Origin of the sequence: Streptomyces sp. NPDC048277, from assembly GCF_040652235.1 — a bacterium.
Lineage (GTDB): Bacteria > Actinomycetota > Actinomycetes > Streptomycetales > Streptomycetaceae > Streptomyces.
In genome coordinates this window covers 517,849-604,587 of the sequence record NZ_JBEZLQ010000003.1, presented here as the reverse complement: position 1 = coordinate 604,587, position 86,739 = coordinate 517,849, and the positions used below count along the sequence as shown (strand labels likewise).

Annotated in this window: 71 protein-coding genes (1 of these 71 only partly in view); 36 read left to right on the top strand and 35 right to left on the bottom strand. The window is 71.8% G+C overall.

Translation table 11 applies throughout. The features are described from left to right. Positions 1–111: 111 nt before the first annotated feature. Positions 112–1,563 carry a cytosine permease gene (locus AB0D85_RS10275; RefSeq protein WP_362316575.1) on the bottom strand — a complete coding sequence of 484 codons (1,452 nt, stop codon included), beginning with the start codon at positions 1,561–1,563 and terminating at the stop codon, positions 112–114. A gap of 232 nt (positions 1,564–1,795) precedes the next feature. Between AB0D85_RS10275 and AB0D85_RS10270 the strand changes: the two genes are divergently transcribed. Next, entirely contained in the window at positions 1,796–2,599 is an 804-nt protein-coding gene (locus tag AB0D85_RS10270) for a serine hydrolase (RefSeq protein ID WP_362316572.1), read from the top strand. Between the two features lie 85 nt (positions 2,600–2,684). Then, positions 2,685–3,860, top strand: a complete 1,176-nt coding sequence (locus AB0D85_RS10265; RefSeq protein ID WP_362316569.1) for an AI-2E family transporter — start codon at positions 2,685–2,687, stop codon at positions 3,858–3,860. A 17-nt stretch (positions 3,861–3,877) separates the two neighbouring features. On the opposite strand, the gene AB0D85_RS10260 is transcribed toward AB0D85_RS10265, so the two are convergent. The 4 genes from AB0D85_RS10260 to AB0D85_RS10245 all read right to left on the bottom strand — a co-directional run bounded on the left by AB0D85_RS10260 (position 3,878) and on the right by AB0D85_RS10245 (position 10,472). Continuing rightward, positions 3,878–6,100, bottom strand: coding sequence for a nitrate- and nitrite sensing domain-containing protein (locus AB0D85_RS10260; protein ID WP_362316566.1), 2,223 nt, complete (start codon positions 6,098–6,100; stop codon positions 3,878–3,880). Between the two features lie 588 nt (positions 6,101–6,688). Beyond that, positions 6,689–7,489, bottom strand: a complete 801-nt coding sequence (locus tag AB0D85_RS10255; RefSeq protein ID WP_362316563.1) for a thioesterase family protein — start codon at positions 7,487–7,489, stop codon at positions 6,689–6,691. Positions 7,490–7,744: 255 nt separating this feature from the next. Beyond that, positions 7,745–8,659 carry a YceI family protein gene (locus AB0D85_RS10250; protein ID WP_362316560.1) on the bottom strand — a complete coding sequence of 305 codons (915 nt, stop codon included), beginning with the start codon at positions 8,657–8,659 and terminating at the stop codon, positions 7,745–7,747. Between the two features lie 73 nt (positions 8,660–8,732). Next, positions 8,733–10,472 carry an FAD-dependent monooxygenase gene (locus AB0D85_RS10245; RefSeq protein ID WP_362316557.1) on the bottom strand — a complete coding sequence of 580 codons (1,740 nt, stop codon included), beginning with the start codon at positions 10,470–10,472 and terminating at the stop codon, positions 8,733–8,735. A gap of 215 nt (positions 10,473–10,687) precedes the next feature. Here AB0D85_RS10245 and AB0D85_RS10240 point away from each other — a divergent pair, with 215 nt between their 5' ends. After that, complete coding sequence (locus tag AB0D85_RS10240) at positions 10,688–12,409, top strand: helix-turn-helix domain-containing protein (protein WP_362316554.1); 1,722 nt, start codon at positions 10,688–10,690, stop codon at positions 12,407–12,409. A 76-nt stretch (positions 12,410–12,485) separates the two neighbouring features. On the opposite strand, the gene AB0D85_RS10235 is transcribed toward AB0D85_RS10240, so the two are convergent. Continuing rightward, on the bottom strand, positions 12,486–12,965 hold the full coding sequence (locus AB0D85_RS10235) for a DUF5990 family protein (protein ID WP_362316551.1): 480 nt from the start codon (positions 12,963–12,965) through the stop codon (positions 12,486–12,488). A 109-nt stretch (positions 12,966–13,074) separates the two neighbouring features. Further along, the gene (locus AB0D85_RS10230; protein WP_362316548.1) at positions 13,075–14,412 is read right to left on the bottom strand and encodes a jacalin-like lectin; all 1,338 of its coding nucleotides are present in this window, start codon (positions 14,410–14,412) and stop codon (positions 13,075–13,077) included. 485 nt (positions 14,413–14,897) lie between these two features. On the opposite strand from AB0D85_RS10230, the gene AB0D85_RS10225 reads away from it, so the two are divergent. Next, positions 14,898–15,407: a lamin tail domain-containing protein gene (locus AB0D85_RS10225; RefSeq protein ID WP_362316545.1), complete on the top strand. Its 510-nt coding sequence runs from the start codon at positions 14,898–14,900 to the stop codon at positions 15,405–15,407. Between the two features lie 72 nt (positions 15,408–15,479). On the opposite strand, the gene AB0D85_RS10220 is transcribed toward AB0D85_RS10225, so the two are convergent. Continuing rightward, the gene (locus AB0D85_RS10220) at positions 15,480–16,436 is read right to left on the bottom strand and encodes a ScbA/BarX family gamma-butyrolactone biosynthesis protein (RefSeq protein WP_362316542.1); all 957 of its coding nucleotides are present in this window, start codon (positions 16,434–16,436) and stop codon (positions 15,480–15,482) included. A gap of 394 nt (positions 16,437–16,830) precedes the next feature. Between AB0D85_RS10220 and AB0D85_RS10215 the strand changes: the two genes are divergently transcribed. From AB0D85_RS10215 to AB0D85_RS10195, 5 genes are all read left to right on the top strand, one after another. After that, entirely contained in the window at positions 16,831–17,562 is a 732-nt protein-coding gene (locus AB0D85_RS10215; RefSeq protein ID WP_362316540.1) for an HAD family phosphatase, read from the top strand. Continuing rightward, positions 17,559–18,332, top strand: a complete 774-nt coding sequence (locus tag AB0D85_RS10210) for a glucose 1-dehydrogenase (protein WP_362316537.1) — start codon at positions 17,559–17,561, stop codon at positions 18,330–18,332. The genes AB0D85_RS10215 and AB0D85_RS10210 overlap by 4 nt, the downstream gene beginning before the upstream one ends. A gap of 141 nt (positions 18,333–18,473) precedes the next feature. Beyond that, positions 18,474–19,139, top strand: coding sequence for a ScbR family autoregulator-binding transcription factor (locus AB0D85_RS10205; protein WP_362316534.1), 666 nt, complete (start codon positions 18,474–18,476; stop codon positions 19,137–19,139). Positions 19,140–19,325: 186 nt separating this feature from the next. After that, positions 19,326–19,940 carry a ScbR family autoregulator-binding transcription factor gene (locus tag AB0D85_RS10200; protein WP_362316531.1) on the top strand — a complete coding sequence of 205 codons (615 nt, stop codon included), beginning with the start codon at positions 19,326–19,328 and terminating at the stop codon, positions 19,938–19,940. Positions 19,941–20,059: 119 nt separating this feature from the next. After that, entirely contained in the window at positions 20,060–20,869 is an 810-nt protein-coding gene (locus tag AB0D85_RS10195) for an AfsR/SARP family transcriptional regulator (protein WP_362316528.1), read from the top strand. On the opposite strand, the gene AB0D85_RS10190 is transcribed toward AB0D85_RS10195, so the two are convergent. Together AB0D85_RS10190 and AB0D85_RS10185 are read right to left on the bottom strand one after the other, a co-directional pair. Then, positions 20,857–21,969, bottom strand: coding sequence for an MFS transporter (locus AB0D85_RS10190; RefSeq protein ID WP_362316631.1), 1,113 nt, complete (start codon positions 21,967–21,969; stop codon positions 20,857–20,859). The two genes, AB0D85_RS10195 and AB0D85_RS10190, sit on opposite strands and share 13 nt — an antisense overlap. 156 nt (positions 21,970–22,125) lie before the next feature. Next, the gene (locus AB0D85_RS10185; protein WP_362316525.1) at positions 22,126–23,403 is read right to left on the bottom strand and encodes an FAD-dependent oxidoreductase; all 1,278 of its coding nucleotides are present in this window, start codon (positions 23,401–23,403) and stop codon (positions 22,126–22,128) included. 556 nt (positions 23,404–23,959) lie between these two features. Between AB0D85_RS10185 and AB0D85_RS10180 the strand changes: the two genes are divergently transcribed. The 3 genes from AB0D85_RS10180 to AB0D85_RS10170 all read left to right on the top strand — a co-directional run bounded on the left by AB0D85_RS10180 (position 23,960) and on the right by AB0D85_RS10170 (position 26,882). Beyond that, a complete protein-coding gene (locus tag AB0D85_RS10180) occupies positions 23,960–24,931 on the top strand; it encodes an EamA family transporter (protein ID WP_362316522.1) in 972 nt (323 codons plus the stop codon). A 293-nt stretch (positions 24,932–25,224) separates the two neighbouring features. After that, positions 25,225–26,079 carry an AfsR/SARP family transcriptional regulator gene (locus tag AB0D85_RS10175; protein WP_362316519.1) on the top strand — a complete coding sequence of 285 codons (855 nt, stop codon included), beginning with the start codon at positions 25,225–25,227 and terminating at the stop codon, positions 26,077–26,079. Positions 26,080–26,105: 26 nt separating this feature from the next. Beyond that, positions 26,106–26,882, top strand: coding sequence for a methyltransferase domain-containing protein (locus tag AB0D85_RS10170; RefSeq protein ID WP_362316516.1), 777 nt, complete (start codon positions 26,106–26,108; stop codon positions 26,880–26,882). Between the two features lie 66 nt (positions 26,883–26,948). Here AB0D85_RS10170 and AB0D85_RS10165 read toward each other — a convergent pair whose 3' ends face one another. Together AB0D85_RS10165 and AB0D85_RS10160 are read right to left on the bottom strand one after the other, a co-directional pair. Beyond that, positions 26,949–28,862 carry a cellulase family glycosylhydrolase gene (locus tag AB0D85_RS10165; protein ID WP_362316514.1) on the bottom strand — a complete coding sequence of 638 codons (1,914 nt, stop codon included), beginning with the start codon at positions 28,860–28,862 and terminating at the stop codon, positions 26,949–26,951. Between the two features lie 56 nt (positions 28,863–28,918). Next, positions 28,919–29,668, bottom strand: coding sequence for an alpha/beta fold hydrolase (locus AB0D85_RS10160; RefSeq protein ID WP_362316511.1), 750 nt, complete (start codon positions 29,666–29,668; stop codon positions 28,919–28,921). Positions 29,669–29,783: 115 nt separating this feature from the next. On the opposite strand from AB0D85_RS10160, the gene AB0D85_RS10155 reads away from it, so the two are divergent. Next, a complete protein-coding gene (locus AB0D85_RS10155; RefSeq protein WP_362316508.1) occupies positions 29,784–30,473 on the top strand; it encodes a DUF6215 domain-containing protein in 690 nt (229 codons plus the stop codon). 74 nt (positions 30,474–30,547) lie between these two features. Here the strand turns inward: AB0D85_RS10155 and AB0D85_RS10150 are convergent, their stop codons facing one another. After that, on the bottom strand, positions 30,548–31,162 hold the full coding sequence (locus tag AB0D85_RS10150) for a hypothetical protein (protein ID WP_362316505.1): 615 nt from the start codon (positions 31,160–31,162) through the stop codon (positions 30,548–30,550). A 452-nt stretch (positions 31,163–31,614) separates the two neighbouring features. Between AB0D85_RS10150 and AB0D85_RS10145 the strand changes: the two genes are divergently transcribed. Beyond that, positions 31,615–32,799 (top strand): MFS transporter, encoded by a 1,185-nt coding sequence (locus tag AB0D85_RS10145; protein ID WP_362316502.1) that lies wholly within the window; start codon positions 31,615–31,617, stop codon positions 32,797–32,799. A 209-nt stretch (positions 32,800–33,008) separates the two neighbouring features. Here the strand turns inward: AB0D85_RS10145 and AB0D85_RS10140 are convergent, their stop codons facing one another. The 3 genes from AB0D85_RS10140 to AB0D85_RS10130 form a co-directional block, all read right to left on the bottom strand. Next, positions 33,009–35,042: an NAD(+) synthase gene (locus tag AB0D85_RS10140; RefSeq protein ID WP_362316500.1), complete on the bottom strand. Its 2,034-nt coding sequence runs from the start codon at positions 35,040–35,042 to the stop codon at positions 33,009–33,011. A gap of 202 nt (positions 35,043–35,244) precedes the next feature. Then, positions 35,245–36,072 (bottom strand): PaaX family transcriptional regulator C-terminal domain-containing protein, encoded by an 828-nt coding sequence (locus AB0D85_RS10135; protein WP_362316629.1) that lies wholly within the window; start codon positions 36,070–36,072, stop codon positions 35,245–35,247. Positions 36,073–36,135: 63 nt separating this feature from the next. Further along, on the bottom strand, positions 36,136–37,155 hold the full coding sequence (locus AB0D85_RS10130; protein ID WP_362316497.1) for a sugar ABC transporter substrate-binding protein: 1,020 nt from the start codon (positions 37,153–37,155) through the stop codon (positions 36,136–36,138). 118 nt (positions 37,156–37,273) lie between these two features. Here AB0D85_RS10130 and AB0D85_RS10125 point away from each other — a divergent pair, with 118 nt between their 5' ends. After that, positions 37,274–38,305: a LacI family DNA-binding transcriptional regulator gene (locus AB0D85_RS10125; RefSeq protein WP_362316494.1), complete on the top strand. Its 1,032-nt coding sequence runs from the start codon at positions 37,274–37,276 to the stop codon at positions 38,303–38,305. A 326-nt stretch (positions 38,306–38,631) separates the two neighbouring features. On the opposite strand, the gene AB0D85_RS10120 is transcribed toward AB0D85_RS10125, so the two are convergent. From AB0D85_RS10120 to AB0D85_RS10110, 3 genes are all read right to left on the bottom strand, one after another. Continuing rightward, positions 38,632–39,624, bottom strand: a complete 993-nt coding sequence (locus tag AB0D85_RS10120) for a phospholipase D-like domain-containing protein (protein ID WP_362316491.1) — start codon at positions 39,622–39,624, stop codon at positions 38,632–38,634. A gap of 227 nt (positions 39,625–39,851) precedes the next feature. Further along, on the bottom strand, positions 39,852–40,637 hold the full coding sequence (locus AB0D85_RS10115; RefSeq protein ID WP_362316489.1) for an IclR family transcriptional regulator: 786 nt from the start codon (positions 40,635–40,637) through the stop codon (positions 39,852–39,854). Next, on the bottom strand, positions 40,634–41,197 hold the full coding sequence (locus tag AB0D85_RS10110) for an SDR family oxidoreductase (protein WP_362316486.1): 564 nt from the start codon (positions 41,195–41,197) through the stop codon (positions 40,634–40,636). The genes AB0D85_RS10115 and AB0D85_RS10110 overlap by 4 nt, the downstream gene beginning before the upstream one ends. Before the next feature lie 185 nt (positions 41,198–41,382). Here AB0D85_RS10110 and AB0D85_RS10105 point away from each other — a divergent pair, with 185 nt between their 5' ends. Genes AB0D85_RS10105 through AB0D85_RS10090 form a run of 4 tightly spaced genes read left to right on the top strand, consistent with a single transcriptional unit; the run spans position 41,383 to position 47,126 of the window. Beyond that, entirely contained in the window at positions 41,383–42,681 is a 1,299-nt protein-coding gene (locus tag AB0D85_RS10105) for an extracellular solute-binding protein (RefSeq protein WP_362316483.1), read from the top strand. A 7-nt stretch (positions 42,682–42,688) separates the two neighbouring features. Further along, positions 42,689–43,558, top strand: a complete 870-nt coding sequence (locus AB0D85_RS10100) for a sugar ABC transporter permease (RefSeq protein ID WP_362316480.1) — start codon at positions 42,689–42,691, stop codon at positions 43,556–43,558. Further along, entirely contained in the window at positions 43,555–44,445 is an 891-nt protein-coding gene (locus AB0D85_RS10095) for a carbohydrate ABC transporter permease (RefSeq protein WP_362316477.1), read from the top strand. Before AB0D85_RS10100 ends, AB0D85_RS10095 begins: the two co-directional genes overlap by 4 nt. Then, on the top strand, positions 44,442–47,126 hold the full coding sequence (locus AB0D85_RS10090) for a hypothetical protein (protein ID WP_362316475.1): 2,685 nt from the start codon (positions 44,442–44,444) through the stop codon (positions 47,124–47,126). The genes AB0D85_RS10095 and AB0D85_RS10090 overlap by 4 nt, the downstream gene beginning before the upstream one ends. Positions 47,127–47,187: 61 nt before the next feature. Here AB0D85_RS10090 and AB0D85_RS10085 read toward each other — a convergent pair whose 3' ends face one another. Further along, entirely contained in the window at positions 47,188–47,835 is a 648-nt protein-coding gene (locus AB0D85_RS10085; RefSeq protein ID WP_362316472.1) for a TetR family transcriptional regulator, read from the bottom strand. Positions 47,836–47,899: 64 nt separating this feature from the next. Between AB0D85_RS10085 and AB0D85_RS10080 the strand changes: the two genes are divergently transcribed. From AB0D85_RS10080 to AB0D85_RS10070, 3 genes are all read left to right on the top strand, one after another. Beyond that, positions 47,900–49,336, top strand: coding sequence for an FAD-dependent monooxygenase (locus AB0D85_RS10080; protein ID WP_362316469.1), 1,437 nt, complete (start codon positions 47,900–47,902; stop codon positions 49,334–49,336). A gap of 156 nt (positions 49,337–49,492) precedes the next feature. After that, positions 49,493–51,877 (top strand): excinuclease ABC subunit UvrA, encoded by a 2,385-nt coding sequence (locus tag AB0D85_RS10075; RefSeq protein ID WP_362316466.1) that lies wholly within the window; start codon positions 49,493–49,495, stop codon positions 51,875–51,877. Between the two features lie 107 nt (positions 51,878–51,984). Beyond that, complete coding sequence (locus AB0D85_RS10070; protein WP_362316463.1) at positions 51,985–52,884, top strand: arginase family protein; 900 nt, start codon at positions 51,985–51,987, stop codon at positions 52,882–52,884. Positions 52,885–52,950: 66 nt separating this feature from the next. Here the strand turns inward: AB0D85_RS10070 and AB0D85_RS10065 are convergent, their stop codons facing one another. The 4 genes from AB0D85_RS10065 to AB0D85_RS10050 all read right to left on the bottom strand — a co-directional run bounded on the left by AB0D85_RS10065 (position 52,951) and on the right by AB0D85_RS10050 (position 57,988). After that, positions 52,951–53,532, bottom strand: coding sequence for an NAD(P)H-dependent oxidoreductase (locus AB0D85_RS10065; protein WP_362316460.1), 582 nt, complete (start codon positions 53,530–53,532; stop codon positions 52,951–52,953). A gap of 52 nt (positions 53,533–53,584) precedes the next feature. Further along, positions 53,585–54,340, bottom strand: coding sequence for a dienelactone hydrolase family protein (locus AB0D85_RS10060; protein ID WP_362316457.1), 756 nt, complete (start codon positions 54,338–54,340; stop codon positions 53,585–53,587). A 28-nt stretch (positions 54,341–54,368) separates the two neighbouring features. After that, positions 54,369–56,003, bottom strand: a complete 1,635-nt coding sequence (locus AB0D85_RS10055; RefSeq protein ID WP_362316454.1) for an MFS transporter — start codon at positions 56,001–56,003, stop codon at positions 54,369–54,371. A gap of 104 nt (positions 56,004–56,107) precedes the next feature. Continuing rightward, entirely contained in the window at positions 56,108–57,988 is a 1,881-nt protein-coding gene (locus AB0D85_RS10050; RefSeq protein WP_362316626.1) for an amidohydrolase, read from the bottom strand. A gap of 161 nt (positions 57,989–58,149) precedes the next feature. On the opposite strand from AB0D85_RS10050, the gene AB0D85_RS10045 reads away from it, so the two are divergent. The 6 genes from AB0D85_RS10045 (at position 58,150) to AB0D85_RS10020 (ending at position 63,365) form a co-directional block, all read left to right on the top strand. Continuing rightward, positions 58,150–59,088 carry a LysR family transcriptional regulator gene (locus AB0D85_RS10045; RefSeq protein WP_362316452.1) on the top strand — a complete coding sequence of 313 codons (939 nt, stop codon included), beginning with the start codon at positions 58,150–58,152 and terminating at the stop codon, positions 59,086–59,088. A gap of 314 nt (positions 59,089–59,402) precedes the next feature. Continuing rightward, positions 59,403–60,365, top strand: a complete 963-nt coding sequence (locus AB0D85_RS10040; protein WP_362316449.1) for a hypothetical protein — start codon at positions 59,403–59,405, stop codon at positions 60,363–60,365. A gap of 11 nt (positions 60,366–60,376) precedes the next feature. Beyond that, positions 60,377–60,778 (top strand): carboxymuconolactone decarboxylase family protein, encoded by a 402-nt coding sequence (locus AB0D85_RS10035; protein ID WP_362316446.1) that lies wholly within the window; start codon positions 60,377–60,379, stop codon positions 60,776–60,778. A 73-nt stretch (positions 60,779–60,851) separates the two neighbouring features. Beyond that, the gene (locus tag AB0D85_RS10030) at positions 60,852–61,586 is read left to right on the top strand and encodes a YoaK family protein (RefSeq protein WP_362316444.1); all 735 of its coding nucleotides are present in this window, start codon (positions 60,852–60,854) and stop codon (positions 61,584–61,586) included. After that, positions 61,586–62,383, top strand: a complete 798-nt coding sequence (locus AB0D85_RS10025; protein ID WP_362316441.1) for an aquaporin — start codon at positions 61,586–61,588, stop codon at positions 62,381–62,383. The genes AB0D85_RS10030 and AB0D85_RS10025 overlap by 1 nt, the downstream gene beginning before the upstream one ends. A gap of 16 nt (positions 62,384–62,399) precedes the next feature. After that, positions 62,400–63,365, top strand: a complete 966-nt coding sequence (locus tag AB0D85_RS10020) for a D-2-hydroxyacid dehydrogenase family protein (RefSeq protein WP_362316438.1) — start codon at positions 62,400–62,402, stop codon at positions 63,363–63,365. Positions 63,366–63,374: 9 nt separating this feature from the next. Here AB0D85_RS10020 and AB0D85_RS10015 read toward each other — a convergent pair whose 3' ends face one another. Then, positions 63,375–63,629, bottom strand: a complete 255-nt coding sequence (locus AB0D85_RS10015; protein ID WP_362316435.1) for a hypothetical protein — start codon at positions 63,627–63,629, stop codon at positions 63,375–63,377. A 65-nt stretch (positions 63,630–63,694) separates the two neighbouring features. Further along, complete coding sequence (locus tag AB0D85_RS10010; protein ID WP_362316433.1) at positions 63,695–64,642, bottom strand: DMT family transporter; 948 nt, start codon at positions 64,640–64,642, stop codon at positions 63,695–63,697. Positions 64,643–64,663: 21 nt separating this feature from the next. Here AB0D85_RS10010 and AB0D85_RS10005 point away from each other — a divergent pair, with 21 nt between their 5' ends. The 4 genes from AB0D85_RS10005 to AB0D85_RS09990 all read left to right on the top strand — a co-directional run bounded on the left by AB0D85_RS10005 (position 64,664) and on the right by AB0D85_RS09990 (position 74,459). Continuing rightward, the gene (locus AB0D85_RS10005) at positions 64,664–66,250 is read left to right on the top strand and encodes a PLP-dependent aminotransferase family protein (RefSeq protein ID WP_362316430.1); all 1,587 of its coding nucleotides are present in this window, start codon (positions 64,664–64,666) and stop codon (positions 66,248–66,250) included. Positions 66,251–66,727: 477 nt separating this feature from the next. Continuing rightward, positions 66,728–69,631 carry an AAA family ATPase gene (locus AB0D85_RS10000; protein ID WP_362316427.1) on the top strand — a complete coding sequence of 968 codons (2,904 nt, stop codon included), beginning with the start codon at positions 66,728–66,730 and terminating at the stop codon, positions 69,629–69,631. Between the two features lie 291 nt (positions 69,632–69,922). Then, positions 69,923–71,848 carry a putative Ig domain-containing protein gene (locus AB0D85_RS09995; RefSeq protein ID WP_362316424.1) on the top strand — a complete coding sequence of 642 codons (1,926 nt, stop codon included), beginning with the start codon at positions 69,923–69,925 and terminating at the stop codon, positions 71,846–71,848. A 52-nt stretch (positions 71,849–71,900) separates the two neighbouring features. After that, entirely contained in the window at positions 71,901–74,459 is a 2,559-nt protein-coding gene (locus tag AB0D85_RS09990; RefSeq protein WP_362316421.1) for a hypothetical protein, read from the top strand. 96 nt (positions 74,460–74,555) lie between these two features. Here the strand turns inward: AB0D85_RS09990 and AB0D85_RS09985 are convergent, their stop codons facing one another. From AB0D85_RS09985 to AB0D85_RS09960, 6 genes are all read right to left on the bottom strand, one after another. Continuing rightward, positions 74,556–75,527 carry a fumarylacetoacetate hydrolase family protein gene (locus AB0D85_RS09985; RefSeq protein ID WP_362316418.1) on the bottom strand — a complete coding sequence of 324 codons (972 nt, stop codon included), beginning with the start codon at positions 75,525–75,527 and terminating at the stop codon, positions 74,556–74,558. 51 nt (positions 75,528–75,578) lie between these two features. Further along, positions 75,579–76,517 (bottom strand): VOC family protein, encoded by a 939-nt coding sequence (locus AB0D85_RS09980; RefSeq protein ID WP_362316415.1) that lies wholly within the window; start codon positions 76,515–76,517, stop codon positions 75,579–75,581. A gap of 13 nt (positions 76,518–76,530) precedes the next feature. Beyond that, positions 76,531–77,538 carry an amidohydrolase family protein gene (locus AB0D85_RS09975; RefSeq protein ID WP_362316413.1) on the bottom strand — a complete coding sequence of 336 codons (1,008 nt, stop codon included), beginning with the start codon at positions 77,536–77,538 and terminating at the stop codon, positions 76,531–76,533. Beyond that, positions 77,535–78,683, bottom strand: coding sequence for an FAD-dependent oxidoreductase (locus AB0D85_RS09970; RefSeq protein WP_362316410.1), 1,149 nt, complete (start codon positions 78,681–78,683; stop codon positions 77,535–77,537). Before AB0D85_RS09970 ends, AB0D85_RS09975 begins: the two co-directional genes overlap by 4 nt. A 103-nt stretch (positions 78,684–78,786) precedes the next feature. Next, positions 78,787–79,743 (bottom strand): cyclase family protein, encoded by a 957-nt coding sequence (locus AB0D85_RS09965; protein WP_362316407.1) that lies wholly within the window; start codon positions 79,741–79,743, stop codon positions 78,787–78,789. Continuing rightward, entirely contained in the window at positions 79,740–80,723 is a 984-nt protein-coding gene (locus AB0D85_RS09960; RefSeq protein ID WP_362316404.1) for a fumarylacetoacetate hydrolase family protein, read from the bottom strand. The genes AB0D85_RS09965 and AB0D85_RS09960 overlap by 4 nt, the downstream gene beginning before the upstream one ends. Before the next feature lie 121 nt (positions 80,724–80,844). On the opposite strand from AB0D85_RS09960, the gene AB0D85_RS09955 reads away from it, so the two are divergent. Then, complete coding sequence (locus AB0D85_RS09955) at positions 80,845–81,765, top strand: LysR family transcriptional regulator (protein WP_362316401.1); 921 nt, start codon at positions 80,845–80,847, stop codon at positions 81,763–81,765. Between the two features lie 85 nt (positions 81,766–81,850). Here AB0D85_RS09955 and AB0D85_RS09950 read toward each other — a convergent pair whose 3' ends face one another. Beyond that, positions 81,851–83,113, bottom strand: a complete 1,263-nt coding sequence (locus AB0D85_RS09950; protein WP_362316399.1) for an MFS transporter — start codon at positions 83,111–83,113, stop codon at positions 81,851–81,853. 258 nt (positions 83,114–83,371) lie between these two features. Between AB0D85_RS09950 and AB0D85_RS09945 the strand changes: the two genes are divergently transcribed. After that, positions 83,372–83,881 carry a MarR family winged helix-turn-helix transcriptional regulator gene (locus AB0D85_RS09945; RefSeq protein ID WP_362316396.1) on the top strand — a complete coding sequence of 170 codons (510 nt, stop codon included), beginning with the start codon at positions 83,372–83,374 and terminating at the stop codon, positions 83,879–83,881. 91 nt (positions 83,882–83,972) lie between these two features. On the opposite strand, the gene AB0D85_RS09940 is transcribed toward AB0D85_RS09945, so the two are convergent. Next, entirely contained in the window at positions 83,973–84,566 is a 594-nt protein-coding gene (locus tag AB0D85_RS09940) for a helix-turn-helix domain-containing protein (protein WP_362316393.1), read from the bottom strand. 226 nt (positions 84,567–84,792) lie between these two features. On the opposite strand from AB0D85_RS09940, the gene AB0D85_RS09935 reads away from it, so the two are divergent. Next, entirely contained in the window at positions 84,793–85,986 is a 1,194-nt protein-coding gene (locus AB0D85_RS09935; RefSeq protein WP_362316390.1) for a cytochrome P450, read from the top strand. Next, positions 85,983–86,222, top strand: a complete 240-nt coding sequence (locus AB0D85_RS09930) for a ferredoxin (RefSeq protein ID WP_362316387.1) — start codon at positions 85,983–85,985, stop codon at positions 86,220–86,222. Before AB0D85_RS09935 ends, AB0D85_RS09930 begins: the two co-directional genes overlap by 4 nt. Before the next feature lie 147 nt (positions 86,223–86,369). Here AB0D85_RS09930 and AB0D85_RS09925 read toward each other — a convergent pair whose 3' ends face one another. Then, positions 86,370–86,739: the 3' portion of a dihydrofolate reductase family protein gene (locus tag AB0D85_RS09925; protein ID WP_362316385.1), read on the bottom strand. The gene runs 275 nt beyond the window's last position; only the last 370 of its 645 coding nucleotides appear in the window; its start codon lies beyond the right edge, outside the window; it ends in the stop codon at positions 86,370–86,372.

Here is an 86,739-nt window from a genome sequence, read left to right as displayed (position 1 = left end):
CAGCGTCACCGACCCGGTGGCCAACATCACCGCGGCCGCCAACTACGCCGCCCACCGCTACGGCTCGATCGACAACGTCAACTCCGCGTACTGACGCGGGCCGGACGACCGCTAGGGCTCGCGGTGCTCGTGCGCCGCTCGCTCCAGCATCTCCGCCTCCGCCTCGGCGACACGTGTCTCCGCCTTGACGTCGATCGAGCGGGTCAGCCACCAGTACAGCAGCGCCGAGACCGGCAGCCCGATGAACAGGGAGATGTCCGCGCCGTCGAGGGCCTTGGCGGCGGGGCCGACGAAGAGGGTGCCGACGGAGAAGAACGGGATCATGGCGGCGAAGCCGACCAGGTAGGAGACGATCCCCTGCCAGCCCCAGCGGCCGTAGATTCCGTTCGGTTTGAAGATCTCGGCGATCGCGTAGTGCCCCTTGCGCACCACGTAGTAGTCCATCAGGTTGACCGCGGTCCACGGGATGAACAGATACAGCACCAGGAGCAGGAAGTTGTTGAAGTTCGTCAGGAAGTTGGACGTCGCGGCGAGGGCGCCGACGAGCGAGAGCACCGCAGTGAGAACGAGGGTGAGCAGGCGCACGCCGAGTGTCGGGCGCACCCGTTTGAACGAGTCGATCGCGCTGATCAGGGTGAGTGAACCCCCGTACATGTTCAGCGCGGTGACGGAGATCAGCCCCAGGGCGGAGAACAGCAGGACGACCGCCCCGAAGCCGTCGAAGATCTTGTCGCCGGCCGCGTTGATCGACGGGATCGTGTCGAAGCTGTCGCCCGCCCAGGCGGCCAGCAGCGTCCCGAGCACCATCAGCCAGATACCGCCGAGCGCCGAGCCGAAGTAGGTCCAGTAGAACGTCTTGCGGACCGTCACGTCCGGCGGCAGGTAGCGCGAGTAGTCCGACACGTAGATGGCCCAGCTGATCTGGTAGCCGGCGACCACGCCGAACTGGGCCAGGAACGGCGTGGCCTTGAAGCCGCTCAGGTCGAACGAGCCCGCCGGGTAGTGCAGGGTGAGCAGCATGCCGACGGTGAAGATCCCGAAGATGACCAGGAACGTGTACGTCAGGACCTGCTCGGCCTTGTGGATGATGTCGTAGCCCACCAGCGCCACGACGAGCGCGATCACGGTGACGACGGCCACCCACAGCTTCACGCTGCCGTGGATCGTGGTGTGCAGGGCCTGGCCGGCCAGGATCGTGTTGAACACGTTGAAGCCCGCGTACTGCACATACGCGAACAGCCACACCAGCAGCGCCCCGACGTAGCCGAACTGGGGCCGCGACTGGATCATCTGCGGCAGCCCCAGCTGTGGCCCCTGCGCCGAGTGGAAGGCCATGAAGAACGTGCCGATCAGGGTGCCCGCGACGATCGCCAGCAGCGACCAGATCAGGTTGCCGCCCTCGGTGATGCTGATCAGCCCGACGGCCAGGGTGGCGATCTGCGCGTTGGACATGAACCACAGGGGGCCCAGATGCCACAGCTTGCCGTGCCGCTCGTCCAGCGGCACGTAGTCGATGGACCGGACCTCCAGACCGCTCACCCGCGGTTCCGCCGATGTGCTCATGGCACCTCCCAGGGGCCAGGTCCGCCACTCTGACCACATTCTTCCCCCGGTCGGGGCCGGTTGAGGCATGCGGAATCCGTCTTCCGCACACCGGAAAATGTCGGCGCGTCCACCCCTGTTGCTCTGCTCACAAACCGGGCCTTTCGTGGCGGCGGTCATGTCGCGGGGCGCGCATTTTGTCTACGTTCGCAGATCTGTGTCCCTTCCACGTGAAATGCCGAGGCCCCCTGTCATGCTCAACCGCACCCTCTCCGTCGCGGCCACGGTGGTGACCCTGCTCGCCGGAGCCGCGCCTGCGGCCATGGCGGCGGGCACCGGTTCGGGTCCGGCCGACTTCCGCACCGCCGTACAGGCACAGGGCGCGGAGCGCGTGACCGCCGCCGTCGTCGACCTGGACGGCACGGGCCGGGAACCCTCGGTCTACGGCGACGACACGCCGTACGACACGGCGAGCATCGTCAAGGTCGACATCCTCGCCGCGATGCTGCTCCACGCGCGGGACCACCAGCGGACCCTCACCGCACGCGAGAGCGCCGCGGCGGAGGTGATGATCCGCAACAGCGACAACGACGCGGCCAGCGCGCTGTGGCATGCCATCGGCCAGGCCCCCGGTCTGGAGTCGGCGAACAAGCGGCTGGGACTGACCTCGACCGTGGGCGGACCCGGCGGTCTCTGGGGGCTCACCCGGACCACGGCGAGTGACCAGATACGACTGCTGCGCGCGATCTACGGCACCGGCGCCACGGCGCTGGACACGGCGTCCCGGAGCCGTATCAGCACCCTGATGACGGAGACAGCCGCCGACCAGTCCTGGGGAGTCTCGGCCGCCGCCGACTCCGGGTGGGCGCTGAAGAACGGCTGGCTCATGCGCACCACCACCAACCTGTGGGACATCAACAGCGTCGGACGCGTCACGGCCGGCGGACACCACTACCTCGTCGCGGTCCTCTCCGACGGCAACGCGTCCATGCCGGACGGCGTGAACCTGGTGGAACGGGCCGCCCGCACGGCCGTCTCCGCGACGGCGGCCCACTGACCCCCTTGGCCCAGTGCACCCCGCCGCCCGCCCGGATTGCCCCTAACGTGCACTAGGGGGACGGAGGCCGGCAGCGGGAGGTGCGGTGGCGGGTGCGGGCGGGCCGGCGGCCGGGCGGGGCCGGGCGCGTCGGGCGCGTGGCGCGGGGCCGGGCGGCCGGGCCGTACGCGCGGCGCGGATCCCGAAGCGGACCCCTGATCCGCGCACCGGCGCCTCCGTCGGCGCCGTCGTCGTCCCCGCCCTGCGGGTCGCCGCCGGCTACGCCTGGCGGCTCATCGTGGTCGGCATCGTCGTCTACGGCGTCTTCATCGTCCTGGGCCGCTTCCAGCTGATCGCCGTGGCCCTGTTCCTGGCCCTGGTCATCACCTCGGTGCTGCGCCCGCTCGCCGACCTGCTGAGCCGTCGGCTGCCCCGGCCGCTGGCCGTAGCCGTGAGCCTGGTCGGCAGCATCTGCCTGTTCCTCGGGCTGCTGGCCCTGGTGGGCAACGCGGTCGCACAGGAGTCGTCGACGCTGGCCGACGAGTTCCGCGGCGGCATCCACCGCATCGAGGTCTGGCTCCGGCGCCCGCCCTTCCGGCTCGGTCCGGGCGCCCTGTCACACCTCCAGCAGCAGGTCGTGAACTACATCCAGTCCCACCGCTCCAACCTGCTCAACCGGGCGCTCAGCGGCTTCGGCACGCTCGTCGAACTGGTCACCGGGGGAGCGCTCGCCCTCTTCGCCTCGGTCTTCTTCATCCACTCCGGCGAACGGCTGTGGGGCTGGACGAGCCACGAACTGCTGCCGGTCGCCGCCCGGCCCGCCTGGGACCGCGCGGGCCGGGCGGCCTGGCTGACGTTCTCCGGATACACCCGCGGCATCATCATCGTGGCCGGCACCAACGCCGTACTGGTCGGGGTCGCCCTGTTCGTGCTGAGGGTGCCGCTCGCGCTGCCCCTCACCCTGCTGGAGTTCTTCGCCGCGTTCGTCCCGCTGGTCGGCTCACCGGTCGCGCTCGGCGTGGCCACCGTCGTGGCGCTGGCCGGGCGCGGACCGCTCACCGCCGCCGCCGTCCTGGTCCTCATCGTCGTCATCGGCCAGTTGGAGGGACATGTGCTGCACCCCCTCGTGATGAGCTGGGCGGTACGGCTGCACCCCCTCGTCGTCGCCGTCTCCGTCATCGCGGGCAGCATCGTCGCGGGGGTGATCGGCGCCGTCGTGGCCGTGCCGTTCGTCTCCGTGGTCTGGGCGGTGGTGCGGGCCCTGCGCCCCGTGCCGCCCTGACGTCCGGGCCGGGGGCTTCAGCCGTCCTTGCCGGGGCGGCGGCCGCGCTTGGGGGCGCGGCGGGGCAGACCGGCCGACGCGGACGGCGCGGGCGCTTCGGTCGCCCGGGCGGCGGACGGCGCCGGGAGGTCGGGGTGCCCGATGCCGTCGTCCCAGGCCTCGTGCCCGCTGAACGGGTCGGCGGGCCCGTTCGCGAGCAGGGCCGCCAGCCCGGGCGTGGTGTGTGCCTTGAGCGCCGCCAGGGCCAGTGTGTCGGAGTCGGACTCCGTGCCGCTGCTCCAGGTGATGGTGCCCGGGAGCATCACCAGCGAGGTCGTGCCGGACTCCGCGGAGGCCGGCCGCAGCTGGACCCGGATGCCGTGCCGGTCGGCCAGCCTGCCGACCACGAACAGGCCCATGTGCTGGTAGACGTCGGCGTCGGCGGTCGGCGGATTCGCCAGCTTGTGGTTGATCAGCGCGAAGTCCTCGGGCACCAGGCCGATGCCCTTGTCATGGATCTCGATCATGATCCGGGTGTCGGGCAGCCGCGTCGCCGTGACCCGGACCCTGGAGCGTGGCGAGGAGAACGCGGTGGCGTTCTCCAAGAGCTCGGCGAGCAGGTGCACCAGGTCGGTGACGGCCCGGCCGTGGATCTCGGCCTCCGGGACGCCCGCCAGGTCGATCCGCTCGTACTGCTCCACCTCGGAGGCGGCCGCCCGGATGACGTCTACCAGGGGGAGCGGGCGGTCCCACTGCTGGGTGGGCCGCTCGCCGCCGAGCACCAGGAGGTTCTCGCCGTTGCGGCGCACCCGGGTGGCCAGGTGGTCCAGCTTGAACAGGTTCGCGAGCTGCTCGGGGTCGGCCTCGCGGTCCTCCAGGTCGGTGATCAGGGCGAGCTGACGCTCGATCAGGGACTGGTTGCGGCGGGACAGGTTGGTGAAGATCGTGTTGATGTTGCCGCGCAGCAGCGCCTGTTCGGCGGCGAGCCGGACCGCCTCCCGGTGCACATGGTCGAAGGCGCGGGCCACCTCGCCGATCTCGTCCGTGGTGGTGATCGGGATCGGTGAGACCTTGGTGTCCACCTGGCCCGGCACGGCCTGGGACAGCTGGGTGATCACCGCCGGCAGCCGCTGTTCCGCGATCTCCATCGCCGACGCGCTGAGCCGGCGCATGCCCCGGCTCATCGAGCGGGCCACCCACGCGGCGAGCAGGAAGGCCACGAGTACGGCGCTGAGAGCGAGCGCGCCGTTGAGGATCGCGTCCCGGCGCGCCTCGTCGGCGATGCTCCGGGCGTTGGCGAGCGCCGTGTCGGTGAGATTGACCTCGATACCCCGGTAGGCGTCGAAGGCGAGCGCGGACGCGGCGAAGAACGACTCCGGGGTGATGCCCTCGGCGGCCAGCTCCTGGGTCGGCTTGCCGGTGGCGATCTCGCTGAGCATCTTGGTCAGCGCCGGCGGCGTCACGAAGGCCTGCCCGGCCGTCTTGGCCTCCTGCGCGGCCTTGGCCGTCTGCGCGACGCCTTTCTTCTGCGCGTCCGCCAGCGCCGCGCGCAGCCGGGTCATGTCCCCGGCGGTACCGGCGCCCGCGTACTCCTGCAGGCCCACCTGCTCCAGGTAGACATAGGAGCTGAACGAGCCGAGCTGGGTCTGCAGCTCCCCCTCGCCGAGCCCCTCGCGGTCCTCGACCAGCAGATGTGTGCCGATGGAGCGCACCAGGGACTCGGCCGCCTGGGTCAGGGAGATGGCGTAGAGAGTGCGGCCGAAGCTCGCCTGGTTGTTGCTGCCGAAGCCCAGTTCGTTGGAGATCTCCATCAGCGGGTGCTGGACGGCGTGATAGCTCTCCTCCGTCTGCACCCCCGACAGCTTGGACGTGAACGCGGCGGCCCGTACCGCCGGCAACTGCTTCTCGCCCTCCCGTACCAGCGCGATCCGCCGGGTCAGGCCCGCCGTCTTCGGCGCGCGCTCCACCGCCTGGTCGAACGCCTTCGCGTCCGCGTCGGTGACCTTGCGCGCCGCCACCACGGCCGGTGCGTTGCGCTTGCCCTGCAGCAGCGGGATGACCGACACGTCCCGTTCGTTGATCGCGTCACTGGCGTAGGCGTTCGCCGCCTGCACCAACTCCGCTACACGCACGGCGTCGTTGGCGTCCTGCAGGGTGTCGATCGAGTTCTTCACCCGGACGCCGCCGAGTGCGAGGGCGACGAGCACCGGGATGAGCAGAATGGCCTGGAGGCGTCTTGCGACGCGCCAGTTGCCGGTCACGGGTCTGAGCTTGGACAAGGCCGTCCCATTTCACAACAAGATTGGTGCGCGGGCTGCTCGCAGCCCGACGTTCAGTGGCCAAGTTCTAACACCCAGCGATCGGCTTCGACTGGTGTTTGGGTGAAGCGGTTTCGGCGAACTGGTACAAAGCTCATCCAAAACCGTCGATGGCCAACGCACGGATCACCGGGCGGGCGGCTGGTGCCCGGCGACCCGTCCGACAGGGCGAACGGTCAGCGCTTTCCCCAGCGAAAGGCCGGGGTGGGAAACGGTGGCGCGGACGGTGGCCGGCGCATGCCGCTCCCCGGCCGGGTCGGCGGAGCCGCCGCTCGCCCCGCCCCCACAACAGACCGACCTCCCCGCCGCACACCACGTCCTCCGCGCGTCCTTCTCGTCGATCATGCAGACCGAGATCCAGCCACACACGCCGGCCGCGCAACCGCACAGGGCGCGACCGGCCGACCGGCACGTCCGCACCCGGTACCGCCGCAACCCTTCGCCCGGCACCACCGGCAGGGCCGCCACCGGCAGGGCCGCCCCCGGCAGGGCGCGCGGACGACGCCCTTCCGACGGGCGGTGCCGTCGGGGCTACGGGGCGGGGCGGACCGTGAGGATCTGCTGGGCGTGGCCCACCGGTCCGTCGAGGTCATGCAGGACGGTGCTGGTGACGCCCTGTCCGGACGGCCCGAAGGTGACGGTGGTGTCCAGCCCCGTCCACGCGCCTCGCGGTTGGCGGTGGAGATGGACGGTCAGATCGACGTTGGGGAACATCCACGCCGTGGGCGGCTGCCGGACGGCGATGCCGTTGGCGGTGTCGACCAGGGCGAGATACGAGGCGACCGGACCGGCCGGGACGCCGCCGACCAGGTCGAGCGGTGTGGAGACCCACGCGGTCGTGCGGCCCGGCCGGGGCGGTGCCACCGGGCGGACGTCCACGGAGGCGATGTAGCCACCGGGCCAGACATCCGACATCCGCCAAGGGGCAAGCTCCTCCGGCGGGGTGAGCCGCTCCTCCGGCCCGCCCGCGACCGCGGCGGTGTCGAAGCCGGCCAGGAACCAGGCACGGGCCCGGACGACCGGGCGGCCGGCGATCCGTACGACGGCTTCGAGGAGTTCGATGGTCCGGCCCGGGCGGACGGTCTCCACCTCGATCTCGCACTCGTCGAGGGCGAGGCGGCCGAGGATGTCGTAGCTGATCCGGGACAGCACCAGGCCCTCGTCCCCGCGGTCGGCCCGATGGCGGTCGATGACGTGTGCGACGAGCCCGCCCAGCGGGCTGAAGTGCTGCTCGTCCGTGTTCCAGGCCCCGCTCGCGTGCTGCGTCGGCTTGTAGCTGCGGTCGTCAATGGCCTCGAAGTAACTACCCGGGGACGTGGTCGAGCTGCTCAACGATCGTGTCTCCTTGCGAGTCGGTGCCTTCAGCGTGCCGCCGGGCCGGGGCGGCCGAGGGGGTGAGCACGTCCTGTCGTACACAACCATCGTCTCGCAGAAGCCGTGACAGGTGATTGCGAACATTGCCCGGAAACGCCTCGCGCGTGCAATATTCTTGCCGCGGATACGAGGGACACGGGCAATTGTTCCCGCGCCGGAGTCGGGCACCGCTGCGGCGGAGGAGTCCACCGGCCGCCGCGCATGCCGTGATCGTCACTCCGGCGGCGTGGGCGTGTCGGGCGATCGGTACATCGCCTGGACGTCCAGCTCCAGTTGCACGGTCGGACCCACCACCGCGATGCCCCGGGCCAGCATCGTCCGCCAGTTGAGGGTGTAGTCCTCCCGGTGCAGCTCGGCCGTGGCGAGCGCGGCGCAGCGCAGTTCCTCGCCGTAGCCGCCGTTGACCGTGCCCAGATAGGTGGTGTCCAGGGAGACCGAGCGGCTGACCCCGTGCATCGTCAGGGTGCCGGCGAGCGTCCACTTGCTGCCGCCCCGGTAGGCGAAGCGGGCGCTGACGAAGTCGATGTACGGATACCGCTCGACGTCCAGGAAGTCACCCGAACGCAGGTGGTTGTCCCGTGTCGTGTTCCCGGTGTTGATGCTCGACGCGTCGATCCGCACCCGGACGGTCGACAGGCTCATGTCCGGTGCGACGTCGATCGCGCCGTCGAACCGCTCGAAACGGCCGTGGACATGGGCCATGCCGACATGCGTGGCGATGAACCGGATCGCGGTGTGCGGTGGATCGAAGACCCAGCCCCCGGTCGGCGGCAACGGCAGCTGCCGGGCCGGCTGCATCCGGATCCGCGTGGGCGCGGGGCAGAAGTCGGGGACGATCTCGACGGTCTCCCGGTGCGGATCCAGGCCTTCGGCGACGATCAGCATGCTGTAGCGGCCGGACGGCAGCGCCGCCATGAAGAAGCCGAAGGGATCGGTCGTGCCCCGCGCGGTCACCTGGTGGGTGTCGAGCGCGGTGACCGTGACCTCCGCACCGCCGAGCGGCTGGTCCACGGGGTCCAGGACGGTACGGGCGACGCCGCCCGCGCCGGCGGGGAGGGGCAGGGTGAGACCTGCGGAGCGGGCCGGGGCGTCCTTGGACCACCGGCGCCTGAGCAGCCCGAGGGCCATGCTGTTCACCTTTCGTGAGTGTGGGGGGCACGGAGCGGCCGGGTCGCCGCCCGTCCGGCCCCGCGGGGACGGGTCAGTCTCGGCCGAGGATCCGGCGCAGCGCCCGGGTCAGCAGTTCTTCCGCGTTCGGGACGGCGGCCTGGTGCCGGAAGGCGACGTACCCGTCCGGGCGTACCAGCAGCGCGCCCGAGTCGGACACCTCGCTGAGCCGGGCCCAGTCGCCGTACGGGTCCTCGTACTCCTGACCGGGGCCGATGACGACCGTCACGATGTCGAGGTCCTGGGCTCGCGCCGCGTGCAGCCAGGCCTCGCCGCCGATGCCGGTCAGCAGGGTGAACCGGCCCTGGCCGACGGTGTCCAGGGTGGACACGGTCCGGGTGCCCGAAGTGATCCAGGCGTGCGGGAGCCTGGCGCCCGGGCGGGAGCTGGGCTGGTGGTACAGCTCCGGGTCGCGGGCGAAGCCGGGGTCGGGGGTGCCGTCGGGGACGATCGCCGCCGAGTCGTAGCGCTGGTTGAGGTCGACGCCGTGCGCGTTGAACTCGTACACCTTGTACGCGATCGCGTCCCGCAGCCGCGCCCGCTGCTTCTCGGCCGCCTCGGTGGGCTCCTTGCGGCCGGCGATGTTGGCCCACAGCTGCTCGGGTGTCTGCGGCGCGAGTCCGTCCAGCGCGTCGAAGATCGGAGCCGTCTCGCCGATCGACTTGTTGGCGCGGGTCACGATCTGCCTGCCGACAGGCGCGCGTTCGGCGGTGTAGCTGTCCAGCAGGCGCGGGTCGGCGGTGCCGTCGAGGACCAGCTTCAGTTTCCAGGCCAGGTTGTAGGAGTCCTGGATGGAGGTGTTCGAGCCGAGCCCGTTGGACGGCGGGTGCCGGTGCACGGCGTCCCCGGCGCAGAAGACACGGCCGTTGGAGTAGGTCTCGGCGTACATCTCGTTCACCGTCCACGCCGAGGACGACCTGACGGTCACCGGTATCTCGTCGTCGCCGATCAACTGGCGGACGACGGACTCCGCGTACTCGGTGGTCAGGTCGGGGGCGCCCGCCGTGACGTCGTACCCCCACACGATCAGCCACTCCGTCCACGGCCGGACGCAGCGCACCAGGCCCGCGCCGATGCCGCCGACGGTCGCGCCCGGGGCCAGCACCCAGTACAGGGTGGACGGGCGGTGTGCGGTGTACCTGCTCAGGTCGGCGTCGAAGACGATGTTGATGCTGCCCGCGACCCCCATCTGACCGCCCATCGGCAGCCCGGCGTCCTCGGCCACCTGCGAACGCCCGCCGTCCGCGCCGATGAGGTACTTGGCGCGGATCGTGTACTCGTCGCCGCGTACCCGGTCCTCGACGGTGACGGTCACACCGTCCGCGTCCTGGGTGAACGACTTGTAGACGGTGCTGTAGCGCAAGACGGTGCCGCGCGCGACGGCCGCGTCCACCAGCACCGGCTCCATCAGGTGCTGCGGTATGTCACACATCAGCGTGGGGCTGGCCAGTTCGTGCGCCGCCTGCACCAGCGGTTCGTTGCCCCACGACCGCACCCGGCCCAGCTCCTCGCCGGCCAGGCTGGTGCAGAAGGTCGTGTTCCCCATCAGGTGCTGCGGGGTGGCCTTCGCGCGTGCCTCCCGCTCGACGCCGAGGTCGCGCAGGACCTCCATCGTGCGCTGGTTGGTGATGTGGGCGCGCGGGGTGTCGGCGAGGCTGGCATAGCGGGTGACGACCATGTTCGGTACGCCGTAGGTGCTCAGGGCCAGGGCGGCGGAGGCGCCGGCCGGGCCGCTGCCCACGATCAGGACGTCGGTCACGACATCGGTGTGCACGGGGAACGCTCCGGGGGGAAAGGAGAGGACGGAAACCGACCGTCCAAGATCATGAAACGGTCCGGGCGTTCATGGGTGTCTCAATCCGAGACACGCGGTGCACGGCATCCGGGGCACACGGTGTACGACATCCGGGACACGCGGCCCACGGCGGAACGCGGCGGGACCCGCCGGTCGTTGCTCCTTCAACTGTTCCCGGTACGGTGAGGAGCGCCATGACCACCGCAGAGCATCCCCCCACGGCCGGCCGGCAACCCCCGACCCGTCCCGCCCTCGGCCAACTGCGCCGCGCCCGCGCCCGCTTCCTCGCCGGGCACCCCCTGCCCGAGGACGTACCGGACGAGGTCGCCGCCGCCTGGCGCCGCGCCCGCTTCTACGGGGTACGGCACGACTCCGCGGGCCCCTTCCCCGCCCGGGCCCTGCGGTCGCCCGACCCCGCGCTGCTGGAAGCCGCCCGGCCGGTGCTGCGGCGGCTCGGCCCGGTGCTCGACCACGAGCGGGCCACGCTGGTCCTCACCGACGCGCGGCTGCGTGTGCTGTGGGCCATGGGGCACGCCCCGGGCGACGTGTCCTGCCCCGACCTCTCCGAGCAGCGGGTCGGCCCCAACAGCGCGGCCCTGGCCCTGCGTACCGGCCGGCGGGCCGAGGTACACGGTCCCGAGCACTTCCTCGACGTGTGGCAGGAGGTCTCCGCGGTCAGCGTGCCGCTGCGGGCGCCCGGCCACGGCAGGCCGGTCGGCACGGTCACGGTGGCGTCGGCCCTGTGCGGCGGCCGCGCCCCGCACCCGCAGGCGGCCCTCGCCGAGGCCACGGCCACCGCGGTGGAGGCGGAACTGCGCGGGCACGCCCGGCCACCCGAACGGGTCCTGCTGGACGCCTATCTCGGGGCGTGCGAGGGGCCGGACCGGCCGGTGGTGGCGTTCGCCGGACACAGCCGGCTGGTGAACGAGACGGCGGGCCGGCTGCTGTCCACACGGGACATCGAGGACCTGGAACGCGCGGTGCACGCGCTGCTGCGCCAGGACGGGCCCGGCACCGGGCTCCCGCGCGACGCGGAGGTCGAACTCGTCCGGCATCTCGGCGAGACCGTCGGCGCCGTCGCCGTGCTCGCCCCGAGGCGCGCCCCTGAACCCGCCGCCCCGGCCGGACGGTTGCCGACCGCGCTCGCCGGACATTCGGTGCCCTGGCGGCACGCCACCGAACGCGCGGCCGAACTGGCCGCCACCCACGCCCCGCTCCTGCTCGTCGGTGAACGCGGCACCGGAAAGACCTCCCTGGCCCGCGAGTTGCTCGGCGAGAGCGACCCGCTCGTCATCGACGCGGCCGAAGGGAAACTGTACGAGTCCCTGCCCGCCGCACCCCGCCGACTCGTCCTGCGCCACGCCGAGCGCCTCGCGCAGCCGGACGTGGCGGCGATCGTCGCCCTGCTCGAAACCCGGCCCGGCACACCCCTGTTGGTCACCTACACGCCGGGGGCACCGCCCGGCCCGTGCCTCCAACGGCTCCTCGACACCCTGGCCGCCCGCTCGGTCACCCTGCCCGCGCTGCGTGAACGCACCGAGGACATCAGGGAGTTGCTCACCGCCGTGGCCCCGGCGACCGTGCCGGGTCAGCCCCCGCTCACCTGGACACTCGACGCCAGGCGGGCGCTGGAACGGTACCCGTGGCCCGGCAACGTCACCGAACTCGCCCATGTCGTACGGTCCTTGGCGCAGCGCCGCCGGGCGACCGGGCCGGTCCGGCGGACCGAACTGCCCGACCCCGTACGCGAAGGCCCCGCGGGGCGCCCGCTGAGCCCCATGGAGAACGCCGAACGCACCGCCATCCTGGAGGCCCTGCGCCGCCACGGCGGAAACAAGGCGCGCGCGGCGGCCGCCCTGGGCATCGGACGCGCGACGCTCTACCGCAAACTGCGCGCCTACGGCTCCCACGCGTAGTCGTCCAGCCGGGCTGACGGGCGGCCGCCTCGCCGCCCGCCGCCTCCTCACCGGCCACCGAAACCTCGTCGACCGACTACTGCGAGGCCCTGGGCTGAGTCCCGGCGCTCCAGTCGACGACCGGCGGGACGACACGTGCGCACAGCGGCATACCGCGGGAGTCCGTCAGCCCGAGGCGGCCGACGAGCAGGCCGGCCCGCACCGCGGCCTCGACCACGGGATCCGGGACGGCGCCGAGCATCAGCTTGGCCCGGCGGAACATGGTGAAGGCCCCGTCGGCGTCCACAGTCCCCCAGGACAGATAGACGAACCGCCCGCCCGGACCGCCCTGGACATAGGGCCCCTTGATGTCGACACCGCCGGCCGAGACCGCCGTGGTGCAGGGCAGGGTCCAGCACGCGGACACGGCGTCACCGGGCTGTGGGTCGAGCAGTTCGGCGGGCCGGTTGCGGCGCTGCACGGCGACATGAATGGCGCGGTACTCGCTCACGCCGCTGTCCGCGGGCGCCGGGCAGGAGCGTCCGGGCAGATCGGTGGCGTCGATGCGGATGTGCATGACGGCCATCATCACCGATCGACCCTGGGGATCGGCCACATCCTCGACCGGGTACACACCGGCCGGCCGGCGGACCGCTCGTGACGGTTCGCCGGCCGGCCGGGCGCGGTCAGCGCTTGGTGTAGATGAAGCCGACCTTGTCGAGCTCGTCACCGGAGCGGCCGTGGAAGCCGGCGATCTGCCAGCCCGACGGCGCGGTGCGGGTCACGCAGTCCGAGGTCGTCGTGCCACCGGCGAGAGTGTTGCCCAGGTTGGTGGTGAACTTGGCGTAGAAGATGCGGGTGGTGTTGTTGTACTTGCCCTCGCACAGGTACGCCGTGGTCACGTACTCGCTGCTGCCCAGCGTCAGTGAGGACGCGGTGCCGCCGGTGCCGCCGTGGGTCAGCGTCGTACCGTCGGCGAGGTTGATGCCGACCTGGTCGACGCGGGAGCCGGAGCGCAGCGAGATGCTGGTGGCGCGGGCGCCCGCGGCCACCTTGTCGATGTCCTGGTAGTAGTCGCCGTGCGGACCGCCGAACTGGTCGCTCAGCTGGAAGTTGGCGTTCTGCGACCAGGAGAAGCCGACCGTGATCGGGTCGTGGTCGGAGAGCATCAGACCGTCGCTGGTCAGGAACTTGGCGTGCTCGTTGTTGTACGAGGTCGCGTTCAGGTTCACCAGCTTGCTGCTGCGGTACAGGACCTTGTCCACGACCTCGCAGGTGTTGGGCACGGTCGCCGCGGTGTCGTCACAGACGAGCGCGTCGCTGCCCTTGGCCGGCGCGCTGCCGCCGCGGATCAGCTGCACCCAGGCGTCGGTGAGCCCGTTGTTGGAGGCGAACTCCGCGATGGTGTCGGCGGAGCGGGTGTAGCGGGTGTTGGTGTCACCCATGACCACGACGGCGTTGCCGGCCGAGTGGGTGCTGATGAACGAGGTCAGCTGGCTGAGGTTGTCGGCCCGGGAGGCCTCGTCGCCGTCGTTCGTGCCCGCGTTGGTGTGCAGGTTGTAGAAGTCGACGTAGACGCCCTCGGCGAGCCGCTCGCGCATGAAGGTGAAGCCCTTCGGCGTGAGGCAGTCGCCGGAGTCGATCTGGCAGGAGTTCCAGCCGTCCCGCTCGAAGTCGTCCGTGTCCCAGGCGTAGTTGGAGACGGTGTTGAGGCCGCTGCCGATGCCCGCGCCGCCGCTGGTCGCCGTGCGGTAGGGGTGGGTGTCGGTGGCGTACAGGTACGCGTGGTAGTTGAAGTCCTCCTGGACGTTCACGATGTCGTACGGCGCGATCCGCTTGCCGATCTCGGTGGTGCTGGTGTCGCGCGGTGTGGGTGCGCTCGACAGGCCTTCGGGAAGCCCGGCGACGTTGTACGTGAGCACGCTGAACGTGCCGGAGGTGGCCGCCGCGGCCGGAGTGGCCGTCGCCGTGAGCCCGCCGAGGGCGGCCACCGCGGCCGCCAGGCAGGCAACGAGTCTGCGCATGGGGGTGTCTCCTACGGGGAGGGTGTGCGCTGAGGGGAGTGAGCATGCCAATGAGGCACGCCAAAACGTATCGGCAAACGCTTTCTCCCGACCCCCTCTTGTTACCAACCAGTCGGAAAATTCCGCGTGACACCCAGAAGATCAACTTCCGCTCACGGGTTCGACCGGGGCGCTGACTGTTACTCACTTTCGGGTGATCAGGGCCCCGTCCGTCCGTTCACTCGTTGGTGTCAGAGGCCTTTGTCCGTGGGGAAGAAAGGGTCGAAGAGGCGTCAAATCCGTGCATTCAACTAATAAATGGACGTTACATGCGAGAGTCATAGGAAAGCGAAGGATACGTAATAGGTGTCGTGTATCGCCCGGTCCGGGCGCGGCCGGGGCGCAGGGTGTGGCTGCGCGGCCGTCCGGTCGCCACCTCGCACCACACACCCCTCGTGGCCTGCGGCTTCGCTGGAGTGTGCTCGAACCCTGCAAAGGGGGACCTCGTGTCCGTTTCTGTCACCGCCCGCCGTCTCGGTTCCGCCACCGCCGTGGCGGCCGCCCTGGTGGGCGCGCTGGCCCTGCCGGCCGCGGCCGCTGCCGTCCCGTACCCCGCGTCGGAGCGCGGCGCGGTCGTCATCAGCGCCGTGCGGCATGACCTCCAGGGCCGCTCGGCCTTCTCCGGCCGTGCCCTGAACCGGGAGTGGGTGGACGTCACCAACACCTCCCGCAGGGACGTGAACCTGAGCGGCTGGACGCTCTCGGACGCCGAGGGTCACACCTACACCTTCCGGCACTACCGGCTGGAGGGCCGCGCCACGGTCCGCGTCCACACCGGGGAGGGCCGGGACACCATGACGGACCTGTACCAGGACCGCAACCGCTCCGTCTGGAACTACGAAACCGACACCGCCACCCTGCGCAACGACCACGGGCGTTACGTCGACTCCGCCTCCTGGGGTCTGCACCACCGCCGTGACGCCGACGACCGGCACGCCTTCGGGCACCGCCACTGACGCACGGGACGTCCGCCGCCGGGCCCTGCTCCAGGGTCCGGCGGCGGACGTGTGCCGTGGCGGCGCCCGGTGTCAGCCCTGGACGACCGGCCCGTTCACCGTGGAGGTGAAGACGATGTCGCCGTCCTGCACGCCGACGACGTCGACGGCCACCGTGCCGTCGCTCGCGGCCGTCACTCCCGTGGTGTCGATCCAGCAGGGGCTGTCGAGTTCGACGTAACGGCTGAACGACGTGGACGTGCTCGCCGGAATCAGCGTCCGGGGCGCCAGCCTGGCGCAGGCCGCCTGCCGGGCGCCCTCCATCAGGACCATCCCGGGCAGGTGGTCGCCGTCGTGGTCGAACAGGATCGGATGGTTCAGGTCGGGTCTGAGCAGCCAGCGGTACGGCGTGCGGGTGGGCGTCAGCACCACGTCGGCGGGGGAGGTGCGGCCCGCGGCGGACGGCGGCAGCGGGCCGGAGGCTATCCCCGGGTCGGTCGAACTCGGCCGCTTGTCAGGCCGGTTGGCGCGCAGCCGGGCGTAGACGGCGGGCGTGATGATGGAGTAGAGCCCCTCGCCGTGGGCCACCGGCCGGCCGTCCCGGCGCAGTGCGAACTCGATGCCCATCCGGCGCGTGGAGGCCCGGCCGCGCGGGGCGGGGTCCGGACATGTCACCTCCAGCTCGAAGTCGGTGGGGCGGGAGGCGATCCGCAACTGGCCGAGATCGGTGTGGCAACTGAGCGACCACAGCACGAAGTGATGGCCGAGCGGTACCCCGTGTTCCGCGTGCGTCACGAACATGCCGGCCTGCCGAAACGTCTCTGCAGCCTGGAGCGGGTCATGACTCGAGCCGTCGGCGCTGTTGAAGAACGTGTGCGCGCGCGGCCACTGCCCGGTGAGGGAGAACCGCAGCCCGTCGTCCCGGGCGGTGCAGCCGGTGAGGAACACCTCGGCCAGGGACGCCCGGTGGACGTACTCCTTGGGAACCGTGGTGGTCAGCCGGGGCAGTGCGGGCAGACCGACTTCGATCTCGCTGGTGGACACGCTCATCGACAACCCCCCGTCGGAACGCTCTTGTGTGACCTGAAGCTCTGTTAGACGCCTATAAGATACGGACCTACCGGTTTTCTCGGGTCGGCCACTAGGTAAAGGATTCGCCAAGCGTGGTGGGACTCGATCCATGCATGGCTCCGCTCAGTGGTGGTTTGGCCAAGTATTTTCGCGCTCAATCATGCCGATGGCACGGCGAAAAACGGACTAACTGGCAGATGTCGACGGCTGGTTATCGGTGGATGGCGAGCGGGATACGACTCCGCAAAACCAGTCCAGCGGTTTCATTTGGCCATGTTCCCAAGGGAGTTGGCCGCGCCACGGCCACACCCCTGACTCCCCGGTCTCGACAGCCACTGCATGATGGTCGGACGGCCTGCGAGAGGGAGACCCGATGGAACCACTGCGCACCCTGCGCCTCGCCGCCGTCAACATCGACGGCGTCCTGCTCAACGACAGCTTCAGCCCCGTCCTGCACCGCCTCGTCCTCAGATACGGCGGCGAGTACACCCGGGACCTGGAGCAGCGGCTCTTCTCGCAGCCCCGGCTCGCGGCCGCCAGGGTGCTGCTGGAGGAGACGGGCGCCGGCGTGGGCGAGCAGCAGGCCGTCGACGACTACTTCGCCGAACGCGAGCGCTACCTGCGCACCCATCCCGTCCACACCCTCGACGGCGCCGAGGAACTCCTGCACCGGCTGCGCGCCCTCGGCCTCGACCTCGTCTGCTACGGCGGCCTCGACGAGAACCACTTCCGCCGCCATCTCGGCGCCTGGGAGCACCTGTTCACCGCCCCGGGCTACATCTGCACCAACGATGTCCGCCCCGGTATCCGGGAGATCGTCCAGGACCACTTCGGCCTCGACTACCACCAGGTCCTCTTCATCGACGACGTGGCCCGCTTCGCCGGTCATGCCAAGGAACTGAACGTGCCGTTCGTCGGCCACCCCAGCACCTTCGAACACGGCCACCAGCGTGAGCTGATGCGTGAACTCGGCGTCCGGCACCTGGTCGGCCGCCTCGCCGAGATCGACGAGGAGCGCCTGCGCACCCTCGACCGCGAGGCCGGGCTCGGCACCGTCTGGGACGAGGCCGGCGCCCCCTCCGTCGTCCGTGAGGTGGCCAAGTGAGCGCGGCCGAAGGGGCCGTACTGGCGGGCAGGGTCGCCCTCATCACCGGCGCCAGCAGCGGCATCGGGGCGGCCGCGGCCCGGGTGTTCGCCCGGCAGGGGGCCACCGTCGTCGTCACCGCCCGCCGTGCGGACAGACTGCGCGACCTCGTGGACGAGTTGCGCGTCATGGGCGCCGAGGCGAGCCACCGCACCGTGGACGTGCGCGACGGTGAAGAGGTGCGCAGGACGGTCGAGTTCACCGTCGAGCGGTACGGCCGTCTCGACGCCGCCTTCAACAACGCCGGCGTCGCGCTGCCCAAGACCCCGATGCACCTCATAGCCGACGCGGACTACGAGCGGGTCACCGAGACCAATGTGCGAGGCGTGTGGAACTGCCTGCGGCACGAGATCACGGCCATGCTGGAGAGCGGCGGGGGCTCGATCGTCAACACCAGCAGCGTGGGCGGCCTGGTCGCCTCCTCCACGGCCGCGCCCTACATCGCCTCCAAACACGCGGTGATCGGACTGACCAAGGCCGCCGCCGTCGAGTACGCCCCCAACCGCATCCGCGTGAACGCCATCGCCCCCGGCCTGACCCGCTCCGAGATGATCGACGACTGGTTCGCCAGGTCGCCCGAGAACGAGGCACGGGCGTACCGTTCGGCCCCGCAGGCCCGCGCCGCCGACCCCGAGGAGGTCGCGGAGGCCGCGGCCTGGCTGTGCAGTGACAAGGCGAGCTTCGTCACGGGTGCCACACTTACCGTGGACGGTGGGCGCACCGCCTGGTGAACTGCCCGGCGAGCCCCGGGCGCACGCTCCGGCAGCCGCGCGGGACCGGTCGGTCATCGGGCCCGGACGGCCGAAATACCGACCCCCGATTGGGGTAAGGTACGTCACGTCCGGTTTTGTTTTGACCGAGGAGGGGTCCCCGTGGCGCGTCAGGAGCGTGCGATTCGGACCCGGCGCGCTGTTGTCGAGGCCGCCGCGGCGGTCTTCGCCGAGCGCGGATACACGGCGGCGACGATCTCCGAGATCCTCGAGCGCGCCGGCGTCACCAAGGGCGCACTGTACTTCCACTTCGACTCCAAGGAAGCCCTCGCGCGAGGCGTGATCAACGCCCAGATAAGCGACGACTACTGGGTGCCGCGCGAGCTGAAGCTCCAGGAGTGGGTGGACATCGGCATGACGCTGGCCTACCGGATCCCCAAGGAGGTCATCCTCCTCGCCGGCATACGGCTGTCCGCCGACATCCAGGGGCGGTCGCTGTTCGGCAGCGCCTGGCCCGCCTGGACCGAGGTGGTCACCGAGAAGCTCGTGGAGGCCAAGGACCGCGGCGAGGTGCTGCCGCACGTCAGCCCCCGCGAGACCGCGGAGTGCTTCCTCGGGGCCTGGATCGGGACCCAGTTCATGTCCGAGGTCGTCTCCGACTGGACGGATCTCAACGACCGTATCTCCGTCCTCTACAACCATGTTCTGCCGGCCATCGCCACCCCCGCGGCCCTGATCCGGCTGGACACCGCACCCGACCGGGGTGCCCGGGTCGTGGAGGAAGTCGAACGCCAGCGGCAGGAATCGCCGGTGGAAACCGAGGTCTGACCCGCCTCGAACCAAACCGGTCGCCTGGTTTGTGACTTACGGCCGCGCCGTCCTCCGCGTGCGTCCCCGCCTCTGACAAACCTGCCCATGGCGCTGTTTGCTAAGGTTCTCAAATCGGAATGTTGCAGGACCAGGGGGAATCGGACCGCCCAATTCCGGATTCTCCCGGATCACCAGGGGGACGCGATGGTCAAGCAGCTCCGGGCGGCCCGAACCCGCGAGGCCCTCGTTCTCGCGGCCGCCGAGACCTTCGCCGACGACGGGTACGCGCTGTCCTCGCTGCCCGCGATCAGCCGGCGGGCGGGGGTGAGTGCCGGGGCGCTGCACTTCCACTTCCCCAGCAAGGACGCCCTCGCGGCCGAGGTGGAGAGCGCGGCACGGCGGTCCGTCGAGGAACGGGTGGCGGTCCGGCGCTCGTCGGCCACATCCGAGTTGCATCTGCTGATCACGGTCACCCGGGAACTGCTCGTCGCGGTCGCAACCGATGCCGTCGTCCGGGCGGGCTTCCGGCTCAGCGTCGATCCCTCCCGCAAGTCCGGGACGGACTTCGGGCGTTGGTGGCGTACCTGGGTGTGCGAACAGCTGCTGCGGGCGCAGCACCAGGGGGAACTGGCCGAGGGAGTGGCACCGGACCGGGTCGCCGCGGTGATAGTCGCCGCTACGTTCGGCTTCGAGGTGCTCGGCGCGCAGGACCGTGACCGGATCGCGCCGCTCCACGCCGACCAGTTCTGGTCGCTGGTGCTGCCCCAACTGGCGGCGCGCAGCGACGGGTTCGTGTGCGCCGTACCGCCCGCTTCCTGACCAGAGGACACGAGGGAACACACCGACCGGTGCGCCGTTGACAAACCGTCCGCGCCGTTTTTGACTCTGGGTCGAAGTCGCCTCGGAGCATCCGAGCGGCGGACGAGGAGGGAGGCGGCGTGGACATCGGCATACTCGGCGCTCTCGACGTGCGCGAGAACGGCGTCTCCGTCACCCCGACCGCGCCCAAGCCCCGTCAGGTACTCGCCCTCCTCGCCCTGCACGCCGACCGGGCCGTGACCGTCGAGACGCTGACCGAGGAACTCTGGGGGCAGCGCCCACCGCGCAGCGCCCGCTCCACCCTGCAGACCTACGTCATGCACCTGCGCGAGCTCATCACCCCGGCGCTGGAGCGGACGGGCCACGGCACGGGCGCGCGCACCGCCAAGCAGGTCCTGCGCACCGTCCCCGGCGGGTATCTGCTGGACAGCGGCGAAGGGACCAGTGACCTCCGGGAGTTCGAGCGGCTCGCCGCGTCGGGGTACCGCGCGATGGACGTCCGGGACCACCCCGAGGCCGCCCGGCTGCTGCGCACGGCGCTCGACCTGTGGACCGGGCCCGCCCTGGCCGACGTGCCCGCCGGGGAGTATCTGCGCCCGCAGATCCGGGGACTGGAGGAGAGCCGGCTGTGCGCGCTGGACCGGCGTATCGAGGCCGATCTGCGACTCGGCCGGCACCACGAGCTGATCGCCGAACTCACCGTGCTGGCCGGCCGCCACCCCACCCATGAGAGCCTGTGCGGCCAGCTCATGCTCGCCCTGCACCGCTCCGGCCGCCGCAGCGATGCCCTCGGCGCCTACCAGCGACTGCGCACCACCCTCGTACGCGACCTGGGCCTGGAACCCTCGGCCGCACTGGGCGAGTTGCGCCGGTCCATCCTGGCGGCCCCCGCGGACGACACGCCGGGTCCGCTCGCTCAGATGGGCTGACGGGTACGGCCGTTGCCGAGCAGCACCGCGCACGCCCCGGCCGTCAGCAGCCCGCCCGCGAGGAAGGCGCCCCGGGCGCCGGCCGACGGCAGGACCAGCCCGCCGAGCGCGGCACCCGACGCGATACCGGCGTTGTAGAAGCCGGAGTTCGCCGCCAGGGCGATGTCCGTGCGGCCCGGTGCGCAGTGCAGCATCGCGTTCTGGGCGGCCATGAACACCGGCCCGAGCGCACCGCCCGTCAGGACCAGGAACACCACGGCCGCGACCGGACGGCTGCCCGCCGCGTAGAGGCCGAGCATGCCCACCGCCTGGACGGCCACGGCGGTGGTCAGCGCGGAGTGCGGGAAGCGGTCCAGCAGCGCCCCGGTGACGGTCACACCGGCCAGGCACGCGACGCCGAAAACCACGAGCAGGGCGCTGACCGCGCCCGGGGAGAACCCGCTCACGTCGCCCAGGAACGCCACGATGTAGGTGTACCCCGCGAACGCCCCGGTGGCGGACAGGGTCCCGGCCGCCAGCACCGTGACGAACCGCCGGGTGTCGGGAGCGGATCCGTGGGCCGCGGGCGCCTCCTCCGGACGCGACGTCGGCAGCAGTACGGCGATCGGCACCAGGGACACCAGCCCCAGAGCCGCCAGTGCGGCGACCGGCGCCCGCCAGTCGCCGTGCCGCCCCAGCCAGGTCCCGGCGGGAACACCGAGCACGAGCGCGAGGGAACCGGCGACCGACAGCGCCCCGATCACACGGCCACGGACCCCGGGCGGGAACAGGCCCACCGCGACCGGCCCCGACACCGCCCAGAACAGCGCCTGGGCGAGCGCGGTCAGCAGCCGCGCCCCGAGCAGCGGCCAGTAGGAGCCGGCCAGCGCCGCAGCCGCACTGGACACGACCAGCGCGGCCAGCAGTCCCGTGAGCACATGACGCCGGGGCACGGCCCGGGTGACCTGGGCGAGCGGCAGCGAGGCGACGGCCACCGCCACGCCGTAACCGGTGATCAGGAGGCCGACCGCCGACGGCGACACCCGAAGGCTCCCGGAGATGACCTCCAGGAGGCCGATCGGCAGGCTCTCGGCGGTGTTGAAGGTGAAGGCGGCCAGCATCAGGGCACCGAGCACCGCCGGCCCGTGCCACGGAGCCGGGCGCCGCGAGCGCCCGCGGTCACTGCCCGCCGACGCCCGTCGCACCCGCTCCGTGGCACCGCCCATGGATCCACCTCAGCGGGCCCACCGGTCCCGCCGCAACCGAATTAACCCTGCTCAGGCGGCCCCGACGTGCCTGGCGATCCGGACGGCGGCGAACTCCGTGCCCGCCACGAACCGCATCATCGGCCCGAACATCGGTGCCGCGAGCGACCCGGTGAAGTACAGACCGGGCACCGAGGACTCGAACGTCCCCCGCAGCGCGGGCGCCTTCGAACCCGGCACGCACGCGACGGCACGCCGCACGGCCGGGGACAGAAAGGGCAGCGCGTCCAGGTCCAGCCGGTAACCGGTGGCCGCCAGCACATGGTCGACGGTGAGGGACTCGCGCTCGCCCCCGGGACCGGCGACATCCAGGCGCACCCGGGGCCCGGAGAGCACGGCACCGGTCACCCGCCGCGAGGTGCGCACACGTACGACACCCTCCACCCGGTCCCGCAGCCACCAGCCGCCCGAGGGCCCCAGCGCCCGCCGGAACAGCAGCAGCCGGGCCGCCGCCGGAAGCCGGCGCACACTCCCCGGCGCCGCACAGACCGCCGCCAGGACCCAGCCCGTGCCCAGCGGCGAGGCGGGTTTCGCCACCCGCTGCGACCAGGGCCTGGTCAGGACCGGGGTCATGCCCCACAGCACCGACCCCTCGCGCACCAGGACCTGCGCCTCGGCGCCGGCCTCGTGCAGCAGCGCGGCGCTCTCCAGGGCCGACTGACCACCGCCGACGACGGCCACCCGCCGCCCCGCGTACACCGACAGATCGGTGTGATGGCTGGTGTGCGACACCGCGGCCCGGGGCCCCGGCCCCTCGGGCGCGAGATGCCGCAACTCGTCCGGGACATGGGCGAGTCCGTTCAGCCCGGTCGCCACCACGACGGCCGAGGCCGCCATCTCCTGCCCGTCGTCCAGCCGGACGACGAAGCCGGACCCGGACCCGGACGCGGGCCGCTCGACCGCGGTCACCCGGGCCGGCTCGACCTCACCGACGTACCGCTTCTGGAACCACTGTCCGTACCGTACGAAGACATCGCACGGGATCGGGGTCAGCTCGGTCAGCTCCGGCTCGCCGTGCTCGCGCCGGAAGTCCGCCAGCCGGCCGCCGGGCTCCGGCGCCGACAGGTCGGTGGCGGCCGGCGTCGATTTCAGGAACATCCCGGTGGCCATGGCGTGCCGCCAACTGCCCATCACCTCACCGAAGACACGGACCGGAACCCCCGTCGCCCGTATGTGGGCGGCCACCGACAGTCCGTACGGTCCGGCGCCTATCACCACGACCGGTGGTCGTCCGGACACGGTGAGCGCCTGCTCCTGGACAGGGCTCTGCCCCGGAAGCGACTGCGTCATGCAACCCTCCGCTGGTCTGCTCGCCGCCTTCCCCTGGGCGGCGCGACACTGCGGGATGGCACGCCCGGCGTGACTCGGCCGTGCTCGTCCCCCCTCCGCGGCTGAGTCTGTCCCACCGGCCGGTGCCGGGAAACGGCAACGACGCACGTTGGCCAAAACTTGGTCGAACCATACGACAAGCGACGTCGACCATGTCATCGACGTACGCCGGACGCCTGTCGATGATCACGGAGGCGATAGGAACGGTCGACGGGGGAGGCCGAGCGGCACACCGTGGTATCGCCCTCGTGGAAATGGACCACCCGGTCGCGCTCCGTGTCGGGCCGGGCGTCCCGGAGTGCGGACCGGCCGGTCGCCTTCTGTCCGCCCCTGTACCATCGCCGCGTGAACACCTACTGGCACGTCGTTCTGCCGCCGCTCTGCGCCTGACGGGCGCACCCGCTGACGGTCTGAATCCACGCTCCCGGCCGGGCCCCCGAGGCCGCCCGGAGCCGGTGTCGTGCGCCCGTTCCGAAACCAGTCCGCAGACGGTATTCGACGACGGAAGTTCACGACTGTGCCGAACGACACCTCATCCCAGTTCTCCCGGGCCCGGACCGGCGCGGCCCGCACGCGCCCGCGGCCCCGCCCCGCCGGCCCGCTCGCCGGGCCGCTCCCGATCCTCACGGCCGCCGTGCTGTGGGGCACCACCGGGACCGCCGGTTCCCTCGCCCCCGCCGGAGCGCCGGCCGCCGCCGTCGGCGCCGCCGGTCTGCTCCTCGGCGGGCTCCTGCTGTTCCTGACCGCACCCGGCGGCCGCTCCCTGCCCAGGACCTGCACCGGCGGCGAGCGCCGGCTCCTCGCCCTGGGCGCCCTCGCGGTGGCCGGCTACCCACTCACCTTCTATCCCGCCGTGGCACGCACGGGCGTGGCCGTGGCCACCGTGATCGCGCTCGGCAGCGCCCCCGTCTTCGCCGGCCTCCTCGCCTGGCTCACCCGCCAGTCCCGGCCCACCGTCCGCTGGGCGACCGCGACCGTCGCGGCCGTCCTCGGCTGCGCCGTGCTGGTCCTCGGACCCGAACTCGCGGGCGACGGCGCCCCCATGGACGCCGTCGGCGTCCTGCTGGCGGGGCTCGCGGGACTGTCGTACGCCGTCTACGCGTTGGTCGGCGGTCGGCTCATCGCCCGCGGCCATGCCTCCGGCGCGGTGATGGGCGTGATGTTCGGGGGAGCGTCCCTGCTCGTGCTGCCCGTGCTGCTGTGGAGCGCCGGGCCGTGGCTGTCGACGGCGCGCGGCGCGCTGGTGGTCCTGCACCTCGGGCTGGTCACCACCTTCCTCGCCTACCGGCTCTTCGGACACGGCCTGCGCCGCACCGCGGCCCAGGTGGCGACGACCCTGACCCTGCTCGAACCGGCCGTGGCCGCCGTCCTGGGGGTCGCGGTCCTCGGCGAGCGGCTGCCGGCCGTCTCCTGGTGCGGACTGGCGGTGCTGGCGCTCGGGATCGTGTTCCTCACCTTCCCCGCCGGCGCCCGTGGCAGGGAACGCTGACCCGAGCGGCGGTCAAGTAACCGACCGGATGGGCACTTTCGGTATGGTCTTGGCCATCGAGGCGCCCTGCGGCTCGATGGCCGGACCGGACGTCGGGACGGCTGCCGTCCCACCCTGGCCACCCTCGAAACCACCGCGCTGCACTGCCCTTTCTTCGGGTGCCGGAGGAGTGGCGGGCTCTGCAAGTTTCTCCGACGGTTCGTCGAAGACGCTCCAGAGGCAGCCCTGTTGACAGACCGGTCGTGCTGTTTTCTACTGGCGTCGTGTCAGGTAAGAGGACCAGGGAGACGCGTGTGGACATCGGCCTGCTGGGTGCACTGGATGTGAGGGAGAACGGGGTCTCCATCGCCCCGACGGCGCCGAAACCCCGCCAGGTGCTTGCCCTGCTGGCACTGCGCGCCGACCAGGTGGTGCCCGTCCGGACCCTCATCGAGGAACTCTGGGCGGGCACCCCGCCGCGCAGCGCCCGCACCACCCTGCAGACCTATGTGCTCCAGCTCAGGGAGCTCATCGCGACGGCACTGCGCGAGGGCGATCCCGGGAACGCCGAAGCGCGGACCGCGAAGGACGTCCTGACGACCCTGCCGGGCGGCTATCTGCTCGCCTCCGGAGGCGGCACCAGCGACCTCCGCGAGTTCGAGCGGCTCTGCGAACTGGGCTACCGCGCCATGGAGACCGAGGACTTCGCCGCCGCCTCCCGCACCCTGCGCCGGGCGCTGGACCTGTGGACCGGCCCGCCCTTCGCCGACGTGCAGTCCGGGGTCCACCTGGCCATGGAGACACGGCGGCTGGAGGAGAGCCGGCTGTGCGCCCTGGACCAGCGCATCGAGGCCGACCTGCGGCTCGGCCGGCACCGCGAACTCCTCGCCGAACTCACCGTCCTCACCAGCCGCTACCGCTCCCACGAGAACCTGCACGCGCAGTTCATGATCGCCCTCCACCGCTCGGGCCGGCGCGGCGAGGCCCTCCACGTCTACCAGCAGCTGCGCACCCTCCTCGTCAGAGACCTCGGACTGGAACCCTCGGCACGGCTGCGCCGCCTCCAGCACTGCATCCTCACGGCCACCGCCGAGAACCCCGGCACACCGCGGCAGTACGACGACCTGGCCGCACCGGCACCCAGTGGCGGCCTGGCCGGCGTGTCCTGAGCACGCAAGCCGGTTGACTGCCTGCCATGACATCGACAGCGTTCGAGAGCGCCACCCCCGACCCGATCGTCTACCTGGACCGCGTCGCCGCGACCGGCCTCGGCCGCTCCTACAAGGCGCGCATGCTCGCCGAACTCGGCATCCGTCCGGGACACCGCGTGCTCGACCTGGGCTGCGGCCCCGGCACCGATCTCGCCTCGCTCGCGCAGGCCGCCACCGCGACGGGCACGGTGATCGGTGTCGACCACGACCGGGCCATGGCCACCGCCGCCAGGGAGCGCACCGCCGACCAGCGCACGGTCAGTGTGCTGCTCGGCGACCTCCATCAGCTGCCCCTGCCGGACCGCACCGCGGACCGGGCCCGCACCGACCGGGTACTGCAACATGTCGCCGATCCGGCCGGAGCGCTCCGCGAGGCGCACCGCGTGCTCCGGCCCGGCGGGCGGCTCGTCATGAGCGAGCCGGACTGGGAGACCCTGGCCGTCGATCATCCGGACAGCGGTCTGTCCCGCGCCTACACCCAGTACGTCACGGACCGGGCCGTCCGCAACGCCCGCATCGGCAGGCAGCTCCCCCGACTGGCGACGGAGGCCGGTTTCACGGTGCCCGAGGTCATCCCGGTCACCCCTGTGTTCCGGGACGCCCGTGCGGCCGACAGGATCCTCGGACTGGAGCGGACCACACGCCGCGCCGTGACCGCCGGACACCTCACCGAGGAAGCGGCACGACGCTGGCTCGACCACCTGTCCACGGGGCCCTTCCTCGCGGCCGTGACGCTTTACGTCGTCGTGGCCGAGTCCTAGCCGCCGATTCCGGCAGAGCGCCGGAGGTGCCGAGCGCCGGTACCCGCGGCCGGCACCTCCGGACGGTCAGGGCTGGAGCGGGACGCACAGTGCGGCGGCCGGACCGGGGGTACTGCCCACGCGCGTCGTGAAGGCGACCCCGGCGATGTACTCGTCGGCGGTGCACTGCCCCTTGTAGGCGCCGTAGGCGTAGTCGTCGCCCGCGCCGTCGGCGGGGCGGTTGTCGGACCGGTCGAACCACAGGGTCCGGCCACCGGCACCCACCGCGGCGGCGGCCGGTGCGCACAGCACCGCCGACACCCGCTCGCCCCGGCGGCTGTACCCGATGACGAACTGGCCCGCCGGGCACTGGAACTTGGTGTAGCCGGACGCCCAGTCGCCGCCCGCCGGGACGTACCGTTCGTCCGTGACGACCGTCTGGGTGTTGCCCGCGGCCCGCAGGTCGCCCGCCGTCGCGTCGGTGCACAGGCCGCGTCCGCCGGAGTGCGCGAGACCGATCAGCCGCAGCCCGTCCGGGCAGGCCGCCTTGTAGGCGCCCGAGTCCCAGTCGCCGCCGGCCCGCACGCGCAGGGACTCGACCTGGTCGCCGTGGTCCGTGGACAGCATGCGCCAGGTCGTGCCCGGCGCGACGTATCCGGTGCGGCCGGCGGAACTCATGAGGTGGTCCCACGCGGTGGCCCGCCAGTCCCCGCCGTCGAGGAGGCCGTACCGGTGGCCGGAGGTGTCGTAGCGGAGCAGCGCCCAGTCGTCGTGGCCCTCCCAGCCGACCAGCGGCCAGTAGGCGAAGTCGGTGTCGTGGTCGGTGAAGTAGTCGGTGATGTTGCCGAACCAGGTGCGGGCCGCCGTGCCGGTCTCGTTCGATCCGATGCCGAACTCGCTGATCCACACGGGGGCGGTGTAGTGCTTGCCCTCGGTGGTCACGAAGAAGGCCTCGTCGGCCAGGGTCTGGTACAGCTCGTCGCGGGTCAGGTCCTGGTAGCGGGGGTCACTGGTCTCACCGATGCCGGTGGCGCCGCTGTGGTGGGGGCCGGTGTAGCCGTAGAAGTGGGCGGAGTAGACCAGTTTGTGGGCGTCGACGAGGGTGTTCGAGAGGGTGCGGACGGGGGTGAGGGCGGGGCGGCCGTGGGGGAGCCCGTCGACCGGGATTCCCGTCCAGTTGATGCCCTCGATGACGATGAGGAGGTTCGGGTCGGCCTCGGTGAGGATGCGGTCGCCGGCGAGCTGGGCGGCCGCGTACCAGTCGTGGTCGTCGCCCAGGCCCCAGTTGGGGTCGTCCAGGACGTCCCGGCGCACCTCGTTGTAGAGGTCGGCGCCCACGACACGGGAGTTCGCGGCGTAGCGGCGGGCCATGAAGACCCAGTCGTCGGCCCACTGCTGGGTCGACTGGCTGCTGTTCCAGCGTTCGTTGCCGTCGATGCCGCAGCACCAACGGGACGTGTTGGTGTGGTTGTTGAGAATGACGGCGAAGCCGTCGCCGGTGAGGGCGGCCACGACGGCGTCGTAGACCTCCAGGGGTGTCTTCCCGCGCAACTGCGGGTTGGCGGCGACCGCGGCGTCCGGCACCGGGGCCGTCGTGTGGATCATCGCGTTCGAGAACGGCAGCCGGATGCTGTTGATGCCCAACGCGTGGAAGTCCGAGAGGAGTTGGGGGAGAGCGGCGCGGTCCAGGCCGAGGGGGATGCCGTAGGAGTCCTGCCCGGCGTGGTGGTTGGCGGGGTCGTCGATGCTGCCGCTCCCGGTCCACGAGCCCTGTGCGCCGTCCCAGTTGGCGGCCTTGAGGCGGAAGCGGTTCCCGTTCGCGTCGACGATGTAGCGGCCCCGGGTGGACAGCGGCGGCTGCCAGGCGGCGGTGGCCGAGGCGGCCGGGGCCGGGGCGGGGGACTGGGATCCGGCCGTCGCCGGGGCGGTGCCGAAGAGGGTGAGAACCAGGAACGTGACTGTCAGGTACGTGACAATCTTGATCGACTTCGTGATCGACATCAGCCGTCCTCCGGGTCGAAGTCGCGTGGGGGCGTGGCACCTTACCAAGACGGGTGTCAGCGCAGAAGCGGCTCCTGTGCCCCGCAGGCTTCGGCCGTCCAGCCGTCGAGGTCACGTTCGGGGTGCAGCAGCCGCCTGATGGCGGCGGCGGAGGCGCGGTGCCATTCGCGGCTCCGGCGGAGCATCGCGTGGTCGCTGCCCCTGAGCAGCACCATGCCGGCCTCCGCACCGGCCACGCGGGCCTGCCGTACGTAGGCGGCCGACTCGGCGGGCTCGGTGACCCGGTCCCGGTCGCCGTGCAGCACGAGGATCCTGGTCCCGGCGAGATCGGCCACGGGATCACCCGGCGGGCACCAGGGAGCCAGCGCGAGCACACCGCACACCGAGGGATCGCCCGCCGCGCGCAGCGCCGCCCGCCCGCCCATCGAGTGCCCGATCAGCACCACGGGCACGTCCCCGGCCCGCAACCGCAGCTCGTCCAGGGCCCGCAGGGTGTCCTGGAGCGGGTCGGCGGCCTCGTTCCAGCCCCGGTAGCGGTACCGGACCTGCCCGATGAGCACCTCGCGGGGCGAGGAGACCGATGCGGCCACGCCCAGGAAGGGGCGCATGCGCAGCGCCGCCGGCTGCCAGGGGCGGGAGGGACGGAGCCCCTTCTCCTGTCCTCCGTGCAGGACGAGCACCGCCGCCCGGGCCCGGTCCCGTGGCGCGCGACGCACCACCAGAGCGCTCCCGCCCGCCTCGACGACCTGTCCGTCGCCCACCGCGTCCACGTCTGCCTCCTCCGGCGTGTTGCGTGCTGCCGCCATCAAACACTCCCGGAGGAATCCACAGCCACCGCGGGTCCTGTACGGCTTGTGCCGTTCACGTCAACATCAGTTAGGCTCCTGGCGTGCACAGGGGACGCACAGCGGGGTGGGGGAGATGACCGACGGCCTCAACGCGCCCGAAGAGGGCGGCAGACCGGTTCTTCAGGCGATCACGGCGGTGGTCCTGGTCGCGGCCGTCATGGGTGGGCTGTGGGCCCAGCACAAGCTGGTCCGCCACAAGGACGCGAGCAGCGCACCGGCGAGCTGCTCGAACCCGACGAACCATCTGCCGGCCCGTTATGTGTCCGGCGCCCGGTTGTGCACGGTGCTGAACCGCCCGGACCTCCCGGCCCTCCTGGGGACCCCGCGGGAGAAGATCGAGACCGCCGGCGGAAGCGGGGGCTGGATCACCCTCGCCGGGGGCACCAAGATCGCCGCGCCGGAGGCGACCGTGTCCCTGAAGACGTACTCCGTGAAGCTGTCGGCGTCGTACGACGACATGCCCGTCTCCGAGGCGGGCGACCTGCTGAACGACGCACGCAGGACGACGGTCCTGGGACACCCCGCCGTCGTCTACTCCAGCCCGACCATCTCCTTCAAGTTCAACCTCGCCGGCGGGAAGGCGGACACGGGCCCAGGCGGCACCGCGCGCTGCGTCCTGGTGTCGAAGCACGGCAAGGACGACGGCAAGGGCACGTTCGAGCTGGCCATCTGGCGCCAGGACGACGTGTACCCCGACGACACGGCGCTGTTGCGCGTCGCCGAACAGGTGCTGCAGACGGTCCCGGGGTGGAGCGAGCGCTGACGGGCGGGTACGGCGGCGGGGCGTCCACGGTCCCGGACGCACCGCCGCCGACCGCACTCGCTCCGCTCAACTCCTCAGGGGATGACGGTCAGTGCGGGTGCCGGGGTGTCCACGGAGGGCAGCGCCGGCAGTGCGGGCACCTCGCTGCCGAGGAGGCCGGTGACCGTGCCGAGGATCGGGGAGAGCAAGTCGTCGACGGTGCTCAGCACTTCATCGACGTCGAGCGAGGTCAGCGAGCCGAGCAGGCTGTCGACCGCCGACTGGATCGCGTTCACCAGGTCGTCGACGGGGTCGGCCGCGCGGGGCAGGGACCGGTGCGCGCGGTCGGTTGCGCCGGTGTCCAGGTGCCTCAGCCGCTCCCGGAGGGCGCTTACCCACTTCCGTACCGCCTGTGCGTAGACGGCGGTCCGGTCCGGGTCGAGACGGGTGCCGTGCGCCGCGGTGAGGTTGGGCAGCGTGGTCAGGAGCGGGGCCAGGGCGCGGTCGTGCCGCGCCGTGTCCATCGCGTCGATGCGGTGCGGGAGCGTGGTGATGTCGGTGCCGGGCGGCAGAACCGGCTGCGCGGCACCGGGTCCCGACGCTTCTCGGCCGGCGTCGGCGGCGGCAGCGCTCGCCGCGGCAGGGCCGAGGACCAGGACGGCACACACCAGGGGGGAGACGAGGAAGCCGCGGGAGACTAGGGCGCGCATGGGTTTCCTTTCGAGAACTGCTGTCCTTTCGCCCACCGTGAGAAGCGCCGAGAGGCACCGCAACCGGTCCCGGGCCGCGCGCTCCGCCCGCGGTGCGACCGCAAATCCCCTGACCAGGCTGTTTGCCCCGCGCTGAGGCTCCTTCCGGGTGCCGGCCGGATGTTCACCCGTCAGGGTGCGCCGGATTTCCCGTCCCGGGCCCCGCGCCGCCGCTTCCGCGGTGGTCGCCGCTGCGGACGACGCGCGGCACGGGCGGGCCGACGCCCGCACCGGCTTGCCCGGCGCGGCGGCGATCATGGACGAGCGGCCGGCTGGCCGGATTTGGCCGGGTGCCACCCCGGAGGTCCCTAGGATCGCCGGCTGTGATCACTGCTGCCGGTCCACTCGACTCCGTCCGCCGGGATTTCGCTCGACTGTGGCGTGCGTACGCCGTGAGTGCGGCGGGGACGGCCGTGAGCTCGGGCGCGCTGGCGCTGGTGGCGGTGGCGGCGCTGGACGCGACCACGTTCCAGGTCTCGCTGCTCGCCGCGCTGTCGGCGGTCGCCGGTGCCGCGGTCACCCTGCCGCTCGGCAGCCGGGTCGAGTTCCACCGCAAGCGCCCGGTGATGGTCGCCGCGGACCTGGTGCGGTGCGCGGCCCTGGGGAGCGTGCCCGTGGCGGCCGCCCTCGGCCTGCTGACGTTCGCGCAGCTGTGCGTCGTGGGTGTGGTGCAGGCGGCGGGAATGATCGTGTTCTCCGCGGCGAGTACCGCGCATCTCAAAGGACTCGTGGCGGAAGGGGACCGGGTCCGGGCGGCGGCCCGCTTCGAGACCACGGACTGGGTGAGCCAGAGCGCGGGTCCTCCGGTCGGTGGCCTGCTGATCGGGATCGTGGGGACGACGGCGACCCTGGCGGTCGACGCGGTCTCCTTCCTCCTCTCGGCCCTCGGCGTCCGCCGCCTCCGCACCCCCGAACCGCCGCCCCCGGTCCGCCCGGAGTCCCCGGCCGGGGCGGGTCCCTCGGCGGCGCGACGGGGGAGTCTCACGGAGGGCTGGCGCTGCATCCTCGGCCACCCCGGCCTCCGCCCGCTCTTCTTCAACTCGATGCTGTTCGGCGGCCCGGTGATGATGACGTCCCCGCTGATGACCGTACTGATGCTGCGTGAGCTGCACTTCGCCCCGTGGCAGTACGGTCTGGCCCTGGGACTGCCCTGCATCGGCGGCATCGTCGGTTCACGTCTGACGGTGCCGCTCACCCGCCGGCTGGGCGCGGAACGCGTGCTGCTGCTGTTCGGTGTGCTGCGGACCCCGTGGCTGCTTCTGCTGCCGCTGGTGCCGTCCGGTCTCGTCGGCCTGGCCGTGCTCGTCGCGATCGACACGGGGCTGCTGTGCGTGGCCGGGGTGTTCAACCCGTCCTTCGTGGCCTACCGGATGGCTGTGACGCCCGACCACGTCATGGCCCGCGTGGTGACGGCCTGGTCGGTGAGTTCGAAGACGGTACAGCCGGTGTTCATGCTCGCCGGAGGCCTCCTGGCGAGCTGGACCGGGGTGCGCGCCGCGCTCCTCGTGGCGGGTGTCCTCTGCCTCGCCAGCGCCGTCCTGCTGCCCTGGGACCTCCGCACCGCGTCCGCGCCCGCACGTCAGGAGACCCGCCCCTGACGGATCAGGGGCGGGTCTCCTGCTGGAGCGCCGGGCAGGCCTTGCACCTGCATCTCCCCGCAGGAAGCGGGGCGTCTTTCCTTGGACCACCAACGCATCGCGTATCACCCGTATTCGGAGCGCCGCGCGCAAGATCGACTTTAGCGCACCCCGGAGGCCGGACGCAAAACGAGGCCCGCAGGGCCGCCGCCGGCCGCCGACTTGACCCCCTACGCCTCCGGGACGCGGTCCAGGTCGTGCAGCCAGGCCTTCGCCGAGCTGTCGGACGGGGCGCGCCAGTCGCCGCGCGGGGAGAGGGAGCCGCCCGCCGAGACCTTCGGGCCGTTGGGCATGGCCGAGCGCTTGAACTGGGCGAAGGCGAAGAACCGGCGGCAGAAGTACTCCAGCCAGTGCCGGATCTCGGCCAGGTCGTACGCCTTCCGGTCGGCCTCGGGGAAGCCGGGCGGCCAGGCGCCCGCCTCCCGGTCGTGCCAGGCGTGCCAGGCCAGGAAGGCGATCTTCGACGGGCGGAACCCGTGCCGCAGCACCTGGTAGAGGGTGAAGTCGTGCAGCGCGTACGGGCCGATCTTGGACTCGGTGGACTGGAGCTCCTCGCCCGGCACCAGCTCCGGGCTGATCTCCGTGTCGAGGATCGCCGCCAGGGTCTTGCCGGTCTCCGCGTCGAACTGCTCGCTGCTGATGACCCAGCGGATCAGATGCTGGATCAGCGTCTTCGGCACACCGGAGTTCACGTTGTAGTGGCTCATCTGGTCGCCGACCCCGTAGGTGCACCAGCCGAGCGCCAGCTCCGACAGGTCACCGGTGCCCAGCACGATGCCGCCGCGCTGGTTGGCGAGCCGGAACAGGTAGTCCGTGCGCAGCCCGGCCTGGACGTTCTCGAAGGTGATGTCGTACACCGGCTCGTCGGCCGCGAACGGGTGGTCCATCTCCTTGAGCATCAGCCGTGCGGTCGGCGTGATGTCCAGCTCGGCCGCGGTCACGCCCAGCGAGTTCATCAGCCGGTGCGCGTTGCCCTTGGTGTGCTCGCCGGTGGCGAAGCCCGGCAGGGTGAAGGCCAGGATGTCGGTGCGCGGACGGCCCGCGCGGTCCATCGCCCGGGCGGCGACGATCAGCGCGTGCGTGGAGTCGAGGCCGCCGGACACCCCGATGACCACCTTCGGGCCACCGATCGCCGCGAGCCGCTGCTGGAGCGCCGCGACCTGGATGTTGTACGCCTCGTAGCAGTCCAGGGCGAGCCGCTCGGCGTCGGCGGGCACGAACGGGAAGCGCTCGACCCGGCGGCGCAGCCCCAGGTCGGTCTTCGGCGGGTCGAGCCGGAAGGGTACGGTCCGGAAGTCGCCGGTGCGGGCCGCGTGTGTACGGCGGTTGTCGTCGAAGGAGCCCATCCGGGCCCGCTCCTGCCGCAGCAGGTCCAGGTCGACGTCGGCCACCGCGTACTGGTCGTCCAGCGGGAACCGGTCCGTCTCGGCCAGCAGCGCGCCGTTCTCGTAGATCATGGTCTGGCCGTCCCAGGACAGGTCCGTGGACGACTCGCCCAGACCGGCCGCCGCGTACACGTACGCGGCGAGACAGCGCTGGGACGCCGAGCGGCACAGCAGCTTCCGGTCCTCCGCCCGGCCGACCGTGATCGGGCTGCCCGAGAGGTTCACCAGCACGGTCGCCCCGGCCAGCGCCGCCTCCGCGCTCGGCGGCACCGGCACCCACATGTCCTCGCAGATCTCGGCGTGCAGCACGAGACCGGGCACGTCCTCCGCCTCGAACAGCAGGTCGACGCCGAACGGCAGGCGCTCGCCGCCGATCCGGATGGTCCCGCCCCGCTCGTCGTCGCCCGAGGCGATCTGGCGCCGCTCGTAGAACTCCCGGTAGTTCGGCGGGTACGACTTGGGCGCGACACCGAGGATCCGGCCGCGGTGCACGAACACCGCGCAGTTGTAGATCCGGTTGCGATGGCGCAGCGGGGCGCCCACGACGAGCACCGGCAGCAGGTCCGCGGAACCGGCCACGACGGTCGCGATCGCCTCCTCGACCTGGTCGAGCACCGCGTCCTGCAGCAGCAGGTCCTCGATCGAGTAGCCGGTCAGGCCCAGCTCGGGGAAGACGGCCACCGCGACACCGTCCCCGGCGCAGCGGCGGGCCTGGCGCAGGACCGCCTCGGCGTTGGCGCGCGGGTCGGCGATGACGGTGTGGCCCGTGCACGAGGCGACACGTGCGAAGCCGTGCTCATAGATCGACCAGAAGTTCAACGGGGCTTCCTCAGGAGAGACGAACACGGTGCGGATGCCGGACGGAGAGCGTCGCGCCGTACACGGGCACCCTCTCCTTCAACGGTCTGGCGAACGTCCTGCACCATGAAGCATAGATCGCCAGGTGAGGCCTGGTGATCACGGGATTCGGGCGGCTGCCATCATGTACGGCACACCGCCGACGGTGCGCGGTCCGTGGCCGTCACAGCGGTGTCGTGTCCAGGAGGTCCGCGGCCATCCGGCGGGCCGGGGCGTCGGTCTCGGCCGCGACGCGGTGGAAGGTGGCCTCCGCCCGGTGGGCCGGCCAGTCGGTCGGCAGATGCCGCGCGGGCAGCCGGGGGTCGGTGCGGATGATGTCCAGCCACTCGCTGACCAGGCGCAGCCGGGTGACGACGGCATCGTCGTCGGGTCCGGCGCGCCAGGCCTCCCAGCGGGTGTGGAAGTCCTCGTACCGGGCGGCGATCGACTCCAGGTCCCAGGTGTCGCGGATCATGAGGTCGATGTCCGTCGCCCCGTCGGCCAGCGCATGGAAGATCTTGACATGGGCGGAGAGCCCGAGTTCGGCGACGACCGCGGAGACGTCCACCCGGCCGGGCGCGATCCACAGGCCGCTGTAGAGCGGACCGAACCCCGACCAGCCGAGCTGCGAGCGCAGATCGTGCCGCTGGCGCTGCCAGGACTCGGGCAGCGAGAAGCCGAGCAGGGTCCAGGACCCGTCCCAGTCGTCGTTCACGGCGCCCGTCTCCCAGATGCGCCGCCGGCCGTCGTGCAGGATCTGGGTGGCGAGGGGCGTCAGCCCGAAGTACATCCGGCGCCCCTGCCGGTGGCGGCACAGCAGGTTCCTGTTGACCATGCGGGTGAGTGTGGACCGCACGGCCTGCTCGCCCACGCCCGCCCGGCCCAGGACCGTGATGATGCTCCCCGAGTACACGCCCAGCGGGCCCTGCTCCAGCACGTGGTTGCCGAAGAAGGCGAGCAGGAGCGACTGCGGTCGGGGCTGCGCGGAGTCCAGGGGTTCGGGTGCGATCACGGCGTTCACGTGCGCAAGATTACGGCCACGGGCCGGCGGGCACGGTCGGGCGTTGGCCCGGTCTCACCGGGTGCCGTGCGCGGCGAACTTCGCGACCGTCTCGACGTTGGACTTGTCGACGAAGGCCGGGCCGGTCAGTACCGGCTGCTCGCCGCCGCCCAGGTAGTTGCCGTTGGTCCGGTAGAGCCACAGCGAGTCGACGGCCAGGTAGCCCTGGAGATAGGGCTGCTGGTCCACGGCGAACTGGACGGTGCCCTTCTCGATGGCGGAGATCAGGTCCTTGTTGAGGTCGAAGGTCGCCACCTTCGCGCTGCTCCCGGACTCGGACACGGACTGGGCGGCCGTCAGCGCGAAGGGCGCGCCGAGGGTGACGACCTCGTCGATGGACTTGTCCTGGGTCAGCTTCGCGCTGATCGTCGACTTCACCGACGGCATGTCGGTGCCGTTGACGTACAGGGTGTCGGTCGTGCCGCCGAACGTCTTCTTCACCCCGGCGCAGCGCTGTTCGAGGTTGATGTCGCCCTGGGCCTGGATCACGCACAGGACGTGCTTGGCGCCGGTGCCGTTGAGCTTGGTGCCGAGGGCCTGGCCGGAGACCGACTCGTCCTGGCCGAAGAACTCCAGCAGCTTCTGCTGCTTCCACACGTCCAGGCCGGCGTTGAGGCCGACGACCGGGATGCCGGCCTGCTCGGCCTTGGCGACCACGGCCTTCATCGCGTCGGGCTTGGCGAGCGTGACGGCGATGCCGTCGACCTTCTGGTCGATCGCGTTCTGCACCAGGTTGGCCTGGTCGGCGGCGGTCTCGTCGTTGGAGTAGACCAGCTTGACGTTGTCCTTCGCGGCGGCGGCCTCGGCGCCCTTGCGGATGGTGTCCCAGAAGGTGTCGCCGGCCGGGGCATGGGTGACCATCGCGATGGTCATGCGCGGGGTGGAGGCCTTGCCGGCCGACGCGGCGCCGCTGTCCTGCTCGGCCCTCTTGCCGCCGGAGCTGCTGGAACAGCCGGTCAGGGCCAGGGCGGCCGCCGCTGCCACGGCCACGGCGGGGGCGATGCTGCGGGAGTGCGGGAAGGGGATACGGCTCATGGCTTCGTGCACCTCACGTCAGGACAAATTAAAGCGCTTTAAGTTCTGGTACTATCGACTCGTTCCGATCAACGTGTCAAGGGTGCCGCGCGAGGAGATTGCCGCAGGGGAGGCAGAAGTGGACGATGCCGGATCCCGGCGCCGGGGGAACGGGACGACAAGGCGCCCACGACTGGAGGACGTCGCGGCCCGGGTGGGCGTGTCCACGGCGTCCGTGTCCCTCGTGCTGCGCGGCGTCCCCGGCCCCAGCGAGCGGACCAGGCAGCGTGTCCTGAAGGCCGCGGCGGACCTCGGCTACCAGGTGGACCGCACCGCCAGCATGCTCGCCAGCCGCCGCACCCGGCTGCTCGGCGTCATGGTCGACGTGCACAGCCCGTTCCACGCCGAACTCGTCGAGCATCTGCACACGGCCGCCGAACAGGTCGGCTACGACCTCGTCCTCAGCACCCAGACCCGCACCCGCGACGAGCACACCGCCGTCGAGACCCTGCTGGCCTTCCGCAGCGAGGCCCTGATCCTGCTCGGCCCCACCGCGCCCGCCGACATCCTGGCGGCCCTCGACCGCAAGGCACCGGTCATCGTCGTGGGCCGCCGGATGGCCGAGGGCGGGCTGGACGTCGTACGCACCGCGGACGAGAACGGCGTCGGCCAGCTCGTCGACCACCTGGTGGGCCTCGGGCACCGCGCGATCGCCTACGTCGACGGCGGCAAGGGCGTGATCGCCACCGACCGGCGCCGCGGATACCGCACCGCCATGCGCCGGCACGGCCTGGACGCGCACGTCAGGGTGTTGGGCGGCGACCACACCGAGGCGGCCGGTGAGCGCGCCGCCCGCCATCTCCTCGACTCCGGCGACCTGCCCACCGCCGTGCTCGCCTTCAACGACCAGTCCGCCATCGGCATCCTGGCCGTACTCGCCCGGGCCGGAGTCGCCGTCCCCGGCGAGGTGTCCGTGGCCGGCTACGACGACGACCGGCTCGCCCGGCTGAGCTGCTTCAACCTGACCACGGTCAGCCAGCGGGCCGAGGAACAGGCCCGGCAGGCGGTGGCCGCCGCCGTGGAACGGCTGGACGAGGACCGCACCGAGCCGCACGAGGTGGTCCTCACCCCGCACCTCGTCGTCCGCGGCACGATCGCGGCGCCCCGCTGAGCGACGGAGGACATCGCTGGTTCGGGCGGCATGCTTCCGCCGCTTCCGGGCCCGGTACGCGGCTGCCCTGATCTTGGTGCCGCTCCGGTCCGGCGCCGGGATCCTCGCAGCCGTGCGCACGCCCCCGTGCCGGGATCCGGCCAGGGGCGGACGCCGCAGCCGATGTGGCCGCACCCTCCCCGCCGATGCCCGACCGGTCGCTCCGGTCGGCCAGGTCCCCCACCGGTCCGCCGGGGGAGGCGTGCGGGAGCGGCCGGTCGCGGACCCGGCGGCCGGAGGCGCCGTGGCCCGCGACCGACCGTGCGCCGGCGGGGGAGGGGAGACAGCTACGCGGCGGTGCCGCCCGCGTAGTCGCTGTTGAACGTGGTCTCGATGGTCGTGGCCACCGACTGCGCCACCCCGGTGCCCGTCAGGATGATGCCCAACTCACGGTTGTTGGACAGCGAGTTGCTGCTGATGTTCATGGAGCCGGCCTCCACCTCCTGGGTGGACAGGCCATAGTCGGCGACCATCGCCTTGGCGTGGATGTAGAAGCCGTTGGAGTCGGAGTAGCCGACCACCGTGCCGCCGGCGTCCTCGATCTCGGAGACCTCGCTGGAGTAGCTGCCCGGCGTCTCCAGGACCACCCGCACCTTGACGCCCGCCTCGGCTCTGGCGGCGATCGCGTCGACCACCGTGCTGTCGCTGAACTCCAGCTCCTCGACGTCGAGCGTCGTGGTGGCGGCGTTGATCACGGACAGCAGACGGCTGCGCGAGTCGGTGGGGGACCAGAGCAGGTGGTCACCGTCGGTGGGGGTGATCGAGGTGCCGGCGTAGTCGGCGTTGAAGACCTTCTCGATCGCGGCGACGTCCCGGGTGTCGTCGGTGAACACGCCGTAGTCCCGGCCCGTCGAGTAGTACTGCGAGGTCAGGTTGCCGGTCAGGACCAGCGACTTGGTGGCGTCCACCGTGATCGTCTTCTGGTGCGTGTAGACGAAGCTGGACGACGACCAGACCACGCCCACGCCCGCGTTGGTGAGGGACGTGTAGGCGGAGTTGTTGGCGCTCTTGTGCTGGCGGTCCAGGACGACCCGCACGGTGACGCCCTTGTTCTCCAGGGCGATGAGGTCGTTGACGGCCGTGGTGTCCTCCAGCTCGTACATGGTCATGTCGAGGGAGGCGGTGGCCGAGTTGATGAAGTCGTAGATCGTGGGCTCGCTGCTGCTGAGCGAGAAGGCGAACGCGGTGTAGCTCGCGGCGCTCGCGGGAACCGCGGTGGCGACCACGGCCGCACTGGCCGCCAGGGCGACACCCGCGCGACCGAGAAGCTTCGACAGCATTGCGTGACTCCTAGTCGAGTAGACGCTCACGTGGGGGGTGGGTGAGCGTGGGCATGACACCACGCGCGTAGACTGCCGAGGAAGACAAGCCGGGTGAACTCACAGTTACCTGTGGGCCGTTCGGTCGGACAAAGCGGAATCCGGGCAGGTGGCGGCCGGTTCATGGGCGTACCGCGAGAACGCAAAATCTTCGTAGCCGGCCGTGGAGCGGACCCCGTGACGGTGGTTCAGCGGTGGCCGAGCGCCCGGGAGATCTCGCGGGCCGCGTCGACGACGAGCGGCGCGAGCACCCGCAGGCGCCGCTCGTCCAGTTCGAAGGCCATCGACGAGATGCTGATGCCGCCGATCGGGGTGTCGCGGCAGTCGTGGACGGCCGCCCCGATGCACCGCGTGGCCGGCTCGTTCTCCGCGTCGTCGACCGCGTAGCCGCGGCGCGCGACCTCCTCGAGGTGGCGCAGCAGTTCCTCCGGGTCGTCGATGGTCCGCGGGGTCACGGCCGGTGTCTCGGCGCGCCGCAGGATCTCCCGGACCTCGTCCTCGGGGAGGGCCGCCAGCAGGGCCTTGCCGATGCTCGTGCAGTGCAGGGGGATCGCCAGGCCCACCCGGGAGCGCATCTCGTAGGCGCGCAGCCCCTCCAGCTTGTCGACGTAGACGGCCTGGTCGCCGTGGCGCAGCGCCAGGTGCACCGTGTGCGTGGTGGCGTCACGCAGCCGCCGCACGGCCGGCCGTGCGATCGCCGCGATGCCGGCCTCGGACTCGGCGCGGGCCGCGAGGGTGAGCAGCCCGATGCCGGGCAGGTAGCCGCTCTCCCCGTCCCGGCGGGCCCAGCCCACGGCGACGAGTTCCTGGACGATGCGGTGCACGGTGGAGGTGGGCAGCCGGGTGCTGCGGCTGATCTCGCTGATACCGCGGTGCTCCGTCATCGCCTCGACGACCCGCACCACCTTGGCCACCGCTCCGGGCCGGTCCGTCCCGGGCGACGCGGACTCCCGGGGGCCTGGGGAGTCGCTCATCGCCCCATCCATTCGCCGCCCACCACGAGCGTATGGCCCGTGATGCACCGGGCGGCGGGCCCGGCCGGGAACACGGTCGCACCGCGCATGTCGTCCGGCGTGCCCCGGCGTCCGGCCGGGATCCGGGACCGGACCCCGGGCTCGCGCCGCGGATCGGCGCGCAGCGCCCCGGTGTCGGGGGCCAGGGCCCGCGAGATCGTGCCGGTGTTGTTCACCAGGACATCGATCGGGTGCTCCTCGGCCACCGCCCGCGCGGTCGCGGCGACGTGACCGGCGTCGGCCAGGTCGCAGCCGACCACGGCCACCGCTCGCCCGAGCGCCCGGCACGCGTCCGCCGTCGCGCGCACGCCGTCCTCGGTGCGGCCCCGGAGCACGACGTCGGCTCCCGCAGCGGCAAGCGTCTCGGGGGTCGCCGCCCCGCTCCCGGACCACGCCCCGGTCACCAGCGCGCGGCACCCGCCCGGCCCGAACAGGCCCTCGACCAGGAAGCGTTCGCGCAGCGCGGCCGGGGACGGGCCGGTGAACTCCGTGGGACGGAAGGCGGGCCGGGCGTCGGTCATGGGAACTCCTCGGGTTTGCGAACCAGTAGGAACCCGACCGTCCCGCTGGATGGGACGGTCTTCCCTTATCGCGGAACGCGGAGCAGTATGCCTCTCAACCCCCTGTATGGCCAGCCTCGTTGTGGCCCCCGGCGGACGCAGGGACGGCAGGCCGCACCGCTCGATGAAGAGAAGGGTGGAGGACCATGCGCGTAAGCAAACGTATCTGCGTGATGGTGATCAGTACGGTCGTGGCGCTGGCGGCGACGGCCTGCGCACCAGGATCCCCGGCCTCGTCCGGGGACCGGTCGGCGGCTCCCACCAAGATCGACTGGAAGAGCTTCAAGGGCAGGAAGCTGACCTACGTCTACTTCACCGACGGCCCCGCGGACGAGAAGGCCACCCGCTCGGCCATCACCCGCTTCGAGTCCGAGACCGGCGCCACGGTCAACCTGCAGATCGTGCCGTACGCCAACCTCGACACCTCGCTCCAGGCGCGGCTGTCCTCCGGTCAGGCGCCGGAGGTGGCACGAGTCAGCGACTGGCACGCCTACTCCGGCGTCGCCGTCGACTTCAAGCAGTACTTCGGGGACAGCTACCCCGGTCAGTTCACCACCGGCGCGGCCAGGACGGTGCAGGACACCGCCGGCCACATGCTCGCCGTGCCCAGCGACCTCACCGTCAACGGGCCGTTCGTCAACGTCGACGCCTTCAGGAAGGCCGGGGTGGCGATCCCGGCCAAGTGGACCTGGGACCAGTTCGTCGCGGACGCCGAGAAGGTCGCCAGGGCCAACCACATGCCGTACGCCATGGCCATCGACAAGTCGGGCAACCGGCTGAGCACCGTGCTCAGCCAGTTCGGAACCGTTCTGGTCGGCCCCGGGAACAAGAACGGCCTCGACCGGCAGAAGGCCGAGAAGGCACTGACCTTCTTCACCGGCCTGGTGAAGAACAACACCATCTCCAAGGACTTCTGGCTCGGCGCGGGCGACAACTACGCGGGCGGCAACGACCAGTTCCTCGCCGGCCAGGCACCCGTCTACCTGTCCGGCCCCTGGCAGGTCGGCGCCTTCGCCCAGAGCGCCGGGTTCACCTGGGCGGCGGCCCCCAACCCGTGCGAGGCTCGCTGCGGCGGCTTCCCCGGCGGCAAGTACATGGTCGCCTTCAAGAACAGCGGGGAACCCGCCCTCGCCGCCGCGTTCGTGGAGTGGATGAACACCACCGAGAACCAGCGCACCATCGACCGGACCGCCTACTGGCTGCCCACCCGCCAGGACCTGACCGCGTCCGGCCTGAAGTACCCCAGCCACAGCACCGACATGAACACCTTCCTCAAGGACCTGGCCAACACCCCGGACGACACCTTCACCGCCAACTCCAGCCCCGCGTTCACCAAGTCGGCCCAGGCGCTCATCACCGAGACGGACAAGGTCGTCGCCGGCCAGGAGGACGTGAAGCGCGCGGTCGCCAACCTGAGCACCGCCATCGACGCGGCCGCCCGGTAGGCCCGCCATGACGCGGAAGCGGAAACTCGTCCCGTACCTGTTCGTCCTCCCCAACATGGCCGTGTTCGCCGTCTTCACCATCTGGCCCGCCCTCAACGGCTTCAACCTGAGCTTCTACGACAGCGGCGACGGCCTCACCTTCCGCAGCGTCGGTACCTCCAACTACGGCACCATCCTCAGCGACAGCGACTTCTGGACGGTGGCCCGTCACACGCTGCTGTTCACGGCGGGGTTCGTGGCGGCCTCCACGGTGCTGGCCATCGCCCTGGCCCTGTCACTGCACGCCCAGCGGCGCGGCCGGGGTGCCCTGAGCGCGGCCTATCTGCTCCCGCTCATGATCTCCCCGGTCGTCGTCGGCATCGTCTGGAAAGCCGCCCTGGACCGGCAGACCGGCCTGGTCGACGAGGTCGTGTCCGCCATGGGGCTCGGCCGGCCCGGCTGGCTGGTCTCACCGGACCTCGCCATGGTGACCGTCGTCCTCGTCGGTGTCTGGATCCACCTCGGCTTCTACGCCCTGATCCTGCTCTCCGGCCTCCAGGCCATCGACACCACCATCTACGAGGCGGCCCGCATCGACGGATGCGGCGAGTGGCAGCGCATCCGCCGGATCACCCTCCCGCTGCTGCGCCCCACCGTCGCGGTCGTCGTCATCCTCTCCACCATCGCCGGGTTCCAGGCCTTCGACTACATCTACACCCTCAGCGGCGGCGGGCCGGTCGGCGCCACCACCCTCATCGTCCAGTACATCTACAAGCACGGCTTCAGCTATCCGATCCAGTACGGCATGGCCAGTGCCGCGGCCGTGATCCTCTTCTGCGTGGTGTTCGCCGTCACCTTCCTGAACTACCTGGCCGGCCGGCGGAGCGAGGCGATATGAGCATCCAGGCCCCGCCGCGCGTCCGGGCCGTCGGCAGATCCGGAGCCACCTGGACCTCGGCGACCGGCCGTACCCCCGGGACGGCGGCCGTCGTCCGTGCCACCCTGCTCACCATCGGCGCGCTGGTGGTCCTCGCCCCCGTGGCCTGGGCCGCGCTCTCCTCCTTCAAGACCCGGCAGGAACTCGCCGCCGCGCCGCCCACCCTGTGGCCGCACCACCCGACCCTCGACAACTACACGACCGGGCTGCGCGCCTTCGACTTCGCGCGGTACCTGACCAACAGCGTGATCGTCACGGCCGCCGCCACCCTCCTCACCCTGGCGATCAACTCCATGGCCGCCTACGCCCTGGCCAAGTACAACTTCCGGGGCCGCAACCTGCTCTTCCTCATCACCCTGTCGACCATCATGATCCCGCTCCAGGTGATCCTGCTGCCGGTCTACCAGGTGGTCTCCTCGTTCGGGATGACCAACTCCCTGCTCGGTCTCATCATCCCGCCGGCGGCGACCCCCACCGGCGTGTTCCTGCTACGGCAGTACATGCTCACGCTCCCCGACGAACTGATCGAGGCGGCCCGCATCGACGGCGCGGGGGAGTTCAGGATCTTCCTGCGGATCATCCTGCCGCTGAGCCGCCCCGCTCTGGCCGTGGTCGCCATCTTCTCCGTGATCTGGCGCTGGAACGACTTCCTGTGGCCCCTGATCGTCGCCCAGGACGAGTCCAAGCAGACCCTGCCGGTGGCCATCGCCCGCTTCGCGAGCCAGCAGGCGATTCCCTTCAACCAGATCCTGGCCGTGTCGGTCGTGTCGATCGTGCCGGTCGTGATCCTCTACCTGCTGCTGCAACGCCACATCATCTCCGGTATCTCCCAAGGAGCGATCAAGTGACGTCACTCCAGCCCACCGGCCGTACGGTGCACTCGCTGGACCGCGACGGCCTCGTGCGCGACTGGCTGGTCAGCCCCGCGTGGCGCAGTGCCTGCGACGACCTGGACCGGGTCCTGTCCGCCACCGGCAGCCCGTGGGGCGACGACGGCCGGTGGGTGCTCACCAACGGCCCCGACGTCGCACCGCTCAAACGCCGCCTCTACGGCCTCCACCCCCTGCTCACCGACCAGCCGCTGCCCGCCCTCGCCGAGGGCACGGCGTTCGACTGGACCCGCTCCGCGGGTGATTCGGTCTCCTCGGCGCACTGGCAGCGCGAACACACCGGCGAGGACGGTCTGCTCGACTGGAGCCAGTTCTGCTTCACCCCCGAGTACCGGCACGCGCTCGCCGGCACCGTCCTGGAGGTGGACCAGGCCGAGTACCGCGAGCTCGAAGTCGGCTGCACCGGCCCCTTCGTGCTCTTCGTCGACGGCGAACCGGTGCTCTCCGGCGAGGACTTCGGGTACATGGAGCCGCTCCGGCACCGCCTCCGGGTCCGGCTGCGGTCCGGCCCGACGACCGTGCACCTGGCCACCTGGCAGGTCGCCTTCCGCGAGGTCCGTCATACGGCGAGCCTGCGGATCGACGGCCTCCCGGTCCGTGTGGTCGTCCCCTCGCCGGGAGCCGACGAGTACCGTTCGCGCGCCGCCGAGCAGCTGCTGGAGTCGGTCGCGGTGGGCCCGTGGGCCTGCGCCGACGGCCGTACCTGGATCTCCGGGCCGGCCGGCGGCCGCCTGCGGGTGTCGGTGGACGGCCGGCCCGCCGAGCCGGTCGTCCTGCCGGAGAAAGGGGCCGCTCCAGTGGCGCCGGCAAGGCGCTCACCGGACACCGAGAACGCCGCGTCCATGCTGGACACCGGCGAGAACGTGCTGCGCATCACCGCCGACGACCCCCTCGCACCGGTGTTCCGGGTGGCCCGGGTCGCCACCCTGCCCCCGCAGCGCCGCGCGGCGCCGACCGGTGATCCCGCCGTCTGGCGCACCGAACTGCTGCAGCACGTCGGCCGGGCCACCCCCGGCGCGGCCCGGGCCCTCGCCCGGCAGGCCCTCGGCCCCGAAGTCCCGCTGGACCGGGCCGACCTGGACGGCCCGCTGACGATGCTCGACAGCCGCGCCGACTGCGCCGACTTCGAGGCCGTCGGCCTGGTCCACCTGTGGCACCGCATCCCCGGCGGCTGCTGGCAACCGGGGCAGCGGGAGCGGGTGCGCCGCGCGCTGACCGGGTTCAAGTACTGGATCGACCAGCCCGGTCTGGACGCGATGTGCTACTTCACCGAGAACCACCAGTTCGTCTGGCACACCGCCGAACTCCTGGCCGGAGAGCTGTTCCCCGACGAGGAGTTCACCAACACCGGCTGGACCGGCCGCCGCCACGCCGAGCACGGGCACGCCCTCGCCGAGGAGTGGATGCGGCGCAAACTCGCGGGCGGCTTCAGCGAGTTCGACTCCAACGCCTATCTGGCGATCGACACCCTGGCCCTGGTGTCGCTGGTGGAGTTCGCCGGGTCGGACGACCTGCGCCGGCTGGCCGAGGCGCTCCTCGACAAGGTGCTGCTCACCCTCGCCGCCAACTCCTGGCGCGGCGTGCACGGCGCCGCCCACGGCCGCTCCTACACCCCGACCCTGCGCTCCTCCCGCTTCGAGGAGACCGCGCCCGTCATGTGGCTGCTGTGGGGCGTCGGTTCACTGAACGGCGCGGTCCTGCCCGCAACCGTCCTGGCGACCGCCGCGCACTACCGCGTGCCGCCGGTGATCCCCGCGATCGCTTCCGAACCGCCGCAGGAATGGGACGGCCGCCAGGTCTACCGCGGCGGCTACCGCCTCCACCACGACCTGCTGAGCCGCCCGTACGACTCCGACCTGCGCATCTGGCGCACCCCCGACGCCATGCTGTCCAGTGTGCAGGACTACCGGGCGGGCCTGCCCGGGCTCCAGGAGCACATCTGGGGTGCCACCCTCGGCGCGGAGGTCCAGGTGTTCGCCACCCACCCGGCCGCCGACACCATCAGCTCCTCGGCCCGCCCGAACGCCTGGGCCGGGCAGCGCATCCTCCCGCGCGCCCGCCAGCACCGCGACACCGTCCTCGTACTGCACCGCATCCCGGACGGCACCGCGACCACCCATCTGTGGTTCCCGGCCGAACTCCTCGACGAGTGGCGGGAGTACGGCTGCTGGCTCGCCGGACGCGTCGGGGACGGCTATGTCGCGGTGGCGGCCGAGGGCGGCTTCCGCCCGGACACCACCGGTGACGAGGCCCGGCAGGCCTGGACGCCCGCCGGCGACGGGCGCGCCTATGTGGCGACCGTCGGACGGCGCGCGGTGGACGGCTCCTTCGCCGAGTTCACCGACGCACTTGCCGCACCCGACTTCGGCCGGGACCGGCACGGCGATCCGCGGGTGGCGTGGACGGCACGGGACGGCCGTCGACTGGACCTCGCCTGGAGCGGGGCGTTCACGGTCGACGGCGCGCTGCCCGACCCCGAGCCGTGCCCACCCCATCTGGACAACCCGGCCTGCCGGCAGGAGTTCGGCGCGGGAGAACTCCGGGCGGCCTGGGGCGGCGCCGAGCTGGTCATCGATCTGGTGGCGGGCCGGCGCGTGGTTCCCGGCGACATGTGCGGAGGGAACTCCCACGGCCGGTGAGGATGAGGGGTGTCCGGTGCGTGTGTGCAAGGCGTGCTGACGGCGAGCGAGAACGGCTCCTTCAGGGCCGTTCCGCGCCGGTGAGGTGGGTTCTCAGGCCGTCGTCGAGGAGGTCGAACGCCTGGTGGGCCGCTCGTACGGCCTCCGGGTAGCGTTCGTCGGCGGACTCACCGTCCGCCAGACGCGTCTGGTTCATGACGGCGAGTTCCCGCTGCACCACGATCACCTGAGCGGCCGCGAGCCGCGCGACCAGCGGACCGATGCCGGCCTCCCGCAGCGCCTCGGTGAGCGCCTCGATCCCGCGGGACGTGTACCGCGTCAGCCGCGCGGCCAGGCTCTCCGTGACGAAGACCATCCTCAGGAAGGCCATGATCTCGGGAGTGTCGTTGAGGCCGGTGTTCGGGTCCCGCCGCGCCAACGCGTCCAGCAGCGCCTCCCGCAGCGCGTCGAGCGGCGGCCGGCCGGCCGTACGCCCGCGCACGACACGGGCCGCTTCGCTCTCGTGGTCGGCGAACCGGTGCAGGACGAGGTCCTCCTTGGTCGGGAAGTACACGAAAAGGGTCCGCCGGGAGACCTCCGCCGCTTCCGCGATCTCGGTGATCGAGACCTGGTCGAAGCCCCTGTCCAGGAAGAGGCGGATCGCCGTCGCCGAGATCGTCTCCCGGGTGCGTTCCTTCTTGCTTTCCCGCAGGCCCATCCGCTGATTCATGCACTCAGTCTACCCGATGGTAGACTGAGTGCATTCTTGCACCGAGTGCATTTCAGGAGGCGTCATGCGAACCGAGATCATCGTGGTGGGGGCAGGTCCGACCGGCCTGATGCTGGCCCATGAACTGACGCTGGCCGGCGTACCGGTCGTGGTTCTGGAAAGGCAGCACACCCGCACCCCCCAGTCCCGGGCGGGCGGACTGCAACCGCGCACCGCCGAAGTGCTTGACCTGCGCGGGCTGCTGGACCCCCTGCTCGCCGACGCGCCGTCCCGCAACACCGACGGGGGGCATTTCGCCATGCTGCCCGTCGCGCTGGACTGTCGGCCCTGGCGCACCCGCCATCCGTACCCGGTCATCCTCCCGCAGGCCCGGTTGGAGGCGTTCCTCGAACAGCGTCTCGTCGAGCGGGGCGTACCCGTGCTGCGCGGACACGAGGTGTCGGCGGTGGAGCAGGACGCGGACGGCGTCACGGTCGGGGAGATACGCGGCAGCTACCTCGTCGCGTGCGACGGAGCACACAGCACGGTCCGGTCGGCCCTGGGCGTCCCCTTCCCCGGACGGGCGGGCCGGATGTCCGCCGTGGCCGTGGACCTCACCCTCGCCTCCCGGTCCGACACGGTCCCCACCGGCCGCGGGCACTTCAGCCAGTACCCCCGGACCGCCGGCGGCTACTTCACCATCCTGCACCCCCTCGACGGCGACCGGTACCGGTTGATCTACGGCAAACTCTCCGGCGACGGCCCGGGCCGCGAGGCACCCGTCACCTCCGACGAGGTGCGCGAGGCGCTGTACGCCGTGTACGGACGGGAGACGGAACTCGGCGAGCTGCGCGCGGCCTCCCGGTTCAGCGACGCCGTCCGGCAGGTCGAGCGATACCGCGAAGGACGGGTGTTCTTCGCCGGGGACGCGGCACACATCCATGTGCCGATCGGCGGCCAGGGCGTGAACCTGGGCGTCCAGGACGCGGTCAACCTGGGCTGGAAGCTGGCCGCCGAGGTGCGCGGCTGGGCGCCCGCCGGGCTGCTGGACACTTATCACGACGAACGGCACCCGGTCGCGGCACGTGTACTGGAACACACCCGGGCCCAGGCCGTGCTCATGAACCCCGGCCAGGACGAGGAGGTCGCGGCGGTCCGCACCCTCGCGACCGAACTGCTCCGCCTGCCCGACACCAACCGCTACGTCTCGGGCCTGATGTCCGGTCTCGACGTCCGGTACCCCGGTCTCGGCCCCCGGATGATCGACCTGGAGCTGACCACCGCGGCCGGTCCGACCCGGGTGAGCCGGCTGATGCACTCCGGCCGCGGCCTGTTGCTCTCCCTCGACGGCGGGCAGAGGTCCGTGGGCGACCGGTCCGACCGGGTCGAGCACATCGTGGCGAAGACCGTCGAGGACGTCGAGGGCGCCGAGGCCCTGCTGATCCGGCCCGACGGCTACATCGCCTGGTCCACCACCGACGGCACACCCCTGGAACCGGCCCTCACCCGTTGGTTCGGCTGAGCCCCCCGCCGCTACGACGGGCAGCGCCGCGTCACTCCGGCGTTGCCCCGGTACGCACGAATCGGTCAGTAATGGAGAAGCGCTAGTGTTTCCACCCCGGCTAGCGTGGCGGCCGTCGACGGAGGCCCCGCGCAGCGGATGGAGACGGGTTTGAGCATGGCCAGAACGACCGAGACGCAGACGTCCACACCTCACGTGGCCGACACACACGGCCTGATCCGTGTGCACGGCGCGCGCGAGAACAACCTCAAGGACGTCAGTATCGAGATCCCCAAGCGCCGGCTGACCGTCTTCACCGGCGTCTCCGGCTCGGGCAAGAGCTCCTTGGTGTTCGACACCATCGCCGCCGAGTCGCAGCGGCTGATCAACGAGACCTATCCCGCCTTCGTCCAGGGCTTCATGCCGAACCTGGCCCGCCCCGAGGTCGACGTCCTCGACGGCCTCACCACCGCGATCATCGTCGACCAGCAGCGGATGGGCGGCGACCCCCGTTCCACCGTCGGCACCGCCACCGACGCCAACGCCCTGCTGCGGATTCTCTTCAGCCGCCTCGGCACGCCGCACATCGGCTCGCCGAAGGCGTTCTCCTTCAACATCGCCTCGATCAGCGGGGCGGGCGCCGTCACCGTCGAACGCGCCGGACAGAAGGTCAAGGAGCGCCGCAGCTTCAGCATCACCGGCGGCATGTGCCCGCGCTGCGAGGGCCGCGGCGCCGTCACCGACCTGGACCTCTCCCAGCTCTTCGACGAGACCCTGTCCCTCAGCGAGGGCGCGATCACCGTCCCCGGCTACAAGGGCGGCGGCTGGAACTCCCGCCTCTACGCCGAGTCCGGCTTCTTCGACCCGGACAAACCGATCAGCAAGTTCACCAAGAAGGAACTTCACGACTTCCTGCACCGCGAGCCGACCCGGATGAAGATCGCGGGCATCAACATGACCTACGAAGGTCTGATCCCGCGCATCCAGAAGTCGATGCTCTCCAAGGACAAGGAGTCGATGCAGCCGCACATCCGCGAGTTCGTGGACCGCGCGGTCACCTTCGCCACCTGCCCCGACTGCGAGGGCACCCGCCTGAGCGAGGGCGCCCGCTCCTCGAAGATCGACGGGATCAGCATCGCCGACGCCTGCGCGATGCAGATCAGCGACCTGGCCGCATGGGTCAGGGGTCTCGACGAGCCGTCGGTGGCACCGCTGCTCGACACGCTCCGGCACACCCTGGAGTCGTTCGTGGAGATCGGCCTCGGCTATCTCTCGCTCGACCGGCCGGCCGGCACCCTGTCCGGCGGCGAGGCCCAGCGCACCAAGATGATCCGCCACCTCGGCTCCTCGCTCACCGACGTCACCTACGTCTTCGACGAGCCCACCACCGGCCTGCACCCGCACGACATCCAGCGCATGAACGGCCTGCTGCTGCGCCTGCGCGACAAGGGGAACACGGTCCTCGTCGTGGAGCACAAGCCGGAGGTCATCGCGATCGCCGACCACATCGTCGACCTCGGCCCCGGCGCCGGCGCGGGCGGCGGCACCGTCTGCTTCGAAGGCACCGTCGAAGGCCTGCGGACCGGCGGCACCATCACCGGCCGCCACTTCGACGACCGGGCCTCCCTCAAGAAGAGCGTCCGCAAGCCCACCGGCGCGCTGGAGATCCGAGGCGCGTCCACCCACAACCTCCAGGGCGTCGACGTCGACATCCCCCTCGGCATACTGACCGTCGTCACCGGCGTCGCCGGCTCCGGCAAGAGCTCCCTCGTACACGGTTCGATCCCCGGGGGCGCCGGGGTGGTCTCGGTCGACCAGGGCGCGATCCGCGGCTCCCGGCGCAGCAACCCGGCGACGTACACCGGACTGCTCGACCCGATCCGCAAGGCCTTCGCCAAGGAGAACGGCGTCAAGCCCACGCTGTTCAGCCCCAACTCGGAGGGCGCCTGCCCCACCTGCAACGGCGCCGGTGTCATCTACACCGACCTGGCGATGATGGCCGGCGTCGCCACCACCTGCGAGGAGTGCGACGGGAAGCGGTTCGAGGCGTCGGTCCTCGACTACCACCTCGGCGGCCGTGACATCAGCGAGGTGCTGGCGATGCCGGTGAGCGAGGCCGAGGAGTTCTTCGCCGCGGGCGCCGCGCACACCCCGGCGGCCCACCGCATCCTCCGGCGACTCGTCGACGTCGGCCTCGGCTACCTCACCATCGGCCAGCCGCTGACCACCCTGTCCGGCGGCGAACGCCAGCGCCTCAAGCTGGCCACGCACATGGCCGACAAGGGCGGCGTCTACGTCCTCGACGAGCCGACCGCGGGTCTGCACCTTGCCGATGTAGAGCAACTCCTCGGCCTGCTGGACCGGTTGGTGGACTCCGGCAAGTCGGTCATCGTCGTCGAACACCACCAGGCGGTGATGGCCCACGCCGACTGGATCATCGACCTCGGCCCCGGCGCCGGCCACGACGGCGGCCGGATCGTCTTCGAGGGCACCCCGGCCGACCTGGTCGCCGCCCGCTCCACCCGCACCGCCGAACACCTGGCGACCTACGTGGGCGCCTGACCCGGGACGGGGCCCGCTCCTGACAGCCGCCGTCACCCCTGCTTGCTGGTCGGCTTCGCCTCGGTCGAGCTCGACACCGGGTGGGAACTACAAGGAAGGGAAATCCCGTGACGGATCACGAGGATGTCCATCTGCGCCTGGTCTGGCCCCAGTGGCAGGGCGCCGGGTCCTCCAGCGTCAGGCTGTTCGCCTCCGAGTTCCCGTTCGACGTGGCCCGCCGGAGCTACTCCGTCGGCTCGGCGGTGCTCGAAGCCGTGCTGCCGCCGCACGACGGCCCCACCGCGACGGTGCCGGTGACGATGACCGACGAGGGCACCGAGCTGCGCGACGGCGTCGAGGCCAAGGACGTCGTCGTCGCACAGCTGGCGCGGGCCCTGGAGATCATCCGTGAGCACGACCCGGCGCGGATCGCCACGCTCGGCGGCGAATGCGCGGTCAGCGTCGCGCCGTTCGCGGAACTCGCCCGCCGCTACGGCGACGACCTGGCCGTCATCTGGATCGACTCGCACCCCGATGTCGACACCCCCGAGACCGGGTACGAGGGCTACCACGCGATGGCGGTCTCCGCGCTCGTCGGCCAGGGCGACCCGGACGTGCTGAAGCTGCTCCCGGCGACCGTCTCCCCGGACCGGGTCGCGCTGGTAGGGCTGCACTCGTGGCAGCCCGACGTCACCGCGAACATCACCGGGTGGGGCCTGAAGACCTTCGCGCCCGACGAACTCCGGGAGTCCTCGCAGCCGCTGCTCGACTGGCTCGCGGCCACCGGGTGCTCGCGGCTGGCCGTCCACTTCGACGTCGACACGGTCGACAGCAACGAGATCGTCCTGGGCCTCGGTCCCGAACCGGACGGGCTCACCAGCAGCGAGGTACGGCGCGTCGTCGCCGACCTCGACGGGGCCGGGGACGTCGTCGGCCTCACGATCGCGGAGTTCATCCCCCGGCAGGTCATTCACCTCCAGCAGATCCTGAAGGGCTTCCCGCTGATCTCCGGGACGGCGGGAGACTGACCCCCAGGGTCGGGACAACGGGACGAGCGGGCGCCCCCGGTCGGGGCGCCCGCAGAGGATCGGCGGCTAGGACTGCGCCGGCGCGTCGCGCAAGGGGCGCAGGGCTTCCTCGACGCGCACGAGTTCGTCGAGCATCGCCGGGGCGGAGGCGTTCATGACCTCGTTGGCTACCAGCCCCTCCTCCTCGTCGAGGAACTGGTGCACGAAGGGAATCGACACGGACTCGAAGACCGGCGTCATCCTCAGGGTGGTCACCACCTGCTTGATCATCTGGGCGGCCCGGGTACCGGCCGAGACACCGCCGTAGCTGACCAGGCCGACCGGCTTGTAGTGCCACTCGCGGTGCAGGTAGTCGATGGCGTTCTTCAGCTCGGCGTTGTAGCCGTAGTTGTACTCCGGCATCACGAACACGAAGGCGTCCGCCTCCGCGACCTTGGCGCTCCAGTCACGGGTGTGCTGGTGGGTGTACCTGCCCAGCCGCGGGTGGTGCGGCTCGTTCATGAACGGCAGGTTCACCTCGGCGAGGTCCACCAGTTCGACCTCGTCGAATCCGCCGTGTTCCTTGGCGCGGGCCTCGAACCACTCGCCGATGGTGAGGCCGATCCGGCCGGGTCGCGTGCTCGCGACGATGATCTCCAGCTTTGCCACGGGAGGCTGCTCCTTGTTCCTTGTTCCGTCGGGTTCCTGCGGGGCGGGATGCTCAGAGGGCGCGGCCGAACAGGTCGAGCAGCGCGGTCCAGTGCCGTTCCGCGGGCCCGGCGTCGAACCGGTCGGTGTCGGCCATGGTGTAGCCGTGGGCGGCCTCGGCGTAGACGTCGGCGTGGTGCGTGACGCCCGCTTCGGTGAGGGCCTTGTCGAGGCGTTCGATCTGCTCGGGCGGCATGGAGGGGTCGTTGTCGGCGTGGCCGAAGTAGAGCTCGGCGATGATGCGGTCGGCGAGCAGGTGGGGGCTGTCGGGGGCGTCGGTGGCCAGGCCGGCACCGTGGAAGCCGGCCGCGGCGGCGACCTTGCCGGGGTGGTGGCCGGCGGTGAGCAGGGCCAGGCGGGCGCCCATGCAGTAGCCGGTGGTGCCGACCGGTCCGGGGGCGGCCTCGGGGCGGGTGGCCAGCCAGTCCAGATAGGCGGCGGAGTCGCGGGCCACGGCGTCCCCGGTCAGGTCGCCCATCAGCGGGATGATCGGCTCGAAGAGGGCCGGGCGGTCGGCGTCCGCGATGAACTCGGGCAGCGGCACCACCGGGGCGCTCCCGTGCCGGTAGAACACGTTCGGGGCGAGCACGGTGTATCCGGCCCCGGCGAGCCGGTCGGCCATGGCCTTGAGCTGCGGGCGCAGACCGAAGGCGTCCATGTACAACACCACCGCGGGGTGGGCGGTTCCGTCGGCGGGGTGCGCGAAGTAGGCGTCGGCGGTGCCGTCCTGGGTGCGGATGGACACGTCCGTGCCACGTATGGCGGTCATGTGGGTTCTCTCTGTTCGATGTGCTGGTTCAGCCGGTGTGCGCGCTGGGCCCGGTGACGGCGTCGAAGGCGTGGGTGACCTCCGGCTCGGTGCCGGGCAGCAGGAGCGCGCGGGCCCGTTCCTCGAAGTGACGGTCGGTGCTGGTGAGGCGGGAGTGGTGCTGGGCGAGGTGTTCCGCCCAGGAGCCGGTGAGGTAGTTCTCGATGAAGCGGCCCGGTTCGTTGCCGTCCTCGTACAGGCCCCAGGTGAGTGCTCCGGTACGGCGCCGGGAGCGGGCCACGTTCCGCATGGCGTCGGTGAAGGCGGCGCGGTCGTCGGGGGCGACGCGGTAGACGACGGAGACGAGCACCGGGCCGTCGGCCGGGCCGGGTTCGAAGACCAGCGGCGGGGTGGGCCAGTGGTCGGAGGGGGTCGGGTCGATGTGGGCGGCGTCGTACAGCGGCCACCGGCGCACGCTCACGGCGGTCAGCAGGAGCAGGGCACCCGCGACCAGCAGCGCGCCGGTCAGGCCCAGCCACTGGGCCAGGGCGCCCCACAGCGGTGCGGTGAGGGCCTGGCCGCCCTGGAAGACCAGGAGGTAGACGGCCAACCCCCGGGCCCGTACCCAGCCGGGCAGCCGGGTCTGGGTCGCGGCGCTGAGGGTGGAGAGGACGCCGATCCAGGCCAGCCCGGCGGGCAGCAGCGCGAGCGCGACGACCCAGGTGAGGTGGACGGTGGCCAGGACGGCCAGGACGGCCGCGAAGACCACGGCGCCGACCGCGAGCGTGCCGTTGGCGCCCAGTGTCCCGCGGATGCGCGGCAGCAGGAACGCGCCGCTGACCGCGCCGATGCCGACGGCGGCCAGCAGCAGGCCGTACCCGCCGGAGCCGAGGCCGAGCGATTCGCCGGCGACCAGCGGGAGCAGGGACCACACGGCGGCGGCGCCGGGGATGAACAGGGCGGCGCGCAGCAGGATGCGGCGGATGCCGGGCGCGTTCCGGACGTAACGGCGGGCCGCGTACAGGGCGGTGAGGAACCGTTCGCGCTGGGCGGCCGGGACCGGTGGGGCCGGCGGGCGCTTCCACAGCAGCAGCACGATCACGATGCCCAGGTAGGACACCGCGTTGAAGGCGAAGGTCCAGCCCGCGCCCGCCGCGGCGACCAGCACACCGCCGACGGCCGGTCCGATGGCGCGGGCCAGATTCATGTTGACCGCGCCCAGCGCGGACGCCTGCCCGAGCTGGCTCCGGTCGACCAGCTCCGGCTGGATCGCCTGCCAGGCCGGGCCCATCAGGGCGGTGCCGCAGCCGAGCAGGAAGGTCAGGGCGAGGAGCGGCCCGGGCGTGAGCCCGCCGGCGAACGCCAGCACGGTGAGGACCGCGGCGACCGCGCACATGGCGAACTGCGCGGCCACCAGCAGCCGCCGCCGGTCGAAGCGGTCGGCGAGCACTCCGGAGGGCAGCGCGAGCAGTACGACGGGCAGGCTGGAGGCGGTCTGGACGAGGGTGACGAGGGTGGCCCCGTGCCCGAGGAGCAGCCACTGGGCGCCGACCGTCTGCATCCAGGTGCCGACGTTCGACACGAACTGTGCGATCCACAGGGCCCGGAACACCGGCGCCGCCAGCGGCGCCCAGGACGATTCGGCCCGGGAAGCGGTGCTGTCACGCGTCGTCGACGCTGTCATGGTCTGCTCCACAAGGGATGGACCGGTCCCGGCAGACCGCCGGGACCACTCCGGCCTACAAGATCAACGACCGTGCATGCTACGGCCGTTGGACAAGAGTTGTACTAAAAACAGCCGTCCAGGACATCGACCGGACCGAGCCGCGGGACGTTGTCGAAGTCGCCACGGCGCGCGCGCCAGGCACGCTGCTCCTCGGAGTCGGCCGCGGCCTCGGTGAGGGCACGGGCCTGCCGGACGCCGCCGGGCTCGGCGGCCTGGAAGCCGCCGAAGCGGGCGACCGGGCTCCAGGCCGGGCTGATCTCCGGCAGCGGGGCGGCGATGTTCTCGTAGTCCAGGGCGGAGTACACCACCTTGCCACCGGCCACCGTCAGCACCGACTCGATGCGGTCGATGTCCTCGGCGGCCACCGAGAAGTAGTCGGCGGACAGGACGGCCAGATCGCCGTACCTGCCCTCGCTGATCGTGCCCTTGACGTCCTGCTCGCCGGTGAGGTGGGCGCCGGCGCTGGTGTACAGCTCCAGGGCCTTGGCGCGGTCGAGGCGGTTCTCGGCCGGATAGAGCCGGGTGCCGCCGATGGTGCGGCCGGTGACCAGCCAGGACAGGGACAGCCATGGGTTGTGGCTGGAGACGCGGGTGGCGTCGGTGCCGGCGGCGACGTGCAGGCCGGTGTCGAGCATCGCGCGGATCGGGGGAGCGGTCTGGGCGCGCTCGGGGCCGTAGCGGTCGACGAAGGCCCTGCCCTGGAACATCATGCGGTTCTGCACGGAGATGGCCCCGCCGAGCGCCTTGATGCGCTCCAGGCTGCTCCGGCTGACGGTCTCGGCGTGGTCGAACAGCCAGCGGGTGCCGGGCGGGAAGCCGCCGTCCGCGGCGATCTTCTCGAAGACGTCCAGATCCTGACGGATCGTCTCGTCGTAGGTGGCGTGCAGCCGGAAGCCCCAGCCGTTCTCCAGGAGCAGCCGGGCGGCCGCCTCCAACTCCTCCTTGGCGCGCGGCGACAGCTGGGGGCGCGGCTCGGCGAAGTTCTCGAAGTCGGCGGGGGACCAGGCGAGGTTCTCGCCGGCGCCGTTGCAGCGCAGCCACGCGTCGCCGTCGCCGGGGGAGACCATGCCGATCCAGCGGCGCAGGTCGTCCAGTTCCTGTCCGGCGGTCTGCGGGAAGAGGTGGTAGGCGATGCGCACGGTCAGTTCGCCGCGCTGGGCGAGTTCGGTGACGGCGGCGTAGTTGTCGGGGAAGTTCTGGAAGCCGCCGGCCGCGTCGATGGCGCTGGTGATGCCGAACCGGTTCAGCTCGCGCAGGTAGTGGCGGGTGGAGCCGAGCTGGTCCTCGGGGGCGAGCACCGGGCCCTTGGCGAGGGTGGAGTACAGGAGCCCGGCGGCGGGCGCGGCGAGCAGGACGCCGGTGGGGTTCCCGGCGAAGTCCCGGACTATCTCGCCGCCGGGCGGATTGGGGGTGTCGCGGGTGAAGCCGACGGCCTCCAGCGCGGCGCGGTTGAGGATCGCCGACTGGTAGAGGTGCAGGACGAAGACGGGGGTGTCGGGGGCCGCGGCGTTCAGCTCGGCGACGGTCGGCAGCCGCTTCTCGGCGAACTGCTCGCCGGTCCAGCCGCCGACCACCCGGACCCACTGGCCCCGCGGCGTGCGCTCGGCCTGCTCGCGCAGCATGCGCAGGGCGGTGCGCAGCGAACGGACACCGTCCCAGCGCAGTTCCAGCAGGTAGTTGAGGCCACCGCGGATGACGTGCAGATGGGAGTCGTTGAGACCGGGGACGACACGCCGGCCGAGCGCGTCAACGACGCGGGTGGCCGGGCCGATGTACGGGGCGACGGTGGCGTCGTCGCCGACGGCGGTGAACACCCCGTCGGTGATCGCCACGGCGGAGGCGGCGGGGCGGGCGGGATCGCCGGTGTGGATACGACCGTTGCGTACGACGAGATCGGCCGGGTGCCGGCTGCCTTCGTACGGGCGGACACCGGCCACGGGCATGGTGGTGCTGGACACGTTGGTGCTCCTTGGGGTCCCCCCACGCATGCGGCAGTGGGGGAGGGTCGTCTGGCGGCGCTTCGAAACGCTAGGCTGAGCAGTGAGAATCGGTCCAACACATGGATCAGCTCGTATCGATCGGCTCAACAGATGGATCAAGGCTCATGGAGCTACGGCATCTGAGGTACTTCCTGGCCGTGGCCGACACGCGCAGCTTCACGCAGGCCGCGGCCAACTGCTACGTGGCGCAGTCCGCGCTCAGCCAGCAGATCGCCCGGCTGGAGAAGGACGTCGGGGCCACGCTGTTCAGCCGCACCAGCCGTTCCGTACGGCTGACCGCAGCCGGCGAACTGCTCGAACCGCTGGCCCGGCGCGTCCTGTCCGACGTGGAGAACGCCCAGGCCGCCCTGGACGCGCTGGCGGGCCTGCGCCGGGGGCGGCTGCGCCTGGGCCTGGTGCAGACCCTGGCCTGCCCCTTCGACATGGTCGACGTGATGGCCGACTACCACGTCCGCTACCCGGGCATCGACTTCCACGTCACCAACGCGCCCAGCTCCGAGATGGCCGCCGACGTGCTGTCCGGCCGACTCGACCTCGCCGTGGTCGGGCTGGGCCCCCGCCAGGTGCCGGAGGGCCTCGACCACCGGCTGCTGGGCAGGGACCCGCTCGTGGTGGTCGTCTCCCGTGAACACCCCCTGGCCGAACGCGGGATGATCGCTCTCGGCGACCTCCCGGACGGTGACCAGGTCATCCAGTTCTCCCGGGGCACCGGGCTGAGCCGCCAGGTCGAGGCGGCCTTCGCCCGCGCGGGCGTGGACCCCGGCCGGCACTTCGAGGTCGGGCAGATGTACGACATGATCCGCCTCGCCTCCCGGGGCGTCGGGGTCACGGTCGTGCCCCGCTCCTCCATCCTCGGGCCCGGATCGGCGCTGGGTCTCAAGGCCGAGGACGAGCCGCCGGACGGCGCCCGCATCCTCGCCATCGCGGACGAGGAGGCCGTCCACCACGTCTCGGTGGTCTACGACGGCAAGAGACTGGCGCCGGCCGCCGCCGCGTTCCTGCACGTCATCGAACGGCATGGGGGCGTGGGGGAGGGAAGGTAGGCGGGTGGTGGTCGGGTCCGGCGGGAGGGCGGTGGCCGGGTCCGGTGGGCGGGCGGTGGCCGGGGCCGGTGGTCCGGCGTCGGGTGGGTCCGGTGGGCGGGCGGTGGCCGGGGCCGGTGGGCCGGCGTCGGGTGGGTCCGGTGGGCGGGCGGTGGCCTGGACCGGTGGGCCGGCGTCGGGCGGGACCGGCAGGTGGGCGGTGGGCGGTCGATCGGTATTGCCGATCGCTGCGTGCTGATCCATATGTTGGACTGCTGGGACTGTCGGGCCCCAGGCTGGGCGCGAACGTTGGTTCCTGTCCCGAATGGATCCCCATGTCGACCAAGCACGTGGTTTCGTCCGTCGCTGTGACCGCCCTGGCGGCCGGAGCCCTGGCCGCGACCTCCGTCCCGGCCTCGGCCGCCACCGCCCCGGTGTCCGCGCCGCGCATCGTCGCGCACCTGGACCTGGCCGCAGGCCAGCAGCCGGAGAACATCACCCTGCTGCCGCACGACTCGGTGGCCGTCACCTTCGCCCTGTCCCGCCAGATCGCCGCGATCGGGCCCGACGGCAAGGTGAAGGTCCTCGCCACCCTGCCGGCCCCCGCGGCCGGTTCCACCACCCCCGTGCTGTCCTCGCCGTTCCTCGGCGGCATCGTCCGCGCCAAGGACGGCACCCTGTACTTCAACTACGCCACCGGCACCGCCGACCTGACCGGTATCTGGAAGCTGCGCCCCGGCGGCAGGCCGCAGCGCATCGCCGCGCTCCCCGCGAAGGGCCTGCCCAACGGCCTGGCCCTGGACGCCCGTTCGGGCCATCTCTACGCCGCCGACTCGGTCCTGGGCACCATCTGGCGCGCGCCCGTCAAGGGTGGCAAGGTCACCGCCTGGTCCACGGACAAGGCCCTGGCGCAGCAGAGCTTCCTCGGTGCCAACGGCATCAAGGTGCACAACGGCGCGGTCTGGGCGACCGACCTCGACGCTGGCACCGTGCTGCGCATCCCCGTGGGCCGCCACGGCGCCGCCGGTCACGTCCGCACCGTCGCCACCGGCCTCCCGGCCGCGGACGACCTCGCCTTCACCGGCAAGGGCGACACCCTGCTCGTCGCCCTCAACAGCACCAACGAGGTGGCGCTGGTGAAGCCGAACGGCAGCCACACCATCGTCCTCACCGCCAAGGACGGGCTGGAGGGCCCCACCTCCCTCGCGATCCGCGGCGACCGGATCCTCGTCCCGAGCGCCGCGTACTTCACGCAGAAGGACCCCAACCTGCTCGGCGCCAAGTTCGCGGGCAAGTGAAAGGCACCGCCATGACGGAGAACGACCGCACGGACAACAGCCGCTTCGAAGAGGGACTGCGCATCCGCAAGGAGGTCCTCGGCGCCGAGTTCGTCGAGCGCAACCTGGCGGCCGCCAGCGACTTCACCCGTCCCGTACAGGAGTGGGTGACGGAGGCCTGCTGGGGGACGGTGTGGAACCGTCCCGGCCTGGACCGGGCCACCCGCAGCCTGGTCAACATCGCCATGCTGACCGCGCTCGGCAAGATGAACGAGCTGTCCGGCCATGTGCGCGGCGCGCTGACGAACGGCTGCACCGTCGAACAGATCCAGGAGGTCCTGCTCCAGACAGGCGTCTACTGCGGCGCCCCGGCGGCCCTGGAGGCGTTCCGCACCGCGGACAAGGTCATGGCCGAGGCCACGGCCGAGGACTGACCGCACATGTCCGGGAGGGGGCCGGAGCAGTCTGGGTCCGGCCCCTGGTGACCTTCGAACGGGAGTGACACACATGCACGCCGTACTGCGGGACGCGTGGACCACCGTGGTGCCCGACCGGCGGGACCGGCACGGCCCGCTCCCCCCGCTGATGCTCGCTCTGACCGTGGTCACCGGCCTGGTGGACGCCTTCAGCTACCTCGTGCTGGGCCATGTCTTCGTGGCCAACATGACCGGCAACGTCGTCTTCTCCGGCTTCGCCCTCGCCGGTGCCGCCGGCTTCTCGCTCGTCGCCTCGCTGGCCGCGCTCGCCGCCTTCGCCGGGGGCGCCCTGCTGGGCGGCCGGGTGGCGCACGGGGCCCGGGCCCACCGCGGCCGGGTGCTCCACCTGGCACTCGTCCTGGAGACCGTCCTGGTCCTGGCGGCCTACGTCGTCGCCCAGAGCGTCGGAGCTCCGTACGACGACACCGCTCGGTACCCTCTGATCGCGCTGCTCGGCCTCGCCATGGGCGTCCAGAACGCCGCCGCCCGCGCCCTGGCCGTCCCGGACCTCACCACCACCGTCCTGACGCTGACCATCACCGGCATGGCCGCCGACAGCAGGGCCGCCGGCGGCAAGGGCGGCAAGGCCGGCCGCCGCGCCCTCTCGGCGCTGGCCATGTTCACCGGCGGCCTGGTCGGGGCGATCGCCGTCCAGCACGGCAGCCCCGCGCTGCCGCTGCTCGTCGCCACCCTGCTCCTGGCCGCGGGCACGATCGTCGCCTTCGTACTGACCCGGTCCGACGCCGGTTGGACGGACCCGCTGTGATGGACGCCCTGGACCGGGTGGGCACACCGACGGCATCCGGCCCCGCCGAACCCCTCGCGTGGCGGCGCACCCTTCACGGCGCCGCGCTCGAACTCGCCCTCACCACGGCCATGCTGTTCGTGGTGGTCACCGCGACCCGCTGGCTGATGGGCACCCTGCACCCGGCCGACGCCGTAGCCCACGCCGACGGCGGCTGGTGGAACACGCCCCACGGCAGGCTGCTCGTCCTCGCCCCGATCGCCGGCTACACCATCACCGCGATCATGCTCTCGCCCTGGGGCCGACGCACCGGCGGCCACGTCAACCCGGCCATCACCCTCGCCATGTGGCGCTACGGCAGAACGCCCGCCCGGGATGTACTGCCCTTCGTCACCGCACAGTTGGCCGGTTCTGTCCTGGGGACGCTGGCCGGCCGGCTCGTCTGGGGAGGCGTCGTGGCCGGCCCGGGCGTGGACTACGCCGCCGTCCGCCCCGCGGCCGACTGGTCCTGGGCCGCCGTCGCCGCGGTTGAGGCGATGACCATGTTCGGCATCGTCGGCGTCGCGGGAATCGGCGTCTCCAGTCGTCGACTCGGCCCGTTCACCCCGTGGGCGGTGGGTACCCTGATCGCCGCGCAGATCATCGCCTTCGGCACACTCTCCGGCGGAGTGGCCAACCCCGTCCGCCAGTTCGGTCCGGCCGTGCTCGCGGGCGACACCCCGTTCCTGGCGGTGTACCTGCTGGCGCCACTGCTCGGAGCCCTGGCCGCCACCACCGTCGTCAACCATTTCACCCGCACCCGGCGTGCGGACCGATGAAAGGCAGAACGCCCGTATGACCCTCCGCTGCGCCGTACTGGACGACTACCAGGGTGCCGCCCTCACCCTGGCCGACTGGAGCCCCCTCGCCGGAAAGGTGGAGGTACGCACGCTCCGCGAGTACATCGCCGACCGGGACAGGCTCGCCGCCGAACTCGCCGACTGCGAGATCGTCGTGATCATGCGGGAGCGCACTCCCTTCGACGCGGACCTCCTGCGGCGACTGCCCCGGCTGCGCCTGCTGGTCACCACCGGCATGCGCAACGCCTCCGTCGACCTCGCCGCCGCTGCCGCCCAGGGCGTGACCGTCTGCGGCACCGCGAGCAGCGCCACCCCGCCCGTCGAACTGACCTGGGCGCTCCTGCTGGGCCTGGCCCGGCACGTCAGCACGGAGAACCGCGCCCTGCGCGAGGGCGGGCCCTGGCAGTCCACGGTCGGCCAGGACCTCGCCGGCCGCACCCTGGGCCTGCTCGGACTCGGCAAGATCGGCACACGGGTCGCCCGGGTTGCCACCGCCTTCGGCATGGAGGTCCTCGCCTGGAGCGAGAACCTCACCGCAGAGCGTGCCGCCGAGGCCGGAGCCCGACTCGCCGCGAGCAAGCAGGACCTGCTCTCCCGCAGCGACTTCGTCTCCGTCCACCTCGTACTGTCCGACCGCACCCGCGGCTTGCTCGGCGAGCCGGAACTGCGCGCGATGCGCCCGGACGCCTACCTGGTCAACACCTCCCGCGCCGCCATCGTCGACCGGCCGGCGCTGCTGCGTGCCCTGCGGGAGAACTGGATCGCCGGGGCGGGACTCGACGTGTTCGAGACCGAACCCCTCCCCGCCGACGATCCGTTCCGCTCCCTGCCGAACGTGCTCGCCACACCGCACCTCGGCTATGTCAGCCAGGGCAACTACCGCACCTTCTACACCGAGGCCGTGGAGGACATCACCGCCTTCCTCGCCGGGACCCCCGTCCGGCAGCTGACGTCGGGCTGAGCACACGCGTCACCTCGACCTGAGCCGCGGGACGCGGGCGCACAGTCCCGGGAACCGCGCGAGCGCGTCGTCCCGCTCCGGCGCGATCCACCGACAGGTGTCGTAGACGTCGTCGTCGACGGACGGTTCGGGATCGCCCGTCGTCGGATCCGGCAGCCGTCCGGCGAGGAACGGCAGCGTCGCGACGTTGCCGACGGCGACCAGTGACCCGAGCGGTTCCAACTGGGCGGCGGCACCCGGCGGCGGGGGGAACGCGTCCGACATTCGGTCCACGCAGGGAAGGCGTCCGCGGGGCCGCTCGCCCGGTTTCCGGCCAGGCGCCGTGTCCGCTACCCGGCGTGAGCCGAGGTGGGCGCCTGGTCCGGCGCGGGCAGCCGGGCAGTGTCCGCGACTTGCCCCTCGCGCGCGCCACGTGGCCGCAGGCCGGCGACCAGGCCGATGACGACGACGCCGATGCCCGCCCAGACCGACGGGGCGGGCGCGCCGGTGCCCCCGGCGGCGCTCGCGGCCGCCGCGGCGAGCGGGGCGATGCCGGTGAGCAGCCCGGCCCGTCCGGCCCCGACCGCGCGGACCGTCGAGTACCACAGCACGAACGCGACCGCCGTGACCATCAGTGCCAGATAGCCGACGGCGGCCCACTGGGACCCGGACAACTCCCGTACGGCCGACGGCCCTTCCACCGTGGTGCCGAGTACTGTCAGCAGTACGGCGCCCAGCCAGGTCGCGTGCACGGACACTCCCCACGGGGTGTGCCGCCGCAGCACCGGAACCGCGAGCAGGGTGAATCCGGCCTCGCACCCGAGGGCCAGCGCCGCCCACGCCACTCCGACGGAGTCCGAGCGCCCCGTCCCCTCCACCAGCACCGCGCCCGCCACGACCACGGGCGCGGCCACCAGGACCTGACGGCTCGGCGACCGCCGCTCCAGCAACGGGCCCACCGCCGCGAGAACCACCGGCACACACGCCACGGCGACCGCGATCACCGCGGGCTCCGCGTGCGCGACACCTCGCACCACGGCCACGTTGAAGAGCACCAGGCCCGTGATCGCCAGTCCGGCCAGCCAGAGCCATTCCCGGCCGCGCGGCCACACGAGTCGAGCGCCGGCGACACGGGCGACGACCAGGAGAATCACGGTGGCGACCGCGTACCTGACGGCCTGGGTGGTGAACAGCGGGGCGTCGACGAGCCCGTGCGAGACGGTGACGCTGCTACCGACCAGCGTCATCCCCACGATGCCCGGGACGAGCCGGCCGTACGAAGCCGAAGTCGTATCCATGTCCTTCACCCTGCCCCCACAATGGATGCCATGGGCAGGTCCACGAAGCCGGTCTCCGAGGGGTCCAAAAGTCCGCGCCGGGCGGCCGGGCCGTCCGATGGGCCGCCGTCGGAGGCGGCCACCACGGGAGACGGCACGGCAAGTCCCGGCGAGGCCGGCGGATCGGACTTCCTCCAGCTGGACATCGGCCAGGCGCCGCCCGGTGGGCGTACCGCCTGGCTCGCCGACCGGCTGCGGTCGGCCATCGCCGACGGCCGCCTGCCGGTGGGAACCAGGCTGCCCGCCAGCCGGGTGCTCGCCGACGAGCTGAACGTCACCAGGGGTGTGGTCACCGAGGCCTACCGGCGGCTCGCCGAGTCCGGTCAGATCGCCGGTCGCGGCCGGCTCGGCACGGTGGTCGTGGCGGTGCCCGCGGCGCCTCGTGACCGCGGCCGCGGGACACCGGAGCCCGGGCCCGTGCTCTTCGGGTCGGCCGACCGCGAGGGTGTCGTCGACGCCCTGCGGGCACTGCCGTGCCGTATCGATCTCTCCCCGGGCGTCCCCGACCTGGCCGCGTTCCCCCGCACGAGCTGGCTGCGCGCCGAGCGTGCCGTACTGGCCGACGTCACCCCCGCCGACTTCGGCTACGGCGATCCCCGGGGCGCCCCCGCTCTGCGCCGGGCCGTGGTCGGCTGGCTGGCCCGCAACCGTGGCATCCGCGCCGACCCGGACGAGGTGGTGGTGGTCGCGGGCGTGGCCCAGGCCCTCGGACTGCTCGGCCGGATGCTGCTGGCGGACGGCATCCGCCGTATCGCGGTCGAGGACCCCGGATCGCTCGGCGCACGCCAGCAGTTGGAGTACCACGGGCATACGGTCGTTCCCGTCCCGGTGGACCCGAAGGGCCTCGATGTCGGGGTGCTGCGGGCCGGTGGAGCCCGCGCGGTGCTGCTGACCCCGGCCCACCAGTTCCCCACCGGAGTGGTCCTGGACGGGGAACGCCGACGGGAACTGCTGGACTGGGCGGCCGACGGCGGGGTGGTGATCGAGGACGACTACGACGCCGAGCACCGTTACGACCGGCCGCCGGTACCGGCCCTTCGCTCGCTGATGCCCGAAGGCGTCTGCTACGCGGGCAGCGTGTCCAAGCTGCTGGCGCCCGCCCTCCGCGTCGGCTGGCTGCTCGTGCCGCCGGACCGGCTGGACGCCGTCGTGACCGCCAAACGCTACGCGGACCTGGGCAACGGCATCCTCACCCAACTCGTCCTCGCCCGCCTGATGGACTCCGGCGAGCTGGAACGGCACCTGCGCCACGTCCGGCTGCGGCACCGGCGACGGCGGGACGCGATGCTGCGGGCCGTCCGGGCACACCTGCCCGGCGCCCGGGTCCACGGCGCGGCCGCGGGCCTGCACCTGATGGTCACCTTCGACGAGATGCGCGGAGGCGACCTCGGCGACACCGACCTTGCGGCGGCGGCGCTCGACCTGGGCGTCAAGGTGCACCCGCTGTCGTGGCACCGTATGAGCTCCGGACCGCCGGGGCTGGTGCTCGGTTACGCGGCCGGTCCGGCCCACGAGATCGACGAGGGGATCGCCCTCGTCGGCACCGCCCTGCGCGGGCTGCTCACGTGAGGCGGGCCGATGCGGCGCACCTCCCGGAACGCCCCCTCGTCCAGCCCCGCGTCGGCGTGCAGGGGGAACTGCCGTCCCGCACCGGCTCCGCCGAAATGGCCCCCTCCGCTCGATCTGCTCGAAATCGATGAAATCAGCCACCTCGAACTCAAGCGCTGATGCGCAGAGATGGTTCTCCAGAGATTGACCGAGGGGGTGGTGGAGAGCGGCATCGCGATACCGGATGGCGGAGACAATTCCTCGGCTGCAAGGCGCAACGGGTCGGTATCGGCTGGGACACCCTCAGCGAGCACGTCCGCCTGAAACAGCAGCCGCCCCGTACAAAGGGCCGGACATTTTTCACTTCCTGACGGCGTAATGGAGTCGGCCCCGAGGCGGCATCGGTTTTCCCGTGATTGGGCAGCATCGACCCGCAGGTGCGCGGTGCAAGCCTCTCAAGCTGACATATTTGGAATGAGGCAAATGTCGGGAAACCGTATGGGTGGATCGCACGTCACGCACAGCGTGCCCTCGCCTGCCTTCGTCGGCCGGGACGTCGAACAGCAGTGGCTTCGGGAGACGTTGGCGCGGCCCTCGACCCGGCTGGTCGTCATCGAGGGCGAGGCCGGGATCGGCAAGTCCCGTTTCGTCCATGAGACCCTGCCGGACGCGGTCGGCACCGGCGGTGGTGTCCTGCTGCTGCGGTGTCCGCCGGTCACCACACCGTTCCCCATGGGGACGCTGGTGGAGGCGCTCGCCCCGACGCCGCCCGACCCCCGCCGGCTGGGGCGGCTCGCCGGGGCGCTGCGGCCGCTGTTCCCGGAGTGGTGGGACATCCTGCCCGAGCCGCTGCCGCCCGCGGAGAGCAGCGCGCTCGAGCGGCACCGTCTGTTCAGGGCACTCGCCGAGCTGGTGCGGACCCTGGGCTTCCATACGGTGGTGCTGGACGACGCCCACTGGGCGGACCATGCCACCCACGAGTTCCTGCTGCACCTGGCCACCGTCGACGGGGACGCGCCCGTACGGGTGGTGGAGACCTGGCGCACCGAGGAGCGACCGGACCCGCACCTGGTGGCCCGGATCCTGCGCATCGCGGCCGGCGGCACCGGCCGGGTGATCCCGCTGGGCCCGCTGGACCCGGCCGGCACCGAGAAGTTCGTGGCGTCGATGCTGCGGGGGCCGCTCGTCTCGCCGCGCGTCGCCGACCTGCTGCACCAGCGCACACAGGGCATTCCGCTGCTGCTGGAGGACCTGGTCCGCACTCTGAACGACCAGATGCGCTCCAACCCCGGTGGGGTGCAACGGAGTACGGCGAGCATCGGCGCCCTCGCGCCGCCCGCCAGCCTGCGCGAGTCGGTGGCCGCACGGACCGAACGGCTCACGGAGGCGGCCCGGTTGGCGGGCTGGGCACTGGCCGTGCTCGCCGAGCCGGCCACGGTCCCGCTGCTCGCCACAGTGACGGGCCTCGACCACCAGGAGGCCAGCACGGCGGTCGACGACCTGCTGGCGGCCCACCTGTTGAGCCCGGCGGACGGTGGCGAGATCTCCTTCCGCCACGCGCTGGTCCTGGACGCCGTCGCCGATCAGGTGCCGCTCGGCGAGCGGTCGCGTCTGCACGCCCGGGCGGCCGCGGCGCTGGGCGCGTTACCCGCACCGCCCGTCGTGCGGCTGGCCCGGCATCTGAAGCTGTCCGGTGACACGGCGGGCTGGGCCCGGTACGCCGAGCAGGTGGCCGACCTGGCGCTGGCCCGCGCCGACGACCTGACCGCGGCGAACATCCTGCTGGAACTCGCCACCGTCACTGTGCAGGAGCCCGCGGATCTGACCCGGATCGTGGCGAAGATACCCTTCGCGGTGTTCCGCGGCGTCGAGCCCTACCGCGCGGTCGAGGAGGTCCTGCGGCGCGCCGCGGAGGTCCCGGGGCTCTCGCGGCTGGACCAGGGCCGGGTGCGCTGGCTGCTGGCCCGGGTCCTGATCCTGGAGGATCGGATGAGCGAGGCGGCCGAGGAGACACGGCGTGCGGTTCCGCTGCTCGCGGACGAGCCGCTCCTCGCCGGGCAGGCGATGATCAACAGCGTTCATCTGTCGTGGCCCACCTGGTCGTTTGCCACCCGCCAGGCGTGGCTGCAGCAGGCCGCCCGGCTGCTGCAGGACCGCGATGCCGCTTCCGAACTGCGGCTCACCTCCGATCTGGCGACCGTGCTGCTGCGCTTCGGGTCGGTGGACGGCTGGCGGGAGGCGGCCAGGATCCCGACCCGCGACATCAAGGTCGGGGACCGGCTGAACGCGGCCCGCGGACTGGGCAACATCGGCCACTGCGCGCTGATCTGGGGCCGGTACGCGACGGCTCGGACGGCCCTGTCGGCCGCGTTCGAACTCGCGCACACCTACGACTACCCCGTGGTGTCGGCCGAACTGGAGGACATCAGCCTGCACCTGGACTATGTGGAGGGCTCCTGGGAGGGGCTGCGGGAGCGGGCGGCGGCGCTCGTGGCCGCCGCCCGCTCCGTCGGCGGCGATCGGCTGGACGCCGAGGTCGTCGAGGCGCGGCTCCTCGTCGCGGAGGGCCGGAGCGACGACGCACGCCGCCGGCTGCGGGAGGTGCTCGACCACCCGGCCAGCCGGCTGGGTCCCGAACTGGTCATGGAGGCCTGCGCGGTCCTGGCCGAGGTGGCACTGGGCGACGGTGATCCGGAAGAAGCCCTCGCACTGACGCTGGAGCCGTTCTCGCTGATCGAACGTACCGGGGTGTGGCTGTGGGGCACCGACCTCGTGCCCGCCCGGGTACGCGCCCTGCTGCTCACCGGCAGCCGGGAAGAGGCCCTGGCGGTGGTGGACGCGATGGCCTCGGGGGTCGGCGGCGGCAGCGCGCCGGCCGCCGACGCGGCGCTGCTCAGCTGCCGGGCGCTGCTCGCGCACGCCGCCGGCGACCTGCCCCGGGCCCGGGCCCTGCACCGGCAGGCGGCCGGGGCCTGGCGGGCACTGCCGCGCCCGCACGAGGAGGCGCGCGAGCTGGAGGCGGCGGCCCGGTGCCTGCCGGAGAGTGCCCGGCAGGAGACGGTCGCCGAACTCCGGGACGTCCTGCGGCGGTACACCCGGCTGGGCGCGACCGTCCACGCTGAGCGGGTGGCGGCGGCGCTGCGGACGGCAGGGGTCGAGACCCGCGGGCCGGGGCGGCGCGGCAGGAAGGGCTACGGTGCCCGGCTCTCGCCCCGCGAGCGGGAGGTGGTCCGGCTTGTGGCGGCCGGTGAGACGGACTCCGCCATCGCCCTGAAGCTGTTCAAGTCGCCCCACACCGTCCAGTCCCAGGTGAAGTCCGCCAAGCAGAAGCTCGGGGTGTCCACACGCGCCGAACTCGCACGCGCGGCAGCGGAGTTGGTGCCGGACGACCACGATCGGTGACGAGGCTGCGGTCGCTGGTCGCTGGTCGCTGGTCGCTGGTCGCTGGTCGCTGGTCGTCGAGGGCCGAGGGGCGAATGTTGGGTGTCGTCGGCCGTTCCCGGCCGCCCTTTATTTCACCTGTCCCGGGAATTCATTCACCCCGCGACCTGTGACCTGCGTTCCGGCGCGCGCTGGCAGACTCTCCGGCACCGAAGAACGGTGCGCACTCCCTCACGGTGCTGCGCGGCCCCCGGTTTTTCACGCTCCCCCTCGGCACTGGCGCCGCGCTGCCCACACCCCTTGGAGGTACCCGTGAAACACGCCCTCGCTGCCCTGGCGGCGGCGTCGGTGCTCGTACTGAGCGGCGCCGCGGCTCAGGCCGGCACGACGGCGGCCGACTCTCCCTCGGCGGCACCGAGTTGCGCCCAGGCCGTGACGCCCGGGCACTACACGTGCTTCGCCCTGAGACGCACCGACGTCAAGGAGGCCAAGGCCCTCGCGACGGACGCCACCCCCGACGGCTACGGCCCCGGTGACCTGCACTCGGCGTACAACCTGCCGGACAGTGACACGGCGGCCACGATCGCCGTCGTCGACGCCTTCGACGACCCGACCGCCGAGTCCGACCTCGCCGCCTACCGGTCCCAGTACGGCCTGCCGGCCTGCACCACCGACAACGGCTGCTTCACGAAGCTGAACCAGAACGGGCAGACAAGCCCGCTGCCGTCCCCGGACGGCGGGTGGGCGGGTGAGATCTCGCTGGACCTCGACATGGTCTCCGCGACATGCCCCTCCTGCCACATCACCCTGATCGAGTCCGACGACAACACCGCGGACAACCTGTTCGGTGCGGTCAAGAAGGCCACCGACCTGGGCATCAAGTACGTCTCGATGAGCTTCGGCGGCCCGGAGTCCGGTGACGAATCCAGCTACGACACCACGTACCTCCGGTCCTCCGGCGTCGTCTACACCGCATCGAGCGGCGACAGCGGCTACAGCGCCGGGCCGATCTACCCGTCCACGTCCAACCGTGTGGTCTCGGTCGGCGGTACGTCCCTCACCCGGGCGTCCGGCACCCGCGGCTGGACCGAGTCGGTGTGGGGCGGCACCGGAGACGGCACCGGCTCGGGTTGCTCCAGCGACGAGAGCAAGCCGTCCTGGCAGGGCGTCGTACCCGACACGGTGTGCGGCCGTCGCGCCGACACCGACGTCTCCGCCGTCGCGGACCCGGCAACCGGCGTGGCCGTGTACCAGACATACGGAGGCGACGGCTGGGCGGTGTACGGCGGGACCAGCGCGTCCGCGCCGATCATCGCGGCCGTGTACGCCCTCGCCGGCACGCCCGGTGCCGACGACCAGCCCGCGTCGAACCCGTACACGCACAACGGCGGACTGAACGACGTGACGTCCGGCGACAACGGCACCTGCACCCCGTCGCTGCTGTGCACCGCGGCCACCGGATGGGACGGCCCCACCGGGCTCGGCACCCCCGACGGCCTGACCGCCTTCAAGGCGGGCAACAAGATCACCGTCACCGGCCCCGGCAACCAGAGCGGCACCGCCGGTACGGCCGCCAGTCTGCAGATCCAGGCGACCGACTCCTCCCCGACCGCCACGCTCGCCTACGCGGCCACCGGCCTGCCGCCCGGGCTCACGATCGACGCGGCCACCGGCCTGATCTCGGGTACACCCAGCGCCGGTGGCGTCGGCAACGTCACCGTCAAGGTCTCCGACGGCACCGGCGCGACCGCGTCCACGTCGTTCACCTGGACCGTCATCGGCAACGGCACCGGCTGCTTCGGCCAGGTCCTGCTCAACCCCGGCTTCGAGTACGGGGACGCGGGCTGGACCGCGAGCGACGGCGTGGTCAACGCCGACGGCACCTACGCGCACGGCGGCTCCGGCTACGCCTGGCTCGACGGCTACGGCACCGCGCACACCGCCACCCTGTCCCAGCAGGTGGTCATCCCGGCCAAGTGCAGGGCCACGCTGGACTACCAGCTGCGGATCTCCAGCTACGAGAGCGCGAAGCGCGCCCGCGACACCCTTACGGTGACCGCCGACGGGCACACCCTCCAGGCGTTCTCCAACACCGACCAGGGCACCGGGTACGTCGAGCGCACCGTCGACCTGTCGGCCTACGCCGGGAAGACCGTGACGCTCACCTGGACCGGCAAGGAGAACAGCTCGCTCGCGACGTCCTTCTTCGTCGACGACGCGGACCTGAACCTCGGCTGACGCAACGTCCGTGCTCCTTCCGCCCGTTGCCACCCATACGAAAGGCTCTCCCATGCGCACACGACCTAGACGCGCCCCCAGCGCCCTGGTGGCCGTCGCGTCGCTCCTGCTGGGTGCGTCCGCCCTCGACTCCGCGGCCGTCGCTCCGGCCACCGCCGTCCCCGCCGGGCTCCCCGCGGGGCAGTCGACCGACGCGGGACACCACCCCTCGAACCACCCGGCCCACGCCTGGAAGCGGAGCGGTCTGACCCAGACGCTGACCGCGAACGCGGGTCTCGGCGCCACCATCGGCTACTCGTCCGCGCTGTCGGCCGACGGCTCGACCGCGGTGCTCGGGGCGCCCGACGCCAACTACTACGAGGGCGCCGTCTACGTCTTCCACAAGTCCGGCGGCACCTGGCGGCAGGACGCCGTACTGACGCAGACCGACGTGCAGTTCGCCGAGATAGGTTTCGCCGTATCGGTGTCCGACGACGGCCGGACCATCGCCGCCGGCGGGCTCGGCTCGCGCGGCCGCGTCTACGTCTTCGGCAGACAGGACACCGGCTGGAAGCAGGACGCGGAGTTCAAGGCGCCCGCGGGCGGTGGCCTGTTCGACGACCTCGGCTTCTCGGTGAGCGTCTCCGGTGACGGATCGACCGTCGCCGCCGGCGACTTCGCGCGCTACAACAACCAGGGCTCGGTCTTCGTCTACGACAGGACCGCGGACGGCTGGAGCAGCGGCGGCGAACTGCAGGCGCCGGACGGTGTCGCGGGCGACCGCTTCGGCTACGCGAACGGCGTCTCCCTGTCGTACGACGGCAAAGCCCTCGCGGTGGGCGCGATGAGCCGGAACAAGGACAAGGGCGCCGTCTACACCTTCACCCGCGAGGACGGGGACTGGACCCAAACCGGCGAGCTGACCGCCCCCGACGGCGCCGCGAACGAGCGGTTCGGCGAGGCCGTCGCGCTCGCCGGGACGGGCGACAGCCTCGTGGTGGGCGCGCCGTATCACGGCACCGGCGTCGCCTACACCTACCGGCTCACCGGCGGGTCCTGGACCCCGACCGGCGAACTGCAGGCCGGCGGCAAGCGCGACTTCATGTCCGACGCCATCGCGGTCGACATCTCCGGTGACGGCTCGGTCGTCGGCGTAGGCCTGCCGTCCCGCAACGGGCTGTACGGCGCTGCCGCGATCTTTGTCCGGAACAGCTCCCGCACCGGCTACACGCAGCACGCGACGCTCGTACCGTCGGAGTTCCGCGGCACGACCGGCGGCGCCGGCACCGGTCTTGCGCTCTCGGCCGACGGGCACACCGCGCTGGTGGGGGCACCCATGGTCGCGGAGCCGGACTTCGTGTCCGGCGTCGGCTTCGTCTACGAGGACGGGGCCGCGAAGCCCGGTCCCGGTGGGATCCTCGGCCAGGTCGCACCCTCGGCCCGCAGGACGACCTCGCAGGGCGAGCCCCCGACGGCCGACACACCGTCGCCCTACGGCAGGACCGGGCGGACTCGGGCCACGTCGTCGGCGCACAGCTCGCAGCTCGCCGGCCGGCACCCCCTCCTGAACACCGCCCACCGCACGGCCACCGCCTGCGCGGCGGCCCCGCGGCCCGGCTACGCGAGCTGCAACGCCCAGGTGGTCACCGACTCCGCGCTGAAGCCGCTGGCGACGACCGACTACGAGGACGGCTACACGCCCGCCCAGTTGCAGAGCGCCTACGGGCTGAAGGGCCTGACCGGCAGGACGACCGTCGCGGTCGTCGACGCCTACGCCAACCCCGACGCGCAGAAGTCACTGAACGCCTATCGCGAACGGTTCGGCCTCGGCCCGATCCACCTGACCCAGGTCGGCCAGGACGGCACCTCGCAACTGCCCACCGCGAACTCCGGCTGGGGCACCGAGGAGATGCTCGACCTGGAAATGGTCTCGGCGGCCTGCCCGACCTGCTCGATCCTCTACGTCGGCGCCGACTCCGCCACCTTCGACGACCTCGGCACCGCCGTCAACACCGCGGTGAAGCTCGGCGCGAAGGTCGTCTCCAACTCCTACGGCGGCGACGAGGGGGCCGACAACGCACAGATCCAGGCCAAGTACTACCAGCACCCGGGCGTCGCGATCACCGCGAGCAGCGGTGACCTCGGCTACGGCGTGTCCGTCCCCGCCGCGTTCGACTCGGTGATCGCCGTGGGCGGCACCTCCCTCACCCTGGACGCCTCGGGCACCCGTACGAACGAGACCGCCTGGGGCGACGCCGGGAGCGGCTGCTCGCGCTTCACCGCCAAGCCGTCCTGGCAGCACGACGGCTACTGCGCCCACCGCACCGTCTCGGACGTCTCCGCGGTCGCCGACCCCGACACCGGTGTCGCGGTCTACGACTCGGCCGCCGGAGGCTGGCTGGTCGTCGGCGGCACCAGCGTGTCGGCGCCGGTCATCGCCGGGATCTACGGCCTGACCGGCCACACCTCCGGCCTGCCGGCCCGGCGCCTGTACACGGCGCCCGGCCACTCGCTGTACGACGTGGGTTCCGGTCTCAACGGCACCTGCTCGTCGGAGTACCTGTGCTCCGGCCTGTCCGGTTACGACGGTCCGAGCGGAGTCGGTTCGCCCAACGGCGTCGGGGCGTTCTGACCACCGCGAAGACCGGCACCGACAGCGGCACCGACAGCACCCCGCTTGACGCGGCCCTCACCCCCCGGAGCGGCTGAGGGCCGTCGAGGGGGTCGCTCACGGCCGCTCACGGGTACGGCGCCGGGCCGCGGGCAGGGGCAGCGGCTCGGGGCCGGCGACCACCGTGTTGGAGACGCTGCCGATGCCCTCGACGGTGAGCGTGACGGTGTCGCCCGGCTTGAGCGGCGGCGGGTCCTGCCTGCCCCGCACCCCCCACAGCTCCGCCAGGCAGCCGCCGTTGCCGCAGGTGCCCGAGCCGAGGACGTCACCGGGCCGTACCCAGGTGCCGCGGGAGGCGTAGGCGACCATCTCCTCGAAGGTCCAGCTCATGTTGGACAGCAGGTCCTCGCCGACCACCTCGCCGTTCACCGAGGCGGTGAGCGCGAGCCGCAGGAGGCCGTCCTCGTCGCGGCACTTCTCGAACTCGTCGGCGGTGACCAGGTACGGGCCCAGCGTGGTGGCGGTGTCCTTGCCCTTGCACGGGCCCAGGTTCACCTTCATCTCGGCGGACTGGAGATCGCGGGCGGACCAGTCGTTGAAGACCGTGTAGCCGACGATGTGCTCGCGGGCCTGCTCGGGGGTGAGGTCGCGGCCCTCGCGGCCGATCACCGCGGCGACCTCCAGTTCGAAGTCCAGCACCCGCGCCCCGGGCGGCACCGGGATGTCGTCGTGCGGGCCGTACACCGCGTAGGGGTTGGTGAAGTAGAAGGTCGGCGCCGCGTACCACTGCTCCGGCACGCCCGCGTTGCCGTCGATGGACTTCCGTACGCCCTCGACATGCTCCTCGAAGGTGACGAAGTCCCGTACCGTGGGCGGCTGGAGCGGGGGCAGCAGCCGCACCTCGGAGACGTTCGGCCCGGCCGGCACGTCGAGTATCGCGGCGCCGGCATCGAGGAGTCCGGACAGGCCGCCGCCCGCGGCGAGCAGTCCCGTCAGCGAGCTGACACCGGGCAGCGGGTAGAGCGTGCCGTCCGCCTCGACGACGGCCACCTGGCGTCGGGTGCGGTACTCGTATGTGGCGAAACGCATGGCAGGTCCTGTCGTCGGGAAAGCGAAGGCGGGTGGAACGAGCCGGGACGGTCAGACCGGCGGGGCCACGAAGACACCGCGGTCGACGTCGTTGAACGACTCCTTGGCCACCAATTCGTTCATCGGGTTCGCCGTGCCCCACTGGTCGGTGACCTCGGGCCTGGAGAAGTCGTACACGCTCGGGTGCCAGGTGTCCTCGTCGAGGAGTTCCAGCTCGGTCGTGTACTCGACCGTGTTGCCGTGCGGGTCGAGGAAGTACGTGAAGGTGTTGTCGCCCGCCATGTGCCGGCCCGGACCCCAGACCTTCTTGAAGCCCGCCCGGATCACCCGGCCGGAGCCGCGCATGTACTCGTCGATGCCGCGCATCTCGAAGGAGACGTGGTGCAGCGAGGTGTGCGGGCCCTTCGCGAGCGCCATGGAGTGGTGCCGGCTGGAGATCCGCATGAAGTGCATGACCTTGCCCATGTGCGGCGAGCTCAGCGTGTCGGAGAGCCGGAAGCCGAGGTGCTCCTCGTACCAGGCCCGGGTCCGGTTCAGGTCGGGGGAGTTGAGGACGACGTGTGACAGCTTGACCGGGATCGACTCCTTCTCCTCGATCTTCCGGTGCTGCCGTACCTCGACGTCCGCGGAGACCTCGATGGTCCGGCCGTCCACGTCGAAGAACCGGAAGCCGTAACCGCCCCCGGGTGTCTCGACCTTGCCCGGCTGCGAGATCAACTGCACGCCGCTGGCGAGCAGTTGCCCGGCGAGGGTGTCGACGTCCGCGGCGCAGGCCGCACCGTACGACACCAGGTCGAGGCGCTTCTCGTCGGCCTTGCGGAGCCGGACGACGTACTGCTCGGGCGAGCCCTCGGCGGCCAGGAAGGAGATGCCCGAGTCCTCGGCGACCTTGGTCAGACCCCAGACACCGGCGTAGAAGTCCAGCTGCTTGTCGTAGTCGGGCACGGCGAGGTCGACGTGCCGGAGGTGGGTGAGCAGACGGTTGCTCATGGGGGGTTCCTCCTCAGAACAGATTCAGCAGTACGGCGGCGGTGCCACCGCGAACGGCATGGAAGTCGGGGTCGGGCAGCCGGGCCGCCCGCAGCGCGCCGAGCGGATCCTCCGTGCCCATGTCGAAGGGGAAGTCCGAGCCGAGCAGCACCCGGTCGGCACCCGCGACGCGGACCAACTCCCGCAGCACGTACGGGTCGTGGACGAGGGAGTCGAAGTACAGCTGTTTCAGGTAGCTGCTCGGCTCCCGTGCGCAGCCGCGCGCGTCGGTGCGGGTCCGCCAGGCGTGGTCGGAGCGGCCCAGGTGGGTGGGGAGATAGCCGCCGCCGTGCGCCGCGATCAGCTTCAGTCCCGGATGGCGGTCCAGGACACCGGAGAAGACCAGGTGCGAGAGCGCCACCGCGTTCTCGGCGGGCTGACCCACGGTGTTGGAGAGGTACCACTGGTCCAGGCGCTCGTCGAGCGTGCAGCCGAACGGGTGCAGGAAGACCAGCGCACCCGTCTCCTCGGCCCGGGACCAGAAGGTTCCGTACGCCGGATCCGACAGTTCGCGGCCGGGCGCGTGCGAGGAGATCTCCACGCCTCGCAGCCCCTGCTCCAGCGCGTCGTCGAGTAGCGCCGGCGCCAGCTCCGGGTGCTGGAGCGGCACCAGCCCGAGGCCGTAGAGCCGGTCCGGTGCCTTCGCACAGTGCTGCGCCGTGCCCTCGTTGGCCAACCGGCAGATTCTGTCGGCCAGTTGGGCGTCGGCCCAGTAGTGGTAGTGCGACGGCGAGGGGCTCACCAGCTGCACGTCCACACTCTGCGCGTCCATCGCGGCCAGGCGCACCGCGACGTCCGTCAGCCGGGGCACCCGCTGCCCGACCATGGGCCCGTTGACGGCCAGCGCCGCCGGCCCGTTGCGCCGGGCGTCCAGGGCGCGGGCCTCCGCGAGCCCGGGCTGACCGGCGACGGCCTCCTCCACGTCCGGGAGCAGGAGATGGGCGTGGACGTCGATCGTCGGGATCGACTCGGACCCGGTCACGGCAGTTCCTTGAGAGCGGTGAGCGTACGGCCCATCAGCCCGGGCACGTCCGCGTCGCGCCGGCCCTCCAGCAGCCAGTCGGCGAGCAGGCAGGAGGCCTCGACGACCATGCTCACCCGGGGCAGCCGCCGGGCGTGGTAGCCGGTGAGCACCCGGTCGAGGGACTCGGCGTCCCAGTCGTCCAGGCCGGTCAGGGACTCGGCCAGGATCAGGACGTCCTCCAGGGACATCGCGGCGCCCTGGGCGAAGGTGGGCGGGCAGGCGTGGGCGGCGTCCCCGACGAGCACGACTCGGCCGCGGTGCCACGGCCCCTCGACCAGGTGCCGGTCGAACCAGGTGTGGTTGACGACCGAGGGATCGGTGAACGCCTCGCGCAGCTCCACCCACGCGCCGCCGTAGCTCTCGCTGAGCGCCCGCATCTCGTCCGCGTAGGTGGCCGGGTCGATGGCGGCGCGGTCGCGGGCCCGCTCGACGAGGTACGTGTAGACCGTGTCCTCGCTGGTCGGGCAGTAACCGGCTATGAAGCAGCGCCCGCCGTAGATCATCTCGGTGCGGGAGACACCGGCCGGGCGAGGGGCCGGGGCCCGCCAGATGCCCATGCCGACGGGCTTCGGCTCGTCCGTGATGCCGATCATGCGGCGCGTGGCGGAGTGCAGGCCGTCGGCACCCACGACCAGGTCGTAACGGCGGCTGGTGCCGTCCGAGAAGGTGACGTCCACGCCCCTGTCGTCCTGGTCGAACGCGGTGGCCGTGATGCCGAGCCGGATGCCGGCGCCACAGGCGCGCACCCGGTCGATCAGGTGCTGCTGGAGCCTGGGGCGCTGGATGCCGATGTGCGAGGGCAGTTCGTCGCCGCCCGTGCGCAGCTCCTCGTGGGCGTGCAGCACGGTGCCGTCAGGGGCGAGGACGGCGACACCGCTGGCGGCATAGCCGTCCTTCTCGATGTCCTCGAAGACGCCGACCTCGCGCAGCACACGCAGCGCGTTGCCCTGCAGGGTGATGCCGGAACCGGCCGCCGCCTTCCAGTCGGGGCTCGACTCGATGAGATCGACGGCGATCCCGGCCCGGCGCAGCAGGACCGTCAGGGCGTTGCCGGAGGTGCCTCCGCCGACGACGAGGACGGTAGGGGTGAGGCTGTCAGCCATCTCGGGGGATACCTCCCGGGTTGGGCCGCGCGACTTCGGGCGGCGTGGATGCGGCTCCGTCGCCCGCGCGGACGCGGGCCCTGGACGATGCGGGTGTGCGGGGCTACTTGACGGCGATGGGGTTGACGGGGGACCCCACGGCCCCGGTGATCGGCAGGGGCGCCGCGGTCAGCCAGAACGCGTACACGCCCTCGGCCGCGCAGTCGGCCGCGAGGGCGTCGAGGTCCCACATCTCGCCGATGAGCAGCCCCATGTTGGGGATGGCGACCTGGTGCAGCGGCTGGAAGGCGTTCTCGAACTCGTTGGGCCGTACCTCGAAGCCCCAGGTGTCGGTGGCGATCGCGGCGATCTCGGTGCCGTGCAGCCACCCGGCGGTGGTGAACGACAACCCCGGCGCGGGCCCGCCCGCGTACTCGCCCCAGCCCTCGCGCCGGGCCCGGGCGAGCCGGCCCGTACGGACGAGGACGATGTCCCCGCGGCCCACGGCCACCCCGTGCGCCTCGGCGGTGGCCGTCAGGTGCTCCTCGGTGATCGGGAACCCGTCGGGCAACTCACCGTCGGTGCCGACCACTTGGCCCACGTCAAGGAGTACCCCGCGCCCGGCGACGTACGGCGCCATGTGCTCGATGCCGGTGACGAGGTCGCCGTCGGAGGTGACCGTGCGTGCCGCGTCCCGGCCGTTCCAGGCCTTGCCGTGGTCGAAGATGTGCCCGAGCCCGTCCCACTGGGTCGAGCACTGCAACGGCATCGCGATCACGTCGTCGGCGCCGCCGATGCCGTGCGGGAAGCCCTGGTTGCCGAGCGCCGCGTCGGTACCGGTGTCCAGCATCGTGTGCACCGGGTTGGTCCGCCGGCGCCAGCCCTTCTGCGGGCCGTCCATGTCGAAGGCCTGCGACAGCGAGAAGCTGACCCCCCGCCGCACCAGCGCGGCACCCTCGCGCCGCTTCGCCTCGTCCAGGAAGTTCAGCGTCCCCAGCACGTCGTCCTCGCCCCAACGCCCCCAGTTGGAGTACGCCTTGGCGGCCTCGGCGATCGCGCCCTCGGGGTCGTCCCGGTTCACGAGGCGTCCTCCGTGACACACCGGGTGCGCTGGACACCGAGCCCGGTGACGGAGCCCTCCATCACGTCGCCGTCGCGCAGCAGCCGCCCCCAGTGGATGCCGTTGCCGGCCGGGCCGCCCGTCAACACCAGGTCGCCGGGCAGGAGTTGCGCAGTCCGCGAGATGTACGACACCAGCCGGGCGACCCCGAACAGCATGTCCTTCGTCGACTCGTCCTGCATGGTGTCGCCGTTCAGCTTCAACGTCACCCGCAGATCACCGGGGTCGGCGATCGACGCGGCCGGCACCAGCCACGGCCCCAGCGGCGTGAAACCGGGCGCGTTCTTGCAGCGCAGCCAGTCGGTGCCGATGGCCTTCATGTCCCGGCGGAACACGCTCGCCCGGTCGGTCAGGTCGTTGGCGATCGTGTACCCGGCGACGAACTCCAGGGCCTCCTCGATGGTCACCCGGTACGCCGGCCTGGCGATGACGGCCGCCAACTCCAGCTCCCAGTCCGGCTGTTCGGCCCAGGCGGGGAGGACGACATCGTCGTACGGCCCGGCGATCGTACTCGGCAGACCGATGAAGACGTACGGCAGGTCCTCGGCCGCCCGCCGGTCCATCACCGCGGCGATCTCCGCCCGCGCCTCCTCGACCGTGCGCGGGTCGTCGGGGGAGCGGTGGGCGACCTCCAGGTCGATCACGTGCTGCCGGTAGTTGGCACCGGACTGGAAGATCTGCCGCGGCTCGACGGGCGCGTGCACCCGCAGGCCCGCCAGCGGCTGCCAGTCCAGGGCCACGTCGTCCGCCAGGGCGTACAGCACGGGGAGGGTCTCCTCCCACCGTTCCACCACGGCGCGCAGGCCGGTCGGCGCCCAGTCCAGCGCCCTGCTCAGGTCGAGCACCCGTTCCCTGGCCAGCAGACCGGGGAACGGCTCCCGGTCCGGGGCGGAGAACGTGCCGAGCGCGAACGGGCCGGCAGGTTGCGCGAGCGTTGCCATCAGATTTCCTCCTGCTGGGTTGCGGTCTACTGTGGCCCTGATCGGCGAATCAAGGAAATAGATCCTGTGGATGTGCCGAATCCATGACACGGATGGCTCTCGACTGGCTAGGCGGTACCCGGTGAACCTGTCCCGACTCGACCTCAACCTGGTCGTCGCCCTACGGGCACTGCTGGAGGAACGCAATGTCACGCGGGCCGGCGAGCGCATCGGACTGAGCCAGCCGGCCATGAGCGCGGCACTGGCCCGACTGCGCCGCCATTTCGACGACGAATTGCTCGCGCGCACCGGAAACGCCTATGAGCTGACCCCGCTCGGCGCCTCCCTGCGGGACCGCAGCGCGACCGCCTGCGACCTGCTGGAGCGGGTGTTCTCCAGCCAGCCCGACTTCGACCCGGCGGCGGAGACCCGCGAGTTCACGCTGCTCGGCTCCGACTACGGCACGGCCGTCTTCGGCGCCGCGCTCGCGCGGGCCATGCACCGGGAGGCGCCCGGCATCCGCCTCACGTTCCGGCACCTGCAGCCCAACGTCGAGGAGAACACCGCGACCATCCTGAGCACCATCGACGGACTGCTGCTGCCGCACGGCATCATCGACGGCTTCCCGGCGGTCGACCTCCACCAGGACCGCTGGCTGTGCATGGTCGCCGACGACAACCCCGAGGTCGGCAACGCCCTCACCCTCGACCACCTGGCCGAACTGCCGTGGGCGGTCTACCAGCGCCCCTACGACGCCCCCGCCGCACGCCAGCTCAGCATGCTCGGCATCAGCCCCCACGTCGAGGTCTCCGTACAGACCTTCCAACTGCTGCCCTTCATGGTCGAGGGCACCCGCAGAGTGGCGATGATCCAGGAACGCCTCGCCCGCAAGGTGGTCCGCTCCGCCGCGGTACGCGTCCTGCCCTGCCCCTTCGAGGCGGTCCCGGTCCAGGAGGCGATGTGGTGGCACCCGGTGCACGCCCAGGACGCGGCCCACATCTGGCTGCGCAAGAAGGCGGCGGAGGTGGGGGCGAGTCTGACGTCCGCCAAGGCGCCCCTCTAGGGGCGCGGGGAACTGCGCGATCGGCCCCCACGGTGCCGCAGTCGCCACACACACGACTGCGGCTCATCCGCAGGCGTCCTCCGCCTCAGGCCAACTGCTCGGGCAACGGCCGGGAATCCACCGCCCCTGCCCGCCGCCGGACCGCGAACAGCCCCGCCGCCACCAGCGCACAAGCCACCCCCAGCAGGCCCACCGCACCGGCAAGAGAACCGACCGCCGACTCCCCGCCCAGCAGCACCAGCGGGCACACGAACTCCCCACCGAAGAACGCCGCCATCCACAGCCCCGTGCCCCGCCCCCGGTCCTCGAACGCCAGCCGCGACATCGCGCTGGTCAGCAGCGCCGGCAACAGCATCCCGGTACCGACGCAGTTGACGACCGCCCCGACGACCAGCAGCGGCGCGCTGCCCGCCAGGAACATCACCCCGAATCCCACCGCGCACACGGCGAGCACCCCGGGCAGCATCGGGTCGGGGGAGCGCCCCAGCCGGGCGAAGGTGACGGCACCGCCCACGGTCGCCGCACTCGCGACGGCCGTGGCCAGTCCGATCACGCCGGAGTTCTGCACGCCGAGGTCGTCGAGGAGGTACGACATCTCGACCGGAACGGTGTAGAAGACCATCGCGCCGAAGAAGGTCAGGGCGCAGACGCCCCTCAACTGCCGCCAGGGGAAGGAACGTCGGCCCTCGGCGGACGCCTGGGCAGGGGCCGTACCGCCGACCGCCGGGCTCGGCAGCGCGGAGGCCATCAGCGGCGCGAGGACCAGGCTCACGGCGTACACCCAGAACGGCACCCGCCAGCCCGCCGATCCGGCCGCGCCGCCGAGCACGAAGAAGACGGTGGCCGAGGCGGAGGCGCACATGGTCTGCAGGGCGAGGTACTTCACCCGGCGCTGCCCGGAGTAGTAGTCGCCGATCAGCGTGGTGCAGCAGGTCATGATCGCGGCCTCGCAGACACCGACCAGCGCGCGGCTGGCGATGATCGCGCCGAGCGAGTGCAGCCACAGCGGGGCCGTGCCGAACACGGCGTACAGCAAGGTCGCCACGATCAGCAGGCGCTTGCGGCCCAGCCGGTCCACGATCACTCCGGCGAACGGCGCCAGCAGCGCCAGCGCCAGCGCCGGAACGGTCAGCGCGAGCGGCACCAGGGCCTTGGCCCCGGGCACCGACGCGAAGTAGTCCTGCATCTTCGGCAGGACGGGGGCGATCAGCACCGCACCCAGGATCGGCAGACAACTGCCCGCCATCAGCAGGGTCACCCGCAGCAGATGCGCGGGCCCCGACACGGCGACGGGTGACGGAGCGTCGTCATCCACCACGGCGGGGGACGGGGGCACGGAACCGGGCATGGCGACTCCAGGGACGGCGAACGGAGCGGGCATGCCGTCGGGGACGCCACCGAGGGCGCACGGCATGCGGGGAGGAACCCGCGCACCGGCGGCTGGTCCGGACAGCGACGTGCGGGGTACGGACGACTATGCGGCGTCCGGAACCCCGGTCGCCATCCCCCACGCGATCCGAATCCCGTATCCGGCTCATCCACGCGATGGATGAGCACCCCCAGGGAAAAAGTTTGAAAATTAAAACCGAAACGTTACCATGAGCCCATGACCACGACGGCGCCACGCTGGCTGAACCCCGAGGAAGAACGGGCGTGGCTCGCCTACGTCCAGTTCTCCACCCACCTGTCCGACCACCTGAACCGGCAGTTGCGGCGCGACGCGGGGGTGACCCATGCCGACTACACCCTGCTGGCCCACCTGTCCTCGGTCAAGGACCACTACCTGACCATGTCCGAGCTGGCCGAACGCCTGAAGATCACCCGTAGCCGCCTCACCCACGCCGTCACCCGTCTCCAGGAGGCCGGTTACGTCGAGCGCCGCGAGGACCCCGCCAACCGCCGCAACCAGCTCGCCGTGCTCACCCCGACCGGCATGGGCCTCCTGGAGCGAGCCGCTCCCGGCCACGTCGAAGCGGTCCGCCGCGCCATCTTCGACGCCATCACCCCCGAGCAGGTGACCCAGTTCGCCGCGATCGGCGAGGCGATCAACACCGCCCTCCAGCGCATGGACGCCGACAGCGACGAGCGGGAAGCCCTGCCCTGGCGGCGGCGGTAGCGCGGCTCCGACCGACGTCGCACACTTCTCGGCCCTCTCGCGCAGGCCTGACGGCGAGGCGAAAACCACCGGTTGGTAGCAGCCGGCTCGCTCAGGCGTCCGCGGCGGTCCCCTCGTAGCGCCGGAGGAACTGCTCCACGAAGTCGAGGGCCTCGGCGTGACGGGTCGTCATGCCCATCGTGTTCTCCATCATGATGATCCGGCCGAGGGCGTTCGTCAGCACGAGCAGCGCGGCCGGCGACACCTCGGGCGGCAGTTCGACGCCCGTTTCGGTGAGCCGTCGGGTGAGTGCCGCCAGTTGTGCCTCGCGGTAGCGGTCGGCGAAGGCGGCGAGTTCGGTGCGGATCGCCTTGCGGTGGTTGGCCAGGGCGGCGAACTCCGTGGTCAGTGCGTTGCCCGGGTGGCTGGCGATCCGCCACAGGGTGTGCAGTGGCTGCGGGCCGTCCAGCAGGCGAGCGACCCGCTCCATCTCGTGCTCGCCGCGCCGTCGCAGCATCGCCAGGAACAGGTCGTCCAGCGTGCGGAAGTAGTACAGCACCAGCGCCGGTGCCACCTCGGCCTCGCGCGCCACCCGGCGGATGCCCACGGAGGCGTAGCCCTCCTCCAGCATCAGCCGCTCGGCGACATCGAGCAGGACCTGGCGCGTCTTGGAGTTCTCGGTGCCCATACGGCGAGGCGCAGTCATGCCGCTCATTGTCCTTGACGGCTCCGGGCGGCCGCTGTTAAACAGGTGTTCAGCACGCGCGTTAAACACTCGTTCAGCGCGAACGGAGGGCCACCTCGATGGCTCGCTCCACGGGTACCCGTGCTCTTCCTCGCCCGCGACGAGTCCCGTTTCGTCACCGGCGTCACCCTGCCGATCGAGGCAGGAGCCCTGCTCAAGTGAGCCGCACAGCAGAGGAGTTGTGCCCGTGACCACCGCCGACACGATCTACTGGGACCCCTTCGACCCCGCCCTCGCCCGCGACCCCTACCCCCTCTACGCACGGCTGCGCGAGGAATCGCCCCTCTACTACAACGACCGGCACGACTTCTACGCCGTCAGCCGTCACTCCGACGTCCAGCGCGGTTTAGCGGATTGGCAGACCTATTCCTCCTCCCGTGGCGACATCCTCGAAATCATCCAGGCGGACATCGAACTCCCGCCCGGCACGCTCCTCTTCGAGGATCCGCCCGTCCACGACATCCACCGCCGCCTGCTCGCCCGGGTGTTCACACCCCGCCGGATCGCCACCCTTGAGCCGCGGGTACGGGCCTTCTGCCGCCGGGCGCTCGAACCGGTCACCGGCGCCGAGCGGTTCGACCTGGTCGAGGCCGTCGGTGCCGAGATGCCGATGCGCGTGATCGGCATGCTGCTGGGCATCCCGGAGGCCGACCAGCCCGCCATCCGCGACTACACCGACGACACGCTGGACACCGAGGGCGGCGGAAGGATCAACCACGAGGACATCCTCAGCACGGACGCCTTCAAGGACTACATCGAGTGGCGCAAGCAGCACCCCTCCGACGACCTCATGACCGAGCTGATCACCGCCGAGTTCGAGGACGAGAACGGCGTCACCCGCACCCTCACCGACGACGAGGTCCTCACCTACTGCACGGTCGTCGCCGGCGCCGGCAACGAGACGACCGGCCGGCTCATCGGCTGGTTCGGCGCCCTGATGGCCCGCCATCCCGAGGCACGCCGGGAGCTGGCGGCCGACCCCTCGCTCATCCCCAACGCCATCGAGGAGATCCTGCGCTTCGAGCCGACCGGGCCGTTCACCGCGCGCTACGTCACCAAGGACGTCGAGCTCTACGACCGTACGGTCCCGGCCGGCAGCGCCATCCTGTTCATCCAGGCCGCCGCCAACCGCGACCCCCGGCGCTTCGACGACCCCGACCGCTTCGACATCCACCGGGTCACCCAGCACATGAGCTTCGGCGTCGGCGCCCACTACTGCCTCGGCGCGGCCCTCGCCCGGCTGGAGGGCCGGGTGGCGGCGGAGGAGATCCTCCAGCGGTTCCCCGGCTGGGCCGTGGACTGGGACCACGCCGAACTGGCCCAGACCTCGACCGTCCGCGGCTGGAAGACCCTGCCGCTCGTCATCGAAGGAGCCCGGTGACGGCGGAACGGTGGACGGTCAGCGTCGACAAGCGGGTGTGTGTCCGGACCGGACTGTGCGCGGCCTCGGCGCCCGAGGAGTTCGAACTGGACGAGGGCGGCCAGGGGCGTGCGCGGTCCGCGACCCTCCCGGCGTCCGAACTGGTCCTGGAGGTGGCCGAGTCCTGCCCGATCGAGGCCATCGCCATCACGAAGGCGGCGAACGGCGAACGGGTCTTTCCGCCGCCGACCGCGTAACGCTCCGCCGGAAGTGCCGCGCTCCAAGTGCCGCGACGGGCCGTCGAGCGTCTGGGGCAGGGGAGAGGCCCTCGTGGACGAGGCCGGGACGGCTTGGGTGTCCAAGCCCGGCCGACCGCGTCCGTCACCGCGCTCCCGCGCCTCGTGTCACCTCCGCCAGAACAGGTGGTGCGCGACGCCGCTCGTGCTGGGCACGACCTCCAGGTGGAACCGGTCGAGCAGGTCGTCGGGGGAGTCCCAGAGCCGCAGCCCGGAACCGAGCTTCTCCGGCGAGACCGCCACATGCAGGGTGTCGACCAGGTCGGCGTCGAGGAACTGCCGGATGGTGGTGACCCCGCCGCCGAGCCGCACGTCCTGGCCCTGCGCCGCCTCCCGCGCCTGTTCGAGGACCGTGACCGGGTCGCCGTCGACGAAGTGGAACGTGGTGTCGGAGAGCGTGAACGAAGGACGGTGGTGGTGGGTCATCACGAACACCGGGGTGTGGAACGGGGGCTCGTCACCCCACCAGCCGAGCCAG

Coding starts and splice junctions, on each gene's coding strand:
- AB0D85_RS09950 (WP_362316399.1), bottom strand. CDS start 83,113: ATGCCCGGTTCCGTGCCCCCGTCCCCCGCCGTGGTGGATGACGACGCT.
- AB0D85_RS10000 (WP_362316427.1), top strand. CDS start 66,728: ATGGGTGGATCGCACGTCACGCACAGCGTGCCCTCGCCTGCCTTCGTC.
- AB0D85_RS10230 (WP_362316548.1), bottom strand. CDS start 14,412: ATGCGCAGACTCGTTGCCTGCCTGGCGGCCGCGGTGGCCGCCCTCGGC.
- AB0D85_RS10120 (WP_362316491.1), bottom strand. CDS start 39,624: ATGCTGTCGAAGCTTCTCGGTCGCGCGGGTGTCGCCCTGGCGGCCAGT.
- AB0D85_RS10190 (WP_362316631.1), bottom strand. CDS start 21,969: ATGCTGGCCGCCTTCACCTTCAACACCGCCGAGAGCCTGCCGATCGGC.
- AB0D85_RS10040 (WP_362316449.1), top strand. CDS start 59,403: ATGTCGACCAAGCACGTGGTTTCGTCCGTCGCTGTGACCGCCCTGGCG.
- AB0D85_RS10160 (WP_362316511.1), bottom strand. CDS start 29,668: ATGGCGGCAGCACGCAACACGCCGGAGGAGGCAGACGTGGACGCGGTG.
- AB0D85_RS10005 (WP_362316430.1), top strand. CDS start 64,664: ATGGATGCCATGGGCAGGTCCACGAAGCCGGTCTCCGAGGGGTCCAAA.
- AB0D85_RS10020 (WP_362316438.1), top strand. CDS start 62,400: ATGACCCTCCGCTGCGCCGTACTGGACGACTACCAGGGTGCCGCCCTC.
- AB0D85_RS10050 (WP_362316626.1), bottom strand. CDS start 57,988: ATGCCCGTGGCCGGTGTCCGCCCGTACGAAGGCAGCCGGCACCCGGCC.
- AB0D85_RS10270 (WP_362316572.1), top strand. CDS start 1,796: ATGCTCAACCGCACCCTCTCCGTCGCGGCCACGGTGGTGACCCTGCTC.
- AB0D85_RS10045 (WP_362316452.1), top strand. CDS start 58,150: ATGGAGCTACGGCATCTGAGGTACTTCCTGGCCGTGGCCGACACGCGC.
- AB0D85_RS10115 (WP_362316489.1), bottom strand. CDS start 40,637: ATGAGCGACTCCCCAGGCCCCCGGGAGTCCGCGTCGCCCGGGACGGAC.
- AB0D85_RS10060 (WP_362316457.1), bottom strand. CDS start 54,340: ATGACCGCCATACGTGGCACGGACGTGTCCATCCGCACCCAGGACGGC.
- AB0D85_RS10170 (WP_362316516.1), top strand. CDS start 26,106: ATGACATCGACAGCGTTCGAGAGCGCCACCCCCGACCCGATCGTCTAC.
- AB0D85_RS10085 (WP_362316472.1), bottom strand. CDS start 47,835: ATGAATCAGCGGATGGGCCTGCGGGAAAGCAAGAAGGAACGCACCCGG.
- AB0D85_RS10275 (WP_362316575.1), bottom strand. CDS start 1,563: ATGAGCACATCGGCGGAACCGCGGGTGAGCGGTCTGGAGGTCCGGTCC.
- AB0D85_RS10185 (WP_362316525.1), bottom strand. CDS start 23,403: ATGACGCAGTCGCTTCCGGGGCAGAGCCCTGTCCAGGAGCAGGCGCTC.
- AB0D85_RS10055 (WP_362316454.1), bottom strand. CDS start 56,003: ATGACAGCGTCGACGACGCGTGACAGCACCGCTTCCCGGGCCGAATCG.
- AB0D85_RS10100 (WP_362316480.1), top strand. CDS start 42,689: ATGACGCGGAAGCGGAAACTCGTCCCGTACCTGTTCGTCCTCCCCAAC.
- AB0D85_RS10015 (WP_362316435.1), bottom strand. CDS start 63,629: ATGTCGGACGCGTTCCCCCCGCCGCCGGGTGCCGCCGCCCAGTTGGAA.
- AB0D85_RS10235 (WP_362316551.1), bottom strand. CDS start 12,965: ATGCACATCCGCATCGACGCCACCGATCTGCCCGGACGCTCCTGCCCG.
- AB0D85_RS10165 (WP_362316514.1), bottom strand. CDS start 28,862: ATGTCGATCACGAAGTCGATCAAGATTGTCACGTACCTGACAGTCACG.
- AB0D85_RS10220 (WP_362316542.1), bottom strand. CDS start 16,436: ATGAGCGTGTCCACCAGCGAGATCGAAGTCGGTCTGCCCGCACTGCCC.
- AB0D85_RS10240 (WP_362316554.1), top strand. CDS start 10,688: ATGACCACCGCAGAGCATCCCCCCACGGCCGGCCGGCAACCCCCGACC.
- AB0D85_RS10025 (WP_362316441.1), top strand. CDS start 61,586: ATGGACGCCCTGGACCGGGTGGGCACACCGACGGCATCCGGCCCCGCC.
- AB0D85_RS10075 (WP_362316466.1), top strand. CDS start 49,493: ATGGCCAGAACGACCGAGACGCAGACGTCCACACCTCACGTGGCCGAC.
- AB0D85_RS09970 (WP_362316410.1), bottom strand. CDS start 78,683: ATGGCTGACAGCCTCACCCCTACCGTCCTCGTCGTCGGCGGAGGCACC.
- AB0D85_RS10095 (WP_362316477.1), top strand. CDS start 43,555: ATGAGCATCCAGGCCCCGCCGCGCGTCCGGGCCGTCGGCAGATCCGGA.
- AB0D85_RS10010 (WP_362316433.1), bottom strand. CDS start 64,642: ATGGATACGACTTCGGCTTCGTACGGCCGGCTCGTCCCGGGCATCGTG.
- AB0D85_RS10080 (WP_362316469.1), top strand. CDS start 47,900: ATGCGAACCGAGATCATCGTGGTGGGGGCAGGTCCGACCGGCCTGATG.
- AB0D85_RS10130 (WP_362316497.1), bottom strand. CDS start 37,155: ATGAGCCGTATCCCCTTCCCGCACTCCCGCAGCATCGCCCCCGCCGTG.
- AB0D85_RS10035 (WP_362316446.1), top strand. CDS start 60,377: ATGACGGAGAACGACCGCACGGACAACAGCCGCTTCGAAGAGGGACTG.
- AB0D85_RS10215 (WP_362316540.1), top strand. CDS start 16,831: ATGGAACCACTGCGCACCCTGCGCCTCGCCGCCGTCAACATCGACGGC.
- AB0D85_RS10110 (WP_362316486.1), bottom strand. CDS start 41,197: ATGACCGACGCCCGGCCCGCCTTCCGTCCCACGGAGTTCACCGGCCCG.
- AB0D85_RS10105 (WP_362316483.1), top strand. CDS start 41,383: ATGCGCGTAAGCAAACGTATCTGCGTGATGGTGATCAGTACGGTCGTG.
- AB0D85_RS09990 (WP_362316421.1), top strand. CDS start 71,901: ATGCGCACACGACCTAGACGCGCCCCCAGCGCCCTGGTGGCCGTCGCG.
- AB0D85_RS09940 (WP_362316393.1), bottom strand. CDS start 84,566: ATGACTGCGCCTCGCCGTATGGGCACCGAGAACTCCAAGACGCGCCAG.
- AB0D85_RS09945 (WP_362316396.1), top strand. CDS start 83,372: ATGACCACGACGGCGCCACGCTGGCTGAACCCCGAGGAAGAACGGGCG.
- AB0D85_RS10150 (WP_362316505.1), bottom strand. CDS start 31,162: ATGCGCGCCCTAGTCTCCCGCGGCTTCCTCGTCTCCCCCCTGGTGTGT.
- AB0D85_RS10030 (WP_362316444.1), top strand. CDS start 60,852: ATGCACGCCGTACTGCGGGACGCGTGGACCACCGTGGTGCCCGACCGG.
- AB0D85_RS09985 (WP_362316418.1), bottom strand. CDS start 75,527: ATGCGTTTCGCCACATACGAGTACCGCACCCGACGCCAGGTGGCCGTC.
- AB0D85_RS10155 (WP_362316508.1), top strand. CDS start 29,784: ATGACCGACGGCCTCAACGCGCCCGAAGAGGGCGGCAGACCGGTTCTT.
- AB0D85_RS09980 (WP_362316415.1), bottom strand. CDS start 76,517: ATGAGCAACCGTCTGCTCACCCACCTCCGGCACGTCGACCTCGCCGTG.
- AB0D85_RS09960 (WP_362316404.1), bottom strand. CDS start 80,723: ATGGCAACGCTCGCGCAACCTGCCGGCCCGTTCGCGCTCGGCACGTTC.
- AB0D85_RS10250 (WP_362316560.1), bottom strand. CDS start 8,659: ATGGCCCTCGGGCTGCTCAGGCGCCGGTGGTCCAAGGACGCCCCGGCC.
- AB0D85_RS10200 (WP_362316531.1), top strand. CDS start 19,326: ATGGTCAAGCAGCTCCGGGCGGCCCGAACCCGCGAGGCCCTCGTTCTC.